Here is a 115343-nt window from a genome sequence, read left to right as displayed (position 1 = left end):
GTGGCCGAGCAGATGCGCCGCCTGGACGCGGCCGGCATCCCCTACGAGGTCGTCCCCGGCGTGCCCGCGTTCGCCGCGGCGGCGGCCGCCCTCAAGCGGGAACTGACCGTCCCCACCGTCGGCCAGACGGTGATCCTGACCCGCGTCGCCCAGCAGGCCACGCCGATGCCGCCCGGCGAGGACCTCGCCACGCTCGGCCGCAGCGGCGCCCTGCTGGTGCTGCACCTGGCGACGCGCTACGTGGACAGGGTCGTCGAGGAACTGCTGCCGCACTACGGGGCCGAGTGCCCGGTGGCGGTCGTGGCGATGGCCAGCCGCCCCGACGAGCTGGTCCTGCGCGGCACCCTGGCCGACATCGCCCCCCGGGTGAAGGAGGCGGGCCTGGTGCGTACGGCGGTCATCATCGTGGGCCGGACCCTGGGCGCCGAGCAGTTCCGCGACAGCCACCTGTACTCCCCCGAACGCGACCGGCATGTCTGCTGAGCGGGACCCGGAGCGGGACCCGGAGCACGTCCTGGTCCTGGGCGGCACGACGGAGGCCCGCCGCCTCGCGCAGGCGCTGGCCGGCGATCCCGCGTACCGGGTGACCACCTCCCTGGCGGGCCGGGTGGCCTCGCCGGTGCTGCCGCCGGGCGAGGTCCGCGTGGGCGGCTTCGGCGGGGTCGAGGGGCTCGCGCGGTGGATCGTCGAGCACGGCGTCACCCGGGTCGTCGACGCCACGCACCCCTTCGCCGAGCACATGAGCTTCCACGCCTCGGGGGCGGGGGCCCTGACGGGGGTCCCGCTGCTCGCGCTGCGCCGGCCGGGTTGGACGCCGGGGCCCGGGGACGCCTGGACGTTCGCGGACTCCCTGGCGCACGCGGCCGATCTGGTGGCGGAACTGGGCGACCGGGTGTTCCTGACGACGGGCCGGACGGGGCTGCACGCCTTCGCGGGGCTCACCGACACCTGGTTCCTGGTGCGTTCGGTGGACCCGCCGCAGGGGCCGGTGCCGCCGCGCCTCGAAGTGCTGCTGGCGCGCGGACCGTTCGACCTGGCGCAGGAGCGGGAGCTTCTGGCCCGCCACCGGATCGACCTGCTGGTCACCAAGGACAGCGGCGGCTCCGCGACCGCGCCGAAGCTCACCGCCGCCCGTGAGGCGGGCGTACCGGTCCTGGTCGTCCGCCGTCCGCCGACGCCCGCGCACGTCCCCGAGGCGCACTCGGTGGAGGCCGCGCTCCAGTGGCTCGGCGGCGCCGACCGGGGGTCTTCCGGACCGCTGTGACGGGTCGTCCGTCCGGCGCGCGGGGGCCCTTCGGCCGGGGCGGACGGGGCCCTTCGGCGGGCGCGGACGGGCCCTTCGGGCCGTGTGGGCGGGCCGTGGGGCGAACTTTGGGGAAACACCCGCCCGGCCTGGCCCGAATCGTCCCCGTCACCCCTCCGACCGGCGCGAATACCCTCCCCCGCCGGCCCCCACCCACCCTCCGCACCCTCTAGTCTGAGGCCATGCGGATACGTCACCCCCTCGCCCTGGTCCTCGCCGCCGCGGCGCTCCTCACCGGCTGCGGAGAGAAAGCGGAGCCCCGGGGCTGGGAGCCCGACGACGCGCTCCAGCGGGCCGACGAGACGCTGGGGAAGGACATCGGCGAGGGTCGGGTGACGATGCGCGGCACCGGCTTCCTCGCGGCCGGGCTGGACAAGGCGCTGGAGACCGGCGGGGAGCGCCCGTACCGCTTCGACATCGCCTGCGACAGCGAGGAGAGCCCCCGGGTGACGCTGGTGCTGTCGCGGGAGGGCGGCGCCGGGGACCGGTCGTTCGACGTGCCGTGCGCGGCCGGCGAGGTGACGCGGCTCAACTTCCCGGCGGGCGCGCCGCTGACCGCGCACATCGAGCCCGCGCCGCAGGACGACTCGCCGCCGGCCGGGGTGCTGTCGTGGCAGTTGCTGACGGTGGACCCGCGCAGCGTCGTGGGCTGCGCCGACGTGCTGGCGGGCTGCTCGGGCTGACCGCCCGGCCGACGGGACCTGGAACGGGGACGGCGGCCCGGGGCTCCTCGCCCCGGCCGCCGTCCCGTCACCGGTCCCGTTTCCGGTCTACGCCGTCACGGGTAGCGGCGCGGGGTCCACGTCACCCGGGACCCGTCGCCGCGTTCGGTGACCCGGGTCTGCGAGGAGCCGATGAGCAGGAGCGTGCGCATGTCCACCTCGGCGGGCTCCAGTGCGGCGAGCTCGACGACCCGCACCGACTGCTCCGGGCCGCCCACGTCGCGGGCCACGACCACCGGGGTGCTCGGCGAACGCAGCTCCAGCAGCAGCTCCTTGGCCTGCGCGACCTGCCAGGTGCGGCTGCGCGAGCCCGGGTTGTACAGGGCGAGCACCAGATCGGCGGCGGCCGCCGCGCGCAGCCGTTCCGCGATGACCTCCCACGGCTTGAGCCGGTCGGAGAGCGAGACGGTGGCGTAGTCGTGGCCGAGCGGTGCCCCGGCCGCGGCGGCCGCGGCGTTGGCGGCGGTCACCCCCGGCAGGACCCGTACGGGCACGTCCTCGTAACCGGGCTGCCCGGCGACCTCCAGCACGGCGGTGGCCATGGCGAAGACGCCGGGGTCGCCGCCGGAGACCACGGCCACCCGCTTGCCGCGCCGCGCGAGGTCGAGGGCGAACTCGGCGCGCTCCGACTCGACCTTGTTGTCGGAGCCGTGGCGGACCTGCCCCGGCCTGACGGGGACCCGGTCCAGGTACGTCGTGTACCCGACGAGGACCTCCGCGTCGGCCAGCGCCCGCTTGGTCTCGGGGGTCAGCCACAGCGGCCCGGCCGGCCCGGTGCCGACGACCACGACCCCGCCGGGGCCGGACGGGACGCTGCCCGGATTGCCGATCCGGCTGGGGACGACGGCGACGGCGAAGTACGGGACGCTGTCGGGGTCGGTGTCCGCGAGGACCCCGGTCCGCTCGCCGGCCATGGTGGCGCGTTCCACGTAGCGGGCCTCGGCGAGCCGGCCGCTGCCCTCCATGGCCCGCCGGACGGCGGGGAAGGTGCGGCCGAGCTTCATCACGACCGCCGAGTCGGTGGCCGCGAGACGGGCCGTCAGCTCCTCCTCGGGCAGGGTGCCGGGCAGGATCGTCAGCACCTCCTCGCCCTCGACGAGCGGGGTGCCGAGCCGGGCGGCGGCGGCGCTCACCGAGGTGACCCCGGGGATCACCTCGGCCTCGAAGCGGTCGGCGAGCCGCTTGTGCATGTGCATGTAGGAGCCGTAGAAGAGCGGGTCGCCCTCCGCGAGGACGGCGACGGTGCGCCCGGCGTCCAGGTGGGCGGCGAGACGGGCGGCGGAGGCCTCGTAGAACTCCTCCATCGCGCCCTGGTAGCCGCCCGGGTGGTCGGTGGTCTCGGTGGTGACCGGGTAGACCAGCGGTTCCTCGACGTGGTCGGAGCGCAGGTGCTTCGCGGCGATCGAGCGGGCGATGGACCGGCCGTGGCGGGCGCTGTGGTAGGCGATGACGTCGGCCTCGGCGATGACCTCGACGGCCCGCAGGGTCATCAGGGACGGGTCGCCGGGGCCGAGCCCCACTCCGTACAGCTTCCCCCGGGCGGCGCTGTGGTGACCGGTGCTCATTCTTCCTCGCTCGCGATCGCGTTGACGGCGGCGGCGGCGATGGCGCTGCCGCCGCGCCGGCCCCGCACGATCAGGTGGTCGAGGCCCGAGGGGTGGGCGGCGAGGGCGTCCTTGGACTCGGCGGCGCCGATGAAGCCGACGGGCACGCCGATGACGGCGGCCGGGCGCGGGGCGCCCTCCTCGATCATCTCCAGCAGCCGGAACAGCGCGGTCGGGGCGTTGCCGACGGCGATCACGGAGCCTTCCAACAGGCCCTGGTCGCGCCAGACTTCGAGGGCCGCGGCGCTGCGGGTGGTGCCCATCCGCGCGGCGAGTTCGGGCACGGACGGGTCCGACAGGGTGCAGACGACCCGGTTGTCCGCGGGCAGCCGCTTGCGGGTGACCCCGCTGGCGACCATCTGGACGTCGCACAGGATCGGGGCGCCTGCGCGCAGGGCGGCGCGGGCGCGCAGGACGACCTCGGGGGTGTAGCCGAGGTCCTGGGGGAGGTCGGTCATACCGCAGGCGTGAATCATGCGCACCGCGACCTGGGCGACCGAGGCGGGCAGCCCGGAGAGGTCCGCCTCGGCGCGGATCGTGGCAAAGGACTGGCGGTAGATCGCGGCGCCGTCCTTCTCGTACTCGAACACGGTGTTCTCGCTCATTTCTTCACTGCGGCGTGGATGGCTGCGGCTTCGGTGGGTGGCGCTTCGGCGGGCGGCGCCTCGGCGGGTGCGGGGGTGCCACGTGCGGCCGCGAGGGCCGTGGCGAGGTCGGGGTGGTGCGGAAACCGCCGCCCGTGGACGGAGAGTTCGTAGCCGTCGGGGGTGGCGAGCGCGTCCACCCAGGCGGTGCCCCGGGGGTGGCCGCAGCGGCGCGGGCAGCCCGACCAGTGCACGGGCAGCGGTCCGCGCGCGGCCCGTACGAGGTCCAGCGCGTCGGCGCGCACGTCCGCGAGGGACTTGGCGCAACCGGGGCGCCCCGTGCAGGCGGTGACGGACTCCCAGGGGTCGTCGGGGGCCAGGACGAGACCGGCGGCCTCGACGCGGGCGGCGGCGCCGGATCCCGCGCGGGGCACGACGACGCTCCGCCAGGGGGTGACCCGCAGCCCGCCGGGGGCGCCGTCGGTGTCGGGGGCGTCGGCGGCGGCTTCGGCCAGGATCCGCCACTGCGCGGAGGTCGCCCGGCCGAGCGGGGGCAGTACGCACAGCGACCCGTACCTGCCGGCGGGGGCGCCCCAGGGCTTCGGCGGGGGCGCGTACGGCCACGCCGGGTGCACCGGCGCGGTCGCCGCGATCCCGGCGGCGGCCAGCCGTTCGGTGAACCGGGCGGTGTCCGGGGCGTGTTCGGCGGGGAGTTCGGCGACGCGCCAGGCGCGGGTGCCGGCGGCCTCGGCGGCGTCCAGGAAGTACAGGGCGGCGAGCAGGGCCGCCCGGGGCGCGTCCGCCGCGGCCACCTTGACCGCGTCGGCGGCGGCGCCGAGGCGCACCAGCGCGCGGGGGGCGTGCGTCGCGTCCTCGGCGCCCGCCGCCCGGCCGAGCACCGTCACGTCGGGGTCCAGGGCGGCGACGTCACCGCGCCCGTCGTCGAGGGCGAACAGGAACCGGCCGGACAGGGCGGCGGCCCGGCTGCTCGCGCACAGCAGCCGGTCGAGTTCCCGCACCCACGGCGCCACGTCGGGGCGGCCGTCGTCGAAGAGCCCGGACAGCGGGGTGGCGACGATGTTGCGGACCCGCTCGTGGCTCGGGGCGGGCAGCAGCCCGGCCCCGTCGAGGACCTCGGCGAGCCCGGCGCCGCAGCCGTCGGGCAGGCCGCGCAGTTGGACGTTGCCGCGCGAGGTGAGTTCCAGCCGGCCGTCGCCGAAGCGGTCGGCGGCGAGGGCGAGGGCGAGGGCCTGCGCGGTGGTGAGCAGCCCGCCGGGGATCCGGACGCGCGCCAGGTGCCCGTCGTCCGCCGCGTGCAGGCGCAGTGCGCCGGGGCATGCGTCACCGCGGTCCCGTATGACGGGTTCGTCCCGCGGTGCGGCGGAGGGGGGCTGGGGCATGGCCGCGAGCATACCCACGAATCCGGCGCCCCGACCTGTGGCCGTCGCCACCCGGCCCCGCGCCCCCCGACACCCACCACCACCCCACCCACCGGCCCGAACCCCGCTCCCGCACCCCGCGCCGCGTCCCGACCGCCCGGGCCCGGACCGCGCCGCGCCCCCGGCCGCCACCGCGCCCACAGCTCCCCCGGCCCCGGCACGGCCCCGCTCCCGCCCCGCGCCGAGCGAAGCCCCGGTCCCGTGTCCGCCCCGACCCGGACCCCGCACCCGGCACGTGCCCGCCCCCTGACCCCGCCGCACCCCCGGCCGGCGCCCCACCGCGCCCCACGGGCGCCCGCCCCGAGCGGAACCCCGCTCCCGCCCCGCGCCGAGCAGGACCCCCGGACCCGCGCCCGCCCGGGCCCGAACCGCGCCGCGCCGCCGGCCGCCACCGCGCCCTCGGGGCCCCCGGCCCCACCCCGTTCCCGCCCCCGCGGCCGGCCGTCCCACCGCGCGGTTCGGCCCCGCCCATCGGCCCGGATCCCGCCGGGACCCTTCCGGCGCCGCCTCCACCGGGCCCCGCGGGCAGCCGCAGGCAGCCTCGGCACCGGCCTGCGGGGCGTTTGCGCCGCGTTCCGGCGGGCAGGGCCTTCGCGGCGGGACCGTCGTGGATCCGCCTCCCGACCCCCACTGCCGACCAGGGGCCCGGCCCCCTAAGATGACCTTCCGACGGGCCGCTCGGCCCGTCATCGCCGAGGACGGCGACATGGGAGGAAGCCCGGTGAGATTCCGGCGCGGTCCCGCCACTGTGAATCCCGCGGAACGCTCCGCGGGGTGAGTCAGGAACTCCCGCTGTCCTCACTGCCCGGGGCGCGGAAACCCCGAGGAAGGCCTGCCGCCGCATGATCCTGCTGCTGTCGACGTCCGACACCGATCTGCTCAGCGCCCGCGCCGCGGACGGCCCCGTCCCGTACCGGTTCGCGAACCCCTCCCGGCTCCCCCTCGACGACCTGCCCGGTCTGCTCGACGGGGTCGAGCTGGTCGTCGTACGCCTCCTCGGCGGGCTGCGCGCCTGGCAGGAGGGGCTCGACCTGCTGCTGGCCGCCGACCAGACCCGTCCCGTCGTGGTCCTCACCGGCGAACAGGCCCCGGACGCCCAGCTGATGGAGGCCTCCACGGTCCCGATCGGCATCGCCGCCGAGGCGCACGCCTACCTCGCGCACGGCGGCCCCGCCAACCTCGACCAGCTGGCGCGCTTCCTCTTCGACACCGTGCTCCTGACCGGCCACGGCTTCGAGCCCCCGGCGGCCTCCCCCACCTGGGGTCCGCTGGAGCGCACCGCGCCGGCCGACGCCGCGGGCCCCGAGGTCGCGGTGCTCTACTACCGCGCCCACCAGATGAGCGGCAACACCGCCTTCGTGCACGCCCTGTGCGACGCGATCGAGGCGAAGGGCGGCCGGCCCGTCCCGCTCTACGTCTCCTCCCTGCGCACCCCCGAGCCGGAGCTGCTGCGCGCCCTGGAGTCCGTCGACGCCGTCGTCACCACGGTCCTCGCGGCCGGCGGCACCCGCCCCGCGACCGCCTCGGCGGGCGGGGACGACGAGTCCTGGGACGCGGGCGCGCTCGCCGGCCTCGGCGTGCCGATCCTCCAGGCGCTGTGCCTGACGGGTTCGCGCGGCACCTGGGAGGAGAACGACGAGGGCCTGTCCCCGCTCGACGCCGCCACCCAGGTCGCCGTCCCGGAGTTCGACGGCCGCCTGATCACCGTCCCGTTCTCCTTCAAGGAGATCGACGAGGACGGCCTCCCCTCCTACGTCGCCGACGCCGAGCGCGCCTCCCGCGTCGCGGGCATCGCCGTGCGCCACGCCCGCCTGCGCCACATCGAGCGCCGCGACAAGCGGCTCGCGCTGGTCCTGTCCGCGTACCCGACGAAGCACTCGCGCATCGGCAACGCGGTGGGTCTGGACACCCCGGCCAGCGCCGTGGAGCTGCTGCGCACCCTGATCGCCGGCGGCTACGACTTCGGTCCCGTCGAGGAGATCCCCGGGCTGGTGTCGGGCGACGGCGACGACCTGATCCGCGCCCTGATCGAGGCGGGCGGCCACGACCAGGACTGGCTGACCGAGGAGCAGCTCGCCCGCAACCCCGTCCGCATCCCGGCCGCCGACTACAAGCGGTGGTTCGCGGAGCTGCCGGCCGAGCTGCGGGGCAGCGTCGAGGAGCACTGGGGCGAGGCCCCGGGCAACATGTTCGTGGACCGCAGCGCGAACCCCGAGGGCGACATCGTCCTGGCCGCGCTGCGCCGCGGGAACCTGCTGATCCTGATCCAGCCCCCGCGCGGCTTCGGCGAGAACCCGATCGCGATCTACCACGACCCGGACCTGCCGCCGTCGCACCACTACCTGGCCGCGTACCGCTGGATCCAGGCGGCGGCCGAGGACGGCGGCTTCGGCGCCGACGCGATGATCCACCTGGGCAAGCACGGCAACCTGGAGTGGCTGCCGGGCAAGAACGCGGGCCTGTCCGCGGCCTGCGCCCCGGACGCCGCGCTCGGCGACCTCCCCCTCGTCTACCCGTTCCTGGTCAACGACCCGGGCGAGGGCACCCAGGCCAAGCGCCGCGTGCACGCCACGCTGGTCGACCACCTGGTGCCGCCGATGGCGCGCGCGGAGTCGTACGGCGACATCGCCCGCCTGGAGCAGCACCTGGACGAGTACGCGCAGATCAGCGCGATGGACCCGGCCAAGCTGCCGGCGATCCGGGCGCAGATCTGGACCCTGATCCAGGCGGCGAAGCTCGACCACGACCTGGGTCTGGAGGAGCGTCCGGACGACGACGGCTTCGACGACTTCCTGCTGCACGTCGACGGCTGGCTGTGCGAGGTCAAGGACGCCCAGATCCGTGACGGTCTGCACGTCCTGGGCGGCGCCCCGACGGGCGAGGCCCGCGTCAACCTGGTCCTGGCGATCCTGCGGGCCCGTCAGATCTGGGGCGGTACGACGGCCCTGCCCGGTCTGCGCGAGGCCCTCGGCCTCGACGAGTCGGCCGCCACCCGCACCTCGGCCGACGCGGTGGAGGAGACGGCGCGCGGTCTCGTCCAGGCGATGGAGGACGCGGGGTGGGACCCGGCCGCGGTGGCCTCCGTGGCGGCGGACCACGGCCCCGACGTGGCGGCGGTGCTCACCTTCGCCGCGCACGAGGTCGTCCCGCGCCTGGGCGGCACGACGGACGAGATCGCGCACGTGCTGACGGCCCTGGACGGCGGCTTCGTGCCGGCCGGCCCGTCGGGCTCGCCGCTGCGCGGGCTGGTCAACGTCCTGCCGACCGGCCGCAACTTCTACTCGGTGGACCCGAAGGCCGTCCCCTCCCGCCTCGCGTGGGAGACGGGCCAGGCCCTGGCCGAGTCCCTGCTCACCCGGTACCGCACCGACCAGGGCGAGTGGCCGGCCTCCGTCGGCCTGTCCCTGTGGGGCACGAGCGCGATGCGCACGGCGGGCGACGACGTGGCCGAGGCCCTGGCCCTGCTGGGCGTGCGCCCGGTCTGGGACGAGGCCTCCCGCCGGGTCACCGGCATCGAGGCGATCCCGCTCGACGAGCTGGGCCGTCCCCGCATCGACGTCACGCTGCGCATCTCGGGCTTCTTCCGTGACGCGTTCCCGCACGTCATCGGCCTGCTGGACGATGCGGTGCGGCTCGCGGCCTCGCTGGACGAGCCGGCCGGGGACAACTTCGTCCGGGCCCACGCCCAGGCGGACCTGGCCGCCCACGGCGACGAGCGCCGCGCCACCACCCGCATCTTCGGCTCGCGCCCGGGTACGTACGGGGCCGGCATCCTCCAGCTGATCGACTCCCGCGACTGGCGCACCGACGCCGACCTGGCGGAGGTCTACACGGTCTGGGGCGGCTACGCCTACGGCCGCGGCCTGGAGGGGCGTCCGGCCCGCGACGAGATGGAGAGCGCCTACAAGCGGATCACGGTCGCGGCGAAGAACACGGACACCCGCGAGCACGACATCGCCGACTCGGACGACTACTTCCAGTACCACGGCGGCATGGTGGCCACCGTCCGCGCCCTGCGCGGCACGGCCCCCGAGGCCTACATCGGTGACTCGACCCGTCCCGAGACGGTCAAGACCCGCACGCTCGTCGAGGAGACCAGCCGCGTCTTCCGGGCCCGCGTGGTCAACCCGAAGTGGATCGAGGCGATGCGTCGCCACGGCTACAAGGGCGCCTTCGAGCTGGCGGCGACGGTCGACTACCTCTTCGGCTATGACGCCACGACGGGCGTGGTGGCGGACTGGATGTACGACAAGCTGACCGAGACCTACGTCCTGGACCCCACGAACCGCGCCTTCCTGGAGGAGGCCAACCCGTGGGCCCTGCACGGCATCGCGGAACGCCTCCTGGAGGCGGAGTCGCGCGGCATGTGGGAGAAGCCGGACCCGCAGGTCCTCGAAGCCCTGCGCCAGGTCTACCTGGACACCGAGGGCAACCTGGAGGCCGAGGCGGAATAGCCGCCCGCGGCCCCGCCCCGGACGCCCCCGCCCCTCCCTCCGAGGCGCGGGGGCGTCCGCGTGTGACGGCGCGCTACCGCTGGTTGATCACTTGGGCCTCCACCCCGCGGTTCACGATGTCGCTGAACTCCCCGTCCTCCGGGGCGAAGACCGTGAGGTGCTCCTGGGCCCTGCTCGCGGCGAGGTAGAACTGCGAGTACAGGGCTCGTTTCGCGCTGGCGCCGGATCCGTACTCGAAGGATCCACCCGCTCCGCCCAGCACCACGACATGGGAGAACTGCAGGCCGGCGGCGTACTCGGAGGCAGTGACGATCAGGGCACGACGCGAGTAGCGGAGCTTCTCGATGTCGTCCCGGCCTTCGATCGTGACGACGGAGGAGGGGCCGTTCACGGCTCCTCCGAGTGCCTTCTTGATCGCCTCCAGGTCGGTGTTCCCGACTCCGATGAGCGCGACGCGCTCGTCGTTGGAGGTCTTCTTGAGGATGTCGAACGCCGCGGCCACCGCCGCGGCGGGCAGTCCCTCCTGCGGACCGAACCACGCCGACGGGACGCCCCCACCGGTCGCGGTCCCGGTCTGCGGCGCGGCCTCGTAGACCCAGTCGTGCCCCACCTCCACCACGTTGGGCATCGCGCTGTGCAGGAAACGCACGAAGGCGAAGACCGGAGGGGTGAACCGGTGAGCCACGTCGAGGTTGATCGACGTGGCCTTCGGGCGCTCCGACAGGGCGGTCGGGCCACGGCTGATCTCGTTCTCGGAGAGTCCCGTGAGCAGCATGAAGACCGATTGGCTGGGGTCCATCGCCATCACCAGGTGCGGATGGGCCTCCACGTCCCTGGCCAGTAAATGCAGGAGGAAGCGCTCCGAGTCGCTGAAGAGGTGGAACTCGTCGATCAGGATGACGTCGTACCCCTTGTCCGTGCGCAGGGCGTTCCACACGTACGTCTCGAGGTACCTCCGGAAGTCGTCGATCAACTGGTCCGTCGTCAGCTGCCCCTCTTCCACCAACCGCTGGACGTAGGAGCGGTAGACACCGAACGCGAACTCCTGATCACCCCCGCGCGTGAGGGGGACCATCCAGTTCTCCCGCGGAAGGCCCTTGTACTTTCTGAGTGCGTTGATCCCCGGCTTGATCTCATGGGAGTCGAATACCTCCGCGAACTCGCGCATCAGCGCCCAGCACAACCGCCGTCTCGCGTCGTCGCCGCCCGCCGCCTCCACTCCCTGTCGCACCCAGTCGCCCGTGTCCTGGCTGTAGGTCTCCCAGGTGTGCGCTCGGATCTCCTCGATCGCGTCATCGACCAGCCGCAGCTGTTGCAGTTTGCCGTCGAGGCTGTCCTCGCCGAGGATCTCCACCGTGGGCGGGAGGCTGCCCTGCAACCACTCCCTGAGGAAGGTCAGGGGCATGACCTCGATGTGCGAGGCCAGGCCCCGTTCGTCGAGTCGTTGCAGTGCCTCTTCCACCTGGTGGGCCATGGCCCAGGTATGGGTGAGGAAAAGGATCTTCGGCAGTTCGCCATCGCCGCGTTCCGATTCCCCCGGGCCCTGCGACCCGTTGTCGGGACCGGTGCCGCCGTAAAGCTCCGTCAAGGCCTTCAGTTGCAGCATGAGGGTCTTGCCCGAGCCGGCGACGCCTCGGATCTTCAGGGGCTCGGAGAGAGGGTTGTCCAGGACGCGTTTCTGCGACTCGCTCAGCAGGGGCAGCCACTCCGAGTACGACCTGTCCATCACGAGCGAGCCCGCGCCCACGCGTTCCAGGTCGACGGACGGTTGGAGCAGTCGCGGCTCGCGCGCCTCGCTTCCGAACGCCGCGGCGGCACCGGCGAGGGCCTCGGGCAGGGCGTCGAACACCCCGGCCACCTGGTTCCGGTCCGGCGCGAATTGTTGGAGGGGCAGCGGATCACCGCGATCCGTGAGGCGCCAGAAGCAGACGTGGCCGCCGGGAAGGGATTCCGCGATCCATCGGAGGGACTCCGGGTTGAGGTTCCTGGGCAGGGCGAAGAACCCGAGAAGGTTCTCGTAGGAGAATTTGTGCCACTGCAGGGGAAGGGAGACGGGCGGTCTCGCCATCGCGCGCGTGGCACGGTCCACGCGTTCGAGATGGCGCAGCGCGAACACGCCGGCCTCTCGATGAATACGGGACCAGGCCTCCTCGGTCATCATGACCAGCCTGCTGCTGTTGCTGTCCTCGCGATGGATGACGATTCGGTTTCCCGAGACGTCCGCCACGTGCAGGTCGTCGTCCTGGACGGGCCCGGGGCCGATCCCCTCGGGGATTGCGCCGACCCGACTGATCTCGAGGTACTTCGGCAGGCTGCTGCGGGTGAAAACGATCACTGCGACTTCCCCAGAACGTCCACGTAGTCGATGAAATGCGAGTCGCGCGCCGTCTCGTAGTCGGAGGGCAGCCCGATGTCCGTGAAAACGCCGGCCATCTGCTGGACGACCCGGTGGCAGTAGAGCGTGTCGAGCCGGGCGACCCTGCGCGCCGCGTACTGTCCCCGACCGCGGATCTCGTCGGCCTGCCGCAGGGCGACCGCGGCGTCCGCGATGCTGCGTATCAGGCGCAGCACGGCGACGTACCCCGGTCCGTGGTTCGGGCTGGGGGCGTGCAGATAGAAGGCGTCACCGGGCAGGGACTTCAGACTGCTTCCGATCTCGGCGCGAAAGGCGTGCTCCTTGCCCCTCTTGGTGGGCTTCAGGGTGTCCATCTCGGCGATGAAGTCCATGACCACCCGCCAGAACCCGGCCGCGTCGGGACTTTCTTCGAGGCGGCTCAGCGTCCGCCGGTAGAGCCGCAGGACCTCCAGCTCGCCGGAGAATCCGGACCGCTTGCGGTCATCCTTCACGAGGAGGGTCGCGATGTCGGAGACGGGATAGTCCAACTGGACCATTTCGACGGCACGTTCGGCTGCGGCGCCGGTTCCGTTCGGGTCGAGGCAGCGCCTGACCTCCCGCTCGGATTGCTGCGACTCTCGCGTCAGGATCTTCGGAACGGTGAACTCGCGGACGTACGTGTCGATGGGCAGGGCCGGTACATATGTGAGCGTCCCCCAGTGCTTGCCCAGCGCCAGGTCACAGTTGGCGGTCACGACGATCCCCAACACGTCGTGCCAGCCGTCGGGAAATTGCTCCGCCTGGAGGAATTCGAGGACATCGCCCTGCCGGAGCGGGGCTCCGGTGTGGGGCGCTGCCGCCTCACACTCACGGAACGAGGATGGAGTGGCGTACGTCACATCCAGATGCTACAGAAGGCGACCTCCCCGGTCGCCCCGTTCGCACTGAAGCGCTCCTTCTCTCTTTTCTGCCGCACCACTTCGCAGAGACCTGCGTCACCCCGTCACCCTTCTACCGCCCGCCGCCGAGCGGCACACCGGAACCGGGGGGTCGTCACCTGAAGCGGTGAACTCCTCCATGGCGGGCCGGTGTCGGGGGTAGGGCCCTGCTGATCTCGTGCGGGGGGCCGGGGCAGCCGGTCCCCGCGCCCCGACGAAAGGCCGACCGAGCCGTGACGCAGCCGTTTCGACTGCCGGACTTCTACGTGCCCCATCCGGCACGACTGAACCCCCATCTGGAGAGCGCGCGGACCCACACCAAGCGGTGGGCCCGCGGCTTCGGGATGCTGGAGGGTTCCGGCGTGTGGGAGGAGGCGGACCTCGACTCCCACGACTACGCGCTGCTGTGCGCGCACACCCATCCCGACTGCGACGCCGACGCCCTGTCCCTGGTCACCGACTGGTACGTGTGGGTCTTCTTCTTCGACGACCACTTCCTGGAGACGTTCAAGCGCACGCAGGACCGCGTCGGCGCCAAGGCCTACCTCGACCGGCTCGCCGCCTTCATGCCGATGGACCTGGCCGCCGGTTTCCCCGAGCCCACCAACCCCGTCGAGGCGGGCCTCGCGGACCTGTGGGCGCGGACCGTGCCGGCGATGTCCCTGGACTGGCGGGAACGGTTCGCCCTGTCGACGCGGAACCTGCTCGACGAGTCGATGTGGGAGCTGGCCAACATCGACATCGGGCGGGTGGCGAACCCCCTGGAGTACATCGAGATGCGCCGCAAGGTGGGCGGCGCCCCCTGGTCGGCGGGGCTGATCGAGTACGTCTCCGCGGAGGTGCCGGCCCAGGTCGCGCACTCCCGCCCCCTGCGGGTCCTGCGGGACTCCTTCTCCGACGCCGTGCACCTGCGCAACGACCTCTTCTCGTACCGTCGCGAGGTCACCGACGAGGGCGAACTCTCCAACGCCGTGCTGGTGTTGGAGACCTTCCTGGAATGCACCACCCAGGAGGCCGCCGAGACCACCAACGACCTGCTGACCTCGCGCCTCCAGCAGTTCGAGGAGACCGCGCTCGTCGAACTGCCCCGGCTGTTCGTCGACCACGCCCTGGACCCGGTCGACGTCGCCGCCGTCCTGGCCTACGTCAAGGGCCTCCAGGACTGGCAGTCCGGCGGCCACGAATGGCACATGGTCTCCAGCCGGTACATGAACGAGGAGGCCCGCCCCACCGCCCCGCTCACCCTGCCGTTCCTCCCGACGGGCCTGGGCACCACCGCCCTCGACCTGCGGTCCGTCTTCAACCGCCGCTCGCTGGAACTGCGCGCCCGCTCGCGCGCCCACGTCCCCCACGAGCGCACCGGACCGTCCGTGGTGCCGGACGTCCACATGCCCTTCCCCCTCACCCTCAGCCCCCACCTCGGCCACGCCCGCGAGGGCTCCGTCGCCTGGGCGCACCGGATGGGCCTGTTGGAGGCGCGGCCCGGCGACCCCGGCTCCGCGATCTGGACCGAGGAGCGGCTGCGCGGCTACGACTTCGCGCTCTGCTCCGCCGGCATCGACCCGGACGCCGACCCCGACGCGCTGCTCCTCAACGCGTGCTGGCTGACCTGGGGGACGTACGCGGACGACTACTACCCGGTGGTCTTCGGCCGGACCGGGGACATCGCCGCCGCGAAGGCGACCACGGCCCGGCTGGTGTCGATGATCCCGGTCGACCACGCCGACCAGCCGGTTCCGCTCACCGCGATGGAACGTTCCCTCGCCGACCTGTGGGTGCGCACGACCCGGGACAAGGACGCGGCCGTGCGGGCCGAATTCGGGGCCACGGTCGTGAGCATGCTGGAGAGCTGGGTGTGGGAGGTGGAGAACCAGGCGGCGCACCGCGTCCCGGACCCGGTGGACTACGCGGAGATGCGCCGGAGCACCTTCGGCTCCCACCTGACGATGTACATGTGCCGCCTCGGTCACGCCGACCGCGGCGTCCCCGAGGCGCTCTACGCCTCCGGGACCATCCGCGCCCTGGAGAACGCGGCGGCCGACACCGGCTGCATGATGAACGACCTCTTCTCCTACCAGAAGGAGGTGGAGGTCGAGGGCGAGGTGCACAACCACGTCCTCGTCACCCGCAACTTCTTCGACATCGGCTACCCGGAGGCCCTGCGGATCTGCCACGCCCTGATGACCCGGCGCACCGAGGAGTTCGAGCACATCGTCGCGCACCAGCTGCCCGTGCTCTACGACGACTGGGAGCTGGACGCCGGGGCCCGCGCGGCGATGGACGCGTACGTCGGCGAACTCCGGGACTGGATGGCCGGGATCCTGCACTGGCACCGGAACTGCCGGCGCTACCGGGAGGAGGACCTGCACCGTCCGGGCGACGCGCTGTCGACGGGGGTGTGGGGGCCGGGGTTCGGGATGGCGGCGGCGCGCCTGTCCCGCCCCGCCTAGCCCGCCCGGCCCGGCCTCCGTGCGCAGGGGCCGGGGAACGACGAAGGGCACGCCCCCGGGGGCGTGCCCTTGCGTGAAGGTCCGGGAAGGTCCGGGAGTGTCCGGGGTGGAGCGCGGCCGTCAGGTCGGTCGGCCCTCAGGCCCCGGCCCCCGGCCCCCTCTTCAAGCCACGGAACCGATCCGGGTCACCACGGTGTGCGAGCTGTCGTGGTGGATCGGGATGTGCGCGCCGGTCAGGGCCGCGCCGGTGCCGCCGCGGCGGTTCGCGACGATCTCGGCGGCGATGGACAGGGCCGTCTCCTCCGGGGAGCGGGCGCCGAGGTCCAGGCCGATCGGGGAGCGCAGTCGGGCCAGTTCGAGTTCGGTGACGCCGACCTCGCGCAGGCGCTTGTTGCGGTCCTCGTGGGTGCGGCGGGAGCCCATGGCGCCGACGTAGGCGACGGGAAGTTTGAGGGCGAGTTCCAGGAGCGGCACGTCGAACTTGGCGTCGTGGGTGAGGACGCACAGGACGGTCCGGGCGTCGACCCGGGTGGTCTCCAGGTAGCGGTGCGGCCAGTCCACCACGATCTCGTCCGCTTCGGGGAAACGGTTCTTCGTGGCGAAGACGGGCCGGGCGTCACACAGGGTGACCTGGTAGCCGAGGAACTTGCCGATCCGCACCAGGGCGGAGGCGAAGTCGATGGCCCCGAAGACGATCATCCGCGGGGGCGGGACGCTGGACTCGACGAGCACCTTGAGCGGCTCTCCGCAGAGCCGGCCGTCGGCGCCCATCTCCAGCACGCCGGTCCTGCCGGCGTCGAGCATGGCGCGGGCCTCCTCGGCGATGGTGCGGTCCAGCTCGGGGTGTCCCCCGAAACCGCCCTCCCAGGAGCCGTCGCCCGCGACGACCACGGCGCGGCCCATCAGCTCGGCCGGGCCGTCCGCTATCCGGGCCACGGCCGAGGCCTCGCCCCGGGAGGCGGCGGCCAGGGCCCGGGCGAGCACCGCGCGCTGCGGGGACCCCACGGGCACCGGGGTGACCATGATGTCGATGATGCCGCCGCAGGTCAGGCCCACGGCGAAGGCGTCGTCGTCGCTGTAGCCGAAGCGCTCCTGGACGGTCTCGCCGTCCTCCAGCGCCTGCCGGCACAGCTCGTACACCGCGCCCTCCACGCATCCGCCGGAAACCGAACCGATGGCCGTCCCCTCGCCGTCGACGGCGAGTGCCGCTCCGGGCTGCCGGGGTGCGCTCCCGCCGACCGCCACGACGGTGGCGACGGCGAAGTCACGTCCCTGCTCGACCCACCGGTTCAGTTCTTCGGCGATGTCCAGCATGTTCGGCCTCCTCGGAGAGGTTCGGATTCCAGTATCGGATGCGTGGAGGGTCAGGTGCGGATCACCTGTCCCGCCTTACTTGACGCCGAGCCACGCCTCGATGGGGTGCAGGGCGAAGAAGACCAGGAAGACCCCGGTCAGCACCCACATGAAGGCACCGATCTCGCGGGCCTTGCCCTGCGCGACCTTGATGGCCACGTAGGAGATCACACCGGCGGCGACACCGGGGGTGATCGAGTAGGTGAAGGGCATGATCGCCACGGTCAGGAAGACCGGGATGGCGGTCGCGCTGTCGGCCCAGTCCACGTGGCGGGCGTTCTGCATCATCATCGCGCCGATGACGACCAGGGCCGCGGAGGCGACCTCACCCGGGACGATCTGGGTGATCGGGGTGAAGAAGAGGCAGGCGGCGAAGAAGAGGCCGGTGACGACGGAGGCGAGGCCCGTGCGGGCACCCTCGCCGACGCCGGTCGCGGACTCGACGAAGACGGTCTGGCCGGAGCCACCCGTGACGCCACCGATGGCGCCACCGGCGCCGTCGATGAACAGGGCCTTGGACAGGCCCGGCATGCGGCCCTTGTCGTCGGCGAGCTTGGCCTCGGTGCCGACGCCGATGATGGTGGCCATCGCGTCGAAGAAGCCGGCGAGCACGAGGGTGAAGACGATCATGCCGACCGTCATGACGCCGACGTCGCCCCAGCCGCCGAAGGAGACCTCGCCGAAGAGGGAGAAGTCGGGCATGGAGACCGCGGAGCCCTCAAGGGTGGGGGCGCCGTTCTTCCAGGCCTTCGGGTCGATGTCCGCGACGGCGTTCAGGATCGCCGCGAGGACGGTGCCGCCGACGATGCCGATCAGGATGGCGCCGGGGACCTTGCGGGCCTGGAGCATGAAGATGGCGAGCAGGGTGACGCAGAAGATCAGGACGGGCCAGCCGGCGAGCTCGCCGACCGAACCGAGCTGGACCGGGGGACCGAACTCGGGTCCGGCGCCGACGAAGCCGGCCTTCACCAGACCGATCAGGGCGACGAACATGCCGATGCCCATGGTGATCGCGTGCTTGAGCGCGAGGGGGATGGCATTCATGATCATCTCGCGGAGGCCGGTGACGACCAGGAGACAGATCACGACGCCGTACATCACGCACATGCCCATGGCCTGCGGCCAGGTCATCTGGGGGGCGACCTGCGAGGCGAGCACGCCGGAGACGGAGAGGCCGGCGGCCAGGGCGAGCGGGACCTTGCCCACGAAGCCCATGAGGAGCGTGGTCAGGGCCGCGGCGAAGGCCGTGGCCGTGATCAGAGCCTTCTGGCTCATGGTGTCTCCGGCGACGTCCTTGCCGGAGAGGATCAGCGGGTTGAGCAGGAGGATGTACGCCATGGCCATGAAAGTCGTGACGCCGCCACGAATTTCGTTTCCGACGTTGGATCCTCTGTGCGTTATGTGGAAATACCGGTCGAGCCAAGAGCGCCCGGCGGGGTTCAGAGAACCGTCGCCGGCCTCCTCCGCGGTGGTCTTGGGCTCCACAGATGACTGGGTCATGGTGCCTAACTCCCAAGGTTCAAAGGGGCACCCGCATAAAGATTGGAGACGCGGGATTTGGGAAACTGCGTTTGGCTGCACGACCCGGGGTGACGGCCCGAGGCGACGCGAGATGTGCACTGCGTGTACTGCGGGTAGTGCGGGGGTGACCGCTGGTACTACATGGGGGTTTGCGCAGGGGTTCTGCCAGGTGACGAGGACCGCGAGCGGAGCGGTACTTCGTGATCCGGGCGGTGCGACTGGAAGTGTGACGTTCCCGTGTCACACCGCCCGGAAGTTCGTGGGGGTCCGGGGGCCTCGCGGCCCCCGGACCACGCCGTCCTAGAGGGTGCCGGTGAGGGCTTCCGGACGGATCGGCGTCTTGTTGATCTCCAGACCCGTCGCCTGCCGGATCGCCGCGATGACGGCCGGGGTGGACGAGAGGGTCGGGGCCTCGCCCATGCCGCGCAGGCCGTACGGGGCCTTCGGGTCGGCGAGCTCCAGGACGTCGACCGGGATGGTCGGGGTGTCGAGGATGGTCGGGATCAGGTAGTCCGTGAAGGAGGGGTTGCGCACCTTCGCGGTCTTCGGGTCCACGATGATCTCTTCCATGATCGCGACGCCGAGACCCTGGGTGGTACCACCCTGGATCTGGCCGACCACGGAGAGCATGTTCAGGGCCTTGCCGACGTCCTGGGCGGTCGCCAGCTCGACGACCTTGACCAGGCCCAGCTCGGTGTCCACCTCGACGACGGCGCGGTGCGCGGCGAAGGTGTACTGGACGTGGCCGTTGCCCTGGCCGGTGACCAGGTCGAAGGGCTCGGTCGGCGCGTGGCGGAACTCGAGCTCGATGTCGATCGGCTCCTCGCCCTCCAGCAGCTCCGCGATGTCCGCGAGGACCTCGCCGCCGTCGGTGACGACCTTGCCGCCTTCGAGCAGCAGCTCGGCGGTGGCCCACGCGGGGTGGTAGGAGCCGTTCTTGCGGCGACCGATCTCCAGGACCGCCTCGCGGACGGCCTCGCAGGTGTTCTTCACGGCGCCACCGGTCATGTACGTCTGCCGCGAGGCGGACGTGGAACCGGCGGAGCCGACCTGCGTGTCGGCCGGGTGGATCGTCACCTGCGTGACGCCCAGCTCGGTGCGGGCGATCTGCGTGTGGACGGTGATGCCGCCCTGGCCGACCTCCGCCATGGCTGTGTGGACCATCGCGACGGCCTCGCCGTTGATGGCCTCCAGCGTCACGCGGGCGGTGGAGTAGTCGTCGAAGCCCTCGGAGAAGCCGACGTTCTTGATGCCGACCGCGTAGCCGACGCCGCGCACGACGCCCTCGCCGTGGGTGGTGTTGGACAGACCGCCCGGCAGCGCGCGGACGTCCGCGCCCTCGCCGGCCGACTCCCACTGGCGCTCCGGCGGCAGCGGGCGGGCCTTGACCCGGCGCAGCAGCTCGGCGACCGGCGCCGGGGCGTCCACGACCTGGCCGGTGGGCATGATCGTGCCCTGCTCCATGGCGTTGATCTGACGGAACTCGACCGGGTCCATCCCCAGCTTCGCCGCCAGCTTGTCCATCTGGGCCTCGTAGGCGAAGCAGGCCTGGACGGCGCCGAAGCCGCGCATCGCGCCACAGGGCGGGTTGTTCGTGTAGAGCGCGATCGCCTCGATGTCCACGTCCTCCAGGACGTAGGGACCCACCGAGAGCGAGGAGGCGTTGCCCACGACCGCCGGGGAGGCCGACGCGTAGGCGCCGCCGTCCAGGACGATCTTGCACTTCATGTGCGTGAGCTTGCCGTCCTTGGTGGCGCCGTGCTCGTAGTAGAGCTTCGCCGGGTGGCGGTGCACGTGGCCGAAGAAGGACTCGAACCGGTTGTAGACGATCTTGACCGGCTTGTTCGTGGCCAGGGCCAGGAGGCAGGCGTGGATCTGCATCGAGATGTCCTCGCGACCGCCGAAGGCACCGCCGACGCCGGACAGCGTCATGCGGACCTTCTCCGGCGGCAGGCCGAGGACGGGGGCGATCTGCTGGAGGTCCGAGTGCAGCCACTGGGTGGCGACGTACAGCTCGACGCCGCCGTCCTCGGACGGCACGGCGAGGCCGGACTCCGGGCCGAGGAAGGCCTGGTCCTGCATGCCGAAGGTGTACTCGCCCTCGACGATGACGTCGGCGCGCTTGCGGGCCTCTTCCACGTTGCCGCGGATGATCGGCTGGCGGTGCACGATGTTCGGGTGCGGGACGTGACCGATGTGGTGGTCGGTGCGGCCCTCGTGGATCAGCGGCGCGTCCTCGGCGAGGGCGGAGGCCTCGTCCGTGACGAGCGGCAGCTCACGGTAGTCGATCTTGATCTTGGCGGCCGCGCGGCGGGCGGTCTCCGGGTGGTCGGCGGCCACGAGGGCGACCGGCTCACCGTGGTGGCGCACCCGGCCGTTGGCGAGGACCGGGGTGTCCTGGATCTCCAGGCCGTAGTTCTTCATCTCGGCCGGCAGGTCGTCGTACGTCAGCACCGAGTACACGCCGGGCATGGCCAGCGCCTCGGAGATGTCGATCGAGACGATCTCGGCGTGCGCGACGGTGCTGCGCAGGGTCTGGCCCCACAGCATGTCCTCGTGCCACATGTCCGAGGAGTACGCGAACTCGCCGGTGACCTTGAGGGTGCCGTCCGGGCGGAGGATGGACTCGCCGATGCCGCCCTTGTTGTGCTTCTGGGTGACGTTCGTCGGCGTACCTGCGGGTACGGTGCGGGTGTTCTGAGCCATGGTCAGACCGCCTCTCCCTGACGGGCGGCCGCGAGGCGGACCGCGTCGAGGATCTTCTCGTAGCCCGTGCAGCGGCAGAGGTTGCCGGACAGGGCCTCACGGATGTCCTGGTCGGACGGGTCGGAGTTCTCCTCCAGCAGCGCGTCCGCCTGGACGAGCAGACCCGGGGTGCAGAAACCGCACTGGACGGCGCCGGCGTCGATGAACGCCTGCTGGATGGCGGAGAGCTCGACGCCCTCACCGGTCTGGGAGTCACCGGGCTTGGCGGCCCAGCGCTTGGCCTCGTCCGTGGAGACGCCCTTGCCGCCGCAGCCGCCGCCGGTGCCGCAGGCACCGCCGTGGCCGTGCTCCTCGCGCTGCTTGGCGAAGTCGGCCAGGCCCTCGACGGTCACGACGTCGCGACCCTCGACCTGACCGGCGGCCACCAGGCAGGAACAGACCGGCACGCCGTCGAGGCGGACGGTGCAGGAACCGCACTCGCCCTGCTCACAGGCGTTCTTCGAACCCGGCAGGCCCAGGCGCTCGCGCAGGACGTAGAGGAGGGACTCGCCCTCCCAGACGTCGTCCGCTTCCTGCTGACGGCCGTTGACAGTGAAATTGACGCGCATGGTTACGCAGCCCCTTCAAGCGAGCGGCCGTTGGTGCCGCGGTACTGCTCCCACGTCCAGACGAGCTGGCGGCGAGCCATGATGCCTACCGCGTGGCGGCGGTACTTCGCCGTGCCGCGGACGTCGTCGATCGGGTTGGCCGCGCCGGAGGCGAGCTCACCGAACTGCTTGGCGATCGACGGGGTGATGACCTTGCCCGACTCCCAGAAGCCGCCCTCTTCGAGCGCGGCGTTCAGGAACTCCTCGGCGGCCTTCGCCCGGATCGGGGTCGGCGCGGCCGAACCGATGCCGGTGCGGACCGTGCGGGAGTCCGGGTGCAGCGCCAGACCGAAGGCGCACACCGCGATGACCATCGCGTTGCGGGAGCCGACCTTCGAGTACTGCTGCGGACCGGACGCGTTCTTGATGTGGATCGTCTTGATGAGCTCGTCGGGGGCCAGCGCGTTGCGCTTGACGCCCGTGTAGAACTCGTCGATCGGGATCAGGCGCGAGCCGCGGACGGACTCGACCTCGACCTCGGCGCCGGCGGCGAGGAGGGCGGGGTGGGAGTCACCGGCGGGCGAGGCGCAACCGAGGTTGCCGCCGACACCGCCGCGGTTGCGGATCTGCGGGGACGCGACCGTGTGCGAGGCGAGCGCGAGACCCGGCAGCGTCGCGCGCAGGTTCTCCATGATCTGGGTGTACGGGACGGAGGCGCCCAGCTTGGTGACCTCCTCGCCTACCTCCCACTCCCGCAGCAGCCCGATGCGGTTGAGGTCGAGGAGGTACTCCGGACGGCGGTGGTCGAAATTGATCTCGACCATGATGTCGGTGCCACCCGCAATCGGCACAGCTGTGGGGTACTCGGCCTTAGCGGCGAGCGCCTCCTCCCAGCTGGCGGGGCGAAGGAAGTCCATGTGCGGCTCTCTTCTTCTTAATCGGGTCGTTCACTTCAAGCCAGGAGGCCGAAGGGCCCTCGACTGGTCGTTCACGTGCTGTTAACGCGGTGTGGAGCCAGTACACAAGCCAGGCGTCCCTCGGGTGCAGTCACCGAAACCATGAAGCGGTTGGCTGACGGGCTCCCTCGTCTTGTAGATTCGTATGAAAGGCAGGATGCGACGACCTGCCCGATTTCCAACGGCAACAAACGAGACAGATCGGCGGCGACATCATGCGGCTGCGCGCACTGCTGGAAACCGAGGCGCTGGGGCTGCGGCTGCTGGGCGGCGAGGAAGAACTCGACCGGACGGTCCGCGGGGTCATGACGACCGACCTGAGGGATCCCAGCCGATACCTCTCCGGGGGCGAGCTCGTCCTCACTGGCCTGGCCTGGCGAAGAAATTCAGCCGACTCCGAGCCGTTCGTACGAATCCTCGCGAGCGCGGGCGTCGCCGGCCTCGCCGCCGGCGAGGCGGAGCTGGGCGACATCCCGGACGATCTCGTTTCGGCCTGCCTGCGCAACCGGCTCCCGCTGTTCGCCGTGAACGAGGACGTTGCATTCGCCACCATCACCGAGTACGTGGTGCGGCAGGTCTCCGGGGAGCGCGCGGGCGACCTCGCGGCCGTCGTGGACCGCCACCGGCGGCTGATGACGTCGGGCCCCGCGGGCGGCGGACCCGACGTGGTGCTGGATCTGCTCACCACGGACCTCGATCTGCGGGCCTGGGTGCTCTCGCCCACCGGCCGGCAGATCGCCGGCGCGGGCGAGCCGCTGGCCCCGGGCGTGTGCGCGGCGCTGGCGAGCGAACACCTCGCGGCGGTCCGGACCGGCCGCAGGGGCCCGCACCGGATGTCCATCCAGGGTATTACGTACTCCCTGTTCCCGATCAGGGGACACGGCCGGGGGCCGGGTCCCGCGGCCCGTGACGTGCGCGAGACCGTGCTCTCGGACTGGCTGCTGGCCGTGGAGGCCGACGCGGGCGACTGGCCCGCCGAGCGCCTCGACCTGCTCCAGGGCGTCACCCAGCTGATCGCCGTCGAGCGGGACCGCCGGGACGCGGCCCGCACGGTGCGGCGCAGGCTCGCCCAGGAGGTCCTGGAGCTGGTCCAGACGGGCGCGGCGCCCGCCGAGATCGCGGCCCGCCTGCGGGTCGCGGCCCCGGTGCTGCTGCCGGGTCTGGGCGGCGCCCCGCACTGGCAGGTCGTCGTGGCGCGGGTGGACTGGGAGGGCGGGGACATCCCCGGCGGCCCGGTGGCGCAGTCGCTGCTGGAGGAGATCCTCGTCGACCCGTCGATGGCCGGACCGGAGCCCTCCGACCGGATCGCGGTGGCCCATGCGGGTGACGAGGCCATCGCCCTGGTGCCGCTGCCCGCCCTCCCCGGCGACGCCGGCGAGGACCGGGGCCCGGACTCCGCGCTGCACGCCGACGCGCTGCTGGCCGCCGTACGCGAGCCGCTGGCCGCCGGTCTCGCCGACGACGGGCGCCTGACGCTCGGCGTCAGCGCGGCCGTGCACTCCGCCGAGGGGCTGCGCGGGGCGCTGGAGGAGGCCCGGCACGCCCGCCGGGTCGCCGCGGCCCGCCCGGGCCGGGTCTGCGCCGCCGGTCACCACGAGCTGGCCTCGCACGTCCTGCTGCTGCCGTTCGTACCGGACGACGTGCGCCGCGCCTTCACGGCCCGGCTGCTCGACCCGCTGCGCGACTACGACCGGCGCCACCGCGCGGAGCTCATCCCGACGCTGGAGGCCTTCCTGGACTGCGACGGTTCCTGGACCCGCTGCGCGACCCGTCTGCACCTCCACGTCAACACGCTGCGCTACCGCGTCGGGCGAATCGAGCAGCTGACGGCGCGGGACCTTTCGCGCCTGGAGGACAAGCTGGACTTCTTCCTGGCCCTGCGCATGAGCTGACCGAATCCCGACCGGGGGGTCGGTCGGGGCCGGCTGACGAGCCGTCCGGACTTTGTGAAAGAGTTCACCCGACCCCTTGGCCGATGCGACCGATCCGTGCTCTCATTTCGCCCCAAGGGCTCAACGACGTGCTGCTTGGTTGCTTCGGGGAGGGCAATGTGGCGGATACCGCCATGTCCGGTGCGGGATCGACAGGGGGCGACGACCCTCTCCAGCGGGCGATATGGCGGCTGCGTTCGCGCGGCTGTTGGAGTGACGCGGCGGCCCTGCTGACGCCGCACGTGAACGACGCCGGAGCGGCCGTGCAGCGCACGGCGCTGCTGGTGGAGCGGTGTCTGTTCACCGGCCAGGGCTGGAGCGAGGCGGAGGACGCGCTGCGGGTGGCCGAGGCCGTGGCCCGGGACGACGACCAGCGGGGCGCGGCGGCCTGCGAGCGGGGCCAGCTGGCCTACGCGGCCACCGTGCTCGGCGTGCGCGACCGGGCCGACGAGGCCCGCTCCGCGCTGGGCCGGGCGGCGGCGCTGCTGTCCCCGACCTCGCGGACGCGACCGTTGCTGGACTTCCGGCGGGGCCTGGTCGCCGAACACCTGGCCGACGCCCCGCAGGCGGCCCGTCCCGCGTACCACCGGGCGCACACCGGGGCCCTGGCCCACGGGGACACCCTGCTGCTGTCCTTCACCTGGCGGCACCTGGCGGCGCTGGCCCTGCGCGACGGGGAGGTGGCCGAGGCCCGCAAGGGGTTCGCGGAGTCACTCAGGATCCGCGAGGAGCTGGGGTTCCTGGTGGGTACGGCGCCCGCGCTGGCGGCGCTGGCGGAGGCCGAGCCGGAGCCGGAGGCCGCCCGGCTGCGGGCGGAGGCCCGTCGGCTCTTCCACCTCCTGGGCGGGATCCCGACCTGGCTGGCGGACCAGCTGCGCGGCCCGGCCCCGGCCTGAGCGCGCGCCGCCCCGGCCGGGCGGATCGGGCGCGTGCGGGCCTCGGCGGCTCCGGGCGGGTTCGGGTCCGCCGCGGCCGGGCGGAGGGGCGCTCAGAGCGGGGAGCCCGCGAAGTGTTCCCGTACGAGCGACTCGACCACCGGGAGGTCCTGGGCGATCAGGGCCTCCAGCAGGGCGGCGTGTTCCGCCGCGTCGGCCACGAGGTCCGCGCGGCGCACCCGCGGGGCTCCGGGCAGGGGCCACTGGGCGCGGCGGTGGAGTTCCTCCGCGATCCGCACCAGTTGGCCGTTGTCGGCCAGGGAGAGCACCGCGCGGTGGAAGGCCCGGTCCGCGTCCCCGTACCCGGGCAGGTCGCCGGCGGCGGCCGCCTCGGCGGTGGCCCGGGCCGCCGGGCGCAGGGACTCCCAGGTCGCGGCCGGGACGGTGCGGGCCAGCCGGAGCATGACGGGCACCTCCAGCAGGGCGCGCACCTCGGCCAGTTCGGCCAGGGCCCGGGGGGTGCGGGCGATGACCCGGAAGCCCCGGTTGGGCAGGCATTCCACGGCGCCTTCGAGCGCCAGCTGCTGCATCGCCTCGCGCACGGGGGTCGCGGAGACCCCGAACCGCTCGCCGAGCGCGGGGCCGGAGTAGATCTCCCCGGGGACCAGTTCGCCGTCGACGAGGGCGGCGCGCAGGGCGTCGAGGACCTGCCCGCGCACCGAATGGCGCAGCACCTTCTGCGCCGACATCGGGGGCGTTTCGTACACCCGGGGCCGGGCCGCTTCACGCACTCGGTCCTCCTCCTGGTGTTCGACCGGTTCAGAGAATAGGCGAAAGAGGTCGGAGCGCGGGGTTCCCACCCCTCCCGAATCAGGTAAGGTAAGGCTAACCTTCCAACGATCGTGTGATGCGGTGGTCCCCCATGACCGGCTCGGCTCTCGACGTCCCGCGCCCCTGTGCACCCGCCCCGGCCGGCTCTCCGGCGGCGGACGCGTACGGGCGCCTGACGGCCGCCTACCCCGGTCTGCGGATCGTGGAGCGCGACGCGCACGAACCCCTCCCTCGCGGTGTGGGATGGGTCGGCGCGGACGAGCTCGCGGCCGGCGGGGAGGCGCTCGACGCCTTCCTCGCCTGGGACGAGGCGCAGGTCCTGCGGGACTACGGGCGCCGGGGTAGGCCCGACGTGGTGGCGGGCTTCGGCCTGCACCGCTACGCCTGGCCCGCCTGCCTGCTGTTCACGCTCCCGTGGTTCCTCTCGCGCAGGGTGCCCCGGCTGCCGGTGGAGGCCGTGGCCTTCCACCGGACCCGGGGGCTGCTGTCCGTGCGCGTGGAGGAGTTCGCGTGCCTGCCGGACGACCCGGCGGCGGGGCTGCCCGGCGCCGTCGTGGTGGCCGACGAGGAGGCGTTGCGGGAAGAGGTGCGGGCAGCGGTGTCCTGTCACCTCGAACCGCTGCTGAAAGGTTTCGGCCCGCGCCTGCGACGCGGCCGTCGCGCCCTGTGGTCCATGGCCACCGACGAGGTCGTCGAGGGGCTCTGGTACGTCGGCGGGCTGCTCGGCGAGGAGCGGCGCGCCCTGCGCGAGCTGGAACTGCTGCTGCCCGGCACGACCGCCCCGTACACGGGCGGCGCGCACTTCCGCACCCTGCGGGCCCCGGACGGGACGGAACACGTCACCCGGGACCGGGCCGGATGCTGCTTCTTCTACACGATCCGCCCGGAGGACACCTGCACGACCTGCCCACGCACCTGCGACGAGGAGCGGGTCGCCCGCCTGACGGCGGTGGCCGCCGCAGGCTGAAGCCACCCAAAGGCGTGAACCGGATTCGAACGCAACTCGACTCCACCGAGCGGTAGTTCGAGCCACAACACCCTATCCGACGGGCCCCGCCCCCCGAAGGCGTCCACTTGCCCCGAAACCCGCGTGCACCACGGACCTGCTGGGCCACTATGGCGCCCGGAAAGCCGCATACGCGAGGCAAGGGACAACCGCATGAGACTGACCGACATATCGCTGGACTGGCTGCTGCCCGGCAGCCTGCTGATCCTGGGCGTACTTGCGGCAGTGGCGGTGCTGGCCCGGGGCAGGCGGGAGGGCGAGAAGGCCGCGGCCGACGACAGCTGGGAACGCAGCGAGGAGCGCCGACGGCGCAAGGAGGCCGTCTACGGCACCGCCTCGTACGTCCTGCTGTTCTGCTGCGCGGCGGTCGCCGCCGCGCTCTCCTTCCACGGGCTGGTCGGCTTCGGCCGGCAGAACCTGAACCTCTCCGGGGGCTGGGAGTACCTGGTCCCCTTCGGTCTCGACGGCGCGGCCATGTTCTGCTCGGTGCTCGCCGTACGGGAGGCCAGCCACGGCGACGCCGCGCTCGGCTCTCGCCTGCTGGTCTGGCTGTTCGCGGGCGCGGCCGCCTGGTTCAACTGGGTGCACGCGCCCCGGGGCCTCGGTCACGACGGCGCCCCGCAGTTCTTCGCCGGGATGTCGCTCTCGGCGGCCGTGCTCTTCGACCGGGCCCTCAAGCAGACCCGCCGGGCGGCGCTGCGCGAACAGGGCCTGATCCCGCGGCCGTTGCCGCAGATCCGGATGGTCCGCTGGCTGCGGGCCCCCCGGGAGACCTTCGGCGCGTGGTCGCTCATGCTGCTGGAGGGGGTGCGGACCCTGGACGAGGCCGTGGACGAGGTCCGCGAGGACAAGAAGGAGCGGGAGCAGGACCGGCACCGCAGGCGGGAGCAACACCGCCTGGACCGGGCGCACATCAAGGCGCTGGGCCGGCAGAACAGGGCCTTCGGGCGGGCCCGCGCCCGCCAGGTCGACGTGCCCGGGTTGGCCCCGGGGTCGGGCTCCGCGCCGGTCGGCGCGGAGCCGGCCATATCGGAAGCGGGGCAGCTGCCACTACGCCGAAGGCCCTCACTCCAGGCCGTGAACGGAATTGAACCCGTCGATCCGCCCGGGCCCCGGACGGTGGACCTCACCGCCGAGGACGACACCCAGACGATCCCCCGACTCGACTCGCTGGAGCGCAAACTGAAGGATCTGGAACAGCAGTTCGGCTAGCCGCGGTGCGGCGACCGACGGACGGCGGGGGTGCCCCTGGGGCTCCCCCGCCGTCATGTGTGCGGGCCGCCGGCGTCGAGCTCGAACCACACGACCTTCCCGCGCCCGAGGGCGAGCGGATCGACCCCCCACGCGTCGGCCAGCGCCTCCACCAACAGCAGGCCCCGGCCGTGCGTACCGTCGTCGGCGGACGGTACGAAGGGCCGGACGCGCTGGGGGTTGAAGTCGCGGACCTCGACCCGTAGTCGGGCGGCCCGCACGCTCGCGGACACCTCCGCGCCGTGGTCGGTGTGGACGAGGGCGTTGGTGACGAGCTCCGTGACGAGCAGTTCGGCCACGTCGGCCGCCTCCGCCCGACACCGGTGCCGCATCAGCTCCCGCAGTTCCCGACGGACCTCTCCCACCGCCTTCAGGTCCGAGCGCCGGACGCTGCGTCTGACCTCCGACCCGACCGCCGCCGCGATCGGGGCCGGCTCGCCGCCCTCGATCGAGGGTTCCCTCGGCACCGGCACTCCCCGCTTCCACACCTTCCCGGTATTCGCCCCCACCCGCACGGCGATGCCCCTCCCACGTCACTCGTTCCTCGAACAGGTCTACGGAATGCATGCCCCCCGGGGAATTCCGCACTCCTGCGGGCTCGGGGTCGCTGCACGTCGCGCAGGTCGGATCGAGCCATGTCGAGCCGTGCCGATGATCCGCCCCGCCCCCGCGTCGAGCGCGATCTTCCCGGCCGAACATGCGAATCCGGTCACCGCGCCGACGCCGCCCTTCGGTGGAACCGACAGGGGCGCGGGGGCGGCCGGCGAGCCCGCCCGGGCCGGCGCCCGGTGCCGGAGGACCTCCCTCAAGGCCCCTGTGAGCTGCCGGGGCTCCCCACGCGGACCCCGTGGGCACCGGTCGCGGGGCCGCCGGCGGCGCGGTCGGGGTTCCGGCGGGTCGCCGCCCGGGAGGGGAGGCCGAAAATCGACAGGTCCCGCTCGGCCGCGACGGGCGAGGAATCGTTGAAAACGACCACTTTGACGGGCGGGCCGTACTGCACGAGGGGGAGGAAATCTCCCATCGGCACCGAGAATCCACCATCGCCCGACATCGACACCACTTGACGGACGTGCTCCGTGACGAAGGAGCCGTCGCCGCGACGCCGATGTTCGGGGAACGATAGCGCGCCACGACCGCCCCGCCCATGCGGGACGGACTTTCACCGGCCCCGCGGGGCCCTGCGGACTCACCCGAACGGAGCAATCCAACGCGCCACCCACATGGGTGAAGATCAGGCTGATGAGTGCACTGACCGAGCCCTCCGTGAAAGGGGAAACCACATGCGCATTCGACGAATATCCGCCGCCGTCATCGCCACGGCAGCCCTCGCCGGACTCGGCCTCACCGGCGCCGCCACCGCCCACGCCGCGACCGCCACCACCGTCACCGCCGCCGTCACCGAAAGCCTCACCCCGGGTGAGTGCGAGAAGGGCGGCGGAACGGTCGACTGGGCGACCAACACCTGTAAGGGCGGTTCGGGCGACGGGCAGATGGTCGACTGAACCTGACGGAGCGCCCCGCGGCCACGCGCCGCGGGGCGTTCCGGCATGCCGTGGGGGCTCCGGTACGCCGTGGAGCGGACGGGGTCGCCGAGTGCGTCGAGGATCCGCTCCGCCGCGTTCGGCTCGGCGCCGTCCGCCCGGTCACGCCTCCCAGATCGCGGCCGCCGTCCGGTCGTCGGCGTAGCCCTTGAGGCGGAGCTGGGTGTCCGCGAGGAAGGCCGCCAGGCCCGGCGGGTCGCCCTGGGACCAGCGGTCGGCCAGCTCGGCGGGGAGCAGTCCCTCCTCGCGCATCGGGTCGGCGAGACCGCCGGAGCACAGCAGGAGGGTGTCGCCGGGGCGGGCCACGGCCGCGCGGAAGCGGAAGCCCGCGCCGCCCTCGGTGTGGGTGACCGGGCCGGGCGGTTCGAGGTCCTGCCAGCGGCCGTCCCGGAGCCGGAAGACCCCGCCCGCGCCCGCGCCGAAGCACACCCGGTTGGGACAGCGGGGGTCCAGGGGCAGCAGGACCCCGCGCAGCCCCGCCGTGTAGGCCTCCTCGGCCAGTCCCAGTTCGGCCGCGTGGGCCCGCAGCCGACCGTAACCCCGGTCGGTGAGCCGCTGGAGCCCCGACAGCAGGGCCTCGCGCCGCCCGGCCCGTACGTCGTCGGTGAGCCGCTCGCGGCTGCGCCCGACGGCCGCCGCGACGGATCGACCCAGTTCGGCGGCGGCCTCCCGGGCGCCGGGGGCGGCCCGGTCCCCGCCGGCCAGGACGACCAGGACCAGGCCGTCGTCACCGCTGCCGAAGCGGGCCGTGAGCAGGAAGTCCCGACGGGCTTCGCCCCGGTAGCGGGCGGAGTCCCCGCGCAGGGAGGCGGCGCGCAGGGTGTAGGTGCCGTAGCGGGCCCCCTCCAGCACGGTGTCGGGGGTCAGGAAGTCGAGCGCGGCGGGGTCGGCCGCGGGCAGCGCTCCCGGTTCGGCGGCGTAGGTGGGGGCCCGGTCGCCGAGGAAGGCGGGCTCGGGACGGTCGACCGTCTCGAAGGGCGGGGGCGGGGGCGACGATGGGGCCGGCGGCGGGGCCGGGCGGGACGGGGGACGCGGCGCCGGCGGCGGTACGGGCTCAGGCTCCGCGGCCCGCGCGGGCGTCCCGGCCGGCGCCGCGGGTACGCCCCACCGCCACGCGGGCGGGTCGGCGGCGGGCCCGGGCGGGTCGGTGTCCGGGGCGTCGGCCGGGTCGGCGGCCGGCGCCGGGGGCACCGTCACGTCGCCCCGCGCGTACCCGGTCGCCCCCGACAGGCGCGGGTCCCGCCACGCGGGTGGCGGCGGGGCCGGCTCCGGGCCGGAACCGGCGCCGCGCTGCGCGGGCAGCGGCGGCGAAGGGGGCGCGGACGGGTGGGGAGGCGGTGCGGGGGCGGCGGCGGGCCCGGGCGGTACGGGGGCCGGCGCGGCGGGCGTCGGCGTGGACGCGGGAGGCGGGGCGGGAGGCGCCGCGGGTGCGGAACCTGCGGGGGCCGACGCGGGAAGCGGGCCCGGGCGTCCTGCCATCGGGGGGACGGGTGAAGGGGGTGCGGGCGGCGCCGTCGGCGCGGGGGGCGCCAGGGGCGCGGGAGCCTCGGGAGGCGCCGGGGGTGGGAGGGGCTCGGGGGCCGCCGAGCGCGCCGGGGGCTCGGGAGGGGTCGCCCGGCGCGCCGGCGCCCCGGGCGCCGCGTCGCCCGCGCGGGGTGCCGGAAGCACCGGCTCGGCGGGCGGGGGTGGGGGCGCGGTCGGGGTCGTGGTGGGGCCCGCCGCGGTCTGCGGAGGCGGCGGCGCCCCGGCCTGTCCGACGGACTCCCCCGGCCCGTCCGGGCCCGGTCCCGCCTGCGTCACCAGCCCGGACGCCGAACGGAACCGGTGGTCCAGCGTGTCCGCCGGATCGGGCTCGGGTGCCGCGTCCGGATCCTCGTAGAGCTTCTGCCACCAGTCCTGCGCGCCCCGCTGACTCATGCCCTCATTGTCGGCCTCCCCGGGCGGCGGAAAACCCCGAACGCGCGAAATGGGTCGACCCGGCCGCCGCCCGCCGGCCGCCCTCCCCATGTCCCGTACGGAGCAGCGGACTTCGTACGTCCGCACGACCGTCCGGGCGACCGTACGGCGGCCCCGGCGCAGTAGACGAGGGCGGACACATCGCCCTCCCCGGGCGAATTCCGGCCAACCGCGTTGCGGCACGGCGAAGTTGCCGCGCGGACGCCTCGCGACCGGCGGATGTCGGTACCGCGGCGGCCGTCACCTTGGCGGATCGGCGGTGGGTGCGGCGATGATGTCCGAGGCGGGATCGCGCCGTGGCCGCTTCCCGCCGGGATCGGCACGAGATGGGGGTGGACGGGTTGCTGGGGGCGATAGGCCTGGACGAGGGCCAGGAGTCGGCTTACCGCGCGCTGGTGGCACTGGGCGCGGCGGAGGTGCCGGACCTGGCGCACCGGCTGACGCTGCCGGTGCCGCAGACCGAACGGGCCCTGCGGCACCTGGAACGCCACGGCCTGGCCGCGCAGTCCTCGGCCCGCCCGGGCCGCTGGGTGGCCGCGCCGCCGGGGGTGGCGCTGGGCGCCCTGCTGACGCGGCAGCGGCACGAGTTGGAGCGTGCGGAGCTGGCGGCGGTGCTGCTGGCGGAGGCGTACCGGGCGGAGGCGAGCGAGCCGGCCGTGCACGATTTGGTGGAGGTGGTGACCGGGGCGAGCGCGGTGGCGCACCGTTTCCACCAGCTCCGGCTGGGCGCGACGCAGGAGGTGTGCGCGCTGGTGACCGGCCGGCCGGAGGCGGGGCCGGGCCCCGACGGCGGAGCCGAGGAACGGGCCCTCGTACGGGGCGTCTCCCACCGGGTCGTGCTCGAACGGGAGGCGCTCGCCCTGTCCGGGGGCATCCGGGAGGCCGGGGCCGCCCTGGCGCGCGGTGAGCGGATCCGGGTGACGGACCGGGTGCCGACGAAGCTGGTGATCGCCGACCGCTCGCCGGCGATGGTCCACCTCACCCCGCGCGGGGCGGAGCCGGCCGCGCTGGTCGTGCACGCGTCGGGGCTGTTGGAGGCGTTGCGGGGGCTGTTCGAGGCGGCGTGGCGGGAGGCGCTGCCGCTGCGGCTCGGGTCGACGGGCTGCGCCGAGGAGGGCGCCGGCGGCCCGGACGAGGTGGACCTGGAGATCCTCTCGCTGCTGCTGGCGGGGATGACGGACGCGAGCGTGGCCAAGCACCTGGAGCTGGGGCTGCGCACGGTACAGCGGCGGGTGAAGGGGCTGATGGAGCTGTCCGGGGTCACCACGCGGCTCCAGCTCGGCTGGCAGGCGTACCGGCGGGGCTGGGTGGCCCGATAGTCCCCGGTCGGTCACGCTGGGCAGATGGATCTGCCTCAGCTGCTCCTGGTGGGGCTGGTGCTGCTGCTCGGGGTGCTCGGGGTGCTGGTCCCGGGGGTGCCGGGAACCTGGCTGGTGTGGGCGGGCGTGCTGTGGTGGGCGATGGGCGAACGGTCGACGCCCGCGTGGGCGCTGCTCGTCGCCACGACGGTGTTGCTGCTGGTGGTGCAGGTGGTGAAGTGGCAGCTCCCGCCGCGCCGGCTGCGCGGGGTGGGCGTGAGCCGTCGGATGGCGGTGTACGCGGGCGCGGGCGCGCTCGTGGGCTTCGTGGCGCTGCCGGTGGTGGGCGCGGTGCCGGGTTTCGTGGGCGGCGTCTACCTGTGCGAACGCCGCCGGCTGGGCACGCACGGCGAGGCGTGGGCCTCGGTGCGGACGGTGATGCGGGCGGTGGGGACGAGCGTGCTGGTGGAGCTGTTCGCGTGCCTGATGGTGGCGGCCGCCTGGCTGGGCGCGGTCCTCGCGGGTTCCTGACCCCTCCGACGGCCCGACGGGCCCGGGCGGCGCCGGCCGCCGGGTCCGAGGGGCCCGCCGGCCGGGCCCGGCGGGCCGTGGCCGGGTCGGCCGGCGGGCCGACCCGGCTCCTGCGGGTCAGGCCCTGCCGTTGCGCTTCGCGGCGTAGTTGGCGCGGCCCTCCGCGGACTTCAGGCGCCAGTCCCGGCGGATCTCCGACCGCAGTCGGGCGTCCGTCTTCGCGACGATCCGCTGGTTCTCCCGCAGCAGCTTGCGGTAGCTCTCCAGCCGTCGCTCGGGCAGCGCCCCCGAGTCCAGCGCCTCCAGCACCGCGCAGCCCGGCTCCGCGACGTGCGCGCAGTCGTGGAAGCGGCACCGGGCGGCGTACTCCTCGATCTCCGAGAAGACCTGTCCGACGCCCGCCTCGGCGTCGAACAGGCCGACCCCGCGCAGCCCCGGGGTGTCGATGAGGACACCGCCCCCGGGCAGGGCCAGCAGGTTGCGGGTGGTCGTGGTGTGACGGCCCTTTCCGTCGACGTCACGGATCTCCTGGACCTCCATGACGTCCGCGCCGAGCAGCGCGTTCGCCAGGGTGGACTTTCCGGCGCCGGAGACGCCGAGCAGCACGCTCGTGCCGTCGGCGACGATCGCCGCCAGGACGTCCGTGCCCTCCCCGGTGTGGGAGGAGACGGTCAGCACCTGCACGCCCGGGGCCGTGGTCTCCACGTCCTGGACGAGGTAGGCCAGCGCGGTCGGGTCCGGTACGAGGTCGGCCTTGGTGAGGACGACGATCGGCTGCGCCCCCGACTCCCACGCGAGGGCGAGGAAGCGCTCGATCCGACCGAGGTCGAGTTCGGCGGCGAGGGAGACGGCGATCACCGCGTGGTCGACGTTGGCGGCGAGGATCTGGCCCTCGGAGCGCTGCGAGGAGGTGGAGCGCACGAAGGCGGTCCGGCGCGGCAGGTACGCCTTGACGTACCGGGGGTTGCCGCTCGCCTCGACGGCGGCCCAGTCGCCGGTGCAGATGACGCGCAGCGGGTCGTGCGGGGTGACGAAGGCGGTGTCGGCGCGGACGATGCCGTCCTCGGTCATGACGTCGCACTGGCCCCGGTCCACGCGCACGACCCGGCCCGGGAGGAGTCCCCGGTCGGCGTACGGCTCGAACTCGACGGCCCACGCGTCGTCCCAGCCGTAGGGGGCGAGGACGGAGCGGGAAGCGGAGGAGGAAGAGGAGGACGAGGGGAAGGAAGAGAGAGTCAAGGGGAACCCTTCACAGGGTGGCCCCGGCAGCGCGCGCCTCGGCGCGCGAAGAAGGTGTGAGGTCAGCCGGAGACCACGGGGGTGACATTGATGGGCTTCTGAGTGCGAACGGCACCCTGCTCGACAGCAGTCATCAATGAACTCACCTCCGGGTCGTACAACGGTCTGTGGTCACCCACCGATCGGCGGGAACGGGTTCACCGTAACAAGGCCCTTCGCCCCGGCGCCAATCCTTTTTCCGCAGGCGTTCCGCAGGCCTGCCGCGGGCCCTTCCGCCCGGGTTCGCGCCCGCCCCGATCCGGCGCCCCGGAAACGACCGGACGCCCGCCCCCGGGGGGGCGGGCGTCCGTGAGGGGCGGGCGAGCGGGGGCCGGTGTCGCCGGTGTCAGTGCTTGCGCAGCCGGGAGGTGTAGTCGTCCGGCGGCAGGAAGTTCGACCAGCGCTCGGGGAACTCCGACGGCATCCCCGCGTCCTCGTCGTCCTCCGACTCCCCCTCGGCCAGTGCCCGCCAGGCGGCGGCCCGCGCCACCAGCTGGGCGGCCTCCGCCTCGCGGACCCGTTCGTTCGCCTCGCGCGCCGCGGCCGTGGCCACCGAGGGCCACACCCGGTCGATGGCGGCGTTGACGGCGGCGCCGACGAGCACCGCGAAGGCCGAGATGCCGATCCACAGCAGGATCGCCACGGGCGCGGCCAGCGAGCCGTAGATCGTCGGCCCCTCCACCGTGTTGGTCAGGTAGATCCGCAGCAGGAACGAGCCCAGCACCCACATCGCCAGCGCCACCAGCGCGCCCGGGACGTCCTCGATCCACGGCGAACGAACCGGTACGGAGACGTGGTAGAGCGTGGTCAGGAAGGCGATGGAGAGCAGGGTGACGGTCGGCCAGTACAGCACCGCGATCACCTCGGTGCTCCACGGGACGAGCCGGACGACCACGTCCGGTCCGGCGACCATCAGCGGCAGCACCACCGCGCCGATGACCAGGGCGATCACGTACAGCAGGAAGGCGAGCAGCCGGGTCTTGACGATGCCCCGCTGGCCGTCGAGGCCGTACATGACGGTGATGGTGTCGATGAAGACGTTGACGGCCCGGGAGCCCGACCACAGTGCGAAGGCGAAGCCGAGGGAGATCAGGTCGGGTCTGCCGCGGCTGGTGACGTCGTCGAGCATCGGTTTGGCGATGTCGTTGACGCCCCGGTCGGACAGGATGGTGCCCACCGCGCGCAGGATGTTCTCCTCGATGCTGGCGACCGACTGGGTGTCGGTCCAGCCGTCCACGTAGCCGAGGAGGCCGAGCAGGCCGAGGAAGAGCGGGGGCAGGGAGAGCAGGGTGAAGAAGGCCGCCTCGGCCGCCAGCCCGAGGATGCGGTACTCGATGCAGGAGTTGACGGTGTCTTTGAGCAGCAGCCAGGCCATCTTCCGCTTGGAGACGTTGCGATAGAGGGCGCGGGCCCGATGGAGCCGTCCTGGGATCCGCTCGGGTGTTTCTTTTGCTGGCTGCACGTCCTTACGGTATCGGCATGGCAGCCACCACCCACACAGTCAGCAATCAGGTCCCGCCCCTGGTGGGCCACGAGGTCTACCTCGGCGACCGGGCCCTCACCGAGGGCGTCGAACGGCACCTGGCCGACGCGGCCCCCGAACTCCGTGACGAGGCAAGGGAGGAGCTGACCGCGCTGGGTCGGGCGGCGGGCTCGTCCCAGGCCCAGGAATGGGGTCGGCTGGCGAACGAGAACCCGCCGAAACTCCGTACGCACGACCGTTACGGGAACCGGATCGACGAGGTGGAGTTCCACCCGGCCTGGCACCGGCTGCTGGGGCACGCCGTGACGGCCGGGCTGACGGACGCCTGGGGGCGCCCCGCGGGGCACCTGCGGCGGGCGGCCGGCTTCTTCCTGTGGTCTCAGGCCGAGGCGGGGCACGGGTGCCCGGTCTCGATGACGCACGCGGCCGTCCCGGCGCTGCGGGCGGACCCCGAGCTGGCGGCGGTGTGGGAGCCGCGGCTGACCTCGCACGTGTACGAGGAGGGGCTGCTGCCGGCCGACCGGAAGGCCGGGGCGTTGTTCGGGATGGGGATGACCGAGAAGCAGGGCGGCAGCGACGTCCGGGCGAACACCACCCGGGCGGTGGCCCTGGACGCTCCCGGGGAGTACCTGCTGACGGGGCACAAGTGGTTCTGTTCGGCTCCGATGTCGGACGGTTTCCTGGTCCTGGCCCAGGCCTCCGCCGCCGGGCAGGACCGCCTGACGTGCTTCCTGGTGCCGCGGGTGCTGCCGGACGGTTCGCGCAACGCGTTCGCGATCCAGCGGCTCAAGGACAAGCTGGGCAACCGGTCGAACGCGTCGAGCGAGGTCGAGTTCGACGGGACCTGGGCGCGGCGGGTGGGCGAGGAGGGCCGGGGGGTGCGGACCATCATCGAGATGGTCGCGGCGACCCGGCTGGACTGCGTGATCGGTTCCGCCTCGCTGATGCGGCAGGCGCTGACGCAGGCCGTCCACCACGCGGAGCACCGCTCCGCTTTCGGAGCGCCGCTCATCGAGCAGCCGTTGATGCGCAACGTCCTCGCCGACCTCGCCCTGGAGTCGGAGGCGGCGACCGTCCTCACCCTGCGCCTCGCGGCCGCCTACGACGCCGGTACGGACCAGGAGCGGGCCTTCCTGCGCCTCGCGGTGCCCGCCGCGAAGTACTGGGTGACCAAGCGGTGTACGCCGATGGTGGCGGAGGCCCTGGAGTGCCTGGGCGGCAACGGCTACGTCGAGGAGTCGGGGCTGCCCCGGCTGCTGCGCGAGTCCCCGCTCAACTCGATCTGGGAGGGCTCCGGCAACGTCCAGGCCCTGGACGTGCTGCGCGCCCTGCAACGGGAGCCCATGGCCCTGAACGCGTTCCTGACGGAGGTGGGCCTGGCGCGGGGCGCCGATCACCGTCTGGACGCGGCGATCAAGAACCTGCTGACGGAGCTGGCCGACCTGGAGGGCATCGAGGCGCGGGCCCGTCGGGTGGTGGAGCGGATGGCCCTGGTGTTGCAGGGCTCGCTGCTGGTGAGGTGGGCGCCGCCGGAGGTGGCGGACGCGTTCTGCGCCTCCCGGCTCGGCGGGGACTGGGGCGCGGCCTTCGGTACCCTGCCGCACGGTCTCGACCTGCGCGCGGTGGTGTCACGGGCACGGATCTCGGGCTGATCGGGTCCGATGGAGCGTGGCGGTCCCCAAACCGCCGCGGTCCTCTCCCCGTCGTGGTCCCCAAACCACTCAGCACCGGGATCCGGGCCCGGTGAGGACAGATCGGGGGTGGCGCCGCGCCGACTCGGCACCACCCCTGATCCGAGAAGCCCCGAGGAAGGAGCTGTCACGCCGCTCTGCGGCGTGCCGATAGTTTCGGTCGGGCGACCGGAGGTTGGCGAGAGTTGCATACCGTTGCAACCCTTCAGACCTTCGGCTCGGCTCGGAGGACCGCCGACGGCGGGTGCCACCCGCACATGCCCCGGGTACGGGCGGGTACGGGGCGGCCCGGCGGCTTCCGCAGTACGTCCTGTTCAGCACGGGGAGGTTCCGGTGGCCAACACCGCAGGCAACGCGGTCGACGTGGCGCGCATCACGGCCATGGACGCGCGGGAGGCGGCGCGTCTGCTCAAGGGGGTGCGGGCGGCCGCACTGGCCGGGGATCGCCCCCCGGCGACGCCGCGGCCGGAGATCGCCGAGTCCTGGCGGCGGATGCTGGCCGGCGGGGTCCACCCGGACCGCGACGCCCGCTCGCGCCTGCTGTCGGCCTCCGAGACCGAGGAGCGCCGGCAGGTGTCGCCGCTGCGGGAGATCCTCCCGGTGCTGCGCGAGGGGCTGCTGCCCGCGCTGGACGAGGCCCTGCACATCATGGTCGTCGCCGACGCCGACGGGCGGCTGCTGTGGCGGGAGGGGCACGCCGCGATCCTGCGCAAGGCGGACCGGCTGGGTTTCGCGGTGGGGGCCGACTGGGACGAGGCCGTGGTGGGCACCAACGGGGTGGGGACGGCCCTGGTGGCCCGGCGGCCGGTGCAGGTGTTCTCGGCGGAGCACTTCGTCTCCAGCCACCACGACTGGACCTGTGCGGGCGCCCCCGTACGCGACCCCCGTGACGGGCAGCTGCTCGGCGTGGTCGACGTCAGCGGGCCGCTGGCCACCATGCACCCGGCGACCCTGGCCTGGGTGACCTCCGTGGCCCGGCTGGCCGAGCGGGAGCTGCGGCTGCGGCACCTGGAGTCGCTGGAGCGGCTGCGGGCGGTGGCGGCGCCGCTGCTGGCACGGCTGCCCGGGCGGGCCGTGGCGGTGGACCCGCACGGCTGGACGGCGGCCGTGACGGGGCTGGCCCCCTCCGACCGGATCCCGCTGCCGAAGGGGCTCGCGCCGGGCCGGCTGTGGATCCCGCAGCTGGGCGACTGCGTGGCGGAGCCGCTGCCCGGCGGGTGGCTGCTGCGGCTGGAGGAGTCGCCCGCCGCCGCGCCGGCGGTCAGCCGCGTGGTCCTGGACCTCAGCCGGCCCAGATCCTGGTCGGCGACGGTGTACGGGGCCGCCGGCAGCTGGTCGCAGGAGCTGAGCCCGCGCCACGCGGAGCTGCTGTTCCTGCTGGCGGAGTCCCCGCGCGGGCGTTCGGCCGCCGAGCTCGCGGCGGAGCTGTTCGGCGACCCGACCCGGACGGTGACGGTGCGCGCGGAGCTGTCGCGCGTACGCCGGCACCTGGCGGGGGTCCTGACCCACCGGCCGTACCGCTTCGCGGAGGACGTGGAGGTGGAGCTGATCCGCCCGCGCGACCCCGCACGGCTGCTGCCGCACTCCACGGCCCCGGCGGTGGTCCGGGCCCGCCTGGGCCGTTCGGGACAGGGCGTGATTCCCTGAACGGCATGAGCACCATCACTCTCACCACGTGGTCCCTGGAGATGAACTCCCCCGAGGACCTGGTCGCGGCGACCGTCCCGGGCCCGGAGGTCCGCATCGAGCGGGCGGAAGTGCCCTCGCCGGAGTTCAGCCGGTTCCTGTACGCCTCGGTGGGCGGGGACATCCACTGGACGGACCGGCTGTCGCTGACCCGGGCGCAGTGGGTGGAGTACCTGGCCCGGCCGGGAGTGGAGACCTGGGTCGCGTACGACCGGGGGACGCCGGCCGGCTACATCGAACTCGATCCGCAGGCCGACGGCGTGGTGGAGATCATGTACTTCGGGCTGCTGCCGGACTTCCGGGGGCGCCGCATCGGCGGGCACCTGCTGACGTTCGGCACGGCCCGCGCGTGGGACCTGGCCTCCCGCTGGCCGGACCGCGAGCCGACGCGCCGGGTGTGGGTCCACACGTGCAGCGAGGACGGCCCGACGGCGATGGACAACTACCGGCGGCGCGGCTTCCGGGTCTTCCGGACGGAGACCGAGGAGAAGGTGCCGACGCCGACCCCGGGCCCCTGGCCCGGCGCCTGACCCTGGCCCCGCCCGGCACGCCCGACACGCCCACCCCCTCCGCAACCTCCCTCGCCCTCGCCCCCTCCGCCCCCTCCGCCCCCGGCGTCCGCATGGTGGACACACGTCTCCCTGCGGGGGCGGGCCGCGGGGGCGGAGGGACGACGGCGACCCCGGCAGGCCCGCGACCACCCGGCCCGCCCGATCCGCGGACGCGGCCGACCCGGCCCCGCACCCCCGCCCGCACCCCGCCCCGCACCCCCGCTCCCGACGCTTCCGGGGGCCGTATCCGGCCGGGGCGACGGGGTAGCGTAGAGAACCGGCCAGAAGCGGAGGGGTCCCCTCCAGGCGGCCCCACACGTGACTCCGATCACGCGATCCCGAGATTCGAGACGACTTAGTCCGAATAGTGGACAGTAGTGGACTCCTCCAATCGGCCCATGCCACGCTTCCGCCATGAATGGAGCCGGAATCGCCTTGGTGAGTCGACGTCACGTCGACCTCGGCCGCGTATCCAGCGCCATCTGTCCGGCACGCTGACGGAACCAGCCACCGCCGCACGTCGCCGCCGTCCCCGCCGCAGCGGACGCGTCGAACCCTCGCAAGCCCCCTCAAGGCCGAACACGCCCTGACACGCCGGCAAACCCGGTCAAAGGGTGACATTCGGCCGCACCCTGCTCAGAGGCGCCAGTGTTATCGGGGGCACGCCGCCGCCCCCTGCCCCCTGCTTAGAGCCGCTGAAGAAGGACGTACCCGCCATGGCCGCCACCCCTGAAACGCCCGCAGCCGCCCCCGCAGCCGCAGCGCGCCGCAAGACCGGCCGTCACCGCGGCGAGGGTCAGTGGGCCGTCGGACACCACACGCCCCTCAACGGCAACGAGCAGTTCAAGAAGGACGACGACGGTCTCAACGTGCGGACACGCATCGAGACGATCTACTCCAAGACCGGCTTCGACTCGATCGACCCCAACGACCTGCGCGGCCGCATGCGCTGGTGGGGCCTGTACACCCAGCGCAAGCCCGGGATCGACGGCGGCAAGACCGCGATCCTGGAGCCGGAGGAGCTGGACGACAAGTACTTCATGCTGCGCGTCCGCATCGACGGCGGCCGGCTGACCACCGAGCAGCTGCGCGTCATCGGCGAGATCTCCGAGGAGTTCGCGCGCGGCACCGCCGACCTCACCGACCGCCAGAACGTGCAGTACCACTGGATCCGGATCGAGGACGTCCCCGAGATCTGGCGCCGCCTGGAGGCCGTCGGGCTGTCCACGACCGAGGCCTGCGGTGACACCCCCCGCGTCATCCTCGGCTCGCCCGTCGCCGGCATCGCCCAGGACGAGATCATCGACGGCACCCCCGCCATCGACGAGATCTACCGCCGCATCGTCGGCAACAAGGACTTCTCCAACCTGCCCCGCAAGTTCAAGTCCGCGATCTCCGGCTCGCCGCTGCTCGACGTGGCGCACGAGATCAACGACATCGCCTTCGTCGGCGTGAACCACCCCGAGCACGGCCCCGGCTTCGACGTCTGGGTCGGCGGCGGCCTCTCCACCAACCCCAAGCTGGGCGTGCGCCTGGGCACCTGGGTCTCGCTCGACGAGGTGCCCGACGTCTACGAGGGCGTCATCTCGATCTTCCGCGACTACGGCTACCGGCGCCTGCGCAACCGCGCCCGCCTGAAGTTCCTCGTCGCCGACTGGGGCCCGGCCAAGTTCCGCCAGGTCCTGGAGGACGAGTACCTGAAGCGCCCGCTGACCGACGGCCCCGCGCCGGAGCAGCCCAGCGGACAGTGGCGCGACCACGTCGGCGTCCACCCGCAGCAGGACGGCCGCTTCTACGTCGGCTTCGCGCCCCGCGTCGGCCGCGTGGACGGCGCCACCCTCGTCAAGATCGCCGACGTGGCCGCGCGGCACGGCTCCGGCCGACTGCGCACCACCGCCGAGCAGAAGATGATCGTGCTCGACATCGAGGCCGACCGCGTCGACTCCGTCGTCGAGGCCCTGGAGGCGCTGGACCTGCGGGTCAAGCCGTCCCCGTTCCGCCGCGGCACGATGGCCTGCACCGGCATCGAGTTCTGCAAGCTGGCCATCGTCGAGACCAAGGCGCGCGGCGCCTCGCTGATCGACGAGCTGGAGCGCCGCCTGCCGGACTTCGCCGAGCCGATCACCATCAACATCAACGGCTGCCCGAACGCCTGCGCCCGTATCCAGGTCGCGGACATCGGTCTCAAGGGCCAGCTGGTCCTGGACGAGAACGGCGAGCAGGTGGAGGGCTACCAGGTCCACCTGGGCGGCGCGCTCGGCCTGGAGGCCGGTTTCGGCCGCAAGGTCCGCGGCCTGAAGGTCACCTCGGCCGGACTGCCCGACTACGTCGAGCGGGTCGTCACGCGCTTCGAGGAGCAGCGTGAAGAGGGCGAACGCTTCGCGACCTGGGTCGCGCGCGCCGACGACAAGAGCCTGTCGTGAGCGAGCGCGCCGCACCGTTCCACTGCCCGTACTGCGGCGACGAGGACCTGTTTCCGAACGAAACCGGCCACGGCGCCTGGGAATGCAGGGCCTGCAACCGAGCCTTCCAGCTCAAGTACCTCGGGCTGCTGGCCCGGGGTGTCCGGTCCGACACCGCTGGAGGGGAAGAGATATGACCACCGATCAGGACGTGCGTCTCGAAAACGGCGCCTCCCTCAGGGAACTGGCCGAGCAGGCGGGCCGTGACCTGGAGGACGCCTCCGCCCTGGACATCCTCACCTGGGCGGCGAAGACCTTCGGCCCGCAGTTCTGCGTCACCTCCTCCATGGAGGACGCGGTGGTGGCCCACCTCGCCTCCCGCGCCTTCCCCGGCGTGGACGTGGTGTTCCTGGACACCGGCTACCACTTCGAGGAGACCATCGGCACCCGGGACGCGGTGGACGCGGTGATGGACGTCAACGTCATCACCCTGACCCCGCGACAGACGGTCGCCGAGCAGGACGCCGAGTACGGCCCGAAGCTGCACGACCGCGACCCCGACCTGTGCTGCGCCCTGCGCAAGGTCAAGCCCCTGGAAGAGGGCCTGACCGCGTACCGGGCGTGGGCGACGGGCCTGCGCCGCGACGAGTCCCCCACCCGGGCGAACACCCCGGTCGTCGGCTGGGACGAGAAGCGCCGCAAGGTGAAGGTCTCCCCGATCGCCCGCTGGACGCAGGACGACGTGGACGCGTACGTCGCCGAGCACGGCGTGCTCACCAACCCGCTGCTGATGGACGGCTACGCCTCCGTCGGATGCGCCCCCTGCACCCGCCGCGTGGCGGAGGGCGAGGACGCGCGGGCCGGCCGGTGGGCCGGGCGCGGCAAGACCGAGTGCGGACTGCACGGCTGATGAATCGACCTACGGAGACAGAGCAGATGAGCGTGAGCGACCAGGGCGCCACCGTGTGGCTGACCGGGCTGCCGAGCGCGGGCAAGACCACCATCGCGTACGCCCTCGCCGAGCGGCTGCGCGGCGAGGGGCACCGGGTGGAGGTCCTCGACGGGGACGAGATCCGCGAGTTCCTCTCGGCGGGCCTCGGCTTCGGCCGCGAGGACCGGCACACCAACGTCCAGCGCATCGGTTTCGTCGCCGAGCTCCTCGCGAGCAACGGCGTCAAGGCCCTCGTCCCGGTCATCGCGCCGTTCGCCGACAGCCGGGAGGCCGTGCGCAAGCGGCACGCCGCCGAGAACACCGCGTACCTGGAGGTCCACGTGGCCACCCCGGTCGAGGTCTGCTCCGAGCGTGACGTGAAGGGCCTGTACGCCAAGCAGGCGGCGGGCGAGATCTCCGGTCTGACCGGGGTCGACGACCCGTACGAGGTTCCGGTCTCCCCGGACCTGCGCATCGAGTCGCACACGCAGACCGTGCGGGAGTCGGCCGACGCCCTGCACGCACTGCTCACCGAGAGGGGTCTGGCATGACCACCGCCGCGCACCTGCACACCGAGTCCGACGCCGACGCGCCCTACGCGCTGTCCCACCTGGACGCCCTCGAATCCGAGGCGGTGCACATCTTCCGCGAGGTGGCGGGCGAGTTCGAGAAGCCGGTGATCCTCTTCTCCGGCGGCAAGGACTCGATCGTCATGCTGCACCTGGCGCTGAAGGCCTTCGCCCCGGCGCCGGTCCCCTTCGCCCTGCTGCACGTGGACACCGGGCACAACTTCCCCGAGGTCCTGGAATACCGCGACCGCACCGTCGCCCGGCACGGGCTGCGCCTGCACGTGGCCTCCGTCCAGGAGTACATCGACGCCGGCAAGCTGCGCGAGCGCCCCGACGGCACCCGCAACCCGCTCCAGACGGTCCCGCTCACCGAGGCCATCCAGTCGCTGCGCTTCGACGCGGTCTTCGGCGGCGGCCGGCGCGACGAGGAGAAGGCCCGCGCCAAGGAGCGCGTCTTCTCCCTGCGCGACGAGTTCTCCCAGTGGGACCCGCGCCGCCAGCGTCCCGAGCTGTGGCAGCTCTACAACGGCCGGCACGCCCCCGGCGAGCACGTGCGCGTCTTCCCCCTGTCCAACTGGACCGAGCTGGACGTGTGGCAGTACATCGCCCGCGAGGGCATCGAGCTGCCGGAGATCTACTTCGCCCACGAGCGCGAGGTGTTCCTGCGCAACGGCATGTGGCTGACGGCCGGCGAGTGGGGCGGTGCCAAGGAGGGCGAGACCCCCGAGACCCGCCTGATCCGCTACCGCACCGTCGGCGACATGTCCTGCACCGGTGCCGTCGACTCCGACGCCACCACGCTGGACGCCGTGATCGCCGAGATCGCCGTCTCCCGCCTCACCGAGCGGGGCGCGACCCGCGCCGACGACAAGATGTCCGAGGCCGCGATGGAAGACCGCAAGCGCGAAGGGTACTTCTAACCATGACCACCACCCCCACCGAGCAGTTCGCCGACCTGTCGGCGACCACCCTGCTGCGGTTCGCGACCGCCGGTTCCGTCGACGACGGCAAGTCCACCCTGGTGGGCCGGCTGCTGCACGACTCCAAGTCGGTGCTGAGCGACCAGATGGAGGCCGTCGAGGCCGTCTCCGCCCAGCGCGGCCAGGAGGCCCCGGACCTGGCCCTCCTCACGGACGGCCTGCGCGCCGAGCGCGAGCAGGGCATCACCATCGACGTGGCCTACCGCTACTTCGCCACCGCCCGGCGCCGGTTCATCCTCGCCGACACCCCCGGGCACGTGCAGTACACCCGCAACATGGTCACCGGCGCCTCCACCGCCGACCTGGCCGTGGTCCTCGTCGACGCCCGCAACGGCGTCATCGAGCAGACCCGCCGGCACGCCGCCGTCGCCGCCCTGCTGCGCGTCCCGCACGTGGTCCTCGCCGTGAACAAGATGGACCTCGTCGGCTACGAGGAGAAGGTCTTCGCGAAGATCGCGGAGGAGTTCACCGCGTACGCCTCCGACCTCGGCGTCCCCGAGATCACGGCCATCCCGATCTCGGCCCTGGCCGGGGACAACGTGGTCGAGCCCTCCGCGAACATGGACTGGTACGGCGGCCCGACCGTCCTGGAGCACCTGGAGACCGTCCCGGTCAGCCACGACCTGACGGCCTGCCCGGCCCGCTTCCCCGTCCAGTACGTGATCCGCCCGCAGTCGGCGGAGCACCCCGACTACCGCGGCTACGCGGGCCAGATCGCCTCCGGCGTCCTGCGCGTCGGCGAGGCCGTCACCGTCCTGCCGTCGGGCCGCACCTCGGTCATCGAGGGCATCGACGCCCTGGGCCGGTCCGTGGACATCGCCTGGGCGCCGCAGTCGGTGACGCTGCGCCTGAAGGACGACATCGACATCTCGCGCGGCGACCTGATCGCGCCGACGGCGAGCGCGCCGGCCGGCACGCAGGACGTGGTCGCCACCGTCTGCCACGTGGCCGACCAGCCGTTGGCCGTGGGCGCCCGGGTGCTGATCAAGCACACGACGCGCACGGTCAAGGCCATCGTCAAGGAGATCCCCTCGCGGCTGACCCTCGACGACCTCTCCCAGCACCCGAACCCCGGGCAGCTCGTGGCCAACGACATCGGCCGGGTCGTCGTCCGCACCGCCGAGCCCCTCGCGCTCGACGCGTACGCCGACTCGCGCCGCACCGGGTCCTTCCTGCTGATCGACCCGGCCGACGGCACCACCCTGGCGGCGGGCATGGCGGGCGAGTCCTTCGCCTCGCGTGCCGAGACCACCGTCCGGGCCGACGAAGAAGGGTGGGACTTCTAGACCATGCTCGCCGACATCTACTCCACCTTCGCGAAGGAGGGCGGCCGCGTGGGCAGCGGCGTCCTCGGCAGCGGCCAGGGAGGGGTGGCCCGATGTGCGCGATGACGTACGCGCACCGCTCGCGCGCCCTCACCCCCCACCAGCCGTACCTGTCCTTGCTCACGAAACGAAGACGTGCGTCATGACGCCATGACGCGACGAGAGGAACCCCTCCCGTGCCTGCCACCGGTACCACCGTCAAGACCCTGCGCCGCGGCCTCGTCGCCGCCGCCGCCCTGCCGCTGCTGATCGGTGCCCTCGCCTCGTGCGGCTACGGCTCCGAGGCCGCGAAGGACGAGCCCAAGGGCAAGGCCGACAGCGCCGCCCCCGCCGCGGACGGCGCGAAGAAGCTCTCCGCCTCCGAGGTCCGCATCGGGTACTTCCCGAACCTGACCCACGCCACCGCGCTCGTCGGCCTCCAGGAGGGCCTGATCGAGAAGGAACTGCAGGGCACCAAGATCAAGCCGCAGTCCTTCAACGCCGGCCCCTCCGAGATCGAGGCCCTCAACGGCGGCTCCCTCGACATCGGTTTCATCGGCCCCTCGCCGTCGATCAACGGCTACGTCAAGTCCAAGGGCTCGAACCTGCGGATCATCTCCGGCTCCGCCTCGGGCGGCGTGAAGCTCGTCGTGAACCCGGACAAGATCAAGACCCTGGACGACCTCAAGGGCAAGAAGATCGCCACCCCGCAGAAGGGGAACACGCAGGACGTCGCGTTCCTCAACTGGATCAACGAGAAGGGCTGGAAGGTCGACCCGGAGTCCGGCAAGGGTGACGTCTCCGTCGTCCGCACGGACAACAAGGTCACCCCGGACGCCTTCAAGCAGGGCTCGATCGACGGCGCCTGGGTGCCGGAGCCCACGGCCTCCAAGCTCGTCTCCGACGGCGGCAGCGTCCTCCTCGACGAGACCGCCCTGTGGCCCGACAAGAAGTTCGTGATCACGAACATCATCGTGTCGCAGAAGTTCCTCAAGGAGCACCCGGACGTGGTCGAGGCCGTCCTCGCGGGCACGGTGAAGACCAACGAGTGGATCAACGCCAACCCGGAGAAGGCGAAGGCCTCGGCGAACGCCAGGCTCCAGGCGGAGAGCGGCAAGGCGCTGGACGCGAAGATCATCGACCCGGCCTGGCAGTCCATCCTCGTCACCGACGACCCGCTGGCGAGCACCCTGAAGACCCAGTCCGACTGGGCCGTCAAGGCCAAGCTCATCGAGGAGCCCGACCTCGCCGGGATCTACGACCTGAAGCCGCTCAACAAGGTCCTGAAGGCCGCCGGCAAGCCCGAGGTCTCCGACGCCGGTCTCGGCGCCAAGTAAGTCCGCAGTCCAGACCCCAGGAGGTGACGACCATGGCCACCACGCTCGCCAAGGCTGCCGAGGGCACGACGGCGCAGGGAACGCACGCCGCCGCTCGCATCGAGCACGTCTCGAAGTCCTTCACCGGCCCGGCCGGTACGCAGCTCGTCCTGGACGACATCAGCCTCGATGTCGCTCCCGGAGAGTTCGTCACCATCCTGGGGGCCTCGGGGTGTGGGAAGTCCACCCTGCTGAACCTCGTCGCGGGACTCGACAAGCCGTCCGCCGGATCCATCGAGACCTCCGGCCGTCCCGCGCTCATGTTCCAGGAACACGCCCTCTTCCCGTGGCTGACCGCGGGCAAGAACATCGAACTCGCCCTGCGCCTGCGCGGGGTCGCCAAGGCCGACCGCAGGCCGGAGGCCGAACGACTGCTGGAGCTGGTCCGCCTCGGGGGCGCGTACGGCAAGCGCGTCCACGAGCTGTCGGGCGGCATGCGCCAGCGCGTGGCCCTGGCCCGGGCCCTCGCCCAGGACAGCCGCCTGCTGCTGATGGACGAGCCCTTCGCGGCGCTCGACGCCATCACCCGTGACGTGCTGCACGGCGAACTCACCCGCATCTGGGCCGAGACCGGGCTGTCCGTCCTCTTCGTCACGCACAACGTGCGCGAGGCCGTGCGCCTCGCCCAGCGCGTGGTCCTGCTCTCCTCGCGGCCCGGCCGGGTCGCCAAGGAGTGGACCGTGGACATCCCCCAGCCGCGCCGCATCGAGGACGCGGACGTCGCGGAGCTGTCCCTTGAGATCACTGAACACCTGCGTGGGGAGATCCGCCGCCATGGCCAGCACTGACACCACCGCGAAGGCCACGGCCAAGCACGACGACCTGGCCGGTCTGGAAGCCGGCCTCGACGCCCTCGACGCGGTCCAGACCCACCGGACCCCGGTCCGGGAGGTCTTCACCAAGAAGGTCCTGCCCCCGCTGCTCGCCGTCGGCCTCGTGCTCGTGGTGTGGCAGATCCTCGTCACGGCGAAGGTCACCGACGAGACCAAGCTGCCCGCCCCCTCCGCGGTCTGGGACAGCCTGTCCGAGATGTGGCTCAAGGGCACCCTGCTGGAGGTCATCTGGACCAGCGTCTCGCGGGGTCTGCTCGGCTTCCTGCTGGCCCTGGCCATCGGCACCCCGCTGGGGCTGCTGGTCGCCCGGGTGAAGTTCGTCCGCGCGGCCATCGGCCCGATCCTCCAGGGCCTGCAGTCGCTGCCCTCGGTGGCCTGGGTGCCCCCGGCCGTCCTGTGGTTCGGCCTGAACGACGCCATGATGTTCACGGTGATCCTGCTCGGCGCGGTCCCCTCCATCGCCAACGGCCTCGTCTCCGGCATCGACCAGATCCCGCCGCTGTTCCTCCGGGCCGGCCGCACCCTGGGCGCCACCGGACTGAGCGGCGCCCGGCACGTGGTCATGCCCGCCGCGCTCCCCGGCTACCTCGCCGGCCTCAAGCAGGGCTGGGCCTTCTCCTGGCGCTCCCTGATGGCCGCCGAGATCATCGCCAGCTCCCCCGACCTCGGCCTCGGCCTCGGTCAGCTGCTGGAGAACGGCCGCAACAACATCGACCTGCCCGGCGTGTTCCTCGCGATCCTGCTGATCCTGGTCGTCGGCATCGCCATCGACCTGCTGATCTTCAGCCCGGTCGAGCGGTGGGTGCTGCGCAGCCGCGGCCTGCTGGTCAAGAGCTGAGTCGGCCCCCGTGTCCCGCGCACTTCTGGTCATCGCCCACGGCAGCCGCGATCCGCGGCACGCCGCGACCGTGTCCGCCCTCGTCGGGCGGGCGCGGGCGCTACGCCCCGGGCTGCGGATGGAGACGGCCTTCCTGGACTTCAACGCCCCGACGGTCCCGCAGGCGCTGGCCTCGCTGTACCTGTCCGGCGTACGGGAGGTCGTGGCCGTCCCGCTGCTGCTGACGCGTGCCTTCCACGCCAAGGCGGACATCCCGGCGGTGCTCGCGGAGTCGACTTCCCGCCTGCCGGGCGTCTCGGTGCGGGTGGCGGAGGTCCTCGGGCCCTCGCCGCTGCTGGTCGGCGCCCTGGAGCGCCGCCTCGCCGAGGCCGGCCTCACCCCCGCCGACCGGGCCGACACCGCCGTGGTGCTCGCGTCCGCCGGCTCATCGGACCCGGAGGCGATCGCAGTGATCGCTGAAATCGCGCGGGAGTGGCGGCACACCGGTTGGTGCGCCGTGCGGCCTGCGTTCGCCTCCGCCGCTCTGCCCCGTACGGAGGACGCCGTACGGGCCCTGCGCGCCGAGGGCGCCCGTCGGGTGGCCGTGGCCCCCTACGTCATCGCCCCCGGCCGGCTGCCGGACCGCATCGCGGCGGGCGCCGCGGCGGCCGGCGCCGACGTGGTGGCCGACGTCCTGGGCGACGCCCCGGAACTGGCCCGCCTCCTGCTGCGCCGCTTCGACGCGGCGCCGCGGCGCGTGCCCCTCCTGGCCACGGCCTGACCCGCCCCGGGCGGACCACCGGAAGACCCCCTGCCCCCCGTGCGTACGCGCGTGGGGCAGGGGGTCTTCGGGGTTCTAGGAACGCGCCGCGGCCTCGTCGGCGAGGGCGGTCAGGTCGCCGATCGACATCGCGCCCGGCGGCAGGCCCTCGCGGGCGAAGATGTTCGCGGCGTGGCGGAGGGTGTCGTTCACCGGGGTGGGAACCGCGTGCAGCCGGCCCAGCAGGGAGATCTCCCCGTTGAGGTAGTCGGCCTCCACCGAGCCCGTGCCCCGGGCCAGGCTCTGCCAGGAGGAGCCGCCGCGCACCCCGGCGGGCGGGACCACCCGGCCCTCGCGGGCCCGCGCCTGCTCCTCCTGCGAGGTGTGGGCGATGCCGGCCGCCGCGTAGGCCGCCTCGGCCTCCCGGATCGCCCGCAGCAGCAACGCCGCCTTCGCCGGGTCGGGCTCGGGGCCGGTGGTGGCCTGGATGGCGTTGCCCAGGTTCCCCAGCAGCTTCGCGTGCTTCCAGCGCATGACGTCCTCGACGACGGGCGCGGCGAAGCCCGCCTTCTCCAGGTCGATCGCGATCTCGCGGACGCGCCGGTCGGTCCCCCCGGCCGCCTTCCCCAGGTGCAGGACCCCGGTCAGCGGGGCGCACAGCGCCTCGACGACGCCGGGTTCCAGGAAGCTCGCCGGGAGCCAGACGCACACCCCGTACACGCGCGCGAAGCGCCGCAGGGCGAGGCGTTCGCTCTCCACGCCGTTCTGCGCGCACAGCAGCGGCAGCCGCTGCGCCGCCGTACCGCCGCCGGCGACCTCGGCGTCGCCCCAGGTGTCGAGGGCGGCGACGGCGTCCTGGGTCTTGACGGCCAGCAGCAGGACGTCGTCGGGACGCAGCTCGCCGAGTTCCGCCGGGCCGGTGACCACGGGGAGGCGGTGGACGCGCGTGCCGGCGGCGGTGGTGAGCCGCAGCCCGTCGGCGCGCAGGGCCTCGGCGTGCGCGCCGCGCGCGACGAGGACGACCTCCCGGCCCGTGTCCGCGAGTCGTCCGCCGATGGTCGCGCCGATCGCTCCGGCGCCGATGACGATGTAACGCATGATCAGAGCCTGACACATCGCGCGGGCCGGCCCGGGGTAGGGTCGCCTTCGGGGTGGACGCGGGGCGGCGTCGGGGGGCGTGGGCGAGCAGACGTCGGGCGGGATCAGTCCCGCGTCAGTTCGACCAGTTTCGCGACGGTGTTCCAGTTGCGGGTGGTGACGTCGAGGCCCTTGACCACGGCGGGGCGGGCCAGCGCCTCGGCCAGCTTCGAGCGACCGAGGCCGTCGGGGGCGTAGAGGTAGAGGACGCGGTCGCCGACGCGGAACTCCTCGGGGAGGAAGGCCCGCGCGTCGAGGGCGGCGAACCGCTCGGGGTCGGGCTGTCGCGAGAAGAAGGTGGCGTGCAGCTGCCTGCCCTCCAGTTCGGCGGCCGGGAAGGGGCAGGCCTCGGCGACGGCGCGCAGGTGGGGGCCGTCGACGACCAGGCAGGCGACCCGGAAGCCGAAGTGGGCCTCGATGGCCGTCTCCAGCTGCCGGGCCAGCGCCCCCGGGTCCGCGCGCTCGGCCGTGAAGACGGCGTTGCCGCTCTGGAGGTAGGTCTTCACGTCGCGGTGGCCGAGCCCCTCCAGTACGGTCCTCAGCTCCGCCATCGGCACCTTCTTGTTGCCGCCGACGTTGATGCCGCGCAGCAGCGCCGCGTACGTGGTCCTCGCGCTCGGGTTCGTCATGGCAGCAGCGTAGGAGCCCCCTGTGACAGTTCGGCCTCGATGAGGTCGGCGGCCGCCCGGGTGCCGCCCTCGGCGGCCATCTGCGCGCGGACGGCCTCGGCGCGGACGGCGACCTCGGGGTCGGCGAGCAGTTCCAGGACGGCCGCCTTGAGGGTGGCGGCGTCGGCGCGCTCCATCGGGACGTGCCGGGCGACGCCGAGGGAGGCGAGGACGTCGGCGTTGCCGAACTGGTCGACGGCCTGCGGTACGGCGACCATCGGCGTGGCGGTGGCGAGGCCCTCCTTGCTGCCGCCGGCGCCCGCGTGGGTGATGAAGGCGTCGGCCTGGCGCAGTACGTCGAGCTGGGGGACCCAGCGGTGGACCTCGACGTTGTCGGGGACCTCGCCGAGTTCGGCCTCGTCGGTGAACCGGCCGATCTGGAGGACGACGTGCCAGTCGGGCAGGCCGCCGAAGGCCTCGACGCAGGCGCGGTAGAAGGCGGGCTGCTTGGTGAAGGTGGAGCCGAGCGAGACCAGCAGCACCTTCCTGCCCTCGGCGGAGGCGGGCCGGTCCCAGGTGCCCTGGGTGGCGGCGCGGTCGCCCTGGCAGGCGCCGACGAAGGTGTACACGGACGGGTCGACGCGGTCGGCGTGGGGCTGGAGGGCGCGCGGGATGAGCACGATGCTGCGGCGCGGCCGTCCCTGGAAGCGGTCGACCTGGTCGCCGAGGCCGTTCTCGGTGAGCCAGGCCGCGAACCGGGCGTAGTAGGCCTGTCCGCGCTCGGAGGCCTTGAGGGGGGCGAACATCGGCTCGGCCACCTCCTGCTCGTAGCCCTCCCAGGCGACCAGGTTCGGGGAGAGGGAGACGGCGGGGACGCCCCAGCGGTGCGCGAGGACGGGGGCGGGGTAGGAGGTGATGTCGTGCAGGACGAGGTCGGGTTCGTCGCCCTCGAAGGCGGCGGCGAGGTGCGGGAGCGCCTGGATCGCGTCGTGGAGGAAGGGCTCCAGGTTGTCGATGAGTTCGGTGCCCCAGGCCTCCGGCTCGTCGTCGGTGGGGAGCGTGGAGGTGTAGATCACCGGGGTCGCCCCGGTCTCGGCGATCTCGTCGGCGAAGGAGGCGGGGATGGCGTAGCTGACGCGGTGCCCGCGGGCGACGAGCTCCCGGATCACCTCGATGCTGGGGTTGACGTGCCCGTGGGCGGCGATGGAGAACATCGCGATGTGGGCGGGCCGGGTGGACTCGGGGGAAGGCGTGCCTGAGGTCATGCCGCCACCATAACGAGACGATACGTCTCGTACAACTCCATTTCCGCGACCGCCTCCGACCCGCTCCCCGCGCCCCGCTCGCTCCGGGCGGGGCCGGCCGGTCGCGCGGGGCCCGGATGCGAGACTGTGCGCACTGATCGGCATCCGGCGAAGGACGAGACGGGCGGCATGGACGAAGCGCGGGCCAGGGACGTACTGACGGAGGCCGGGCTGACCGGTCCCGGCGCGAAGGCCGAGTTGCTCGCCTTCGGCGAGAACGCCGTCTTCGCCATCGGCGACCTGGTGGTGAAGGTCGGCCGGGAGGCGGGGCTGCTGGAACGGGCCGGGCGCGAGGTGGCCGTGGCCGGCTGGCTCGCCGCCGAGGGCGTCCCCGCGGTCCGCGCGGCCGAACCGGCGCCCCGCCTGGTCGACGGACACCCCGTGACCCTGTGGCACCGGCTGCCGGACGCCGTGCGCCCGGCCGGCCCCGAGGACCTCGCCGCCCTGCTCGGGGCGCTCCACGCACTGCCCGCGCCGCCGTTCGCGCTGCCCGCCCGGGACCTGCTGGGCGGGGTCGAGCGCTGGCTGCGGCTGGCCGGCGACCACGTGGACCCCGAGGACGCCCGCTACCTGCGGGCCCGGCGCGACGCCTACGCCGGCGAGGTCGCCGCGCTCGCCCCGCACCTGGAGCCGGGCCCGATCCACGGCGACGCCCTGCCCCGCAACGTGCACGTCGGCCCGGACGGACCCGTCCTGGTCGATCTGGAGACCGTCTCGGGCGACCTGCGCGAGCACGACCTCGTCGTGATGGCCCTGTCCCGCGACCGGTACGGCCTGCCCGATTCCGCCTACGAGGCCTTCGTCACGGCGTACGGGTGGGACGTGCGCGCGTGGGAGGGCTGCGCGCTCCTGCGCGGCGCCCGCGAGACGGCGAGCTGCGCCTGGGTCGCCCAGCACGCGCCGGGCAACCCGAAGGCACGGGCCGAGTTCCGCCGCCGCGTGGCCTCGCTGCGCGACGGGGACGCCGAAATGCGCTGGCACCCCTTCTGAGGCTGCGCTACCAAGGGTGCGTGAAACTGCGCCTCTCCCTCCACCGGGCCCGACTCGGCCCCGAGGAGTTCAACGTCATCCGCCCGGCCCGACCCCCGGCCCGGGCCCTGCTCCTCGACGCCGGCTGGTGGCTGGGGGCGTACGTCGACCAGGACGCGGCCCGGCTCCTGGCCGGACTGTGGAGCCTGGCGGCGACCTCGCCGCGCTCCCTGATCCACCTGCCGCTGCGGGGAGCCCCCCACGCCCCCGGGGAGCGCCCGCTCGATCTCGTGCTGCTCCACCGCTCGTTGCGGTTCGCGCCCTCCCGGTGGAAGGAGGTCCGCGCGCGGCTGGGCCCGGCGCGACCGCGGACGGTGGAACTGCCCGGGCCCTCGTGGGACGCGCGGGACGACGGCCCCGCCCCCGGCCACTGGGACGACCGGGACGACTTCCGCCAACACGTCCACGCCGACACGCTCTTCATGACGGGCACCCCGCGGGCCTTCCGGGACTCGGCGCCCCTGTTCGCCGACGTCGCGGGGCAGGGCCCCGGCCAGGCGCTCGCCTTCCCCGACCGGCACTACTGCCAACGGCTGTACCCCTGCCACAGGGGTTCGGGCAACCGCGAGCTCCACATCGAGTACCGGCAACGGTGGGCCCCCGCCGCGGCGGCGTCCGACCCGCGGCCCTCCACGCCGCGATAGCCCCCGGCGGGAGGAGCGCCCGCGCCGGTACGGCGCCTACGCCGGTACGAGGTCCCGCAGCGGCCACGCCGTGTCGATGACCGCGTCCGCGCTGCCCTGCCGGCGCAGGTACGACTGGAAGTCCCGGGCCCAGCGGGCGTGCCAGGTGCCCTGCCGGTCGTGGAGGTCCGCCGGGGTCAGGTCGGCCACCTCGGGGTACCGGGCGGCCAGGGCCCGCGCCACCTGCACCGCCGCCAGCGCGTCGGCGCCCGCGTCGTGCGCGGCGTCCAGGGTGACCCCGTAGACCCCGCACACCGCCTCCAGCGTCCGCTTGCCGCGCCGGTAGCGGTCGACGGCCCGGTCGATGGTCAGCGGGTCGATCACCGGCCCCGTCTCGGCGCCGCCCAGCCGGTCGGCCAGCGAGGGCAGCCCGTGCCGGGCCAACTCCGCCGTCAGCAGCGTCAGGTCGAAGGCCGCGTTGTACGCGACCACCACCGCGCCGGCGCGCCAGTGCCCGACCAGGGCCCGCGCCACCTCCTCGGCCACCTCCCGCACGGGGCGGCCCTCGGCGACGGCCCGCGCCGTGCTGATCCCGTGGATGGCGGACGCCTGCTCCGGGATCGGTATGCCCGGGTCCGCGAGCCAGCCGCGCCGCTCGCGGACCTCGCCGTCCCGCACCTCGACCACCGCGGCCGTCACGATCCGGGACTCCCCCGGCTCCGTGCCGGTGGTCTCCAGGTCGAATCCGATCAGTGCTCCCCCGTGCCACGCCCCCATGAAGCGCCCTCCCCCGTGTGTCGGTCTACGCGTTTCAGCGTGCCACGCGCCACTGACACCCCGACCGCCGGGGGCCGACGGAGGCCGCCCGGGGGACCGCGGGGACCCCCCGGGGGTCACGACACCGGCCTGGAGTCCTCCCAGACCGACTCGAACTCCTCCCGGTAGGTGGTGAACAGTCCGTGGTCGGCGTCCTTGGGGACCCCGCGCCCACCTCCGCGCAGGACCAGCACCGGCGACTCCATGCCCCGGGCCCGGCGCAGGTACGACTGGACCACCGCGATCCCCGAGGACTCCCCCTCCACCAGGTAGGCGGTGAAGCGCGGGGTCTCGTCGAAGACGTGGATGTCGAAGCGCGAGGGGTCCCTGAGCCCCGCCCGCACCCGACGCACGTGCAGGATGTTCATCTCCACCGACCGGCTCAGCTCGCCCTTGCGCAGGCCCAGCTCGCGCTCGCGCCGTTTGACGGCGCTGCTCGCCGGGTTCAGGAACAGCAGCCGCACCCGGCAGCCCGCCTCGGTCAGCCGGACCAGGCGGCGCCCGGAGAAGTTCTGCACCAGCAGGTTGAGGCCTATCCCGATGGCGTCCAGCCGGCGCGCGCCCCCGAAGAGGTCCTCCGCAGGGAGCTGCCGCTGGAGCCGCACCCGGTCGGGGTGGACCGAGATGACGTCCGCGTAGCGGTCCCCGACCAGGTCCTCGACCGCGTCGATGGGCAGCCGGTTCGCCGACGGGCTGCCCGATCCGGCCCCGAGGACCTCCAACAGTCGCGCCGAGGCCCGCTCGGCCTGTTCCAGGACCGCCCGCGACAGGGCGCGGTTGCGGGAGACCACGTTGCGGGTGACCTCCAGCTCGTCGAGGGCCAGCTCGATCTCGCGGCGGTCGTCGAAGTACGGCTCGAAGCACGGCCAGTGTTGGACCATCAGCTCCCGCAGCTGCGGGAGCGTGAGGAAGCTGAGCACGTTGTCGTCGGCCGGGTCGAGGAGGTAGCCCTTGCGGCGGCTGACCTCGCGGACGGCCACCGCCCGCTGCACCCACTCCTGCCCGGCGGGACCGGCGGCGGCCACCACCCAGTCGTCGCCGCCGTGCACCGGCTCGTAGACCGGACGCAGCACGGCGCCGACCACGGACCGCAGCCGCTGTTCGATGAGATTCAGCCAGATGTACGCACGACCGGCGCGCTGGGCCCGTGTCCGGACCTCGCTCCACGCGTCCGCGCCCCAGTCCAGCTCGGCGCCGGCGCGCGCGTCGCCGGCGCTCGGCGCGGTCAGCGACACCGTCCCGGCCGCCACCGCCCCGGACACACCCCCAGGGGCGTCCGCCGGGCCACCCTCGTGACCGCTGTCACCAGGGGGCAGCTCCAGACCTCCCGAGCTCACCCGTGCACCGCCTTCTGCGTCTGGACGCCCGTCTCCAGTGATCACGGAAGGGTACTCCGCGCGCGCGTCCCGATGCAGCCCGAAGTCGCCCCCGGGTGACCCTACGGCCCGCGGGCGGACAGTCCGTTGACTCATTATGTGATGCCCCGACAGTCGGTTGACCCGATGGTCGGCTATCCGGGTCACCCGGCAGGAGCAACCCAAGTTCCCGCGTGCGGGCCGTCTTTCGGGGAAGATCTGGCAGTGACGTGATCCACGCCGGATCAGGCGCGAGAAGGATGGGAAGTGGCGTTCTCGATGCAGGTCTGGCCGGGACAGGCGTATCCCCTGGGTGCCACCTACGACGGCGCCGGCACCAACTTCGCGGTCTATTCGGAGGCCGCGCGCAGGATCGAGCTGTGCCTGCTGCACGACGACGGCTCGGAGACGGCCGTCGAACTGCGCGAGACGGACGCCTTCGTCCGGCACGCCTACCTGCCCGGGATCATGCCGGGCCAGCGCTACGGCTTCCGGGTGCACGGGCCCTACGAGCCCGAGCGGGGGCAGCGCTGCAACGCGGCGAAGCTGCTCCTGGACCCGTACGCACGGGCCATCAGCGGCGGCGTGCGCTGGGGTGAGGAGGTCTACGGCTATCACTTCGGCCGCCCGGACTCGCGCAACGACCTGGACTCGGCTCCGCACACGATGAGTTCGGTCGTCGTGAACCCGTACTTCGACTGGGCCAACGACCGGCCGCCGCGCCACGAGTACCACCACACGGTGCTCTACGAGGCGCACGTCAAGGGATTGACGATGCGTCATCCCGAACTGCCGGAGGAACTGCGGGGCACCTACGGGGCCCTGGCGCATCCGGCGGTGATCGGGCACCTGACGAAGCTCGGCGTGACGGCGCTGGAGCTGATGCCGGTGCACCAGTACGTCAACGACCACCGCCTGGTCAACGACGGGCTCAGCAACTACTGGGGCTACAACACCATCGGCTTCTTCGCCCCGCACAACGGCTACGCCTCGGGGGACCGGGGGCAGCAGGTGCTGGAGTTCAAGTCGGCGGTGCGAGCACTGCACGAGGCGGGGATCGAGGTGATCCTCGACGTGGTCTACAACCACACGGCCGAGGGCAACCACCTGGGGCCGACGCTGTCCTTCCGGGGGCTGGACAACGCCTCGTACTACCGGCTGGCGGACGACCCCCGGCACTACACGGACACCACCGGCACGGGGAACTCCCTGCTGATGCGTTCCCCGCACGTCCTCCAGCTGATCATGGACTCGCTGCGGTACTGGGTGACCGAGATGCACGTGGACGGCTTCCGCTTCGACCTGGCGGCCACGCTGGCCCGGCAGTTCCACGAGGTGGACCGGCTCTCCTCGTTCTTCGACCTGGTGCAGCAGGACCCCGTCGTCAGCCAGGTGAAGCTGATCGCCGAACCCTGGGACCTGGGCGAGGGCGGCTACCAGGTGGGCAACTTCCCGCCGCTGTGGACCGAGTGGAACGGCAAGTACCGCGACACGGTGCGGGACCTGTGGCGCGGGCAGCCGCGCACCCTGGCCGAGTTCGCGGGCCGGTTGACCGGCTCCTCCGACCTGTACCAGGACGACGGACGCCGACCCCTGGCCTCGGTCAACTTCACCACCTGCCACGACGGCTTCACCCTCCACGACCTCGTCTCGTACAACGAGAAGCACAACGAGGCCAACCGGGAGGGCAATCGGGACGGCGAGACGCACAACCGGTCCTGGAACTGCGGGGTGGAGGGCCCCACCGAGGACCCGGAGGTGCGGGAGCTGCGCGAGCGCCAGATGCGGAACTTCACCGCCACGCTGATGCTCTCCCAGGGGGTGCCGATGCTGAGCCACGGCGACGAGTTCGCGCGCAGCCAGGACGGCAACAACAACGCCTACTGCCAGGACAACGACCTGTCGTGGGTGACCTGGCCCGAGCCGGGCAAACCGGCGCCCGCGCTGCTGGAGTTCACCCGGCGGATGGTGTGGCTGCGCCGTGACCACCCGGTGTTCCGCAGGCGGCGGTTCTTCCACGGCCGGCCCGTCGAGGGCACCCACGACGAGCTCTCCGACATCGCCTGGTTCACCCCGCACGGCGAGGAGATGCGGGCCCGGGACTGGCAGGCGCAGCACGCGAAGGCGTTGACGGTGTTCCTCAACGGCGAGGCCATCTCCGAGCCCGGCACGCGCGGGGAGCGGATCACCGACGACTCGTTCCTGCTGATGTTCAACGCGGGTGCCGAGCCACAGGAGTTCACCGTCCCGGTCGGGCACGGCGCGCACTGGCGGCTGGTCGTGGACACGGCGCGGGCCGAGGTGCCGCCACCCGGCACCGGACCGCAGTTCGCGGCCGGGGACCGGGTGGCGTTGACGGGACGGTGCCTGGTGGTGCTTCAGCGTCCGGCGTAGGCCGCGCTCTCCTTCGCGGCGGCGCGGTCCTCGGTGGGCGCCCCGGCCGTGGGCAGCGCGTGCGAGCGAGCGGCGGGCACGCGGGTGAACAGGGCCAGGCACAGGCAGAGCGCGGCGGCCGCGGTGACGACGGCGAAGGCCCCGGCGGGCCCGTACCGCTCGGCGAGCCGTCCGGCGAGGGCCAGGGAGACGGCCTGGCCGGCGACGAGCGAACTGGCGGCGAAGGCCATGGACTCGGCGAGCCGGGCCGGCTCCACGGACCGCTCGGTGAGCGCGAACGCGGTGATCAGGTGCGGGGCGCAGGCGGCCCCCAGAACGGTGACGACGGCGTACAGGGGCAGCAGGCTGTCGGTGAAGACCAGCGGGACGGACAGGGCCAGTCCGGCGGCGGTGGCCAGGCGCCAGCGCAGCCGCAGCCCGAAGCGGGCGGGCAGCGCGCCCATCCCCAGGCCGACGGCGGCGCTGACCACGCCCATGGCGGCGTAGACCATGCCGGCCTGTCCGGGCACGCCCAGCCTGACGGTGAGGGCGGCGATGCCGGCCTGGCAGGCGCCGAACATGGCGCCCTGGAGGAAGAGGGAACCCCGCACGGCGTGGACGACGCCGGGCTGCCCCACCCGGCGGCCCGCGGGGCGTGCGGGCGCGGGCGAGCCGGCGGTGACGGACGCGCTCGGGTGGAGGGCGAAGACGGTGCCGAACCCGGCCACGAGGGCGGCGGCCCCGGCGAGGGCGAAGGCCGGGTGCGCGAGGAGCGCGGCCATGCCCACCAGGGCGGGGCCGATGACGAACGAGACCTCGTCGAGGGTGCCTTCGAGGGAGTGGATGGCGCCCACGACCCCCTCGTCGGCCTTGGCCCGGTGGGCCAGCGCCACCGAACGGCTGCGGGCGAGCGGTCCGATCAGCGGGACGGAGGCGCCGGTGACGGCGCCGATGGCGGCCAGGGGAACCGTGGCGAGGTGGGAGAGGGCCCCGGCGACCAGCGCGCCGGTGGCCACCGCGTTGACGGCGGCGGCGGCCAGGACGACGGTGCGCTGTCCGTGGCGGTCGGCCAGTCGGCCGAGTACGGGTCCGCAGACCACCTGGCCGGCGGAGAGGGTGCCACCGACGATGCCGGCGGTGGCGAGGGAGCCGCTGGTCTCGGCGACCAGCAGGACGCTCCCGAACTGGGACATCGCGACGGGCAGTCGGGCGAGGAAGGATATGAGCGGCAGGAGGGGCCCGGTCAGGGCGATGACTTTTCGATAGGTGTCGACGGTTCCAAACACCCGAGGAACACTAACGCGGTGCAGTCACCCGGATGCATTGGGTCATGGCACGGAATCGCGCGTACGGGGTACGTACGTTCTCATGACCCAGCAGTACTCCAGCAGGAAATCGGACCATGATGTTCCGAAAGCCGTCGTCCCGACGTCCACCTACCGCCTCCAACTGCACCCCGGGTTCCCCTTCGCGGCGGCCGAGGCGGCCGTACCGTACCTCTCCTCCCTCGGCGTGTCACACCTCCACCTCTCCCCCGTGCTGGAGGCGGTGCCCGGCTCCACGCACGGCTACGACGTCACCGACCACGCGCGGGTCCGGGCGGAGCTGGGCGGCGAGGACGGGCTGCGGGCGCTGGCCGCCGCGGCGCGCGGGCACGGGCTCGCCCTGGTGCTCGACATCGTCCCGAACCACATGGCGGTCCCGACGCCGCTCCGGCTGAACCGGCCGCTGTGGGAAGTGCTGCGGGAGGGGCCGCACTCCCCGTACGCGCGCTGGTTCGACATCGACTGGGAGGCGGGCGGCGGACAGCTGCTGCTGCCCGTGCTCGGCGAACCGGCGCGGCCGGGCGACTGGACGGTCGACTCCGAGGCCGGGGTCCTGCGGCACGGCGGACCGGGTGCGGCGGAGTTCCCGCTGCGCGCGGACACCGAAAGCCTGCCGCTGCCGGAGCTCCTGGCCGCGCAGTGGTACCGGCCGGCGTGGTGGCGGGAGGCCCGTACCGGCCTGAACTACCGACGGTTCTTCACCATCTCCGACCTGATCGGGGTCCGGGTCGAGGACCCCGCCGTGTTCGCCGCCACCCACGCGAAGGTGCTGGAACTGGTCCGCGACGGGGTGGTGCGGGGACTGCGGATCGACCACGTGGACGGGCTGGCGGACCCCGCCGGGTACCTGCGGCGGCTGCGGGCCGAGGCGGGGGACGACTGCTGGGTGGTGGTGGAGAAGATCCTGGCCCGCGAGGAGCGCCTCGCACCCGACTGGCCGGTCGCGGGCACCACCGGCTACGACGCCCTGCACCGGATCGACGGCCTGTTCACCGACCCGCGCGGCACCGCCGAACTGGGCCGCGCGTACGGGCGGTTCACCGGACTGCCCGACTGGCGGGAGACGGCCGCCGCCGCCACCCGCGAGGTGCTGACCGTGGACCTGGCCGCCGAACTGGCCGCCCTGGAACGCCTGAGCGGGCCGGAACTGGCCGAGGCCGTACGCGAGTTGCTGATCGCCTATCCCGTCTACCGGCCCTACCCCGAGGGCCCCCGGCCCTCGCCCCCCACCCTGGAACGGGCCGCGATCCGCGCCGGCACGAAGGCGGTCGAGGCCGTACGCGACCTGCTGGCCCGGAACCCGGCCTTCGCCGCGCGCTTCGCCCAGACCTCGGCCGCGCTGCGCGCCAAATCCCTGGAGGACCGGGCCTTCTACCGCTGGGCGCCGCTGCTGTCGGCCAACGAGGTCGGCGGGGAACCCGGCGCCCCGGGCGTCGACCCCGAGGAGTTCCACGCGTACTGCGCGCACCTGGAACGGCTCTGGCCCGCCTCCGGAACGGTCCTGTCCACGCACGACACCAAGCGCAGCGCGGACGTACGGGCCCGCATCGCGGTGCTCTCCGAAGCCCCCGAGACCATGGACGCGGACCCGGCCCACCGGGCGCGGGGCGAGCGGCCCGCCACGGCCGGGGCGGACCCCCAGCTGCGCTGGGTGGCCCGGCAGAGCGCGCTCGGCCTCGGCGAGGCCCCCGAGCGGGCCGCCCGACTGGCGGCGGCCCTGCTCAAGTCGGCCCGGGAGGCGGGGCTGCGCACCTCCTGGACCGACCCCGACGAGACGTACGAGGCGGGCGTACCGGACCTGGTCCCCAAGACCCCGGCGGCGCCGGCGCCCGCCCTGGAACGCGCCGCCCGCGCCAACCTGCTCGGGGCCACCCTGCTGCACCTGGCCATGCCCGGCGTCCCCGAGGTCTACCAGGGCTCGGAGGCCGAGTACCGGGCCCTGGTGGACCCGGACAACCGCCGCCCGGCCGACTTCCCCCACGAGGCGCTGGCGGCCCTGGACGCGGGCGCCGCCCCGCACGACACCTCCGGGGAGAAACTGGCCCTGACGGCGACCCTGCTGCGGCTGCGCCGCGACCGGCCCGCGCTCTTCCGGGGCTACGACCCGCTCCGCGCCGAGGGCCCGGCCGCGCACCACCTCGTCGCCTTCACCCGCTCCCCCGACCTGCTGGTGGCCGTCACCCGGCTGTCCCACCGGCTGGCCGGCTCCGGCGGCTGGCGCGGGACCCGCCTGACCCTGCCCCCGGGCGACTGGCACCCCGTCATCCCCACCAGCGCGGCGGCCCCCCACCGGGGCGACCTCCCCGTGGCGACGCTCCTGGCCGACGGACCGGTGGGGCTTTGGATCCGTAGGTGAGCAGCGGGAGGCCGGGGCCGGGCGCCCCCTATTTTTGGGGCTCGGTTCGCCTCCGGGGGCGCGGCAGTCGGCTCCAGGAGGGCGTACGTCCTCGAAAACGCTCGTTCCTCGCGTTTCCTCCGGGCGTTCGCCCTCCTTCGCCGACGCGCCCCCTTCGGCTCACTCGCCCGTGCGGGCTGCGAGGAGGGGCGGGGACGGGCGCCGACGCGCCCCCTGCGGCTCACTCGCCCGTGTGGGCCGCGGGGAGGGCGGCCTCGTGCTGCGCCAGCAGGCGCGCGAAGGCCGCCGCGGCGCCCGTCAGCGGGACCCGGGAGAAGACGGCGAGCGGCCTGTGCCACGGCGGGTCGAGCGTGAGCAGGGCGCAGTCCTCGCCGACCGCGCCGCGCGCCATGTGCGCCGGGGCCATCACGATCCCCACCCCGGCGGCGGCCATCCGCACCGCCGTCGAGGTGTGCTCCGTACGCACCACCGTGCGCGGCGTGAACCCCGCCGTCCCGCAGGCCCAGTCCAGCACGGGCTGCCCCTGCACCAGCGGCTCCATCGCGCAACGGATCCAGTCCCGGCCGGCGAGCTCCGCGAGCCGCACCGCGCCGCGCCCGGCCAGGGGGTCGTCGAAGGGCACCACCACCACCAACTCCTCGCGGCCCAGCGGCACCACTGGCCCCGTCCACTCCTTGGGCTCCGGCCCCACCGCCAGGTCCGCGACGCCCCGCTCCAGCTGCTCCTCCAACGCCTCCGTGGAGCCGTACTCGCGCAACACCAGGGCCACCCCGGGGTGTTCGGCGCGCCACCGCGCGGCGACCGCGGGGAGCATCCCGACGGCCACGGCGTGCACGGTGGCCAGGTGCAGCTCCCCGCCCACCGCGCCGGCCGCCGCCCGGGCCGCCCGCTGCGCCTGCCGGGCACTGCGCACGGCGAGCTGCGCGTGCGGCAGGAAGGCCCGTCCCATCGCGGTGAGCCGCACCGCCCGGGGCAGCCGCTCCAACAACTCCCCTCCCACGGACCGCTCCAACGCCTTCACCTGGTGGGACAGGGCGGGCTGGGTGACGTGCAGGAGTTCGGCGGCGCGGGTGAACGAGGACTCCTCGACGACGGTGAGGAAGTACTCCATCTGACGCAGGCTCATGACCTGGGAGCATAAAGAACGTGCATGGCTCCGAGAAGATCATTGCGTTGGATCCGCGGCCTCGACCGCCGCAGGCTTGAGCCATGAACTCCACCGAGAACAGCGGCGATCCGACCACTTTCGACGTCATCGTGATCGGCGGCGGCACCGGCGGCTACAGCACCGCCCTGCGCGCCGCCGCCCTGGGCCTGACCGTCCTGCTCGCCGAACGCGACAAGGTCGGCGGCACCTGCCTGCACCGGGGGTGCATCCCCAGCAAGGCGATGCTGCACGCGGCGGAACTCGTCGACGCGGTGACCGAGGCCCGCGAGCGGTGGGGGGTGCGGGCGAGCGTCGAGTCGGTGGACTGGGCCGCGCTGACGGCCACCCGCGACGACATCGTCTCGCGCAACCACAAGGGGGTCGAGGGCCACCTGGAACACGCCGGGGTGTTCGTGGTGCGCTCCGGGGCCCGGCTGACCGGCCCGCGCTCGATCCGCACCGAGGACGGCCGTTCCTTCACCGCCGGCCGGGGGATCGTCCTCGCCACCGGTTCGCGCCCGCGCACCCCGCCCGGCCTGGAGCCCGACGGGCACACGGTCGTGACCAGCGACGACGCCCTCTTCGCCCCGGGACTGCCGGCCTCGGTCCTGGTGCTGGGCGGTGGGGCGATCGGGGTGGAGTACGCCTCGTTCCACCGCTCGATGGGGGCCGCGGTCACGCTGGTGGAGGCGGCGGAGCGGCTGGTCCCGCTGGAGGACGCGGACGTCTCGCGGCACCTGGCGCGGGGGCTTCGCAAGCGGGGGATCGACATACGGACCGGGGCGCGCGTGGAGGGCGTCGAGCGGCTCGCGGCCGGCGGCGTACGGGCGAGCGTGCGCACGGAGCGCGGGGAGGTGCGGGAGGTCACCGCCGAACGGCTGCTGGTCGCGGTCGGCCGGGTTCCGGTGACCGACGGCCTGGACCTGGCGGCGGCCGGACTGGCCACCGACGCGCGGGGTTTCGTCGCACCGGCGGACTGGTCCCGGTTGGAGACGGCGACGGCCGGTGTCCACGTGGTCGGCGACCTGCTGCCGCCGCCCTCCCTCGGGCTGGCGCACGCCTCGTTCGCGGAGGGGCTGCTGGTGGCGGAGACCCTGGCCGGGGTGGCGAGCGCCCCGGTGGACTACGCGGCGGTGCCCCGGGTGACGTACTCGGCGCCGCAGACGGCGTCGGTGGGGCTGACGGAGGCGCGGGCCCGGGAGGCGTCGTACGACGTGGTGGTGAACACGATGCCGCTGACGGCGGTGGCGAAGGGGATGGTGCACGGGCAGGGCGGCACGGTGAAGGTGGTCGCGGAACGCGGCGGCCGGGTCCTCGGGGTGCACCTGGTGGGGCCGCACGTGTCGGAGATGATCGCGGAGAGCCAGCTGATCGTGGGCTGGGACGCGGAGCCCTCGGACGTGGCCCGCCACGTCCACGCCCACCCGACCCTCTCGGAGGCGGTCGGAGAGGCCTTCCTGAGCCTGGCGGGCCGGGGACTGCACCAACGGTAGGTCGCGCCTTTCGAGTCGGGTCGGATCGGTTCAGGTCGGATCGGGCCGGAGCGGGCCGGATCGGATCGGGCCGCGGCGCGTCCGACGGGAACGTCGCGAGGCCTCCCCTCGGCCGCGCGGGCCCGGGGAGACCCCGTGGCGGCGGACGTCGCGGGCCCGACCCGATCCGAAAGGCACGGCCCGGGCCGCGCCGGACGGCGATCGGCGCCCCCGCGCGCGGTAGTCCGCCGGTCGGGCGGGCATGGCATGGGGTGTGACCCTCCTCCGTGACATGCGCTACCCCAGCCCCCGCGAACTCGCCCTGGCCGCACACGCCCTGGCGGACGAGCATCCCGGGCTCGTACGGCTCCGTCAGGCCGGGGCCTCCCGGGCGGGGCGACCGCTGTGGCTGCTCAGCGTCGCCCGGCGGCGCGGCGTCCGGCCGCGCGAGGTGCTCGTGGTCGCCGGGGCCCACGCCAACGAGCCCGTCGGCGGGGCGACCGCCCTGGACCTCGCCCGGCGGGTGATCCGGGCGGGCGGGAGCGACGCCGGGTGGCACTTCCTGCTCTGCGCCGACCCCGACGGGGCCGACCTCCACCGCACCCCGCGCCCGCGCTCGCTGGCCGACTACCACCGCAACTTCTTCCGGCCGCCCGGTCCCGAACAGCCGGAGTGGGCGCCGTCGTTACTGACCCCGGACCGGCTCCCGCCCGAGACGCTCGCGCTGGGCGCGCTCATCGACGAACTGCGGCCCGTCCTCCAGGTCTCCCTGCACGGGACGGACCTCGGCGGGTCCTGGGTGCAGCTGACCCGGGACATACCGGGCCTCGCCGAGCCCTTCGGGGCCTCCGCCGCCGAGCTGCGGATCCCGGTGGAGACCGGGGCCTCGGACGCCGCCGGCTGGGCCTCCCCCGGGCCCGGGATCTACGTCATGCCGGAGCGGGACCACCCGTCCGGGGCCTTCCACCCGGAGGACGTCCGGCTCAGCACCTGGTACCGCGCCCACCGGCACCAGGGCACCACCGCGATCGTCGAGGTGCCCATGTGGGCCTCCGACCGGGTGGACGACCCCGCTCCGCACCCCGACCCCCGGGGCGCGCTCAGGATGCTCGCGGAGCGGCTCGTCGAGGAGTCCGCGCGGGTGGCGCGCCTGCGGGGCGGCGCCCGGGGGGCCGGGCCGGGGGTCGCGTTGCTGCGCGCCGTGGACTGGACCCTGGGGCTGATCCCGGCGGTGGCCGCGCAGTGGACGGGCGCCGGGGCGCCGACGGAGGCCACGGCGGCGTCCATCGGCAGCATCGACGCCTTCGGGCGGCGGCTGTCGCTGCGCGCGGCCGCGATGCTGCTGCGGGTGCTGCGGGCGGAGGGGCATCCGGCGGCGCCCGGGTTGGACCGGCTCGTGACGGGGTGGTGCGAGGAGTTCGCGGACCGCTTCCAGGCCCGGTGGGTCCCGGTGGCCACGCAGGTCGAGCACCAGTCGCGGACGGTGCTGGCGGCGTACGGGCGGTTGAACGACCGCGACCGACCGCTCGAATGAACCGCCGTCGAGGCGAACGCCGCCCGGGAGGCGCCGGGCGGCGTTCGGGGTCCGGGAGAACGCTTAACGAGACGAGACGTCTCGTCTTGACATGTCCCGCCACATGATCCACACTGGGGACATGAGCGAGACGACACGTCTCGCCCTACCGAACGGGAGCCCGCATGCGCACCTCAGCCACACCCACCGACCGCGTCTGGTTCATCACCGGTGCCGGCCGGGGTCTCGGCCGGGCCTTCGCCGAGGCCGCGCTCGCGGCGGGCGACCGGGTGGCCGTCGCGGCGCGCACCCTCGCCCCCTTGGAGGAGCTGGCCGCCGCCCACCCGGGGCGGGTCCTGCCCCTCGGGCTCGACGTCACCGACCGGGAGGCGGTCTTCGCGGCGGTCGCCCGGGCCGTCGACCACTTCGGGCGGCTCGACGTCGTCGTCAACAACGCGGGCGCGCTGGCGATGGGCATGGTCGAGGAGTTCACCGAGGCCGAGGCCCGCGCCCAGTTCGACCTCAACTTCTTCGGCGCCCTGTGGGTGAGCCAGGCCGTGATGCCGACCCTGCGGGCGCAGGGCTCCGGGCACGTCGTGCAGATCTCCAGCATCGGCGCGCTCGCGGGCTTCGCCGGCACCGGCCTCTACAGCGCGAGCAAGTTCGCCCTGGAGGGCATGAGCGAGTCCCTCGCCATGGAGGCGGCCGCCTTCGGCGTGAAGGTGAGCATCGTCCAGCCCGGCGGCTACTGGACCGGCCTCTACACCGCGATGAGCAACACGACCCCCCTGGACGCCTACGGACCGCTCCGCGAGGAGCTGGCCCGCCAGTACGCCGAGGGCTCCGTCGACAGCGACCCGAGCCTCGCCGCCCGCGCGTTGCTGACCCTCGTCGACAGCGAGGAGCCGCCGAGCCGCCTGCTGCTGGGGAGCATGGTCTACGACGTCGCCTTCGACGTGTCGCGCCGCCGCATGGAGACGTGGGCGGCCTGGGAGGAGGTCAGCCGCGCGGCGGAGCACGCGATCCCCGCGCCGGCCGCCGGGGCGTGAGCCGGCTACACCGGCCAGGAGTAGCGCCGCTTGGGCCGGGAGTCCGCGCCGAGCCGGTCGTAGAAGGCGATCGCCCCTTCGTTCCAGTCGGGCGTCTGCCATTCGACGCGGGCCAGGCCGCGCTCCCGGGCGAGGTCCGCGACGCCCGCCGTCAGGGCCGCGCCGAGGCCGTGGCCCCGGGCCTCCTCCGCGAGGTAGAGGCAGTCCATGTGCAGGTAGGGGGCGGCGTCCCAGAAGGAGAACTCCTCGGAGCAGGCCGCGTATCCGACCACCGCGCCCCGGGGGCCCTCGGCCAGCAGCACCCACAGCCGGGGCGAATCGGCGAACAGCAGCGGGGCGAGCCGGTCGGCGAGGCCGTCGGGGCGGGGCGCGGCCCGCTCGAAGGCGATGTGCTCGTGGACGAGCTCGACCAGACGGGGCAGGTCCTCGGGGCGGGCGGGGCGGACGACGGGTGCGTGGGTCATGGGCCCATCCTGGGGCCCGGCCTCCCGCGCGCCGCCGTCGGGGGCCCCGACGCGCGCTCGCGCCGCACGGTCGCCCCGCACGCACGCGCCGCGCGCCGGCCGCGCGCCTTCCGACGGAACGGGACGCCGCCCCGCGCCGGCTCAGTGCGCGCTGAGCCGGAAGTTCATGTGGCCGAAGCCGATCTGGTCGCCGTCACGGACGACGGCCGACCCGGTCACCCGACGGCCGTTGACGGTGGTGCCGTTGGTGGAGCCCAGGTCCGTCAGGATCCACGCGCCGTCGCGCAGGCCCAGCTCCGCGTGGGCCCGCGAGACCGTCTCGTGGCTGAGCCGCAGGCCGTTGCCCGGGTCCCGGCCGATGCGCAGCGGACCCGTCGCGGGGTGCGGCAGCAGCAGCTTGGGCAGGCGCTCCACGTGCCAGGCGCGGCGGACCCCGGCGGACACGGCGGAGGCGCGACCCACCCAGCCGAACAGCCGACGGCTCCACGGCCCTTCGGCGCCCGCGGGGCCCTCGCGCGTGCGCAGGTCGGCGAGCAGCACGGCGAGGTCCTCGGAGCGGCGGGCCACGAGAGCGAGTTCCATGCGGCGCAGGAAGGTGTCGTGCGAGAGCCTGCCCAGGGCGGCACCCTCCCTGAGCTGCCCCAGCGCCCGGTCGCGCTCGTCGTCGGAGACCCGCGGGGCGGGGTGTGCGGGGAACTCGAAACTCGACGTCACAGGGTGATTGTCGGCCCGTCGGGTGCGGAGTGTCCAGAACTCCCCCGGCGTCGGCGGAATGATGGGCACGATACGCATGCTGGACACCGCCGGAGACGAGGGGACCGTCCGTGCAGTTCGAGGTCTGGGCACCGCTGACAGGTCGGGTCGCCATGCGACTGAACGACACCTCCTACGAGATGACACCGGACCCGGGACCGGACCGTCGGGGCTGGTGGCACGTCGACGCCCCGGCGCGCGACGGCGACCGGTACGGGTTCCTGCTGGGCGACGATCCCGTCGCGCGCCCCGATCCGCGCGGGCGCCGGCTGCCGGACGGCCCCGAGGGCCTGTCGGCCGTGGTCGACCTCGCCGCCCTGACCCCCGCCACCCCGGGTCCGCGCACCCCACTCCAGGACGCCGTGCTGTACGAGCTGCACGTCGGCACCTTCACCCCGGAGGGCACCTTCGACGCGGCGGCCGGGCGCCTGCCGCACCTGGCCTCGCTGGGGGTGACGCACGTGGAGCTGATGCCGGTGTGCCCCTTCCCGGGCCGGCACGGCTGGGGCTACGACGGGGTGGCGCCCTGGGCGGTGCACGAACCGTACGGGGGCCCGGCCGGTCTCGCCCGGTTCGTGGAGGCCGCGCACGCGGCGGGGCTGGGCGTGGTGCTGGACGTGGTCCACAACCACCTGGGACCTTCCGGCAACCATCTGCCCGCCTTCGGGCCGTACTTCACCGACACCCACCACACGCCCTGGGGCGCGGCGGTGAACCTGGACGCGCCCGGCTCGGACGAGGTCCGCGCGTACCTGATCGGCAGCGCGCTGGCCTGGCTGCGGGACTACCGCATCGACGGGCTGCGGCTGGACGCGGTGCACGCGTTGGCCGACGGGCGGGCGCTGACCTTCCTGGAGGAGCTGGCGGCGGCGGTGGACGAGCTGGCGGTGGAGAGCGCGCGGCCGTTGTTCCTGATCGCCGAGTCCGACCGGTGCGACCCCCGCCTCACCACGGCCCGCGCGGCCGGCGGGCTGGGCGTGCACGCCCAGTGGAACGACGACTTCCACCACGCCCTGCACTGTGCGCTGACCGGCGAATCGCAGGGGTACTACGCGGACTTCGCGCTCGCCCCGCTCGGCGCCCTCGCCAAGACCCTGACCCGGGCCTTCTTCCACGACGGCGGCTGGTCCTCCTTCCGGGGGCGCACGCACGGCCGGCCCGTGGACCGCCGACGGACCCCCGCGCACCGGTTCCTGGGCTACACGCAGACCCACGACCAGGTCGGCAACCGGGCCCTCGGCGACCGGCCGTCCGCCTCCCTGTCCCCGGGCCTGTTGGCCTGCGCGGCGACGGTGGCGCTGACGGGGCCGTTCGTGCCCATGCTGTTCATGGGCGAGGAGTGGGGGGCGCGGACCCCGTGGCAGTACTTCACCGACCATCCCGACCCGGAGCTGGCGGAGGCGGTCCGCACGGGCCGGCGACGGGAGTTCGCGGCGCACGGCTGGAAGGCGGAGGAGGTTCCCGACCCGCAGGATCCGGCGACCCGCGACCGCTCCGTCCTGGACTGGTCGGAGCCCGGTACGCAGCCGCACGCCCGGCTGGCGGACTGGTACCGGACCCTGGTGGCGCTGCGCCGCTCCCAGCCGGACCTGCGCGATCCGGACCTGGCGGCGGTGCGGGTCGCCCACGACGAGGAGCGGCGCTGGTTGACCTTCCGGCGCGGGGACGTCCGGGTGGCGGTGAACCTGTCGCCCGAGCCGGTGACCATCGCGCTGGGGCGCAACGGGGTGCGGGTGCTGGCCTCCTGGGAGCCGGTCGAACATCCGGGCGCGGACGGGCGGATCCACGTACCGGGCGAATCGGCGGTGGTCCTGGGGCCGTAGCGCGTGGTGCCCCGGGCGCCGGCGGGGCCTACGCGCCTGCCGTGAGGCGTGCGGCGAGGGCGGCGGCCGCGCCGGTCGGCGTGCCCGGGGCGAGCAGTTCCGTACGGTGCACCAGGCGCGGGGTGGAGGTGAGCGGCAGGGCGACGCCGACGCCCGCCGCCTCGGCGACGCGGCGCGGGAGCAGGGCGATGCCGTGGCCGGCGGCGGCGAGGGCGCACAGGGCCAGCAGGTCGGTGCCGTCGTAGCGCAGGGCGGAGCGTCCGGCGGTGAGGGGCAGGCCGACGTCGGGGGCGTCGAGCCATCGGGCGTCGACGAGGTCGTCGAGGCGGACGGTGGTCCGGCCGGCGAAGGGGTGGTCGGCGGGCAGGAGCACGGCGAGCTCCTCCTCGGTGACCCCGGTCACGGTCAGCGGGGCCACGTCGGGCAGGCGCAGCGGGTCGCTGGGGGCGGCGAGTCCGTCGACGAGGCCGAGGTCGCAGTGCCCGCCGGCGACGGCGGCCGGCACCTCGTTCGGGGGCAGGACCCGCAGGGTGACCCCGGTGGCGGGCAGGGCGGCGAGGAGGCGGGGGCCGACGGCGAGCGGGGACGCGGCGAGGGTGACGCGGCCGGGGGGTTCGGCGGCCAGGCGCAGGACGTCGGCGCGGGCCGCGTCCAGGCGCAGCAGCAGGGGTCCGGCGTGTTCGAGGAGCCGTGCGCCGGCGGGGGTGGGGGCGACGGGGCGTCGGGTGAGCAGCTCGGTGCGCAGGTCGCCTTCGAGGGCGGCGATGTGCTGGGAGACGGCGGACTGGGTGTAGCCGAGTTCCCGGGCGGCGGCGGAGAAGGAGGCGAGGCGGGCGACGGTGACGAAGGTGCGCAGGAGGTGGGGGTCCATGGGTCCAGCATGACGCGGCCCATCAGTGATGCTTATCGAGGGTGCAGGAACAATCGTTGGCGCTGAACGCGGATCGGGTCGCAGGATGGGCTCCATGACCTCCACCAGCGCGCCGCACACCGGTCCCGTCGCCCGCCCTTCCTCCGACCGGCCCTCCGAGCGGCCCTCAGCCCGACCGGCCGGCCGGCCCGTCGCACGGATCGCCCTCGTCGGGGACCGCTCCCCGCACGTGAAGTCCCACACCCGGATCCCGGTCCTGCTGGAGGCGCTGTCGGCGCGCGAGGGTCTGGTCCTGGACGCCTACTGGATCCCCACCGCCGACGCGGGGACCGAAGCCGCCTCGGGCGGCCTGGCCCTCTTCGACGCGGTGTGGGTGCTGCCCGGCAGTCCGTACGCGAGCACGGCCGGGGCGCTGGCCGCGATCCGCGTGGCCCGCGAGGAGGGGATCCCCTTCCTCGGGACCTGCGGCGGCTTCCAGCACACGCTGCTGGAGTACGCCCGTACGGTCTGCGGGCTGACGGACGCGGCGCACGCCGAGGAGGAGCCGGACGCGGTGGAGCCGCTGATCGCACCGCTCGCCTGCTCGCTGGTGGGGCACGAGGGGCTGGTGCGCACCGAGCCGGGCTCGCTGGCCGAGTCGGCGCTGGGCGCGGAACGGTCCGTGGAGCGCTACCACTGCGACTACGGGCCCTCGCCCCGGTACCTGCCGACGCTCACCGCGCACGGCCTGCGGATGTCGGGCCGCGACGAGGAGGGGCGGGTGCGGATCGCGGAGCTGCCCGGGCACCCCTTCTTCCTGGCGACGCTCTTCCAGCCGGAGCTGGCGGGCGACGGGTCGCGTCCGCATCCGGCGATCCGGGCGCTGGCCGAGGCCGCCGTGGCGCGGGCCGCCCGACGCCGCGAGGGCCTGACGGGCCGCCTGGCCGCCACGTTGGCCGCGAGCCGGGCGGCCGGCTGAGCGACGGGCGGGGCGACCGGGCGAGCGACCGGCGAATATCCCGTCGCGGGAGCACCCTTTCGATCGGCTATGCTGTGCGTGCACGACGAACGGGCGGTACGCCGCCCGTCGTGGTGGGTGTAGCTCAGCTGGTAGAGCACCTGGTTGTGGTCCAGGTGGCCGCGGGTTCAAGTCCCGTCACTCACCCTTTCGACCCCGTGGGGTACGAGGTTCGCCTCGTACCCCACGGGGCTTTTCGCGTTCCGACCTCAGGGCCGGCGCAGGAAGGCCTCGACCTCGGTGACGAAGGCGACCGGGGTCTCGTGCGGAGGGTAGTGGCCGGCCCCGGGGATCGTGTGGACGCGGCAGTTCGGGTAGAGGCCCTGCCAGCCGACGCGCATCACCTCGGCGGTGAGGGCGAGGTCGTACTCCCCGACGAGGACCAGGACCGGGACCGTGCTGCCCTTCACGGCCGAGGTCAGGTCGAGCGACTGCCAGTCGGTCAGGTAGGCGGCGAAGGCCTCGGGGCGGGAGACCGCCAGGGAGTGCGCCACCATCCGGTCGATCCAGTACCGGCCGGCCCGGTTGCCGGTGACCAGGTCGAGGATGATCCGACGCTTCTCCGGGTCCTCGGCGGCGCCGTGGAAGAGCGCGTGGGTGGCCTCGTCCATCTCGTAGGGCGCGGCGGGCACGGGGGTGAGGCCGACGAGCTTCTCGATCCGCTCCGGGGAGCGGGCGAGGACCTGCTGGACGGCCTTGCCGCCCATGGAGTGGCCGAGCAGGGAGAAGGTGTCCCAGCCGAGCTGGTCGGCCAGGGCGAGGACGTCGTCGGCGATCTCGGCGAGGGTGTGGGCGCCGGCGACGTCGCGGCGGTCGCCGTAGCCCCGGTAGTCGAGGAAGGCGTACGAGAACCCCTCGGGGTCCAGGTAGTCCAGCACGGAGCCCCAGTTGGCGGAGGTCCCGAACCAGTCGTGCAGCACGATGACGCGGACGGGTCCGGTGCCGATCCGACGGTGGGCGATGGCCATGCGTTCTCCCTCGGTGACGATGACGTGGAAAACCGACGCCGTACGTTCTGCCCGCCGGGCCTACGATCACACCGTCCGGCCGACATCCCTCCCGGAGCCGGGCGACGGACCGTCGGAGCCGGACGACGGACCACCGGACGGACCACCGGACGGACCGCCGGACGGACCGGCGGCCTCGTGGCCCCGGAGCGGCGGCCCCGCGCGGGCGCGGGAGCGGCTCAGACGGTCCTGATCGCCGGGTCGGAGACGCCCGGGGCGCCGGTCTCCACGTGTCCGGCGAAGCGGCGCAGGAAGCCGGCGTCCGCGTCGGAGGCGACCGTGACGTCGTACCAGCGGCCCGTCGCGCTCAGGTCGACCGCGTGGGCGACCGTGGCGCCCGCGTCGACCCTGAGGGTCTTGGGCGCGCCGCCGTAGGAGTTCGTCACCGTCAGGTTCACGGCGGTCGTACCGGAGTTGGTCAGGGAGAGGGCGAGGTTGCCCGTGGCGGCGTCGTGGCGGGCCGTGACCTCGGGGCCCGCCTTCTTCGCCGGGCCCTTCCAGGTGCGCAGGAAGCCGTTCGGGCCCCAGACGGTGAGGTCGACGCGGTTGCCGGTGGAGGAGCTGGTGCTCCACGTGTCCGAGAGGGTCTTGCCCGCCTCGACCGTGTAGGGCCAGGGGCCGTCCGTGCGGTTGCCGGAGGTGCTGTGGAAGTGGGCGCCGAGCGTGGGACCGGAGGCGAAGGTCAGGGTGAACTTGCCGGTGGAGACGGTGGCCCCGCCGTCCACGTACGGGCTGTAGCCGAGGGCGCGGGTCGGCTTGGAGCCGGCCTCCTGGCGGGGCAGCGTGCCGGTCGCCGGCGGGGTCGGGCGGTAGGAGGGGTGACGGTTGCGGTCCGGCGGCACGTACCCGGCCGTCGAGGGCAGCGCGGCGGGAGCGGAGTCCGCCCGGGCGAAGTCGAAGGCCGAGGTGAGGTCGCCGCAGACGGCGCGGCGCCACGGCGAGATGTTGGGCTCCCGCACGCCGAACCGCTGCTCCATGAAGCGGATCACCGAGGTGTGGTCGAAGGTCTCGGAGCAGACGTAACCGCCCTTGCTCCACGGGGAGACCACGATCATCGGGACGCGCGGGCCGAGTCCGTAGGGGCCCGCCGCGTAGCCGCCGCCCCCGGCGTAGAGGTCGCCGGTCACGCTCGCCGTGGACAGGCCCCAGGCCGAGGAGGCGGGCGGGTAGGGCGGGACGACGTGGTCGAAGAAGCCGTCGTTCTCGTCGTAGGTGATGAACAGGGCGGTCTTCGCCCACACCGCCGGATTCGCGGTCAGCGCGTCCAGGACCTGCGAGATGTACCAGGCGCCGAAGTTCGTCGGCCAGTTCGAGTGCTCGCTGAAGGCCTCGGGGGCGGCGATCCAGGACACCTGCGGGAGGGTCCCGTTCACCACGTCCGCGCGCAGCCGGTCGAAGTAGCCCTCGCCCGCCTGGGCGTTCGTGCCGGTGCGGGCCTTCTCGTACAGGGGGCTGCCGGGCTGGGCGTTGCGGTACGCGTTGAAGTAGAGCAGCGAGTTGTCGCCGTAGTTGCCCCGGAAGGCGTCGTTGATCCAGCCCCAGGAGCCGGCCGCGTTCAGGCCGTCGCCGATGTCCTGGTAGACCTTCCAGGAGACCCCGGCCGCCTCCAGCCGCTCCGGGTAGGTCTTCCAGCCGTACCCGGCCTCCTGGTTGCCGAGGACCGGACCGCCGCCGACGCCGTCGTTGCCCGTGTAACCCGTCCACAGGTAGTAGCGGTTGGGGTCGGTGGCGCCGATGAAGGAGCAGTGGTAGGCGTCGCAGACGGTGAAGGCGTCGGCCAGGGCGTAATGGAACGGGATGTCGTTCCGCGTCATGTACGACATGGTCGTGGCCGTCTTGGCGGGCACCCACTTGTCGTACTTGCCGTTGTTGTAGGCCTGGTGGCCGCCGGCCCAGTCGTGGTTGAGGCCCTCCAGGAACTGCATCCCGAGGTCCTCGACCTGCGGGTTGAAGGGGAGTACGTCCTTCGTCCCGTTGGACTGGTGGAAGACGGACTTTCCGTTGTCCTGGAGGACCGGTCGGGGGTCGCCGAAGCCGCGTACGCCCTTCATCGTCCCGAAGTAGTGGTCGAAGGAACGGTTCTCCTGCATGAGGACGACGACGTGCTCGACGTCCCGGATCGTCCCGGTGGCGCCCTGCGCCGGAATGGCGGCGGCCCGCGCGATGTTCTCGTTCAGCATCGTGAAGGCGGCGGCTCCGCCGGCGATCCGCAGGAACCTGCGACGGTTCAGCTCTGTCATGGGTGACGACCTCTGGGGATGAGACGGGGGGGGGAGGCGAGGGGCGCCCCAAGGACAGCGGGCCCGGGGTACCGGACGGGGATCGGTGGCCGACGTCCGGCCGTACAGCGGGCGAACGGAAGCCCTGCGGGGCCTGTCGTCGCACTCCCGTCGTCGCCCGCAGGGCGGCCGGGCGTCGCGGGGCAGACGGGAGTTCGACAACAGGCCCCAGGGCCGGGCACGGGGTGGGGGGTGCGTCTCCCGAACGGTGTGCGGATCTGCTGCAATGTCCTCCTGCGGTGCACACGGCACGGGGGGCGTGGAGCGAATGGCGGGGAAGGTGTCCGGGCGTGTCCGGACGGCGGGCTGCGGCGCGTCGAACGGCGGTGGCCTCGGCGGTGCGTGCGCACCGCCGGTCGAACGGTACGGCGGAGCGCGCCCCGGGCGACAGACCGCCTGGACCCCCGGGCCCGCGTGCGCGGGCACGCCGTGTGCCCCGGGCGGGAGGCGCCCGGGCGGGACGGACGCGGCCCGGCGGACGATCCCCGTTCGGACGCAGCCGGGCGGGCCGAACGCGGGCCGGACGGACACGGGTCCGGCGAAGCCCGAACGGGCGCAGCCGGGCCGGACGGACACAGGCCGGACGAACACGGACCGGACGACGCCGGGCCTGGCGAAGCCGGAACGGGCGGACACGGGTCTGACGAAGCCGGAACGGGCGCGGCCGGGACTGGCTGAGCCCGAACGGGCGCGGCCGGGGCGGACGGAGCCGGGCCGGATGTACGCGGGGACGACGCCGGGACTGGCGACGCCGGGGCGGACGGACACGGGTCTGGCGAAGCCCGGACGGACGCGGCCGGGGCGGGCGGGGGGTCGGCCGTGAACCTGCCGCAGCTGCACTACGCGAGCGCGCCCGAGGGCCCCGGTCCGCGGTGGCTGCCCAGCACCGCCACCTCCGGGGTGTCCGCGAGCGTGGCGGAGGAGGCCGGGGAGCTGGTCCGCTACGAGGCGCCGGCCGGCGCCCCCGCGCGCCCGACGGCAGGGGAACGCGCGGTGCTCCCGGTGGCGTTGAGCCTGAGTCTGCTGTCGGACGGCAGCCGGCTGCTCGCCCGCGCAGGCTACGCGGACGGCACGGACGGCACGGACCCGGGGGGCTTCCACGCGCACGCCGTGCACCTGCCGTGGTCCGACCTCGCGCCCGCGACCGGCGCGCTGCCCATCACGGCCTGGGACTCCCCGCAGTGGGCCGCGCGGACCCCGCCGGACGGTCCGCCCCCGCCGCTCGCCCGGATCCCCGTCCCCGGCCCGCACGACCGGGCCGCCCTGACGGAGTTCGTCGCCGCCCGGGGGCCGTGGCTGCCGGCGTTCTTCGCCGACGTGCGACGGCTCGCCCAGGATCCGGCGGCCCCGCCGATCGCGCTGGTCGAGCCCGACAGCGCGGCCGTGGCCCGTTGGGTGATGCTCGCGTGCAGCGTGCTGCCGCACGAGCGGGCCCAGTGGCTCACCTTCACCACCTACACCCGGCGCCCGGGTGCCGCCCGCCAGGAGCTCGTCGGGGTGCTGCCGGAGGACGCGGACGGGGCGGTCCTGGCGGAACGCCGCTACCGGGTCCACGACGCCACGCGCGGGACCGCCCCCGACCCCGGGGCGACCCCGGACCCGTGGGCACGGTCGGCCGCGCGGGTCTGGCGGGCGGGGCGCCCGGAACTGTTCGCGCGCATACGCCGCCTGCCCGGGGACCCGTACGACGCCGCCCGCCTGGACGCCCTCGCCGCCGAGGCCGGCATACCCGCCGACCTCGCCCCGCGCCCCGGCACACCGCCGGTACCGACTCCGCGCCCGACACCGGCCGCGCCCCCGATCCCGACCCAGGCCCCGGCGCCTGCCGCCCCCCAGACTCCGGCACCGGCGCCGGCAGCTGCCGCGCCCCCGATCCCTGCCCAGGCCCAGGCCCAGGCCCCGGCCTCTGCCGACCCCCAGGCCCCGCCCCGGACTCCGGCACCGGCCGTGCCCTCGGCGCCCCCGGCCGCACCCCCCGCCCCGGCCGCACACCTGGCACCGATCCCGGCACCGGGACCGGCCGCGCCCTGGGCTCCGACCCCGGCGCCGATGCCCGACCCGCCCCAGGACCCGGCTCCGACACCTGCCGCGACACCGGCACCGGTCCCGGCACCGCCCCACGCCCCGCCGCCTGCCGCGCCCCCGGTCCCGACCCGGGCACCGGACCCGGCCGAGCCCCTGCCCCCGGCACCGGGAGGTGCCGCGCCGCGTGCCGGGGCGGCGCCGCACGAGACGGCGCGGCGGCTGGCGTCGGCGCTGCTGGCCGACCCCGAGGGGCCCGGCGGCGCCGCGGCCCTGGCCGAGATGGCGTCCCTGCCCGTCCTGCGGACCCTCGTGCTCGACCGGCTGGACGCCCTCGCAGCAGGCGACCCGGACGCCGGGGTCCGACTGTTCGCCCGGTCCGGCCCCCGGCTCGGGGCCACCGGGACGCAGCCGCACCTGGCGATGTGCGCGCGGGCCGCCGCCCGTCCCCCGGACCGGGAGCCGGACCGGGTCGGCGCGCTGAACTCCCTGCTCGCGGCGGCCGGGGTCTCCCCGTACGCCGAACCGCTCGTGCTGCGGACCGCCCTGCGGCTGGTGTGGGGCGGGGAACCGATGCGGGCGGACGAGGCCGGGCTGGTCCTCGCCCTGACGGGCGCCCCGCTGCACCAGGAGGCCGGCACCTGGGAGCCGCTCGTCCTCGCGGCGGCCCGCGCCCCCGCCTCCGACCCGGCGGCCCAGGAGCTGGCGCCGCGCCTGCTGGCGGCCTTCGGCGCGGAACTGCCCGCGGCGGCGCGCCCGTCGCTGCTGCTCCTGGAACTGGCCGGGCAGCTGCGGTCCGGCACGGTCGGGCCGGACGCCGCCACCGTGCGCCGGACCCTGGAGCTCGGCGCCCTCTCCCCCGACTCGGGCGCCCGCGACCGGGCGTACGGGGCGCTGTCCCGGGCGCTGCTCCTCCCGGACCGCCCCGACGACGGGGGCCCCCGGGCCCTGGCCGGGTGCGAGGACGCCGCACTGCTGGCCGCGTACCGGACGGCCGCCCACGAGGAGGCGGTGGCGGAGCGGCTGCGCCGGTCGCCGCGCTACGTCGCGGACCGCTTCGTCGACTGGTCCGCGCATCCGCAGGGCGGCCCGCTGTGGCGTCAGGCCCGTACGGAGCTGCTCGACGGGATCCTGCTGCCGGCCGTGCGGAGTCTGGGGCGCGGGGAACTGGCCTCCGTCGAGGCGGAGTTGACCCGGACGGGCGCGCGCGGGGCGGAGGAGTTCCGTGCCTGGCACCGCCCGCCCGGCCTCGGACGCCTGCGCGGCCTGTTCTCGGGTCGGGAACGACGGGATCCCGAGGGATGACGGAAGCCCGACGGCCTACGCGTCGCGGCAGGCCCCGGCCTCGAACTCCGCGACCGGGACGGTGGTCGCGGACGCGCCGACCCCGTCCGGAACGGCGGCGCGGCGGACCGTTCCCGGGGTGAGCCCCTCCCGGTCGGCCGGGGTGAACGAGACCCTGTCCGGGGACGCGTGCGGGCCCCCTGTCCCCCGGATGGTAGGGGCCGGCCGTCAGCCGCCGAGGAGGAGGGTGAGCTCGCGGGTCAGCGCGAGGGCGCCGCTGCCCGCGCCCAGGCCGAGGGTGACGGTCTCCAGGCACCGGCGGATCAGTCCGGGCTCCGGGGCGCGGTGTTCCCGGCCCGCCTCCTCCAGTTCGTCGTTCAGGATCCGCGCCGCCTCGACCCCCTCCTCGGCGGCGCCCTCCTCGTCCAGCCGCCGGGCGAGTTCGGCGGCCAGGCGCAGCACCCGGGCGGCGTCGTCCTCGTCCGGCGCCCGCCCGATGTGGATCACGCCGTGGTCGCCGTAGTTGCCGGGGCCGTTGACGTCCCCGTGGAAGTGGTAGGTGCCCATCGCGGTCCTCTCGTGCCGGGTACGGGTCAGGGCCGGGCGGGGGCCGGGGCGGGGCCCCCGGGACCGGCGGGCCCCTGGCCCTTGCCGGGCTCGCGCCCGGCGCCGGGGCCGGCCAGGTCGATCGTGCCGTGGGATCCGTAGTTGCCCGGACCGTTGATCGGGCCGTGGAAGGTGTAGCTGTGGTGGTTGATCACCTGCTTCGCCTGTTCGAAGGAGGTGGTGTCGACGTTGTGGTCCTTCAGGAACCGCTCGGTCGCGGTGAGGACGCCCTGTTGGAGGCGCTGGAGGTAGTCCAGGGTGTCGGTGTTGTCGGAGAAACCCATCCGGGACCAGGAACCGACGCGTGCGCGCAGGCTGCCGGTGGCCCCGTAGTCGTACTCCAGGTGCTGCCGGCCGATGAGCCACCGCGCGTGCCACAGCCCCCACCGGTGCGCGAGCACGGCCCGGCCCTTGCGGAGCAGCCGCAGGGGGGACGTGCACAGGTCGGGCAGGAACCGCCGCGTGGTCGAGGTGATCAAGGTCAGCCACCGGCCGAAGGCGTCCAGCCGCAGGGCCCGCACCCGGTCGAAGCGGAAGTCGAGCGGGGGCACCACGTAGGCGGCCACCTCCCAGGTGAGGCTGGGGTGTTGGAGACGGGCCCGCAGGTGCATGGAGACGATGACCCGGCCGCCCTCGCCGGCCCGCTCCAGGCACACGTAGGTGCGCATGCCCGAGCCGGGGGCGGCCAGGGCGGCCCGCACCATCTCCGGCGGGACGACGGCGCGCGGCCGGCCCAGCCGGTCGGGCAGCAGGGCCGCGTCCGCGTACCCCACGCGCGTGCCGAGGACGTACAGCCTCTCGCCGGCGCGCAGTCCGCCCAGGCCGGCGATGCTCCCCATCTGTTCGACGACGAAGGCGTGCAGCTCGACCACGTCGAACGGGACGATCTCCAGCGTTCCGTCGCCCGACGGGTCCGCGGCCGGGGTTCCGACGTCGATCGGTTGCCAGACCCGCTCGCGCAGGGACACGCCGCTGCCGACGAAGGGGTGCTCGCGCTCGGCGCCGGCCCAGTACGGGATGACGTTGGCCCGTTCCTGCTCGCGCAGGCGCTCCTCCAGCGCCTCGCCCAGCGGCGGGGCCAGGGTGGCGGCCGGGGTGTCCGCCTCGATGACCTCCAGGGCCAGCGTCCGGCCTCGGTGCTCGAAGGTCAGCACCAGGGCCCAGGCCGCGGCGCACGTGCCCCCGAGCCCGAGCAGGGAGCGGCCGAGGAGTTCGGGGCGCCCCTCCGTGACCCCGTGCCAGGCCAGGACCACGCAGCCCGCCAGGACCGCGAACAGGCCGACGAGGAGGGCGTCGCGCGCGTCGCCCCGCCGTCGGGCCAGTCGGGCGTGCCGGGCGAGCCCGACCAGGTCGACGCCCAGGGCCGGGCCCAGGGCCGTGAGCCGGTCCTCGACGAGTTCGGCCGCCGCCTCGCGGGCGAACTCCTCGTCGAGGTGGACGGTGGCGCTCAACCACCGGTCCGTGGCGTCGTCCCCGTACGGGACGAGGCCTTGTAATCCTCTGCCTTCCCCCATGTCCCCTCCCCCTGTGGTCGATCCACGATACGGATACGGGTCGGCCGGGCCCAGGGGTTCGACAGCCCCTGTCGGGGGCGGTGCGGCGGGGCGGCCGTAGGGGGGAGTGCCCAGGCCTACTCAGCGTCCCCGTACGGGATATGAGCATCCGTACTCAGGACCGGGCGGACGCCGGTCGCCATCGTGGGGGCATGCTCATACAGTCACACGATCCACGGCCGCGGGTGGGGATCACCGCGGTCGGCAGCCTGTTGCCCGAGGACGTCCTGTCCTCCGACGACCTCCAGCGGGAGGTCGCCCGGCGCAGCGGCCTGAGCCTGCCGCCGAGGCTGCTGACCCTGGCCACCGGGATCGTCTCGCGCCGGGTGGCGGCGCCGGGGGTGTACGCCTCCACGCTCGCCGCGGGCGCGGCCCGTCGGGCCCTGGACGCGGCCGGGCTCGGCCCGATGGACGTGGACCTGCTGGTGTTCGCCTCCGCCTCGCGGGACGTGGTGGAGCCGGCCACCGCCCACATCGTGCAGGCCGACCTGGGCTCCCGGGCGCACGCCGTCGACGTCACGAACGCCTGCAACAGCTTCGTCAACGGCATCGACCTGGCCCGCAGCGCGATCCTCGCCGGCCGGGCCCGGCGGGCGCTGGTGGTCACCGGGGAGACCCCGAGCCGGGCGGTGCGCACCGATCCGGCCGACCTGGCGGAGTTCCGGGCGGGCTTCGCGGGCTACACGTTCGGGGACGCGGGGGCGGCCGTCGTGGTGGAGGCGGTGGAGCGCGGCGGGATCCTGGACGTGGACAGCGAGACCCACTCGGAGCACTGGGAGGTCGGGGGGATCCCGGGCGGCGGTTCGCGCCACCCGCGCGGGGACGCGTACACGTACTTCCGGGGCGACGGGCACGAGCTGCGCGGGGTGTTCGAGAAGGTGGGGACGGCGGTCGTCGACCGGACGCTGCACCGGGTGGGCATGGACGTGGACGGCTTCGCGAAGGTGCTGGTGCACCAGGTGACGGTGCCGTACCTGGAGCGGTTCGCGGAGCTGACGGGCGTGCCGTCGGACCGGCTGGTGGTGACGGTTCCGGAGCTGGGGAACGTGGCGAGCGCCTCCATCGGCGTCCAGCTGGACCGGGTGTTCGGCGAACTCGCTCCGGGCGAGCGGGTGTTGATCGTGGGCCTCGGTGGCGGGATCAGCATCATGACGATGGTCTGGGAGAAGTCGTGAGCGGACGCGCGCCGATGTGGGTGGTGGTCCCCGCCCACGACGAGGAGGCCCGACTGGCCGGGACGCTGTCGGCGCTCGCGGCCCAACACGACCGTGACTTCACGCTGTTGGTCGTCGACAACGCCTCCTCGGACGGTACGGGGCGGATCGCGCGGGAGTTCGCGGCGCGGGCGCCGTTCCCGGTGGAGGTCATCGAGGAGCCCGAGAAGGGGGTGGGGTCGGCGGTGGACACCGGCTTCCGGTACGCGATCGAGCGGGGCGCCGTCCTGCTGGCGCGTACGGACGCGGACTGCCTGCCGGGACCCGGATGGGCGGGCTCCGCGCGCTCCGCGCTGTCGCTGCGCGGAGGGCTCGTGTGCGGGCGGATCACGGCGCGGCGCGACGAACACGGACCCCTCGGGCGGACGCTCTTCGCGGCCCTGGTGGCGCTGGCCGCGCTGTTCGGACGGCTGCGACCGCTGCACGCGCGCCGGCACGGCTACCGGGCCCCGTACCGGATGCACGCGGGGAACAACATGGCGATCACCGCCGATCTGTACCTGGCCGTGGGCGGGATGCCCCGGCGCCCCTCGCCGACGGACCGGCTGTTCCTGAACGCCGTGCGCCGTCACACCGACCGGATCAGCCGCTGCCGGGGCATGGTCGTGGAGAACTCCACGCGGCGCCTGCGGGCCTACGGGATCGCGGGGACCGCCCGCTGGTACCTGGACCAGGGCAGCGGCGCGCACGGAACGGACCCCCGCTGATGCTGGACCGACTCGATCACGCGCTGCGGTCCCGCCCGGAGCGGCCGGCCGTGCTGGCCGCGTCCCGTTCGGGGGCGACCCGGGTGCGGGCCACGCGGGGTGAACTCGCCGAGCTGGCCGACGCGTTCGCCGCGGCGCTGCACGCGCGCGGGCTGCGCGCCGGGGACACCGTCGGGGTGGCGGTGCGGCCCGGGCCGCGCGCGCTGGCGGTGCTGCTCGCCCTGTGGCGGCTCGGGCTGCGCGGGGCCGTCCTGGACCCGGGGGCGGGGGCCGAGGTGCTGCGGGCCCGGCTCGCGCTGGCGCGGCCCGCGCTGGTGCTGGCCGACGCCGCGGCGCAGGCGGTGGCCGGCTGGGCGCGCCCGCTGGCCCGACGGGCCGCGCTGGAACTGCCCGAGCTGGCGGGGCTGGGGCCGGTGGCCACGGTCGGCCCGAGGCTGCCGGGCTGCGCGCCCGCGCTGGACCTGGCGGCCGCGCGGGTGGGGGTGCCGGTGTACGCGGGGCCGCAGGACACGGACGCGGTGATCGTGTTCACGTCCGGGACCACCTCGCGGCCCCGGGCGGTGGTGCACACCCGGGCGGAGTTGGCGGCCGGGATGGAGACGGTGGCCGCGCTGTTCGACGGCGGAGACGGCTTCGGCGGGGGCGGGGGCTTCGGCGGGGGCGCGGGCCCGGCCGGCGCCGCGGGTGGGCGCGGCGGGGCCGGGCGGGCGGGCGATCCCGTGCTGGGCGGCACGTTCTTCGTGCTCGTGCCCTCGCTGACGCGCGGGGCCCCCGTCGCGCTGCCGGCCCGTTCCCCGCGGGTGCTGGCCCGGCAGTTGGCGCGGCTGCGGCCCCGGGACACGTACCTGACGCCGCCGCAGCTGCGGGACGCGCTGGGCGCGGGCGCCCGGTTCGGGGGGCGGGTGTGGACCGGTTCGGCGCCGGCGAGCGCGGCGCTGCTCGGGCGGGTGCGGGCGGCCGGCGCGGAGCAGGCGTGGGGGGTGTACGCGCTGACCGAGCTGTTCCCGGCGGCGGCGGTGGAGTCCCGGGAGAAGGCGGCCTTCGAGGGCGCGGGCGACCTGGTGGGCGCTCCGCTGCCCGGGGTGCGGGCCGTACCGGACGCGGACGGGCAGCTGCTGCTGGCCGGGCCCGCGGCCCGGGACCGCTACCTGGGGGAGGAACCCGATCCGTGGGTGCGTACGGGCGACCGGGCGCGGCTGGACGGCGCGGGCCGCATCGTGCTGGAGGGCCGCTGCAAGGACATGGTGCTGCGGCGGGCGGAGAACATCTACCCGGGTCTGTACGAACCCGGGTTGCACGTGCCGGGGGTGGAGCTGGGGGTGCTCGTCGGGGTTCCGGCGGCCGACGGCGACGAACGGCTCGTCGCGGTGGTCCAGCCGCGGCCCGGGGTCGGTGAACCCGCCCTGCGCGCGGCCCTGTCGGGGCCGCTGAGCCGGATGGGCACGGCCCGGCCGGACGCGCTGCTGTTCGCCCGGATCCCGCTGTCGGGGCGCTCGCGCAAACCGGACCGGGCCGCGGTGTCGGCCCTCGCGGCCCGACGGCTGGCCGCCGGGCGGGCCGGCGGCGCGGGGGGCCGGGCGTGAGCCGGCCCGGGAAGCGCCCGTACGCGTACACCACCACCGCCTACACCACCACCGTCTCCGGAGAGGTTCACCGTCCCATGACCACCTGCCACGCCACGGCGCGACGCCGGGACCGCAGGGTCTACCTGTTCGCCCGGCCGTTGCTGTTCGCGCTGCTCGGGGCCGGTCGGGGCCGTCCGGTGCGGCGGCTCGGCCGGACCGTGCTGGTGCACGGCTCCGAGGCGTACCGGGAGGCGTTGACGCGGCTGCCGTTGGACCGGGCGGCGGCCGGCACCACGGGCGGGGCCGCCCGGGAGGCGCTGCGCGGGGACGGGGGCGTGCTGTTCGACCAGGAGGGCGGCGGGCACCGGGCGGACCGGCGGGCGCTGGCGGAGCGGCTCGGCGCGGCCGGGGTGGAGGAGCTGCGGGCGGTGTGGCGGCCGTTGCTGGCGCGGGAGCTGGCGCCGCTGGCCCGGGGTGGGGAGGTCGACGTGGTCGCCCTGGCCCGGGTCCTCTCGGGGTCGGTGGTGTGCGCCCTGCTGGACGTGGAGGCCGACGCGCGGGAGCTGGCGGGCGCCGCCGCCGAGGCCGCCGCCGCGTCCGTACGGAGCCATCTGCCGGGCCCGCCCCGGCCGGGTGCGCGGGCACGGGCGGAGCGGAGCGCCGCGCGGCTGCGGGGGCTGCTGGGTCCGGGGCGGGGGGCGCTGCCCGCGATGGTGGCGGTGGCGGCGGTGAACACCGCCGTGGCGGCGCTGCCCCGGGCGGTCGCCTGGTGCGCGGACGCGGGGCTGTGGGGGCAGGCGGGCGACGCCGCGACGCGGCCCGCCCTGGTGGACGAACTGCTGCGGGTGACGGCGGCCTCGCCGGTGCTGCCCCGGGTCGCGGCCGGGGCGGGAACGGTCGGGGGGTGCCCGGTGCGGGGCGGGGACCGGCTGCTGCTGGTGGCCCGGCACGCGGTCGGGGCGCACCGGCGTGACCCCGACGGGCGGGATCCGGTCGCGCCCGGGGTGGCCCGGCTGGTGTTCGGGGCGGGGCCGCACGCGTGTCCCGGGGCCCGGTTGGCGGTCGTGTTGCTGGGCGACGTACTGGAGGCGCTGGCGCCGCACCGGCCGGTGGTGGCGCGGGCCCGGGTGGACCGGCGGGCCGCCCTGCCGGGCTGGCGGCGCCTGACGGTACGCCCCGGCACCACCCCGAAGCCACCGGCCCGCCCGCACCCAGGCGCCTGCGCCGCGGACGCCGGAACGGCGGCGTACGGCGGCCCGACGGCAGGCCACGCGGAGACGGGGCACGGCCCGGCGGCGGGCGAGTGCCCGGCGGACAGCGCCGCCGGGGCGGCACCCGCCCGCCCGCACCCCGCCACCTCCGCGACGTCGCCCCCGGCGGCAGGCCACACGAAGACGGGCCCCGCCCCGGCGGGCGCGTGCCCGGCGGGCGGCGGCGTGGGGGGACCGGCGTGAGGGGGGTGCGGGTCGCGGTGACGGGGGCGAGCGGCTTCTGCGGCGGGTGGGTGGCCCGGGAGGCCGCCGCGCGCGGGGCCTCGGTCGTGGGGCTGGGCCGCCGGCCGGGCCCGGTCGGGGAACACCGGTTCTGGGACGCCGCGCACGCCGAGCCGGACCTGTGCGGCGTCGACGTCGTGGTGCACTGCGCGGCGGCCGTGGGCGATCCCGCGCCGGGGGCACGGGCGGAGGCGGCCATGCGGGCGGTGAACGTGGACGGTACGGCCCGGCTGCTGCGGGCGGCCGCCGGCCGGCCGGTGGTGTGGGTGAGCAGCGCCAGCGTGTACGACCCGCGCGCCGGCCGGGAGCGGGTCGCCGAGGGGCATCCGCGGACGGGTCAGCTGAACGCCTACGGCCGTACGAAGGCGGCGGGCGAGGCGCTGGCCCTGGCGGCGGGGGCGGTCGTGCTGCGGCCCCGGGCGGTGTACGGGCCGGGTGACACGCAGCTGCTGCCCCGCCTGCTGTCCCGGGTCCGGGCGGGGACCCTGCTGCTGCCGGGTCCGGACGTGCGCCTGAGCCTGACGGCGGTGGAGAACCTCGCGGACGCCTGCCTGGCGGCGGTCGGCTGGCCCCCGGGCGCGTACAACGTGGCGGACGCCGCCCCCTACGGGCGGGACGCGGCGGTCGGCGCGGTGCTGCGGGCCCACGGGGTGCGGGCGCGGATCCGGCACCTGCCGCTCCCGGTGGCCCGTACGGCGGCCCGCGCGGCCCAGGCGGCGGCCCGCCTGACGGGCGGGGAGCCGGCCCTCAGCCGCTACGCGGTGGACCAGCTGTCGCGTCCGGTCGTCCTGGACCTGGCCCGCGCCCGGTCCTGCGGCTGGATCCCCGCGCGCACCCTGGACGACCACCTCGCGGAGGTGGTCCGGAACGCCTGAACACGGCCCGAGGGCCCTCCCGATCCGCGCGGGGCGGATGCGGGAGGGCCCTCGGGGAGTTCACGGACGCCCGTGGGTCGGCCGCCGGGCGGCCGGAGGGGGTCAGCCCTCCTGCGTCGGGGTGAGGCGCAGGGAGATGCTGTTGATGCAGTACCGCTGGTCGGTCGGGGTGGGGTAGCCCTCGCCCTCGAAGACGTGGCCGAGGTGTGAACCGCAGCGCGCGCAGAGCACCTCGGTGCGGACCATGCCGTGGGAGGCGTCGGCCAGCAGTTCTTCGGCTTCCGAGGTGCGTGCATCGTAAAAGCTCGGCCAGCCGCCGACCTCGCCGGGCAGCTTGATGCCGGACACGACGTCGGCGCGTTGGGGATGATCGCGTTCTCGATACAGACCTTCGCCTGCCAGTCGGCGGAGGCGACGATCCGCTCGTGGAGCCGCCGGGGGTAGGCGCCGCCAACGCCAGCATCCGCCCGGTCTGTGGTGGCCTCACGCCGGACCGCAGATCCTCCTCGGACCCGGCAGCGCCGGCCTATGGCCCGGCAGCCACCGTCCGCTCAGCCTGTGTGAGGAAGATGAAGGCCGCACGCCCGCCCCTGCTCGAAAACACACCGGTGGACCGTAGGGAAGCGGTCCAATCGACGGAGCGGCGACCGCGACCCGGCACATCGACTTCGACGTCGGGTCGAACCGCGCCAACTAGCCGATTGACCGTCAACTCCGGTAGTGAAAATTACAGTTCAAGTAGAACCAGGGCACGTGCCAGGGCCATACTCACTTAACGACAGGCGGCCGCGCGAGGGGGAGCATAGATGTACGAAGACGAGACGGGGCCCGAGTTCGAGAAGAGGGCACTTAGCGCCGCACAGGCGATTCACGACCCCATGGGGACCCAGGGGCCCATCATGCACAAGGGCCGGGAGGTCGACAGTGCTTTCATCAGCGACGACGCGATCCACGTCTACGAGTTCACCGTACGACGCGACAAGGCCAAGGCCGAGTACGACGCGGAGAAGGCGCGCGAGGTACTGATCGATCTCCACGCCATGCCAGAGAACGCCTACAAGAGCGTCACCGGATGGTTCGTTACACGCGACGAACCCACGGCCGAGCAGAAGGGTGCTGTGAAGCGGCAATCGGAGATCGCCAAGTTCCCGATCCACGCCATCAGCTTCGCCACCCTCTCTCGACGGCTGTGTGACTCCGAGAGCTACATCAAATGTCGGGACCTGGCACCCTTCGGGAGCCTCGCCTACGTACCCAAGAGCTCGACATCTTCGGTCAACGTCGGCACAATCTTCGCCGACCAGGAAGACCACCGGTCGGGCGTCAAGGAACTCGCCAAGTCACTTTCGGGCGGAGCGCGCCAGCTCATCATCGGAGAATTCGGAATCGGCAAAAGCCACGCCCTCAGGCAGCTCTACAACGAGGTGCGGAAGTCGCACTTCAAGTCGAGCAAGCTGGCTCCCTTCCCGGTGCACATCAACCTCCGCGACTGCGCGGGGTTGAAGACCCCTGCGGAGATCCTCCGTCGGCACTCCGAGGAGATCGGCTTCAGCAGTGAGCGCGCCCTGACCTCCGCATGGCGGGCCGGGGCCTGCGTCCTGCTCCTGGACGGTTTCGACGAGATCGTTCCGACACGTTGGATGGGGAACGCAGCAGACGTCAAGGCCGTTCGTTACCAAGCGCTCTCCGGCGTTCGGGCGCTCATCGAGCAGACCCCTGCGGAGACCGGAATCGCGGTGTGCGGAAGGGCTAACTTCTTCGCCTCCTTGGACGAACTAATCGATGTCCTGGGTATCGGCGATGACTGCTCGGTACAGACAATCCACGACTTCACGGCCGAACAGGTCACCAGCTACCTGGCCAAGGCCGGGGTCTCCGGCAGCGTTCCCGAATGGCTCCCGGCACGTCCCCTGCTTATCAGCTACCTGCTCGCCGACGGGTCGCTGCCAGACATCGAGACGGACTCCGCCATAGACCAGGCCACTGCCTGGCAGAGACTGTTCGACCTGATCTGCAGGCGCGAAGCAAAGATGTTCACCGCAGTCCGCCCTGAGACGATCCGGCAGACCCTCTCCAGAGTGGCGACACTCGCTCGTTCCACCGGTCACGAGACCGGGCCCATCGATATGGAGATGCTCAAACGGGCGTTCCGGGAGGTGAACCGGCAGGAGCCCGACGAAGAAGGCACCACTCTTCTGCTCCGACTGCCGGGGCTCGCACACTCATCGCAGAGCATGGGCACGGATGAGGAGCAGCGCGTGTTCGTCGACCGGGACCTCGCGGACACCGCGTACGGCGAGGATTTGGCCGGCTACCTGGAGCGTCCTCACGACGGACACACTCTCTCCCAGAACGCATCCTGGGTAGTGGCAGTGAGCGACCTGGGCATCAGCGTCGCCGCACAGTCACTCGAAGCGCGCGGCATTTCCGCCCGAGCCGTCATCGCGACGGCGAAGCGGCGACAGAATGATCACCACTACGACGCCATTACCCTTGACACACTGCGCGTCGCCGACAGCCTCGCTCCTGACAAAGGCCGTCAACACTTCATCGTGGACGGCGTCATGGTCGAATCGCTCACGCCCTCGGGCGCGAACGGCGTATTGTCCGGGATCAGCTTCAACGCCTCCGTCATTCAGCGTCTGGACATCTCCTCGCTTGAATCAGACGACGCGTGTCCCGAGTTCCGATCCTGTCTGATTGGCTTGATGGACGGGGCCGCCAGCCTGCCCGAGGGGATCGCCGACAAGTTCGTCGAATGTGAGTTCGAAGGATTCTCGACCCAGTCGCAGACCACCGCCGGGATCATGCAGCTGAATCTGTCGACGGATACAAAGATCGCGCTGACGATCCTTAAGAAGATCTACTCCCAGCGCGGATCAGGCCGGAAGGAAAGCGGCCTGTCCAGGGGCATCGACCCCGCGTTGCGCGGCCGCGTGCCCATGGTGGTCAGCGCCTTGCAGTCGCAGGGGTGGGTCCAGAAGGTCACTTCGGGACGTGAACCGATCTACGTAGGGGTCAAGGACCGCAGGCCCGAAGCATTGCAGGTGCTCGCGGAGCCTCGCCGCTTCGAATTCACGACCTGAGCGGGTCGCTCGCCACCCCTACCGGTGGTTTCCCGGTGCCCGTTGGGCGCCGGGAAACCACCTCGGCGTCATTCCGCGGTCGGGGTGAGGCGCAGGGAGATGCTGTTGATGCAGTACCGCTGGTCGGTCGGGGTGGGGTAGCCCTCGCCCTCGAAGACGTGGCCGAGGTGGGAACCGCAGCGCGCGCAGAGCACCTCGGTGCGGACCATGCCGTGGGAGGCGTCGGCGACCAGCTCGACGGCCTCGCTGTCCTTGGGGTCGAAGAAGGACGGCCAACCGCAGTGCGACTCGAACTTCTCCGAGGAACGGAACAGCTCGGCGCCGCAGCCGCGGCAGGAGTAGACGCCCTCCGTCTTGGTGTCGGTGTACTCGCCCCGGAAGGCCGGCTCGGTGCCCGCGAGGCGCAGCACCTGGTACTCGGACGGGGTCAGCTCGGCCTGCCACTGCTCGTCCGTCTTCTGGACCTCGTACGCCATGACGTTCCCGCTCCCTCAGTTCGACAGGCGGGCGAGGATCTGCGGTCCCAGATCCGTGACGTCGCCCGCGCCCATGGTGAGAACGAGATCGCCGGGCTTGGCCATTCCCGCGATGACGTCGGCGACGGCGCCCTTGTCGTGCTCGGCGCTGACGTCGGCCCCGGCGGCGCGGGCGGCGGCGATGATCAGCTCGCTGGTGATGCCCGGGATCGGGTCCTCGCGGGCCGGGTAGATGTCGAGGACCACGGAGGCGTCGGCGAGGGAGAGGGACTGCCCCATCTCCTTGCCCAGCTCCTGGGTGCGGGAGAAGAGGTGCGGCTGGAAGACGACCAGGATGCGGGCGTCGCCGGCGGCGCCGCGGATGGCCTCCAGGTCGGCGGTCATCTCGGTCGGGTGGTGCGCGTAGGAGTCGATGACCTGGACGCCGGCGGCCTCGCCCTTGAGCTGGAGGCGGCGCTTGACGCCGGTGTACTTGCCGAGGGCGGAGGCGAGGTTGTGCGCCGGGATGCCGAGGGCGACGCCGGCGGCGAGGGCGGCGACGGCGTTGTGCGCGTAGTGGCGGCCGGGCACGGAGACGGTGAAGGTGAGCATCCGGCCGTCGAGGAGGACGGTGACCTCGCTGGTCAGACCACGCGGGGTGATCTTGGTGATGCGGACGTCGGCGGCCTCGTCCTCGCCGTAGGTGACGACGCTCAGGCCGTCGCGGTCGGCGACGCGGCGGGCGATCTCGGCGGCGCCCTCCTGGCCGTGGGCGACGACGAGGGTGCCCCCGGGGACGATCTTGCCGACGAAGGTCTCGAAGGACTCGTGGATCTCTTCCATCGACGCGTAGTTCGCGTGGTGGTCGAGTTCGGCGTTGAGGATGATCGCGACCTGCGGCGTGTACTTGTGGAAGCTGCGGTCGCTCTCGTCGGCCTCGGCGACGAAGATGTCGCCCTCGCCGTGGTGGGCGTTGGAGCCGGGGGCGTCCAGGTCGCCGCCGATGGCGTACGAGGGGTCGAGGCCGAGGGCGGAGAGGGAGACCGCCAGCATCGAGGTGGTGGTGGTCTTGCCGTGGGTGCCGGCGACGGCGATGGGGCGCAGGCCGTCCATCAGGGCCGCGAGGGCGTCGGAGCGGTGCACGACGGGGATGCCCAGCTCGGCGGCGCGGGCCAGCTCGGGGTTGTCGGCGCGGATGGCGCTGGAGACGACCACGCAGGTGGAGTCGGCGGCGAGGTGGTCGGCGGCGTGCCCGATGTGGACCGTGGCGCCGTGGGCGCGCAGCGCCTGGGCGGTCTCGGAGTCTCGGGAGTCGCTGCCGGCCACCTTCGCGCCGCGCTGGGCGAGGATCTTCGCGATGCCGGACATGCCGGCGCCGCCGATGCCGATGAAGTGGGGCCGTTCCATCGCGGTCGGCAGGCCGGGCTTCATTCAGGTCGCTCCAGGATCGTGTGCGTGCGTACTACGTGGTGTCGTGCGTGCTGCGGGTGCTGCGTGTGGTCGTGCGTGCCGCGTGGTGCGTCGTGCGGGGCTGTGCCCGCCCAGCCTATTCGTTGTGGGCGAACAGTTTGAGCACGGGAACCCCGACCTTGTGCCGGGCGCGGGAGGCCCAGTCCCGGTGGAAGAACTCCTCGACGAAGTGGGGGGCGGTCAGGACGATCACCTCGTCGGCCGCGGTCTCGTCGACGACGGCCTTGAGTTTGTCGAGGGGATGGTTCTCGACGAGGTGTCCGACGGCCGTGGCGCCCTTCTTGCGCAGGGCGGCGAGGGAGTGTTCGAGGGCCTGGGCGGCGGGGCCGCGGGCGGCGTCGCCCTCGGGCACGTCGGCCTCGTGGAGTGCTTCGGGCAGTTCGCCGAGCGCGACGTCGTCGATGGCGCGGAGCAGTCGGTCCTGGTCGCCCCTGGGTTGCATGAGGACGACGAACGAGACCCGGTCGTCTCCGTGCAGGGTGGTGACGAAGTCCACGTCGACCGTGGTCAGCGGCTGCTCGATCATCAATACGCTCGTGAACACGGACGCCCTCTCCTTCGTGCGCCGGGGCGGGTCGGCCGGCCCCGGCGGAAACCATCCTGCCCCGCTGTGACGCGGGGCCTGCGCAGATATATGTGCCCAGGAATGTGCCCACCGGAAGCGAAGCGGAACGACAAATTCCGCCTCTCTTCAGATCCGACGGTAGCTCGTGAAGAGGAACCCGGCCTCTTCCAGTACGCAGGCCGGCGCGAGCCGGTGCGGAACCGTGACGGACGGCCCGCCGGCGATCCGCTGCGCGTCGCCGGCCGTCAGGGTCGGGGAGATCGTCAGGCACAGCTCGTCCAGCGCGTCGGCCGCCACGAACTGGCCCAGCAGCCGGGGACCGCCCTCCGTCAGCTGCCGGCGCAGCCCCCGCGCCGCCAGCTCCCGTACGGCCCGCAGCGGGTCCACCGCGGAACCCTCGCCGGCCACCACCACCTCGACCCCGGCCGCGCGGGCCTCGGCCACCCGGTCCGCGGGGGCGCCGGAGCCGGTGAGCACGAGCGTGGGCACCAGCGGGGAGGTGAACAGCGGCAGGCCGAAGTCCAGGTCCAGGCCGGCGGTGACCACGGCGATGGCCGCCGCCGGACCCTGCCCGGCGGCCTCGCGGCGGGCCGCGAAGGCCTCCCGGGCACGGGCCGGGCGGTACCCCTCCTGGCGAACCGTTTCCGCGCCCACCACGACCACGTCGGCCAGCGCCCGCAGGGTGCCGAAGATCCGCATGTCGGTCTCGCCCGAGATGGGCTGGGAGCGCCCGTCGTGCTGCGCGGCGCCGTCGAGCGTGGAGACCATGTTCGCCCGCAGCCAGTGGGCGTCGGGGGCGAGCGGCGGATAGGCGTAGGCCTCCGCGAGCTCGTCGAACGACCACGCGCGGTCGGTCAGGTCCCGGGACGGGGCGGATGTCTGATCGGTCACAGGGAACAGGCGGCGCATCGGTGCAGTCTGACACGCCCCGTAGAGTTAAGAGCTGTGTCGACCTCTCTCTCCACCCCCGGTCCCGCCTCCGGGCGGCCCCCGATAGCCGACGCGGGTCCGCAGGCCCTGTGCGCCCGCGAGCCGCGCGTACCCGCCGAACGGCTGGTGGCCGAGATGGTGCCGCCGCCCCGCTTCGACTCGGTCCGCTTCGACACCTACAACCCGGACCCCGCGCAGCCCAGCCAGGCCGAGGCCGTCACCGTCCTCGCCGACTTCGCCGCCGGGCTCGGCGGCGCGCACGCCGGCGGTCCCGCCAAGCGCCGCTGGTTCTCCCGCAAGCCCGCCGCGCCCGCCGCCGGCCCCCGGGGCGTCTACCTCGACGGCGGCTACGGCGTCGGCAAGACCCACCTGCTGGCCTCCCTGTGGCACGCCACCCCCGCCGAGCCCGCCCTCAAGGCCTTCGGCACCTTCGTGGAGCTCACGAACCTGGTCGGCGCCCTCGGCTTCCAGCAGACCGTCCAGACCCTCGGCGGACACCGCCTGCTGTGCATCGACGAGTTCGAGCTGGACGACCCGGGCGACACCGTCCTCGTCTCCTCCCTGCTCAGCCGCCTCGTGGAGCAGGGCGTGGCCCTCGCCGCCACCTCCAACACCCTGCCCGGCAAGCTCGGCGAGGGCCGGTTCGCGGCCGCCGACTTCCTGCGGGAGATCCAGGGCCTGTCCTCGCACTTCCGCCCGCTGCGCATCGACGGCCAGGACTACCGCCACCGCGGCCTGCCCGAGGCGCCGGCGCCCTTCTCCGACGAGCAGGTCGCGAAGGCCGCGTACGCCACCGCCGGCGCGAGCCTCGACGACTTCCCCGGACTGCTGGAGCACCTGGCGAAGGTCCACCCGAGCCGCTACGGCGCCCTCGCGGACGGGATAGCGGCGGTCTGCCTGACCGACGTCGTCCCGGTGCCGGACCAGTCGACCGCACTGCGCCTGGTCGTGCTCGCCGACCGGCTGTACGACCGCGAGGTCCCCGTCCTCGCCTCCGGGGTCCCCTTCGACCGGCTCTTCAGTGAAGAAATGCTCAACGGCGGCTATCGGAAGAAGTACTTCCGCGCGATATCGCGGCTCACCGCGCTCGCGCGCGACGCGAAACCCCTGGTGGCCCAGTAGGTTTGGGACGGCCGGGCGCTCCTTGGGCCCGGCCGTTTCCACGTCTGCGAAGGGATCACCATGGCCACCACGCGTCACGCGCACACCGTCTGGGAAGGCAACCTGCTGGAGGGCAAGGGCGTCGTCAGCCTCGACTCCTCGGGCATCGGCTCGTACGACGTCTCCTGGCCCTCCCGTGCCGAGGCCGCGAACGGCAAGACCAGCCCGGAAGAGCTGATCGCCGCCGCCCACTCCAGCTGCTTCTCGATGGCCCTCTCCCACGGTCTCGCCGGCGCGGGCACCCCGCCCACCCGCCTGGAGACCAAGGCCGACGTCACCTTCCAGCCGGGTGAGGGCATCACCGGCATCCACCTGACCGTCAAGGGCGAGGTCCCGGGTCTGGACGAGGCCGGTTTCGCCGCCGCCGCCGAGGACGCCAAGAAGAACTGCCCGGTGAGCCAGGCGCTGACCGGTACGACGATCACCCTGAGCGCCGAACTCGCCTGATCCTCCGATCGGCGGCGTTCCGTCCACCCCACCGGGCCCCCGCACGTGTCGTGCGGGGGCCCGGTGGGGTGACGGACCGGGTGAGGCCGCCTCGACGGCGCTCGCGTCGCGGGGCCCGCGCCCGTCCCGCGTGGTACCACGGGCCGGTCATCTCCAGTCGCCCACCGGGGAGTTGCCGATGTCCGTCACCCGACGCAGCCTGCTCGCGGCCGGCACGATCGCCTTCAGCGGAGCGCTCGGCGCCCTGTTCGCCGGGACGGCGGGCAGCCGCGCGGCCGTGCCCCCCGCGGGGCCGGCGCCCGGCGCCCCGCCCGGGTCGGCGGCCGGGTCGGCGGCCGGGTCGGCGGCCGGCGGGTTCGGGGGCTACGGGCCCCTGCGGCCCGATCCGCGCGGGCTGCTCGACCTGCCCGAGGGGTTCTCGTACCGGGTCCTGTCGCGCGCCGGGGACCCGCTGCGCTCGGGCGAGGGCCCCGTACCGGCCAACTGCGACGGCATGGCCGCGTTCGACGCGGGCGAGGGCCGGGTCCGTCTGGTGCGCAACCACGAGAACCGCGTCGGCGCCGCGCTGCGGGTGCCGGCCGTGGAGGGGCTCACGTACGACCCGGCGGCCCGGGGCGGTTGCACCGTGCTGGAGCTGGACGCGGCGGGCGGGGTCCGCGTCGAGCGGGTGGCCCTCGCCGGTACCGCCGTCAACTGCGCGGGTGGCCGCACCCCTTGGAACACGTGGCTGAGCTGCGAGGAGACCGAGGACCGGGCGGGCACCGACGGGTACGCCCGGGACCACGGCCACGTCTTCGAGGTGGACCCCGCCGACCCCCACCGACTGGGCGCGGTCCCGCTGACGGCGCTAGGGCGCTTCGCCCACGAGGCCGTCGCCGTGGACCCGTACCGCGGTGTGGTCTACGAGACCGAGGACGCCTTCGTGCGCCCCTTCGGCCTCTTCTACCGCTTCCTGCCCGCGCGCCCCCTCGGCGGCCCCGGCTCGCTGCGGGCCGGGGGGCGGCTGGAGGCGCTGCGGGTGCCCGGTCTCCCCGACCTGTCCGTGGTGGACGAGCCGGGGGCGGAGTTCCCCGTCGAGTGGGTGCCCGTACCCGATCCGTCGGCCGCCGGGACGCCGATCCGGTTCCAGGACTTCGGGCCGGGCGGGATCACGCACGCCCAGAAGCTGGAGGGCTGCTACTGGGGCGGCACGGGGGTGTACTTCGTCTCCAGCTTCGCGCGCGCGGCCGAGGGGGCCGGCGCCGACCACCACGGGCAGGTCTGGTTCCTCGACCCGCTGCGCTCCCGGCTGCGGCTGGACGTCCGCTTCGGCCCGTCCTCGGACGTCCGGCTGCCGGGGGACTCCCCCGACAACATCTGCCTGGCGCCCGACGGCGGGCTGATGGTGTGCGAGGACGGCGGCGGGGAGCAGTACGTCTTCGGGGTGACCCCGCACGGCGAGGTCTACCCGGTCGCCCGCAACGCGCAGGACATCGGCGGGCCGGGGGCGGCGGAGTGGGGGGAGTTCGCGGGGGTGACCTTCTCCCCGGACCGGCGGACCCTGTACGTCAACGCCTACGCCCCCGGGACGACCTTCGCGGTGACGGGGCCCTGGCGGTGAGCGGGCCTCGACCGCGCCCCTGACCGCGGCCCTGACCATGACCGTGGCCGCCTCGCCGCGTCGCGGCCCCCTTCGATCCGGTGGAGGATCGAAGGGCGGCGGACGGGATCGACGGAGGCGGGTGGCCGGCGGTGGCGAAGAAGAGCGACACCTCGCGACGGGGCGGGGAACGGGAGCACGCGGAGCGCGGCGCCGGCCCTCAGGGCCCGCTCCGGGCATCGCTGCGGGTGGCGCCCGGGGCGCGCGTGGACCTCGGCTCCTACCGGACCGACTCCCTCCCCGGCGGCCCCGCCGACAAGGCGGCCGGGGTCGCTGCCACCGCCGCGGCGGCCGGTCGGCTGGCCTCGCTCCAGGAACGGCTGTACGCGGCGAGCACGGGCGGGGACCGGCGTCGGCTGCTGCTGGTCCTCCAGGGCATGGACACCTCCGGCAAGGGCGGCACGGTCAAGCACGTGATCGGCCTGCTCAACCCGTCCGGCTGCCGGATCACGGCCTTCAAGGCGCCCACGCCCGAGGAGCGGGACCACCCCTTCCTCTGGCGGATCATGCGAGCGCTCCCCCGCGCGGGCGAGATCGGCATCTTCGACCGTTCGCACTACGAGGACGTCCTCGTCGCCCGGGTCCGCGAGCTGGTGCCGCGCGAGCGGCTGGAGCGGCGCTACGAGGAGATCAACCTCTTCGAGAGGTCCCTCGTCGACGACGGCGTGACCGTGGTCAAGGTGTTCCTGCACATCGGCCGGGAGGAGCAGCGCGAGCGGCTGCTGAAGCGGTTGGACGACCCGGAGAAGCACTGGAAGTTCGCTCCGGGCGACATCGAGGACCGCGGCAGGTGGCCCGCGTACCAGGAGGCGTACGCGGTGGCGCTGGAGAGGTGTTCCACGGAGGCGGCGCCCTGGTACGTCGTCCCGGCGGACCACAAGTGGTACCGCGACTGGGCGGTCGGCACCCTCCTGCTGGAGCACCTGGAGGAGATCGGCCCGAAGTACCCGCCGGGCGACTTCGACGTCGCCGAGTGCCGTAAACGTCTGCTTGCCACATAGTCATATATTTTGCGTACGTGACCCTTTCTGTACGCAAAGTGGCGGCCGTGGCCGCGCTCAGTGCCGCCCTCGCGGGATGCGGGGGCGGCACCGGTACGTCGCAGGACGGCGGCCAGGCACGCATCGGCAAGCCGGCGGCCTCCGCACCGGGCTCCGCCCCGGCCTCCCCGTCCGCCGCCGCGCCCGTCTCCCCGCGCCCCGGCGCCCCGGGCAGGGCGCCGACCATGGCCCCCGGCCCGAACGGCCTGACCCCCGTCTTCGAGCGGGCCCGCGCGCAGACCGACAAGGTCGTGGCGCTGACCTTCGACGCCGACATGACCTCCGATCAGGGCCCCCGCGCCGCCTCGGGCGAGAGGTTCGACAACCCGGACCTGATCGCCACCCTGCGCCGGCTCCAGGTGCCGTCGACCGTCTTCATGACGGGCCGCTGGGCGGAGGAGTACCCGGACCAGGCGAAGGCCATCGGCACCGACCCGAACTTCGAGATCGCCAACCACTCCTACAGCCACCACGCCTTCACCTCCCCCTGCTACGGGCTGCCCGCCCTGGACGACGAGGCCGCGCGGGCCGACGTCGACCGGGCCTTCGCCGCGTTCCGCACGGCCGGGGCCGTCAACACGGTCCCCTACTTCCGCTTCCCCGGCGGCTGCTACGACGACCGGGCGCTGCGGGCCGTCTCCGCAGCCAAGGTCACCGCGGTCCAGTGGGACGTGGTCAGCGGAGACGCCTTCGCCAAGGACCCCGACGCCGTGGCGCAGCAGGTGCTGGCCGGGGTGAAACCCGGCTCGGTGGTCGTCATGCACTGCACGCGCAGCGCGGCGCCCGTCACCGAGGAGGCCGTCCGGAAGATCGTCCCGGAACTGCGCAAGCGCGGCTACCGGTTCGCGAAGGTGTCCGAGCTGATCGGGAAGTAGCCGGGCCGGCCGCGGGAGGGGGCCGTCGCGTCAGCCCGAGCAGGCGGAGCGCTGCGCGTCCTGCCACTCGCAGACCGGGCACAGCACCACGCCCGCAGTGGCGACCCCGTACTCGGTGGGTTCGCCGCACTCCACGCAGTCGGCGTACGGCGGACCGGGCACCCGCCCGGCCGGTACGGCGGGCGCGGGACAGTACGAGGCCGCGTCCGCCGGCTCGGTGGCCTCGGACCCCGCGTGTCCGGCCGGCTCGGCGGGACGGTGCTCCGGTGCGCGCTCGCGTTCCATACCCCCGAGCCTAGTCGGGAACCTCCCAGGTCAGCAGAAGGTGCCCCACCAGGTCTTGGGTTCTGGTGGGGACTCCTTCGCGCACCGGGGCGGTCAGGCCCCGCCGGCCGCTGCGCGAGGATCTCCCGGACCCGGGCACCGGCCTCGGGCTGCTTCGCCGCGGTGCGGGCAGAGTGGGCACGGCCCCGCCGGCCCGAGGCCCACAGGCGGGGACGGCGGTCAGATCCGGCGGGGCTCGATGACCACCTCGGGCGAGGAAGACCGCACGACGCTGCCGGCGGGGACGATGGCGCTGCCCATGCAGACGCTCGCGGCGATGGTCGAGTGCCGGCCCACGGCGATGCCGGGGCCGAGGGTGATCATGCTGCCGGTCTGGACGTGGTCGCCGATCAGGCCGCCGAACCGGGACGTGGTGCACCGGTAGGGCGGTTCGTCGCCGGGGCCGTGCAGGACGATCTCCTTGACGGGCACGCGCATGTCGTGGTTCCACAAGCTGATCGCCGCGATCACGAGGTTCGCGGACAGGTGGGCGTCGGTCCCGATGATGGAGTGCCCGACGCCGACCTGGTGGCCGAGGACGGTGTTCTCCCCCACGAGGGAGTGGGTCACTTCGCACCCGAAGCCCACCGATACGCCGGCGGCGAGGACGGACCGCTTGCGGACGGTCGAGAACTCATGGACGCGGACCCCCGGCCCGATGATGGCGTCTTCGCCGATGATCGCGGTGGGGTGGATCTGGGCGGTGGGATGGATCCGCTCGGGCACAACCTGTAGGGCGTCGTCGTGGAGGGCGTCCCAGCGGGTGAGGAAGTCGGACAGCTCGAACTCGCTGATCTTCGCGTAGCCGGTGGCGTCCAGGCCGGACGCTGCGGGGCTGCGGACGTAGTCACCGATACGGATGGTCTCGGGCACCTGCTTGCTCCTGATGGTCGTCGGGGCGGGAGTCTCAGGCGGCTTCGGCGGCCTCACGGCGCAGGAAGTCGGGCAGGGCGGCGGGGGTGTTGTCGAGCCAGGCGACGTAGCGGGCCACGCCCTCGGCCACCGTAATCCGGGACTCCCAGTCCAGGGCGGCGGTCATGCGGGCCGTGCCGGCCGTCCCGCCGAGCGGGTCGCCCTCGGGAAGCGGCCGGTCCTGGAACTCGGCTTCGGGGTAGTGGCGGCGGATGAGGTGAGCCACGTCGGCGATGGACGTGGCCTGGCCGGTGCCGACGTTCAGGATCTGCCGGTCGGCGCCGGGGGCGAGCATGGCCCTGATGGTGGCTTCGGCGATGTCTTCGACGTGGACGAAGTCGCGGACCTGCCGGCCGCCGCCGTTCAAGTGCAGAGGGAGGCCGAGCTTCGCGCGCATCGCCATCCAGGCGACCACCCAGGAGTGCGATCCCTCCTTGACGGTCTGGGGTTCGCCGTAGACGGAGAAGTACCGGACCGCGGTGTGGGAGACGTTGGCCTTGCCCAGCACCAGCGCGGTCTGGGCCTCCCCCCACGCCTTCGTGTTCGCGTAGACGGAGAGCGGGGCCAGGGGCCGGTCCTCGTGCCAGGTCTGCACGTCGTGTCGCTTGGGGTCGCCGTTGCCGTAGACGGCCGCCGAGGAGACGAACACGAACCGGCGTACCCGGGCGTTGCGGCGGCGGACGGCGTCCAGGAGGACCTGGGTGCCGGTGACGTTGGTCTGGATCGCGGCCATGGGGTTGCGGGTGCAGGCGGCCACATCGGCGACGGCGGCGGCGTGGATCACGTAGTCGGCCTCCCTGATGACGTGGTCCATCAGGGTCGCGTCGGCGATGTCGCCCACGATGGTGTCCCGGTCGGTGGTGTGCACGCCGAACAGGTCGGCGTAGACGGCGGCGGGGTAGGCGTCGAGCTTGCCCACGGCGATCACGCGGGCCCCGGCCACGCGAAGTCGGGCGGTGATGCGGGAGCCGACCAGGCCCCCGCCCCCGGTGACCACCACGGTTGAGCCGGCGAGGGCGGCGGACAGGTCGGCGTCGGTCAACGTCACGGTGGTCTCCTCGGATTCGGCGGAAGGATCGACGGGGAGGTTGCGACGGGACCGGCTTGGGGCCGCCCCTCCCCGCCACAGCGGAGGGCACCGCCCGGGGCAGGGGTGGGCTCCACCGGAAGGAGCGGTGGTGCAGCCCCGGGCGGGCTGATGAACAGTCAACGCCCCAGCACGGAAAGTGAGTACCGTGGGCGAAGTGGTAACCCGTTCAACCCGTTCAAGATCGCTTCCGAGGGGGCCGGTAATGGCAGGGGACCGGACACCGAACGATGCGTTGGCGGACGTGATCGCCGAGTCCGGAGCCACGTACTACGCGCTTGCCAGGGAGATCCGCTCTGTGGCGGCCGAGGCCGGCCAGCGGTTGAGTACCGGGCCGTCGGCCGTCGCCTACTGGGTTGCAGGGGTACGCCCTCCGGCCAGACGCCGTTCTACGTTGCCGAGGCCCTGACGAGACGGACGAAGCGGCGGGTGACGGTCGCCGAGATCGGTCTAGGCTCCGCTGTCATCGGTGGCGTCCTGGAAGCCGATCCACTGGCCGCCATCGCCGATCTCGGGAGGTCCGTCATGCAACGTCGCCGCGACTTCCTCGGCGCCGCGTTCACCGCCGCCGCCGTCGACCTGCCTCTGGCCTACGACCACGAAGCGGTTGCCGCTGCGCTCCGAGCCGCCGAGACCGGCGGCAGCGTCGGCCCGACCGAGGTGATCACGGTCCGACAGCTGACCGAGTCGTTCCGGAGCGCGGACGAACGCCTCGGCGGCGGTCACGGCCTGACCACCGTCACCGCCTATCTGACCGACACCGTCGCACCGATGCTCACCGCGCGGTTCCCCTCCGCCACGGTCCGGTCCGAGGCGTTCGCGGCGGCGGCCCAGCTGGCTTGCCTGGTCGGCTGGAAACACCACGACCTCGGCCGGGAGGGCGCCGCACAGCGGTACTACCTGCTGGGCTACCAGCTGGCCTGTGAGGCCGACCCGAGGGGTCATGCCGCGTGGATGATGCGGGCCCTGACCCATCAGGCCCTCGACCTGGGCCACCCCCGCTCTTGTCCGGAGCTGGCCGAAGCCGCCCTGGGCAGGGCCGTGGGGAAGGTCGACCGGCAGACCGAGGCCCTGCTGCTGGTGACGTGCGCCCGCGCGTACGGGGCCGACGGCCAGAGAGCCAGGGCGGCACGGGCGCTTCTGGCCGCTGAGGATGCCGTGACAGACACCCGGGACCCAGTCACCGCCTACGCTGCGGCCTCGGGACCGGTGGCAGCCACGGTCTCGTCGCACATGGGCAAGACCCTCACCGCGATGAACGATCACGCGGCGGCCGAACGGCACTACCGGCGGGCCCTTGAGGGCCGAACCCCGGGCGCCTACCAGCTCAAGCACGGACTGACCATGGCCAACCTGGGACGCTCGGTGGCAGGGCAACACCGGCACGAGGAAGCCGTGGGCCTGTGGGCGAAGTCCCTGGACTTCATGGGCGGTGTGGTCTCCGACCGCAACCGGAAGGCGGTCCGGGAAATCCAGGCAGCTGCGGCCCGCTACCGCCGGCGCGGCGTGAACGGCGCGGCGAGCCTGAACCAGCGCGCCACCGAACTGCTCAACAACCAGGCGTGAAAGGAACGAACACCAGAATGCCGAAGATCGGGGTTGTGGTCCTCACCATGGGCGACCGGCCCGCAGAACTGGGGGCCCTGCTGGCCTCGGTGGCAGCCCAGGAAGGCGATCCGGCGACCGTCGTGGTCCTCGGCCAGGGCGTGAAGCTCCCGCCACTCCCGGACGGCGTGGACGGCGTGGAGTTGCCGGAGAACCTGGGCATCCCCGGTGGCCGGAACGCCGGCGTGGCCTGGCTGCGCGAGCGCGGCGGCGTGGACGTCGTCGTGGTCCTGGACGACGACGGCCTGCTGCCCCGCACCGACACCTTCCGCCTGGTCCGCGAAGCGTTCGCCACAAGGCCCCGCCTCGGGGTCGCGGGCTTCCGGATCGCGGACGAGAGCGGGACGAGTCAGCGCAGGCACGTCCCCCGTCTGGGCGGCAAGGACCCCATGGTGTCCGGACCGGTGACCACGTTCCTCGGCGGCGGCCACGCCATCCGCATGACCGTGATCGACCAGGTCGGCGACTTCCCCGTCCAGTTCTTCTACGCCCACGAGGAGACCGATTTCGCCTGGCGGGCGCTCGACGCCGGCTGGGAGATCGACTACCGGGCGGACATGGTGCTCCAGCACCCCCGCACCGAGGCGTCCCGGCACGCGGTCTACTACCGCAACACCGGCCGGAACCGCGTCTGGCTGGCCAAACGGCACCTGCCCGCAGTCCTGATCCCGGTCTACCTCGCGACCTGGGCCGCGTACACGCTCGCGCAGCGACCCCCGCTGTCCGGCCTGGCCGCCTGGTGGGCCGGATTCTTCGAAGGCGTACGGGTGCCCTGCCCGCCAAGGCGACCCATGCGCTGGCGGACTGTATGGCGGATGACCCAGTTGGGCCGACCCCCGGTCATCTGATCGCCGCCGCCGACGGCCAGGATCTGGTCGTGCCGGCCCCACCTACTCAGACGGGCCCCTATACGGCACGACTTGCGGGGGACACGGCGCGTGCGTCGAAAAGGTCACTCTTCATGCCGTCGATCCTCGCCGGGCCGCCGCCCCCTCGACATCCTCCTCAGGGTGGAGCCTGGCATCCTTGGTGGGATGAGCACCCGGCACACGCATGACACCCGAGACGTACCCGCCGTGGGGGCGGACAGCCCGTTCCGGCAGGAGCACGCGATCCGCGACGAGGCCCCGCAGTTCGTGCTGCCGCTGGTCGTGCGCATCGAGAAGGACGCGCCGCCGGCCCGGACGGACGCCCTGGAGACGGCGGCCCGCGCGGTGCTGGTGCTGCTGACGGACGAGCGGGCGCGCGGCGAGGGCGAGTGGGCCGCCGCGGTGCGGGACTGGCAGGACGCCCGGATCCGCAAGGTGGTGCGGCGGGCGCGCGGCGCGGAGTGGCGCAAGGCGGGCGCGCTGGCCGGCGTCACCGTGCACGGCGAGGCCGCGGAGGTACGGGTCTTCCCGCCGGTCCCGCTCGACGGCTGGCCCAAGGAGCTGGCCAAGCTCCAGGTGTCGGGCACCGACCTGGACGACCCGGAGCCGGTCGCGCAGGCGCCGGCGGGGCTGCCGGTGCTGTGGCTGAACCCGGACCTCGACATGTCGGCGGGCAAGGCGATGGCCCAGGCCGGGCACGCCGCGCAGTTGGCGTGGTGGGAACTGACCGGCGCCGAGCGCCGGGCGTGGCTGGCCGACGGCTTCCGCCTGGTGGTGCGCACCGCCCCGCGCGAGCGGTGGGCCGAGCTGAGCGGGAGCGGGCTCCCGGTGGTGCGGGACGCCGGGTTCACGGAGATCGCTCCGGGCTCCTGCACGGTGGTCTCGGACCACCCCGCCCTGCGCGCCCGGCTCTGAGCGACCCGGGCGGACCGCCAGGTGAGACGGCCCCGGGGCCCGGAACCTCAAATGTTGCTCTGAACGTCCCCTCCTCACGGTTGGCCCGACCAGGTCGGGGCGATGACACCGGCACAGGAACAGTGAGAGGGGGCGAGGGGGACATGAAGCCCATGGAACGCCTGGGGGTGGGGATCGGCTGGCGGCCGGAGATCGCGGACGCGGTCGAGCGGCTCGACGGCCTGGACTGGGTCGAGGTGGTGGCGGAGAACGTCTGCCCGGGCCACCTGCCCGAGTCGCTGCTGCGGTTGCGCGAGCGCGGGGTGCGCGTGGTCCCGCACGGGGTGTCGCTGGGGTTGGGCGGCGCCGACCGTCCGGACGCGGGCAAGCTGGCCGCGCTGGGCGAGCGGGCGGTGGCCCTGGGGGCGCCGCTGGTCACCGAGCACATCGCCTTCGTACGGACCTCCTCTCCCGTACTCGAAGCGGGGCACCTGCTGCCCGTGGCCCGGACCAGGGACGCGCTGGACGTGCTGTGCGAGAACGTCCGGATCGCGCAGGACGCGCTGCCGGTGCCGCTGGCGCTGGAGAACATAGCCGCGCTGCTGTCCTGGCCCGGGGAGGAGCTGACCGAGGGACAGTTCCTGACGGAGCTGGTGGAGCGGACCGGCGTACGCCTCCTCGTGGACGTCGCCAACCTGCACACCAACCGGGTCAACCGGGGCGAGGACCCCGCCGCCGTACTGGACGGCATCCCGCTGGAGGCGCTCGCGTACGTGCACGTGGCCGGTGGAGTGGAGCGGGACGGGGTCTGGCACGACACGCACGCGCACCCGGTGCCGCCGGTGGTCCTCGACGTCCTGGCGGGGCTGCGCGACCGGGTCGACCCGCCGGGCGTCCTGCTGGAGCGGGACGACGACTTCCCGCCCGAGGAGGAGCTGGCCGGGGAACTGGCCCGCATCCGCGAGGTGGTGACGGTCCGGGGCGCCGCACCGAAGGACACCCCGCGGCCGACCGCCCGAGGACGGTCCGGCGCTGCCGCCACGGTTCCGGAAGCCGGCGCGGATCCTGAAGCCGACACGGCGAAGGACGCGGAGCAGGCGGCGGAGCCCGGTGGTACGGGGGAGGTTGGCGGTACGCCGGAGACTGGCGGTGCCCCCGAGACCGGCGGTACGCCGGAGGCGGCCGGGGCCCCCGAGGCCGGCGCGGTCGGCGATGCCGCGCGCACGCGCGTCGCGCTCGGGCAGGCGGCCCTGCTGTCGGCCCTGGTCGCGGGGACCCCCGTGCCCGAGGGCTTCGACCGGCGGCGCGTCCGCGTCCAGGCGCGGGCGCTCGCCGCCAAGCGCGCCTCGGTGGTCGCGAAGGTCGCGCCGGAACTCCCCCGGATCCTGGGCGGCCCCGCCCCCTACCGCGAGGCCTTCCTCGGCTACGCCCGTCACCGTCCCATGACGGCCGGGTACCGTCGCGACGCCCTCGACTTCGCCGAGCACCTGCTGATCCAGGACCTGCCGCGGGACCCGGCGGCCCGCCGCCGGCTCACCGCCTGGTGGCGGGACCGCTCCGGGGCCCGACCGCCCCGGCGGATCGTGCGCTGGGCCCGTGCCCTGGTGGGGAGGGCCGCGTGAGCCCCTTCGACGTCATCGCCGCCGTCATCTGGATCGGCGTGATCGCCTCGGCCGCGGTGCTGCTGCGCGGCCTGTACCGCTCGCGGTCCGCCGTGGCCGGGACCTCCCCCGCCCTGCACGACCTGGCGGAGGCCGCGTTCCTGGTCGGCGGCCCGGGGAACGTGATCGACGCGGCCCTCGTCTCGCTGCTCGGGGACGGCCGGCTGACGGTCGGCGGCCCCGGGATCGTCCGGATGCGGACCGGGGCGCGGACGGTCGGCCCCGCCGAGAACGCCGTGGCCGAGGCCCTCCTGCGGGCCTCGTCCGGCTGGCTCTACCAGGTGCGCTACGCCGCGATGCTGGACCCGGCCGTGCAGGCGGTCGGTGACGCGCTGGCGGCGCGCGGGCTGCTGCTGCCGCCGGGCAGCGGACGCCGCCCGCGCCGGTGGGGCGTCGCCCTGGCGGTGGTGTGCGGGCTGCTGGTCCCCCTCTCGTTGCCGCTGACCTTCGTGGCGTTGGCCCTGGAGTCGGACCCGGGGCTGCCGTTCATCGTCCAGGTCTTCCCCGCCCTGCTCGCCGGGATCGTGATCGGTACGACGTGCGCGAAGCGGGTCGGAAGGCGGCTGACCCCGGCGGGACGGCAGGCGCTCCTGGCGATGCGGGCCCGCCACGAGAGCGACCCGGCCGCTTCGACGGCGGTCTCGCTGTTCGGACTGACCGGGCTGCACGACCCGTACCTGCGCGAGCAGTTGGTACCGGCCGCCCGCAGTACCCGGCTGGCCGCCGCCCAGGCCCGCGGATACGGGTCGGGCAACGGCTCGCACCGCTCGTCCGGCTCCTCCGACTCCTGCGCCGCCGTCCCCGTGGTGTGGTGCGCCGCGAGCGACGGCGGCGGTTCCGGCGGGGCCTCGGGGTGCGGGTCCTCCGGGTCGAGTTGCTCCGGTTCGTCCGGGTCGAGCTGCTCCGGGTCGAGCTCCGGGTCGAGCTGTTCGAGTTCCAGCTCCGGTTCGAGCTGTTCCAGCAGTTCCTGAGGCTCCGTCGCCCCCGTCGGGTCGGGCGCGGTTGGGGCGAACGGGGGTACGGCGCCCGACACCCGGCGGCGGACCTGTACAGGGCGCCGCCGCCGGCATCTCATCGGACTTGTCGATGAGATGAGAGGGGCGCCATGCGGACGACGCTCGCACGCCACGGCACCGTCGCGGCGGTCCTGTGCCTCGCCCTGAGCGCCCCGGCACAGGCCCGCGCGGACGACGGCCCCTCCCTCCTCGGCTCCGTCGAGAACGCGGGAGCCGAACGGGTCGCCGCCGAGGCCGCCGCGCGGGCCGGGGCCGGCGAGGGCCTCTCCTTCGGCCCCTGCCCCGCCGCCGAGGGCCTCCCGCTCCCCGTGCGCTGTGCGACCCTGCGCGTCCCGCTCGACTACGCCCGCCCCGACGGCCCCTGGATCCCCCTGACCGTCAGCCGGGTCCCCGCCACCGGGCGGGACGGGGCCGCCCGTCAGGGCGCGCTGGTCCACAACCCCGGCGGGCCGGGCGCCTCCGGGACGTACTTCCCGCTGCTGGCGACGCGGCCCGCCTGGAGGCGGATCGCGGCCGCCTACGACCTCGTCGGCTACGCCCCGCGCGGCGTCGGCCCTTCCGCCCCGCTGACCTGCGAGGACCCGGGCGAACGCCGCCGCCCTCCGACCCAGGTGCCGGCGGAGCCCTCCCCCGCCTACAAGCAGGAGCGCCGGGCCGCGGCCCGTGCCTACGCCCTCGGCTGCGCGCGCCGCGCGGGGACGGCGCTGGCGCACTACACGACCCTGGACAACGCCCGTGACCTGCACGTGCTGCGCGCGGCCCTCGGGGAGCGGCGGTTGACCTTCCTGGGGGCCTCGTACGGCACCTATCTGGGGGCCGTGTACGCCACCCTCTTCCCGGACCGGGTCCGGCGCATGGTCCTCGATTCCGCGGTGGACCCCGACCCGCGCCGCGTCTGGTACCGCAACAACCTCGACCAGGCCCCCGCCTTCGAACGCCGCTGGGCCGACTTCCGGGCCTGGGCGGCCCGCCACCACGCCACGTACGGGCTCGGCACCACCGCGGAGGCCGTGCGGCAGAGTTACGAGCGGGTCCGCGGGGCCGTGGCCCGCACCCCGGCGGGCGGGGTCGTGGGGACGGGCGAACTGCACGCCGCGTACCTCCAGGCGGCCTACTACGACGACGTGTGGCCGCGGCGGGCGGCCGCCCTGGCCGCGTTCCTGCGCGGCGATCCGGGTCCGCTCGTCGCCCAGGCGGCGCCCGATCCGGACACGGCGCGGGAGGCGGCGAACGCGACGGCGGTCTACACGGCGGTGCTGTGCAACGACGCCCCGTGGCCCGCCGACTGGGAGACCTGGGACCGCGACAACACCGAACTGGCCCGCCGGGCACCCTTCGAGACCTGGGCGAACGCCTTCCTCAACCTGCCGTGCGCGTCCTGGCCGGTGCCCGTGCGGCAGCGGCCGACGCCGGTCGGCGCGCGGGAGGGGGATGTGGCCCCGCTCGCGGGGACCCTGGTGGTCGCGGCGGAGCGGGACGGGGCGACCCCGTACGCGGGGGCGCTGGAGCTGCAACGGCGGCTCGGGCCGCGCGCCGCGCTGGTCACCGAGCGGGGCGCCGGGGCGCACGGTGTGGTGGGGGGACGCAACGGCTGCGTGGACGGGCACGTGGAGCGGTACCTGCTGACGGGTGCCACTCCGGGGTGGCGCGTCGCGTGCGCGCCGCATCCGGAGCCCGCGCCGGTGTCGCTGGACGACCGGGCGGCAAGCGCTCCCAGGGCGCTTGCGCCGCACGTCGTCTGAACTTCCGGGGCGGGGTCTCCGGCTGCGTCGATTCGGGGGCAGGGCCTCCCGATCACCGGGGGCCGCTGGTCTGCGGTCCTCCGGTCCTTCCCCCCAGGGGAGGTATCAGGCGAGCCCGTCCACCAGATCGGCGACGGACTTGCGGCGCCCGGTGTAGAAGGGCACCTCTTCGCGGACGTGCATGCGGGCCTCGGAGGCACGCAGGTGACGCATGAGGTCGACGATGCGGTAGAGCTCGTCGGCCTCGAAGGCGAGCATCCACTCGTAGTCGCCCAGCGAGAAGGAGGCGACGGTGTTGGCGCGCACGTCGGGGTAGCCGCGGGCCATCTTGCCGTGGTCGGCGAGCATGCGGCGACGGTCCTCGTCGGGCAGCAGGTACCAGTCGTAGGAGCGCACGAACGGGTAGACGCTGACGTAGTCGCGGGCGACCTCGTCGGCGAGGAAGGCCGGGATGTGCGACTTGTTGAACTCGGCGGGGCGGTGCAGGGCCATGTTCGACCACACCGGCTCCAGCGCGCGGCCCAGGCGGGTGCGGCGGAACAGGTTGTAGGCGGTCTGCAGCTCGTCCGCGGTCTCCGCGTGCCACCAGATCATGACGTCCGCGTCGGCGCGCAGGCCGGACACGTCGTAGGTGCCCCGGACCGTGATGTCCTTGGCGGCCAGCTGGTCGAACAGCTCCTGGACCTCGTCGGCGTAGCCGGCGCGGTCCTCCGGCAGGACGTCCTTCAGCCTGAAGACGGACCACAGGGTGTAGCGGATGACCTCGTTGAGGTCCTTCGCCTTCTTCCCCGCGTTGGGAATCTTCTCTGGTGCAGTCATGTGTCCATTGTCCCGTGTGCTGATCAGTGGTCTGCGCCAGGGGTGGCCATCGCGGCGAGGACCGCGTCGACCGCCTTCCCGGCACTGGCGACGCAGGCCGGAATGCCGACCCCTTCGTAGAGGGCGCCGCACAGGGCGATGCCCGGCAGCTGCGCGACGGCGTCCCGGATCCGGGCGACGCGGTCGAGGTGGCCGACGGGGTACTGGGGCAGGCCGCCGTCCCAGCGGGTGACCGTGGAGGCGACCGGTCGGGCGGTCAGGCCGACGGCCTCGCGGAGGTCGGCGAGGGAGACGTCGACGAGTTCGCCGTCGTCCCGCTTCAGGTCCTGTTCGTCGCCGTGTCGGCCGACGGAGGTGCGCAGCGGGAAGAGTTCGGGGTCGGCGCCGGCCCAGGCCCACTTGTTGCCGGAGAAGGTGGAGGCCTTGATGGTGCGGCCGTCGACGGGGGGTACGAGGAACCCGCTGGCCTCGCCGGAGGTGATCGACTCGGGCAGCTCGGAGCGGCGGAAGGCCATGGTGACCAGGGCCATCGACGCGTACTCGACCGTGCGCAGCACCTCGGCGGCGGCCGGGGCGAGGGGGGCGAGCAGGCGTGCGGCCGGTTCGGCGGGGACGGCGAGGACGACGCCGTCGGCCTCGATGGCCTCGTCGCCGGTCACGACCCGCCAGCCGTGCGGTGTACGCGCGACCTCGCGCACGGGGGCTCCGGTGCGCAGGTCGGCCCCGGCGGCCCGGCAGGCCTCGGCGACGGCCTCGGGGAGCCGGCCGATGCCGCCGTCGATGCCGGCGAAGACGGGGCCGGCGGCCTGGGGCGAGCGCGCGGCCCGCCGCTGGATCTCGCGCACGCCCTCGCCGAGCAGGGCGTGGGTGCGGGCGGCCTCGTAGAGCTGGGGGACGGCGGCGCGCAGGGAGATGCGGTAGGCGTCGCCCGCGTAGACCCCGCCGAGGAGGGGTTCCACGAGCCGGTCGACGACCTCGTGGCCGAGGCGGGCGGCGACGTACGCGCCGACCGCGACGTCCTCGCCGATCTCGACGGGGTCGAGCGTGCGCTCGGCGTCGATGCGGGCCAGTCCCTCGGGGGAGAGCACGCCGGAGGCGGCGAGCGGGCCGGACTCGGCGGGGACGCCCATGACGTGGCCGCGCGGCATGGGCCGCAGGGCGCCCCGGGTCCACAGGTGGGCGGTGGTGGTGGCGGGGGCCTGGAGGGCGTCGGCGAGACCGACGGCCTTCGCCAGGGCCACGGCCTCGGGGCGGCGGGCGAGGACGGATTCGGCGCCGAGGTCGACGCGCAGTCCGGCGAGTTCGCCCGCGCGCAGCTTGCCGCCGAGGCGGGGGGCGGCCTCCAGCAGGGTCACGCGCAGGCCGTCGGCGAGCAGCCGGTGGGCCGCGGCGAGGCCGGCGATCCCCCCGCCCACGACGACGACGTGGCCGGCGGGTGCCGGCCGATCCGTACGCATGTCCGCTTCGTTCATGGACACATCGTCTCAGACCGCTCGGTGAGGCCGGACCGTGACCTCATCGGGACCGCCTCGATGCCGTGCGTGCGAAACCCGGGACGGGACCCTGGACGTCGAAACGGCGACATCAGCCGATCCCTCGGGGGGTATTCACGATGCACGCGTTCCACAGACGTCGTTCGACGGCGGGTCTGGCGGCCCTGGCGCTCGCCGGGGTGCTCGCGGTGACCGGGTGCGGGGCCGACGGGGCCACGTCCGCCTCCGACAAGGCCGCTGTCGCCCCTCGGGGCGAGGCGGCCGGGCCGGCGGCGAAGCCGGGGGCCGGCGCGGCCGAGGGTGCGGCGAAGCCGGGGGCGGCCGAGGCCGCTCCTCCCGGGGCGGCCCCTTCGGCGGCGGCGGACGCGAAGGCCGGGCAGCAGCCGGTCGCGGTCCGCCCGCACGTCATCCGTACGGGAAGTCTGTCCATCGAGACGACCGAGCCGCAGAAGGTGTTGGCGGCGGCCCGTAGGGCGGCCGAGGACGCGGGCGGCTACGTCGGCAACGAGTCGACGGAGCGCGGCGAGGGCGGCCGGATGGGCTCGACGCTCACCCTGCGGGTGCCCGGGGAGCGCTTCGACGCGGTGATCGCCGCCCTGGAGGGCGGCGGGAAGCTGCTGAACCGCAAGGTCGAGGCCGAGGACGTGACCGAGAGGGTCGCGGACGTCGACAGCCGGGTCCGCTCGCAGCAGGCCAGCGTGGCCCGGGTGCGGGACATGATGGAGAAGGCTTCGGGCCTGTCGGACGTGGTGATGCTGGAGAGCGAGCTGAGCCGGCGCCAAGCCGACCTGGAGTCGCTGCTCGCCCAGCAGGCCGCGCTGAAGGACCGGACGGCGATGGGCACGATCACGCTGTCGGTCTCCGAGCCGGCGCCGGAGCCGCAGGAGAAGAAGGAGGAGAAGGAGAAGGAGCCGGGACTCGGCGACGCCCTGAGCGGCGGCTGGTCGGTGTTCGCCACGCTGGTGCGGTACCTGCTGCTGGCGCTGGCCGCGGTGGCCCCGTTCGCGCTGACGGCCGTCTTGGTGCTGCTGGGCTTGCGGACCTACCGGCGGCTGCGTCCGGCGGCGCCGGGCAAGGGGCGCGGGCCGGTTCGGGTGCCGCGCCAAGCCGGGCCCGCCGCTCCTCCCGCCGATACCCCCTCCGCCGCACCCGCACCCGCACCCGCCGCCGCACCCGCTGACGCGCCGTCCGCCGCGCCCGCCGGGGGCGCGGGCGACGGGGAGGGGTGAGCGCGCGTCCGCCCGTAGCGTGTCCCCGTAACCGAACACGGGACGGAAACGGGGCGGACGATGGCGAAGGAACGACTGGTGGTGGTCGGCGGCGACGCGGCGGGGATGTCCGCCGCGTCGCAGGCCCGGCGGCTGAGGGGCGCGGCGGAGCTGGACATCGTCGCGTTCGAGCGGGGCCACTTCACCTCCTACTCGGCGTGCGGGATCCCGTACTGGATCGGCGGGCAGGTCGCGGAGCGCGACGAGCTGGTCGCGCGGACGCCGCGGGAGCACCGGGAGCGCGACATCGACCTGCGGATGCGCACCGAGGTCGTGGAGTTGGACGTGGCGGGCCGCCGGGTGCGCGCCCGGGACCTGGACAGCGGCGTCGAGTCCTGGACGGACTACGACAAGCTGGTCCTGGCGACGGGTGCCCGGCCGGTGCGTCCGAAGCTGCCCGGGATCGGGGCCCACGGGGTGCACGGGGTGCAGTCGCTGGACGACGGCACCCGCTTGATGGGCACGCTGGAGCGGGTGGAGGGCCGCCGGGCGGTGGTCGTCGGCGCCGGCTACATCGGCGTCGAGATGGCGGAGGCCCTGGTCGGGCGGGGCTTCGAGGTGACCGTCCTGCACCGGGGCGCGCAGCCGATGTCGACGCTGGACCCGGACATGGGCGGCCTGGTGCACAGCGCGATGAACGCCATGGGGATCCGTACGGTCTCCGGCGCCGAGGTGACGGAGGTCCTCACGGACGAGGAGGGTCGGGCCCGCGCGGTGGCCACCGCGTCCGGGGAGGAGTACCCGGCGGACGTGGTGGTGCTGGGCATCGGCGTGGAGCCGCGTACGGCGCTCGCGCGGGAGGCGGGGCTGCCGCTCGGCGAGTCGGGCGGTCTGCTGACGGACCTGTCGATGCGGGTGCGGGGCCACGAGGACGTCTGGGCGGGCGGTGACTGCGTGGAGGTCCTGGACCTGGTGGCGGGCCGCAACCGGCACATCCCGCTCGGCACGCACGCCAACAAGCACGGCCAGGTCATCGGCTCGGGCGTGGGCGGCGGCTACGCCACCTTCCCCGGGGTGGTCGGCACGGCCGTCAGCAAGGTCTGCGACCTGGAGATCGCCCGTACGGGGCTGCGGGAGCGCGACGCCCTGGAGGCGGGCCTGCGGTTCGTGACGGCGACCATCCGCTCGACGAACACGGCGGGGTACTACCCGGGCGCGGCCGAGATGACGGTGAAGATGCTGGCGGAGCGGCGTACGGGGCGGCTGCTCGGCGTGCAGATCGTCGGCGGCGCGGGGGCCGCGAAGCGGGTGGACGTCGCGGCGGTCGCGCTGACGGCCGGGATGACGGTGGAGCAGGTGGTGTCGCTGGACCTGGGCTACGCCCCGCCGTTCTCCCCGGTCTGGGACCCGGTCCTGGTGGCGGCCCGCAAGGCGGTGACCGCGGTCCGCGCGGCGGGGGTGTAGGCGCCCCCGCCGGGCCGGACGCGCGGACGCCGGGGGGGGGCGGGGCGCGGGGGGGGCGCCGGGGCGGGGGGGGGGGGGGGCGGGCGCGGGGGGGGGGGGGGGGGGGGGGGGCGGGGGGGGGGGGGGGG

93 protein-coding genes, 1 tRNA gene, 2 pseudogenes and 1 riboswitch (1 of these 97 cut by a window edge) are annotated in these 115343 nt (G+C 74.0%); of the genes and pseudogenes, 56 read left to right on the top strand and 40 right to left on the bottom strand.

From position 1 onward, the window contains the following. The 3 genes from cobM to AB0D01_RS01875 all read left to right on the top strand — a co-directional run. A protein-coding gene (cobM, locus tag AB0D01_RS01885; protein ID WP_363052998.1) for a precorrin-4 C(11)-methyltransferase crosses the window boundary here: on the top strand, positions 1-483 show its 3' portion. 267 nt of this gene lie to the left of the window's left edge; the window shows 483 of its 750 coding nt (coding positions 268-750); its start codon lies beyond the left edge, outside the window; the stop codon is at positions 481-483. Then, positions 473-1264 carry a cobalt-precorrin-6A reductase gene (locus tag AB0D01_RS01880; protein WP_363052997.1) on the top strand — a complete coding sequence of 264 codons (792 nt, stop codon included), beginning with the start codon at positions 473-475 and terminating at the stop codon, positions 1262-1264. The genes cobM and AB0D01_RS01880 overlap by 11 nt, the downstream gene beginning before the upstream one ends. Positions 1265-1485: 221 nt before the next feature. Next, a complete protein-coding gene (locus AB0D01_RS01875) occupies positions 1486-1986 on the top strand; it encodes a hypothetical protein (RefSeq protein WP_363052996.1) in 501 nt (166 codons plus the stop codon). 95 nt (positions 1987-2081) lie between these two features. Here the strand turns inward: AB0D01_RS01875 and AB0D01_RS01870 are convergent, their stop codons facing one another. The 3 genes from AB0D01_RS01870 to AB0D01_RS01860 are packed head-to-tail and all read right to left on the bottom strand — an operon-like array spanning position 2082 to position 5613. Further along, complete coding sequence (locus AB0D01_RS01870; protein WP_363052995.1) at positions 2082-3590, bottom strand: precorrin-2 C(20)-methyltransferase; 1509 nt, start codon at positions 3588-3590, stop codon at positions 2082-2084. Further along, entirely contained in the window at positions 3587-4234 is a 648-nt protein-coding gene (locus tag AB0D01_RS01865) for a precorrin-8X methylmutase (protein WP_363052994.1), read from the bottom strand. The genes AB0D01_RS01870 and AB0D01_RS01865 overlap by 4 nt, the downstream gene beginning before the upstream one ends. Beyond that, complete coding sequence (locus AB0D01_RS01860; protein WP_363052993.1) at positions 4231-5613, bottom strand: cobalamin biosynthesis protein CobG; 1383 nt, start codon at positions 5611-5613, stop codon at positions 4231-4233. The genes AB0D01_RS01865 and AB0D01_RS01860 overlap by 4 nt, the downstream gene beginning before the upstream one ends. Before the next feature lie 691 nt (positions 5614-6304). Continuing rightward, a riboswitch (cobalamin riboswitch) is annotated at positions 6305-6462 on the top strand. 32 nt (positions 6463-6494) lie between these two features. On the opposite strand from AB0D01_RS01860, the gene cobN reads away from it, so the two are divergent. After that, a complete protein-coding gene (cobN, locus tag AB0D01_RS01855) occupies positions 6495-10106 on the top strand; it encodes a cobaltochelatase subunit CobN (protein ID WP_363052992.1) in 3612 nt (1203 codons plus the stop codon). A gap of 73 nt (positions 10107-10179) precedes the next feature. Here the strand turns inward: cobN and AB0D01_RS01850 are convergent, their stop codons facing one another. Beyond that, positions 10180-12441: a UvrD-helicase domain-containing protein gene (locus tag AB0D01_RS01850; RefSeq protein ID WP_363052991.1), complete on the bottom strand. Its 2262-nt coding sequence runs from the start codon at positions 12439-12441 to the stop codon at positions 10180-10182. After that, positions 12438-13196 carry a hypothetical protein gene (locus AB0D01_RS01845; protein WP_363052990.1) on the bottom strand — a complete coding sequence of 253 codons (759 nt, stop codon included), beginning with the start codon at positions 13194-13196 and terminating at the stop codon, positions 12438-12440. Before AB0D01_RS01845 ends, AB0D01_RS01850 begins: the two co-directional genes overlap by 4 nt. Before the next feature lie 416 nt (positions 13197-13612). On the opposite strand from AB0D01_RS01845, the gene AB0D01_RS01840 reads away from it, so the two are divergent. Beyond that, positions 13613-15829 (top strand): germacradienol/geosmin synthase, encoded by a 2217-nt coding sequence (locus tag AB0D01_RS01840; RefSeq protein ID WP_363052989.1) that lies wholly within the window; start codon positions 13613-13615, stop codon positions 15827-15829. 162 nt (positions 15830-15991) lie between these two features. Here AB0D01_RS01840 and AB0D01_RS01835 read toward each other — a convergent pair whose 3' ends face one another. From AB0D01_RS01835 to AB0D01_RS01815, 5 genes are all read right to left on the bottom strand, one after another. Then, positions 15992-17143 carry an XdhC/CoxI family protein gene (locus tag AB0D01_RS01835; RefSeq protein ID WP_363052988.1) on the bottom strand — a complete coding sequence of 384 codons (1152 nt, stop codon included), beginning with the start codon at positions 17141-17143 and terminating at the stop codon, positions 15992-15994. A gap of 75 nt (positions 17144-17218) precedes the next feature. After that, positions 17219-18682, bottom strand: coding sequence for an NCS2 family permease (locus AB0D01_RS01830; protein WP_363052987.1), 1464 nt, complete (start codon positions 18680-18682; stop codon positions 17219-17221). A 321-nt stretch (positions 18683-19003) separates the two neighbouring features. After that, on the bottom strand, positions 19004-21409 hold the full coding sequence (locus AB0D01_RS01825; RefSeq protein WP_363052986.1) for a molybdopterin cofactor-binding domain-containing protein: 2406 nt from the start codon (positions 21407-21409) through the stop codon (positions 19004-19006). A gap of 2 nt (positions 21410-21411) precedes the next feature. Then, the gene (locus AB0D01_RS01820; protein ID WP_363052985.1) at positions 21412-22017 is read right to left on the bottom strand and encodes a (2Fe-2S)-binding protein; all 606 of its coding nucleotides are present in this window, start codon (positions 22015-22017) and stop codon (positions 21412-21414) included. Positions 22018-22019: 2 nt separating this feature from the next. Continuing rightward, entirely contained in the window at positions 22020-22913 is an 894-nt protein-coding gene (locus tag AB0D01_RS01815; RefSeq protein ID WP_363052984.1) for a xanthine dehydrogenase family protein subunit M, read from the bottom strand. 254 nt (positions 22914-23167) lie between these two features. Between AB0D01_RS01815 and AB0D01_RS01810 the strand changes: the two genes are divergently transcribed. Beyond that, entirely contained in the window at positions 23168-24844 is a 1677-nt protein-coding gene (locus tag AB0D01_RS01810; RefSeq protein WP_363052983.1) for a PucR family transcriptional regulator ligand-binding domain-containing protein, read from the top strand. Positions 24845-25017: 173 nt separating this feature from the next. Further along, positions 25018-25779: a hypothetical protein gene (locus AB0D01_RS01805; protein WP_363053051.1), complete on the top strand. Its 762-nt coding sequence runs from the start codon at positions 25018-25020 to the stop codon at positions 25777-25779. 92 nt (positions 25780-25871) lie between these two features. Here AB0D01_RS01805 and AB0D01_RS01800 read toward each other — a convergent pair whose 3' ends face one another. Continuing rightward, on the bottom strand, positions 25872-26507 hold the full coding sequence (locus AB0D01_RS01800) for a GntR family transcriptional regulator (protein WP_363052982.1): 636 nt from the start codon (positions 26505-26507) through the stop codon (positions 25872-25874). A 158-nt stretch (positions 26508-26665) separates the two neighbouring features. On the opposite strand from AB0D01_RS01800, the gene AB0D01_RS01795 reads away from it, so the two are divergent. Continuing rightward, entirely contained in the window at positions 26666-27556 is an 891-nt protein-coding gene (locus tag AB0D01_RS01795; protein ID WP_363052981.1) for a (2Fe-2S)-binding protein, read from the top strand. Between the two features lie 192 nt (positions 27557-27748). Continuing rightward, entirely contained in the window at positions 27749-28807 is a 1059-nt protein-coding gene (locus tag AB0D01_RS01790; protein ID WP_363052980.1) for a DUF2637 domain-containing protein, read from the top strand. A gap of 53 nt (positions 28808-28860) precedes the next feature. Here the strand turns inward: AB0D01_RS01790 and AB0D01_RS01785 are convergent, their stop codons facing one another. Both AB0D01_RS01785 and AB0D01_RS01780 read right to left on the bottom strand, forming a co-directional pair. Beyond that, positions 28861-29313, bottom strand: a complete 453-nt coding sequence (locus AB0D01_RS01785) for an ATP-binding protein (RefSeq protein ID WP_363052979.1) — start codon at positions 29311-29313, stop codon at positions 28861-28863. Between the two features lie 338 nt (positions 29314-29651). After that, a complete protein-coding gene (locus AB0D01_RS01780; RefSeq protein ID WP_363053050.1) occupies positions 29652-29903 on the bottom strand; it encodes a thiamine pyrophosphate-dependent enzyme in 252 nt (83 codons plus the stop codon). 223 nt (positions 29904-30126) lie between these two features. Here AB0D01_RS01780 and AB0D01_RS01775 point away from each other — a divergent pair, with 223 nt between their 5' ends. Beyond that, positions 30127-30348 carry a hypothetical protein gene (locus AB0D01_RS01775; RefSeq protein ID WP_363052978.1) on the top strand — a complete coding sequence of 74 codons (222 nt, stop codon included), beginning with the start codon at positions 30127-30129 and terminating at the stop codon, positions 30346-30348. Between the two features lie 141 nt (positions 30349-30489). Here the strand turns inward: AB0D01_RS01775 and AB0D01_RS01770 are convergent, their stop codons facing one another. After that, positions 30490-31584, bottom strand: a complete 1095-nt coding sequence (locus AB0D01_RS01770) for a protein phosphatase 2C domain-containing protein (protein ID WP_363052977.1) — start codon at positions 31582-31584, stop codon at positions 30490-30492. A gap of 1100 nt (positions 31585-32684) precedes the next feature. Between AB0D01_RS01770 and AB0D01_RS01765 the strand changes: the two genes are divergently transcribed. Both AB0D01_RS01765 and AB0D01_RS01760 read left to right on the top strand, forming a co-directional pair. Beyond that, the gene (locus AB0D01_RS01765; protein ID WP_363053049.1) at positions 32685-33662 is read left to right on the top strand and encodes a helix-turn-helix domain-containing protein; all 978 of its coding nucleotides are present in this window, start codon (positions 32685-32687) and stop codon (positions 33660-33662) included. Between the two features lie 24 nt (positions 33663-33686). Continuing rightward, the gene (locus AB0D01_RS01760; RefSeq protein WP_363052976.1) at positions 33687-34172 is read left to right on the top strand and encodes a DUF456 domain-containing protein; all 486 of its coding nucleotides are present in this window, start codon (positions 33687-33689) and stop codon (positions 34170-34172) included. A 117-nt stretch (positions 34173-34289) separates the two neighbouring features. Here the strand turns inward: AB0D01_RS01760 and rsgA are convergent, their stop codons facing one another. Both rsgA and AB0D01_RS01750 read right to left on the bottom strand, forming a co-directional pair. Next, positions 34290-35411 carry a ribosome small subunit-dependent GTPase A gene (gene rsgA, locus AB0D01_RS01755; RefSeq protein ID WP_363052975.1) on the bottom strand — a complete coding sequence of 374 codons (1122 nt, stop codon included), beginning with the start codon at positions 35409-35411 and terminating at the stop codon, positions 34290-34292. 385 nt (positions 35412-35796) lie between these two features. Then, complete coding sequence (locus tag AB0D01_RS01750; RefSeq protein ID WP_363052974.1) at positions 35797-36912, bottom strand: YihY/virulence factor BrkB family protein; 1116 nt, start codon at positions 36910-36912, stop codon at positions 35797-35799. 17 nt (positions 36913-36929) lie between these two features. Between AB0D01_RS01750 and AB0D01_RS01745 the strand changes: the two genes are divergently transcribed. The 14 genes from AB0D01_RS01745 to AB0D01_RS01680 all read left to right on the top strand — a co-directional run bounded on the left by AB0D01_RS01745 (position 36930) and on the right by AB0D01_RS01680 (position 50854). After that, positions 36930-38585, top strand: coding sequence for an acyl-CoA dehydrogenase family protein (locus tag AB0D01_RS01745; RefSeq protein WP_363052973.1), 1656 nt, complete (start codon positions 36930-36932; stop codon positions 38583-38585). Between the two features lie 420 nt (positions 38586-39005). Then, positions 39006-40271, top strand: a complete 1266-nt coding sequence (locus AB0D01_RS01740; RefSeq protein ID WP_363053048.1) for a GAF domain-containing protein — start codon at positions 39006-39008, stop codon at positions 40269-40271. A gap of 5 nt (positions 40272-40276) precedes the next feature. Continuing rightward, complete coding sequence (locus AB0D01_RS01735; protein WP_363052972.1) at positions 40277-40840, top strand: GNAT family N-acetyltransferase; 564 nt, start codon at positions 40277-40279, stop codon at positions 40838-40840. Between the two features lie 435 nt (positions 40841-41275). Then, positions 41276-41359: a putative leader peptide gene (locus AB0D01_RS01730; RefSeq protein WP_363053047.1), complete on the top strand. Its 84-nt coding sequence runs from the start codon at positions 41276-41278 to the stop codon at positions 41357-41359. A 218-nt stretch (positions 41360-41577) separates the two neighbouring features. Further along, positions 41578-43284, top strand: coding sequence for a nitrite/sulfite reductase (locus tag AB0D01_RS01725; protein ID WP_363052971.1), 1707 nt, complete (start codon positions 41578-41580; stop codon positions 43282-43284). Beyond that, entirely contained in the window at positions 43281-43460 is a 180-nt protein-coding gene (locus tag AB0D01_RS01720) for a hypothetical protein (protein WP_054227894.1), read from the top strand. The genes AB0D01_RS01725 and AB0D01_RS01720 overlap by 4 nt, the downstream gene beginning before the upstream one ends. Next, positions 43457-44173 carry a phosphoadenylyl-sulfate reductase gene (locus AB0D01_RS01715; protein WP_363052970.1) on the top strand — a complete coding sequence of 239 codons (717 nt, stop codon included), beginning with the start codon at positions 43457-43459 and terminating at the stop codon, positions 44171-44173. Before AB0D01_RS01720 ends, AB0D01_RS01715 begins: the two co-directional genes overlap by 4 nt. Before the next feature lie 26 nt (positions 44174-44199). Beyond that, entirely contained in the window at positions 44200-44745 is a 546-nt protein-coding gene (cysC, locus tag AB0D01_RS01710; RefSeq protein ID WP_363052969.1) for an adenylyl-sulfate kinase, read from the top strand. After that, on the top strand, positions 44742-45683 hold the full coding sequence (gene cysD / locus AB0D01_RS01705; protein ID WP_363052968.1) for a sulfate adenylyltransferase subunit CysD: 942 nt from the start codon (positions 44742-44744) through the stop codon (positions 45681-45683). The genes cysC and cysD overlap by 4 nt, the downstream gene beginning before the upstream one ends. A gap of 2 nt (positions 45684-45685) precedes the next feature. Further along, complete coding sequence (locus AB0D01_RS01700; protein ID WP_363052967.1) at positions 45686-47029, top strand: GTP-binding protein; 1344 nt, start codon at positions 45686-45688, stop codon at positions 47027-47029. A 215-nt stretch (positions 47030-47244) separates the two neighbouring features. Further along, a complete protein-coding gene (locus AB0D01_RS01695; RefSeq protein ID WP_363052966.1) occupies positions 47245-48384 on the top strand; it encodes an aliphatic sulfonate ABC transporter substrate-binding protein in 1140 nt (379 codons plus the stop codon). Between the two features lie 32 nt (positions 48385-48416). After that, positions 48417-49211: an ABC transporter ATP-binding protein gene (locus AB0D01_RS01690; RefSeq protein ID WP_363052965.1), complete on the top strand. Its 795-nt coding sequence runs from the start codon at positions 48417-48419 to the stop codon at positions 49209-49211. Continuing rightward, a complete protein-coding gene (locus tag AB0D01_RS01685) occupies positions 49198-50094 on the top strand; it encodes an ABC transporter permease (protein WP_363052964.1) in 897 nt (298 codons plus the stop codon). The genes AB0D01_RS01690 and AB0D01_RS01685 overlap by 14 nt, the downstream gene beginning before the upstream one ends. Positions 50095-50104: 10 nt before the next feature. Continuing rightward, positions 50105-50854: a sirohydrochlorin chelatase gene (locus AB0D01_RS01680; RefSeq protein WP_363052963.1), complete on the top strand. Its 750-nt coding sequence runs from the start codon at positions 50105-50107 to the stop codon at positions 50852-50854. Between the two features lie 75 nt (positions 50855-50929). Here the strand turns inward: AB0D01_RS01680 and AB0D01_RS01675 are convergent, their stop codons facing one another. The 3 genes from AB0D01_RS01675 to mgt all read right to left on the bottom strand — a co-directional run bounded on the left by AB0D01_RS01675 (position 50930) and on the right by mgt (position 53843). After that, a complete protein-coding gene (locus AB0D01_RS01675) occupies positions 50930-51931 on the bottom strand; it encodes a 2-dehydropantoate 2-reductase N-terminal domain-containing protein (RefSeq protein WP_363052962.1) in 1002 nt (333 codons plus the stop codon). Positions 51932-52035: 104 nt separating this feature from the next. Continuing rightward, entirely contained in the window at positions 52036-52599 is a 564-nt protein-coding gene (locus AB0D01_RS01670) for a DUF1697 domain-containing protein (protein ID WP_363052961.1), read from the bottom strand. Then, positions 52596-53843, bottom strand: a complete 1248-nt coding sequence (mgt, locus tag AB0D01_RS01665) for a macrolide-inactivating glycosyltransferase (RefSeq protein ID WP_363052960.1) — start codon at positions 53841-53843, stop codon at positions 52596-52598. The genes AB0D01_RS01670 and mgt overlap by 4 nt, the downstream gene beginning before the upstream one ends. Positions 53844-54011: 168 nt before the next feature. On the opposite strand from mgt, the gene AB0D01_RS01660 reads away from it, so the two are divergent. Together AB0D01_RS01660 and AB0D01_RS01655 are read left to right on the top strand one after the other, a co-directional pair. After that, on the top strand, positions 54012-54872 hold the full coding sequence (locus AB0D01_RS01660) for an aminoglycoside phosphotransferase family protein (RefSeq protein WP_363052959.1): 861 nt from the start codon (positions 54012-54014) through the stop codon (positions 54870-54872). 20 nt (positions 54873-54892) lie between these two features. Continuing rightward, positions 54893-55555: a hypothetical protein gene (locus AB0D01_RS01655; protein WP_363052958.1), complete on the top strand. Its 663-nt coding sequence runs from the start codon at positions 54893-54895 to the stop codon at positions 55553-55555. A gap of 36 nt (positions 55556-55591) precedes the next feature. On the opposite strand, the gene AB0D01_RS01650 is transcribed toward AB0D01_RS01655, so the two are convergent. Further along, positions 55592-56311, bottom strand: a complete 720-nt coding sequence (locus tag AB0D01_RS01650) for a 3'-5' exonuclease (RefSeq protein ID WP_363052957.1) — start codon at positions 56309-56311, stop codon at positions 55592-55594. Positions 56312-56427: 116 nt separating this feature from the next. Next, positions 56428-57687, bottom strand: a complete 1260-nt coding sequence (locus AB0D01_RS01645; protein ID WP_363052956.1) for an SAV2148 family HEPN domain-containing protein — start codon at positions 57685-57687, stop codon at positions 56428-56430. Between the two features lie 297 nt (positions 57688-57984). Between AB0D01_RS01645 and glgX the strand changes: the two genes are divergently transcribed. Next, entirely contained in the window at positions 57985-60099 is a 2115-nt protein-coding gene (gene glgX, locus AB0D01_RS01640; RefSeq protein WP_363053046.1) for a glycogen debranching protein GlgX, read from the top strand. Here the strand turns inward: glgX and AB0D01_RS01635 are convergent. Further along, positions 60084-61364 carry an MFS transporter gene (locus AB0D01_RS01635; protein WP_363052955.1) on the bottom strand — a complete coding sequence of 427 codons (1281 nt, stop codon included), beginning with the start codon at positions 61362-61364 and terminating at the stop codon, positions 60084-60086. The genes glgX and AB0D01_RS01635 overlap by 16 nt on opposite strands. An 82-nt stretch (positions 61365-61446) precedes the next feature. On the opposite strand from AB0D01_RS01635, the gene treY reads away from it, so the two are divergent. Further along, entirely contained in the window at positions 61447-63759 is a 2313-nt protein-coding gene (treY, locus tag AB0D01_RS01630; RefSeq protein WP_363052954.1) for a malto-oligosyltrehalose synthase, read from the top strand. Between the two features lie 220 nt (positions 63760-63979). On the opposite strand, the gene AB0D01_RS01625 is transcribed toward treY, so the two are convergent. Next, positions 63980-64885 carry a LysR family transcriptional regulator gene (locus AB0D01_RS01625; RefSeq protein WP_363052953.1) on the bottom strand — a complete coding sequence of 302 codons (906 nt, stop codon included), beginning with the start codon at positions 64883-64885 and terminating at the stop codon, positions 63980-63982. An 83-nt stretch (positions 64886-64968) separates the two neighbouring features. On the opposite strand from AB0D01_RS01625, the gene lpdA reads away from it, so the two are divergent. From lpdA to AB0D01_RS01610, 3 genes are all read left to right on the top strand, one after another. After that, on the top strand, positions 64969-66399 hold the full coding sequence (lpdA, locus tag AB0D01_RS01620) for a dihydrolipoyl dehydrogenase (RefSeq protein ID WP_363052952.1): 1431 nt from the start codon (positions 64969-64971) through the stop codon (positions 66397-66399). A gap of 253 nt (positions 66400-66652) precedes the next feature. Continuing rightward, positions 66653-67912, top strand: coding sequence for a M14 family zinc carboxypeptidase (locus AB0D01_RS01615; protein ID WP_363052951.1), 1260 nt, complete (start codon positions 66653-66655; stop codon positions 67910-67912). A gap of 164 nt (positions 67913-68076) precedes the next feature. Continuing rightward, positions 68077-68940 (top strand): SDR family NAD(P)-dependent oxidoreductase, encoded by an 864-nt coding sequence (locus AB0D01_RS01610; protein WP_363052950.1) that lies wholly within the window; start codon positions 68077-68079, stop codon positions 68938-68940. Between the two features lie 5 nt (positions 68941-68945). On the opposite strand, the gene AB0D01_RS01605 is transcribed toward AB0D01_RS01610, so the two are convergent. Then, positions 68946-69404, bottom strand: a complete 459-nt coding sequence (locus tag AB0D01_RS01605; RefSeq protein ID WP_363052949.1) for a GNAT family N-acetyltransferase — start codon at positions 69402-69404, stop codon at positions 68946-68948. Positions 69405-69545: 141 nt separating this feature from the next. Continuing rightward, positions 69546-70118, bottom strand: a complete 573-nt coding sequence (locus AB0D01_RS01600) for a DUF1707 and FHA domain-containing protein (RefSeq protein ID WP_363052948.1) — start codon at positions 70116-70118, stop codon at positions 69546-69548. Between the two features lie 110 nt (positions 70119-70228). On the opposite strand from AB0D01_RS01600, the gene treZ reads away from it, so the two are divergent. Further along, complete coding sequence (treZ, locus tag AB0D01_RS01595; protein ID WP_363052947.1) at positions 70229-71980, top strand: malto-oligosyltrehalose trehalohydrolase; 1752 nt, start codon at positions 70229-70231, stop codon at positions 71978-71980. A 28-nt stretch (positions 71981-72008) separates the two neighbouring features. On the opposite strand, the gene AB0D01_RS01590 is transcribed toward treZ, so the two are convergent. Continuing rightward, on the bottom strand, positions 72009-72851 hold the full coding sequence (locus tag AB0D01_RS01590; protein WP_363052946.1) for a LysR family transcriptional regulator: 843 nt from the start codon (positions 72849-72851) through the stop codon (positions 72009-72011). A 94-nt stretch (positions 72852-72945) separates the two neighbouring features. Between AB0D01_RS01590 and AB0D01_RS01585 the strand changes: the two genes are divergently transcribed. Then, entirely contained in the window at positions 72946-73809 is an 864-nt protein-coding gene (locus AB0D01_RS01585) for a hypothetical protein (RefSeq protein ID WP_363052945.1), read from the top strand. A 113-nt stretch (positions 73810-73922) separates the two neighbouring features. Further along, positions 73923-73995, top strand: a tRNA-His gene (locus AB0D01_RS01580). 62 nt (positions 73996-74057) lie between these two features. Here the strand turns inward: AB0D01_RS01580 and AB0D01_RS01575 are convergent. Next, positions 74058-74816 carry an alpha/beta hydrolase gene (locus AB0D01_RS01575; RefSeq protein ID WP_363052944.1) on the bottom strand — a complete coding sequence of 253 codons (759 nt, stop codon included), beginning with the start codon at positions 74814-74816 and terminating at the stop codon, positions 74058-74060. A gap of 218 nt (positions 74817-75034) precedes the next feature. Further along, complete coding sequence (locus tag AB0D01_RS01570; protein WP_363052943.1) at positions 75035-77095, bottom strand: phosphocholine-specific phospholipase C; 2061 nt, start codon at positions 77093-77095, stop codon at positions 75035-75037. An 858-nt stretch (positions 77096-77953) separates the two neighbouring features. On the opposite strand from AB0D01_RS01570, the gene AB0D01_RS01565 reads away from it, so the two are divergent. Then, positions 77954-80461, top strand: a complete 2508-nt coding sequence (locus AB0D01_RS01565) for a GTPase-associated protein 1-related protein (RefSeq protein ID WP_363052942.1) — start codon at positions 77954-77956, stop codon at positions 80459-80461. 207 nt (positions 80462-80668) lie between these two features. Here AB0D01_RS01565 and AB0D01_RS01560 read toward each other — a convergent pair whose 3' ends face one another. Both AB0D01_RS01560 and AB0D01_RS01555 read right to left on the bottom strand, forming a co-directional pair. After that, entirely contained in the window at positions 80669-81007 is a 339-nt protein-coding gene (locus AB0D01_RS01560; protein ID WP_363052941.1) for a hypothetical protein, read from the bottom strand. 26 nt (positions 81008-81033) lie between these two features. After that, a complete protein-coding gene (locus AB0D01_RS01555) occupies positions 81034-82497 on the bottom strand; it encodes a hypothetical protein (RefSeq protein ID WP_363052940.1) in 1464 nt (487 codons plus the stop codon). A 254-nt stretch (positions 82498-82751) separates the two neighbouring features. Here AB0D01_RS01555 and AB0D01_RS01550 point away from each other — a divergent pair, with 254 nt between their 5' ends. The 5 genes from AB0D01_RS01550 to AB0D01_RS01530 are packed head-to-tail and all read left to right on the top strand — an operon-like array spanning position 82752 to position 88453. Continuing rightward, entirely contained in the window at positions 82752-83774 is a 1023-nt protein-coding gene (locus AB0D01_RS01550) for a 3-oxoacyl-[acyl-carrier-protein] synthase III C-terminal domain-containing protein (RefSeq protein WP_363052939.1), read from the top strand. Next, positions 83771-84520 carry a glycosyltransferase family 2 protein gene (locus AB0D01_RS01545; protein ID WP_363052938.1) on the top strand — a complete coding sequence of 250 codons (750 nt, stop codon included), beginning with the start codon at positions 83771-83773 and terminating at the stop codon, positions 84518-84520. Before AB0D01_RS01550 ends, AB0D01_RS01545 begins: the two co-directional genes overlap by 4 nt. Beyond that, a complete protein-coding gene (locus AB0D01_RS01540) occupies positions 84520-86103 on the top strand; it encodes a class I adenylate-forming enzyme family protein (protein WP_363052937.1) in 1584 nt (527 codons plus the stop codon). Before AB0D01_RS01545 ends, AB0D01_RS01540 begins: the two co-directional genes overlap by 1 nt. Then, positions 86100-87539, top strand: coding sequence for a cytochrome P450 (locus AB0D01_RS01535; RefSeq protein WP_363052936.1), 1440 nt, complete (start codon positions 86100-86102; stop codon positions 87537-87539). Before AB0D01_RS01540 ends, AB0D01_RS01535 begins: the two co-directional genes overlap by 4 nt. After that, positions 87536-88453, top strand: coding sequence for an NAD(P)-dependent oxidoreductase (locus AB0D01_RS01530; protein WP_363052935.1), 918 nt, complete (start codon positions 87536-87538; stop codon positions 88451-88453). Before AB0D01_RS01535 ends, AB0D01_RS01530 begins: the two co-directional genes overlap by 4 nt. A 102-nt stretch (positions 88454-88555) precedes the next feature. On the opposite strand, the pseudogene AB0D01_RS01525 reads toward AB0D01_RS01530, so the two are convergent. Continuing rightward, a pseudogene (locus tag AB0D01_RS01525) lies at positions 88556-88768 on the bottom strand (peptide-methionine (R)-S-oxide reductase); the annotation flags it as partial. Between the two features lie 491 nt (positions 88769-89259). On the opposite strand from AB0D01_RS01525, the gene AB0D01_RS01520 reads away from it, so the two are divergent. Beyond that, entirely contained in the window at positions 89260-91539 is a 2280-nt protein-coding gene (locus AB0D01_RS01520; protein ID WP_363052934.1) for an NACHT domain-containing protein, read from the top strand. 68 nt (positions 91540-91607) lie between these two features. Here AB0D01_RS01520 and msrB read toward each other — a convergent pair whose 3' ends face one another. From msrB to AB0D01_RS01500, 4 genes are all read right to left on the bottom strand, one after another. After that, positions 91608-92015 carry a peptide-methionine (R)-S-oxide reductase MsrB gene (gene msrB, locus AB0D01_RS01515; protein ID WP_363052933.1) on the bottom strand — a complete coding sequence of 136 codons (408 nt, stop codon included), beginning with the start codon at positions 92013-92015 and terminating at the stop codon, positions 91608-91610. A 15-nt stretch (positions 92016-92030) separates the two neighbouring features. Continuing rightward, the gene (murC, locus tag AB0D01_RS01510) at positions 92031-93425 is read right to left on the bottom strand and encodes a UDP-N-acetylmuramate--L-alanine ligase (RefSeq protein ID WP_363052932.1); all 1395 of its coding nucleotides are present in this window, start codon (positions 93423-93425) and stop codon (positions 92031-92033) included. Positions 93426-93540: 115 nt separating this feature from the next. Next, complete coding sequence (locus AB0D01_RS01505) at positions 93541-94008, bottom strand: indole-3-glycerol phosphate synthase (protein WP_363052931.1); 468 nt, start codon at positions 94006-94008, stop codon at positions 93541-93543. A gap of 147 nt (positions 94009-94155) precedes the next feature. Next, entirely contained in the window at positions 94156-94938 is a 783-nt protein-coding gene (locus tag AB0D01_RS01500) for a pyrimidine reductase family protein (RefSeq protein WP_363052930.1), read from the bottom strand. Positions 94939-94974: 36 nt separating this feature from the next. Here AB0D01_RS01500 and zapE point away from each other — a divergent pair, with 36 nt between their 5' ends. The 5 genes from zapE to AB0D01_RS01475 all read left to right on the top strand — a co-directional run bounded on the left by zapE (position 94975) and on the right by AB0D01_RS01475 (position 100121). Continuing rightward, positions 94975-96081, top strand: coding sequence for a cell division protein ZapE (gene zapE / locus AB0D01_RS01495; RefSeq protein WP_363052929.1), 1107 nt, complete (start codon positions 94975-94977; stop codon positions 96079-96081). 60 nt (positions 96082-96141) lie between these two features. Continuing rightward, positions 96142-96567, top strand: coding sequence for an OsmC family peroxiredoxin (locus AB0D01_RS01490; protein WP_363052928.1), 426 nt, complete (start codon positions 96142-96144; stop codon positions 96565-96567). A gap of 178 nt (positions 96568-96745) precedes the next feature. Then, positions 96746-98167 (top strand): alkaline phosphatase PhoX, encoded by a 1422-nt coding sequence (locus AB0D01_RS01485; protein ID WP_363052927.1) that lies wholly within the window; start codon positions 96746-96748, stop codon positions 98165-98167. Positions 98168-98388: 221 nt separating this feature from the next. Continuing rightward, positions 98389-99207, top strand: coding sequence for a PPK2 family polyphosphate kinase (locus tag AB0D01_RS01480; protein WP_363053045.1), 819 nt, complete (start codon positions 98389-98391; stop codon positions 99205-99207). 17 nt (positions 99208-99224) lie between these two features. Then, positions 99225-100121 (top strand): polysaccharide deacetylase family protein, encoded by an 897-nt coding sequence (locus AB0D01_RS01475; protein WP_363052926.1) that lies wholly within the window; start codon positions 99225-99227, stop codon positions 100119-100121. A 30-nt stretch (positions 100122-100151) separates the two neighbouring features. Here the strand turns inward: AB0D01_RS01475 and AB0D01_RS01470 are convergent, their stop codons facing one another. The 3 genes from AB0D01_RS01470 to AB0D01_RS01460 form a co-directional block, all read right to left on the bottom strand. Further along, the gene (locus AB0D01_RS01470; RefSeq protein ID WP_363053053.1) at positions 100152-100406 is read right to left on the bottom strand and encodes a hypothetical protein; all 255 of its coding nucleotides are present in this window, start codon (positions 100404-100406) and stop codon (positions 100152-100154) included. A 219-nt stretch (positions 100407-100625) separates the two neighbouring features. Further along, positions 100626-101318 carry a transferase gene (locus AB0D01_RS01465; protein WP_363052925.1) on the bottom strand — a complete coding sequence of 231 codons (693 nt, stop codon included), beginning with the start codon at positions 101316-101318 and terminating at the stop codon, positions 100626-100628. Between the two features lie 34 nt (positions 101319-101352). Continuing rightward, positions 101353-102405, bottom strand: a complete 1053-nt coding sequence (locus AB0D01_RS01460) for an NAD-dependent epimerase/dehydratase family protein (RefSeq protein ID WP_363052924.1) — start codon at positions 102403-102405, stop codon at positions 101353-101355. 244 nt (positions 102406-102649) lie between these two features. Between AB0D01_RS01460 and AB0D01_RS01455 the strand changes: the two are divergent. From AB0D01_RS01455 to AB0D01_RS01430, 6 genes and pseudogenes are all read left to right on the top strand, one after another. Continuing rightward, positions 102650-104010 (top strand): annotated as a pseudogene (locus AB0D01_RS01455) (tetratricopeptide repeat protein). 17 nt (positions 104011-104027) lie between these two features. Next, positions 104028-104897, top strand: coding sequence for a glycosyltransferase (locus tag AB0D01_RS01450; protein WP_363052923.1), 870 nt, complete (start codon positions 104028-104030; stop codon positions 104895-104897). Between the two features lie 186 nt (positions 104898-105083). Beyond that, complete coding sequence (locus AB0D01_RS01445) at positions 105084-105833, top strand: aminoacyl-tRNA hydrolase (protein WP_363052922.1); 750 nt, start codon at positions 105084-105086, stop codon at positions 105831-105833. Positions 105834-105985: 152 nt separating this feature from the next. After that, positions 105986-107434 (top strand): DUF692 domain-containing protein, encoded by a 1449-nt coding sequence (locus AB0D01_RS01440; protein WP_363053044.1) that lies wholly within the window; start codon positions 105986-105988, stop codon positions 107432-107434. Further along, positions 107431-108444: a TIGR04222 domain-containing membrane protein gene (locus AB0D01_RS01435; protein ID WP_363052921.1), complete on the top strand. Its 1014-nt coding sequence runs from the start codon at positions 107431-107433 to the stop codon at positions 108442-108444. The genes AB0D01_RS01440 and AB0D01_RS01435 overlap by 4 nt, the downstream gene beginning before the upstream one ends. Before the next feature lie 134 nt (positions 108445-108578). Then, the gene (locus AB0D01_RS01430; RefSeq protein WP_363052920.1) at positions 108579-110231 is read left to right on the top strand and encodes an alpha/beta fold hydrolase; all 1653 of its coding nucleotides are present in this window, start codon (positions 108579-108581) and stop codon (positions 110229-110231) included. Between the two features lie 105 nt (positions 110232-110336). On the opposite strand, the gene hemQ is transcribed toward AB0D01_RS01430, so the two are convergent. Then, positions 110337-111050 (bottom strand): hydrogen peroxide-dependent heme synthase, encoded by a 714-nt coding sequence (hemQ, locus tag AB0D01_RS01425; protein ID WP_363052919.1) that lies wholly within the window; start codon positions 111048-111050, stop codon positions 110337-110339. 23 nt (positions 111051-111073) lie between these two features. After that, the gene (gene hemG / locus AB0D01_RS01420) at positions 111074-112522 is read right to left on the bottom strand and encodes a protoporphyrinogen oxidase (protein WP_363052918.1); all 1449 of its coding nucleotides are present in this window, start codon (positions 112520-112522) and stop codon (positions 111074-111076) included. Positions 112523-112662: 140 nt separating this feature from the next. On the opposite strand from hemG, the gene AB0D01_RS01415 reads away from it, so the two are divergent. Together AB0D01_RS01415 and AB0D01_RS01410 are read left to right on the top strand one after the other, a co-directional pair. Then, a complete protein-coding gene (locus tag AB0D01_RS01415) occupies positions 112663-113772 on the top strand; it encodes a DUF4349 domain-containing protein (protein ID WP_363052917.1) in 1110 nt (369 codons plus the stop codon). A 60-nt stretch (positions 113773-113832) separates the two neighbouring features. Next, positions 113833-115215 carry an FAD-dependent oxidoreductase gene (locus AB0D01_RS01410; RefSeq protein WP_363052916.1) on the top strand — a complete coding sequence of 461 codons (1383 nt, stop codon included), beginning with the start codon at positions 113833-113835 and terminating at the stop codon, positions 115213-115215. Positions 115216-115343 lie beyond the last annotated feature (128 nt).

The sequence above is a fragment of the Streptomyces sp. NPDC048606 genome (genome assembly GCF_040650855.1).
Taxonomy (GTDB): domain Bacteria; phylum Actinomycetota; class Actinomycetes; order Streptomycetales; family Streptomycetaceae; genus Streptomyces.
This window is presented reverse-complemented; position numbering and strand designations above follow the sequence as displayed.

Coding starts and splice junctions, on each gene's coding strand:
- AB0D01_RS01880 (WP_363052997.1), top strand. CDS start 473: ATGTCTGCTGAGCGGGACCCGGAGCGGGACCCGGAGCACGTCCTGGTC.
- AB0D01_RS01875 (WP_363052996.1), top strand. CDS start 1,486: ATGCGGATACGTCACCCCCTCGCCCTGGTCCTCGCCGCCGCGGCGCTC.
- AB0D01_RS01870 (WP_363052995.1), bottom strand. CDS start 3,590: ATGAGCACCGGTCACCACAGCGCCGCCCGGGGGAAGCTGTACGGAGTG.
- AB0D01_RS01865 (WP_363052994.1), bottom strand. CDS start 4,234: ATGAGCGAGAACACCGTGTTCGAGTACGAGAAGGACGGCGCCGCGATC.
- AB0D01_RS01860 (WP_363052993.1), bottom strand. CDS start 5,613: ATGCCCCAGCCCCCCTCCGCCGCACCGCGGGACGAACCCGTCATACGG.
- cobN (WP_363052992.1), top strand. CDS start 6,495: ATGATCCTGCTGCTGTCGACGTCCGACACCGATCTGCTCAGCGCCCGC.
- AB0D01_RS01835 (WP_363052988.1), bottom strand. CDS start 17,143: ATGCTGGACATCGCCGAAGAACTGAACCGGTGGGTCGAGCAGGGACGT.
- AB0D01_RS01830 (WP_363052987.1), bottom strand. CDS start 18,682: ATGACCCAGTCATCTGTGGAGCCCAAGACCACCGCGGAGGAGGCCGGC.
- AB0D01_RS01825 (WP_363052986.1), bottom strand. CDS start 21,409: ATGGCTCAGAACACCCGCACCGTACCCGCAGGTACGCCGACGAACGTC.
- AB0D01_RS01820 (WP_363052985.1), bottom strand. CDS start 22,017: ATGCGCGTCAATTTCACTGTCAACGGCCGTCAGCAGGAAGCGGACGAC.
- AB0D01_RS01815 (WP_363052984.1), bottom strand. CDS start 22,913: ATGGACTTCCTTCGCCCCGCCAGCTGGGAGGAGGCGCTCGCCGCTAAG.
- AB0D01_RS01810 (WP_363052983.1), top strand. CDS start 23,168: ATGCGGCTGCGCGCACTGCTGGAAACCGAGGCGCTGGGGCTGCGGCTG.
- AB0D01_RS01805 (WP_363053051.1), top strand. CDS start 25,018: ATGTCCGGTGCGGGATCGACAGGGGGCGACGACCCTCTCCAGCGGGCG.
- AB0D01_RS01800 (WP_363052982.1), bottom strand. CDS start 26,507: ATGTCGGCGCAGAAGGTGCTGCGCCATTCGGTGCGCGGGCAGGTCCTC.
- AB0D01_RS01795 (WP_363052981.1), top strand. CDS start 26,666: ATGCGGTGGTCCCCCATGACCGGCTCGGCTCTCGACGTCCCGCGCCCC.
- AB0D01_RS01790 (WP_363052980.1), top strand. CDS start 27,749: ATGAGACTGACCGACATATCGCTGGACTGGCTGCTGCCCGGCAGCCTG.
- AB0D01_RS01775 (WP_363052978.1), top strand. CDS start 30,127: ATGCGCATTCGACGAATATCCGCCGCCGTCATCGCCACGGCAGCCCTC.
- AB0D01_RS01760 (WP_363052976.1), top strand. CDS start 33,687: ATGGATCTGCCTCAGCTGCTCCTGGTGGGGCTGGTGCTGCTGCTCGGG.
- AB0D01_RS01745 (WP_363052973.1), top strand. CDS start 36,930: ATGGCAGCCACCACCCACACAGTCAGCAATCAGGTCCCGCCCCTGGTG.
- AB0D01_RS01740 (WP_363053048.1), top strand. CDS start 39,006: ATGGACGCGCGGGAGGCGGCGCGTCTGCTCAAGGGGGTGCGGGCGGCC.
- AB0D01_RS01735 (WP_363052972.1), top strand. CDS start 40,277: ATGAGCACCATCACTCTCACCACGTGGTCCCTGGAGATGAACTCCCCC.
- AB0D01_RS01730 (WP_363053047.1), top strand. CDS start 41,276: ATGAATGGAGCCGGAATCGCCTTGGTGAGTCGACGTCACGTCGACCTC.
- AB0D01_RS01725 (WP_363052971.1), top strand. CDS start 41,578: ATGGCCGCCACCCCTGAAACGCCCGCAGCCGCCCCCGCAGCCGCAGCG.
- AB0D01_RS01715 (WP_363052970.1), top strand. CDS start 43,457: ATGACCACCGATCAGGACGTGCGTCTCGAAAACGGCGCCTCCCTCAGG.
- cysC (WP_363052969.1), top strand. CDS start 44,200: ATGAGCGTGAGCGACCAGGGCGCCACCGTGTGGCTGACCGGGCTGCCG.
- cysD (WP_363052968.1), top strand. CDS start 44,742: ATGACCACCGCCGCGCACCTGCACACCGAGTCCGACGCCGACGCGCCC.
- AB0D01_RS01700 (WP_363052967.1), top strand. CDS start 45,686: ATGACCACCACCCCCACCGAGCAGTTCGCCGACCTGTCGGCGACCACC.
- AB0D01_RS01690 (WP_363052965.1), top strand. CDS start 48,417: ATGGCCACCACGCTCGCCAAGGCTGCCGAGGGCACGACGGCGCAGGGA.
- AB0D01_RS01685 (WP_363052964.1), top strand. CDS start 49,198: ATGGCCAGCACTGACACCACCGCGAAGGCCACGGCCAAGCACGACGAC.
- AB0D01_RS01675 (WP_363052962.1), bottom strand. CDS start 51,931: ATGCGTTACATCGTCATCGGCGCCGGAGCGATCGGCGCGACCATCGGC.
- AB0D01_RS01670 (WP_363052961.1), bottom strand. CDS start 52,599: ATGACGAACCCGAGCGCGAGGACCACGTACGCGGCGCTGCTGCGCGGC.
- mgt (WP_363052960.1), bottom strand. CDS start 53,843: ATGACCTCAGGCACGCCTTCCCCCGAGTCCACCCGGCCCGCCCACATC.
- AB0D01_RS01660 (WP_363052959.1), top strand. CDS start 54,012: ATGGACGAAGCGCGGGCCAGGGACGTACTGACGGAGGCCGGGCTGACC.
- AB0D01_RS01650 (WP_363052957.1), bottom strand. CDS start 56,311: ATGGGGGCGTGGCACGGGGGAGCACTGATCGGATTCGACCTGGAGACC.
- glgX (WP_363053046.1), top strand. CDS start 57,985: ATGCAGGTCTGGCCGGGACAGGCGTATCCCCTGGGTGCCACCTACGAC.
- treY (WP_363052954.1), top strand. CDS start 61,447: ATGACCCAGCAGTACTCCAGCAGGAAATCGGACCATGATGTTCCGAAA.
- AB0D01_RS01625 (WP_363052953.1), bottom strand. CDS start 64,885: ATGAGCCTGCGTCAGATGGAGTACTTCCTCACCGTCGTCGAGGAGTCC.
- lpdA (WP_363052952.1), top strand. CDS start 64,969: ATGAACTCCACCGAGAACAGCGGCGATCCGACCACTTTCGACGTCATC.
- AB0D01_RS01610 (WP_363052950.1), top strand. CDS start 68,077: ATGCGCACCTCAGCCACACCCACCGACCGCGTCTGGTTCATCACCGGT.
- AB0D01_RS01605 (WP_363052949.1), bottom strand. CDS start 69,404: ATGACCCACGCACCCGTCGTCCGCCCCGCCCGCCCCGAGGACCTGCCC.
- AB0D01_RS01590 (WP_363052946.1), bottom strand. CDS start 72,851: ATGGACCCCCACCTCCTGCGCACCTTCGTCACCGTCGCCCGCCTCGCC.
- AB0D01_RS01585 (WP_363052945.1), top strand. CDS start 72,946: ATGACCTCCACCAGCGCGCCGCACACCGGTCCCGTCGCCCGCCCTTCC.
- AB0D01_RS01575 (WP_363052944.1), bottom strand. CDS start 74,816: ATGGCCATCGCCCACCGTCGGATCGGCACCGGACCCGTCCGCGTCATC.
- AB0D01_RS01570 (WP_363052943.1), bottom strand. CDS start 77,095: ATGACAGAGCTGAACCGTCGCAGGTTCCTGCGGATCGCCGGCGGAGCC.
- AB0D01_RS01560 (WP_363052941.1), bottom strand. CDS start 81,007: ATGGGCACCTACCACTTCCACGGGGACGTCAACGGCCCCGGCAACTAC.
- AB0D01_RS01550 (WP_363052939.1), top strand. CDS start 82,752: ATGCTCATACAGTCACACGATCCACGGCCGCGGGTGGGGATCACCGCG.
- AB0D01_RS01540 (WP_363052937.1), top strand. CDS start 84,520: ATGCTGGACCGACTCGATCACGCGCTGCGGTCCCGCCCGGAGCGGCCG.
- AB0D01_RS01520 (WP_363052934.1), top strand. CDS start 89,260: ATGTACGAAGACGAGACGGGGCCCGAGTTCGAGAAGAGGGCACTTAGC.
- msrB (WP_363052933.1), bottom strand. CDS start 92,015: ATGGCGTACGAGGTCCAGAAGACGGACGAGCAGTGGCAGGCCGAGCTG.
- murC (WP_363052932.1), bottom strand. CDS start 93,425: ATGAAGCCCGGCCTGCCGACCGCGATGGAACGGCCCCACTTCATCGGC.
- AB0D01_RS01500 (WP_363052930.1), bottom strand. CDS start 94,938: ATGCGCCGCCTGTTCCCTGTGACCGATCAGACATCCGCCCCGTCCCGG.
- AB0D01_RS01490 (WP_363052928.1), top strand. CDS start 96,142: ATGGCCACCACGCGTCACGCGCACACCGTCTGGGAAGGCAACCTGCTG.
- AB0D01_RS01485 (WP_363052927.1), top strand. CDS start 96,746: ATGTCCGTCACCCGACGCAGCCTGCTCGCGGCCGGCACGATCGCCTTC.
- AB0D01_RS01470 (WP_363053053.1), bottom strand. CDS start 100,406: ATGGAACGCGAGCGCGCACCGGAGCACCGTCCCGCCGAGCCGGCCGGA.
- AB0D01_RS01450 (WP_363052923.1), top strand. CDS start 104,028: ATGCCGAAGATCGGGGTTGTGGTCCTCACCATGGGCGACCGGCCCGCA.
- AB0D01_RS01445 (WP_363052922.1), top strand. CDS start 105,084: ATGAGCACCCGGCACACGCATGACACCCGAGACGTACCCGCCGTGGGG.
- AB0D01_RS01440 (WP_363053044.1), top strand. CDS start 105,986: ATGGAACGCCTGGGGGTGGGGATCGGCTGGCGGCCGGAGATCGCGGAC.
- AB0D01_RS01430 (WP_363052920.1), top strand. CDS start 108,579: ATGCGGACGACGCTCGCACGCCACGGCACCGTCGCGGCGGTCCTGTGC.
- hemQ (WP_363052919.1), bottom strand. CDS start 111,050: ATGACTGCACCAGAGAAGATTCCCAACGCGGGGAAGAAGGCGAAGGAC.
- hemG (WP_363052918.1), bottom strand. CDS start 112,522: ATGAACGAAGCGGACATGCGTACGGATCGGCCGGCACCCGCCGGCCAC.
- AB0D01_RS01415 (WP_363052917.1), top strand. CDS start 112,663: ATGCACGCGTTCCACAGACGTCGTTCGACGGCGGGTCTGGCGGCCCTG.
- AB0D01_RS01410 (WP_363052916.1), top strand. CDS start 113,833: ATGGCGAAGGAACGACTGGTGGTGGTCGGCGGCGACGCGGCGGGGATG.